The organism is Streptomyces azureus (genome assembly GCF_001270025.1).
Taxonomy (GTDB): domain Bacteria; phylum Actinomycetota; class Actinomycetes; order Streptomycetales; family Streptomycetaceae; genus Streptomyces; species Streptomyces azureus.
Genome location: NZ_DF968221.1, coordinates 57672 through 166659, shown reverse-complemented (window position 1 = coordinate 166659; position 108988 = coordinate 57672). Strand labels below are relative to the sequence as shown.

Genomic DNA, 108988 nt, shown 5'->3' with positions numbered 1-108988 from the left:
GGATTCGCTCCGCGGGTCACGGTGTGGGGGCGTGGGGGCATATGCGTGCGCCCGTTTGCGCGGGGCGTGCGCCTCGGCCTTCGGCCTTCGGCTTTTGTCTCCCACCCGCGCACCACCCGTAACTGTCCGTCGAGTGGCCCGGCTCTCCCGTGGGGGGCGAGCGCCGTCGGCGGCTTTCTGTTTCCGGCTCATAGACTTGGGCGTTGCCCGTCATCGACCCCCGTCCGAGAGGCCCCCACCACCCCATGAAGCTCGTCTTCGCCGGTACACCCGAGGTCGCCGTTCCCGCTCTGGACGCTCTTCTCGCCTCCGAGCGGCACGAGGTGGCCGCTGTCGTCACGCGGCCCGACGCGCCGGCCGGACGGGGGCGCAGGCTCGTCGCGTCGCCCGTCGCCGAGCGGGCGGAGGAGGCCGGGATCGAGGTGCTGAAGCCCGCGAAGCCGAAGGACCCCGAGTTCCTGGAGCGGCTGCGGGAGATCGGGCCGGACTGCTGTCCCGTCGTCGCCTACGGCGCCCTGCTGCCCCGCGTCGCCCTCGACGTCCCCGCGCACGGCTGGGTCAATCTGCACTTCTCCCTGCTGCCGGCCTGGCGCGGAGCCGCGCCCGTGCAGCACGCCATCATGGCCGGGGACGAGATCACCGGGGCTTCCACCTTCCTGATCGAGGAGGGGCTCGACTCCGGGCCGGTGTACGGGACGGTCACCGAGGAGATCCGGCCCACCGACACCAGCGGGGACCTGCTGACCCGGCTGGCCTTCGCCGGTGCCGGGCTGCTCGCGGCGACCATGGACGGGATCGAGGACGGCACGCTGAAGGCCGTACCGCAACCGGCCGAGGGGGTCAGCCTCGCCCCGAAGGTCAACGTCGAGGACGCCCGCATCGACTGGACCGCTCCCGCGCTGCGCGTCGACCGGATGGTGCGGGGCTGCACTCCGGCTCCCGGCGCCTGGACCACGTTCCGCGGTGAGAGGCTCAAGCTCATCCAGGTCACCCCCGTGCCGGACCGGACGGATCTCGCCCCGGGCCAGATCGCCGCCGGGAAGAACAACGTGTACGTCGGCACCGGCTCGTACGCCGTCGAGCTCGTCTGGGTGCAGGCCCAGGGCAAGAAGCCGATGCGGGCGGCGGACTGGGCACGCGGGGTGCGGATCGCCGAGGGCGAGCGGCTCGGGGGCTGACACAGCGGCACGTCCGGGGCGGCGTAGGCTGGACGGCGCACTTCTTCTCACACCCGGAGCACCTTTTTCGTGAGCGACCAGCCCCGTCGGCCCCGTACGTCAGGCAAGCCCTACCGTCGGCCCAAGAAGGACCCCGTCCGCATCCTCGCCTTCGAGGCGCTGAGGGCCGTGGACGAGCGGGACGCCTACGCCAACCTCGTTCTGCCGCCGCTGTTGCGCAAGGCGCGGGAGCAGGAGGGCCCCGAGAAGTTCGACGCCCGGGACGCGGCGCTCGCCACCGAGCTGGTGTACGGGACGCTGCGGTGGCAGGGGACGTACGACGCGGTCGTCTCGGCCTGCGTGGACCGGCCGCTGCGGGAGGTCGACCCGCCGGTGCTGGACGTGCTGAGCCTCGGCGCGCATCAGCTGCTCGGGACGCGGATCCCGACGCACGCGGCCGTGTCCGCCACCGTCGAGCTCGCGCGGGTCGTGCTCGGCGACGGGCGGGCCAAGTTCGTCAACGCCGTGCTGCGGAAGGTGGCGCAGCACGATCTGGACGGCTGGCTGGAGCGGATCGCGCCGGCCTACGACGAGGATCCCGAGGACCATCTCGCCGTCGTCCACTCGCATCCGCGGTGGGTCGTGTCCGCGCTGTGGGACTCCCTCGGCGGCGGTCGCTCCGGCATCGAGGACCTGCTGCGCGCCGACAACGAGCGGCCCGAGGTGACCCTGGTGGCGCGGCCCGGTCGGGCCACCGCCGAGGAACTGCTCGAAGAGGACGCCGCCGTGCCGGGGTACTGGTCGCCGTATGCCGTGCGCCTGACCGAGGGCGGTGAGCCGGGCGCCGTCGCGGCGGTGCGGGACGGACGTGCGGGCGTGCAGGACGAGGGCAGCCAGCTCGTGGCGCTCGCTCTCGCCAACGCGCCGCTGGACGGGCCCGACCTGCGGTGGCTGGACGGGTGTGCGGGGCCCGGCGGCAAGGCCGCGCTGCTCGGCGCCCTCGCGGCCCAGCGGGGCGCGCTGCTCGTCGCCTCCGAGAAGCAGACCCACCGCGCCGGGCTCGTGGCCAGGGCGCTGGAGGGGAACCCCGGGCCGTACCAGGTGATCGCCGCGGACGGGACGCGTCCGGCGTGGCGGCCCGGCAGTTTCGACCGCGTGCTGGTCGACGTGCCGTGCACCGGGCTCGGTGCCCTGCGGCGCCGCCCCGAGGCACGCTGGCGGCGTCGGCCGGAGGACCTGGAGGGGTTCGCGCCGTTGCAGCGCGGCCTGCTGCGCACCGCCCTGGAGTCGGTGCGGGTCGGCGGTGTCGTGGGCTACGCGACCTGCTCGCCGCACCTCGCCGAGACCAGGGCCGTGGTCGCCGACGTCCTCAAGCAGCACCCGGACACCGAGCTCCTCGACGCCCGGCCGCTGCTGCCCGGCGTACCCGACCTGGGAGAGGGGCCCGACGTGCAGCTGTGGCCGCATCGGCACGGGACCGACGCGATGTACCTGGCGCTCATCCGCCGGACCGGCTGACCCCCGCTCCGACCCTCTCCCGGGCCGCCGCACCGCCGTCCTCCCTGGCCAGCCGGTGCGGCCACCACACCTTCGGACCCACGTCCAGGAACAGTGACGTGACCAGGACCGAGCGCACGACGAACGTGTCGATGAGGACGCCGAGGGCGACCGCGAAGCCGATCTCGGCGAAGGCGACCATCGGGAGGGTGCCGAGGGCGGCGAAGGTGCCGGCCAGGACCAGGCCGGCGGAGGTGATGACCGCGCCGGTGGCGGCGAGACCGGTGACCACACCCGGTCTGGTGCCCTGGCGGGCTGCTTCCTCGAGGATGCGCGTGGTGAGGAAGATGTTGTAGTCGATGCCCAGCGCGACCAGGAACACGAAGACGAACAGCGGGAAGTCGGTCGCCTCGCCCGCGTAGCCGAAGACGTACCGGAACGCGAGCGCGCTGATGCCGAGGGCCGCCGCGAACGAAAGGATCACCGTCCCGATCAGCAGCAGCGGCGCGATCAGGGCGCGCAGCAGGACGCACAGGATCAGCAGGACGACCACCAGCACCAGCGGGATGATCAGCACGTTGTCGTGCGTGGTCGCCTCGTCCATGTCGAGCAGGGCCGCCGTACCGCCGCCCACCCGGGCGTCGGCGTCCGGCACCGCGTGCACGGCGTCCCGCACCCGCTCCACCGTCTGCTTGGCGGCCCCGCTGTCCGCCGGGGCGGTCATGGTGGCCTCGAACAGGACCTTGCCCTCGAAGGCCGGTTTCGTGCCGGGCGGCAGGCCCAGGGACTGCGGGACCACGCCCTGCGTCGCCGCCACCGCGCGGCCCACCTGCTCGGCCTGCGCCTGGTTGCTGATGATGACCAGGGGATCGCCGCTGCCCGCCGGGAAGTAGCGCGCCGACACCTCCTGGCCGGTGATCGAGTCCGGTTTCCCGGTGAACGCGTCCGCGTTGCCGATGCCCTCCGCGCGCAGCTGGATCAGGCCCAGCGAACAGACCGCCAGGACCAGTGCCGTGACGGCCCAGGTCGTACGCGGGCGACGGGCGATACGGCGGCCCGTGCGCGCCCAGATGCCGCGCTCGGTCGGGTCGGGCGTGCCGTAGTGCGGGACCACCGGCCAGAAGATCCACCGGCCGAAGATCACCAGCAGGGCGGGGAAGAGGCTCATCATCGCCAGCAGGGCGACCGCGACGCCGATCGCGGCCACCGGGCCCAGACCGCTCGTGGAGTTCATATCGGCGGCCAGCAGCACCAGCATGCTCAGCACGACCGTCGCGCCGGAGGCGAGCACCGCGGGGCCCGCGCGGTGCAGCGCCAGGGCCATCGCCTCGTGCCGGTCCTCGTGCCGGCGCAGCTCCTCCCGGTAGCGGGCGACCAGCAACAGGGCGTAGTCCGTCCCCGCCCCGAAGACCAGCACCGTGAGGATGCCGGCGCTCTGGCCGTTGACCGTCAGGCCCGCGTGCTCGGCCAGCAGGTAGATCAGCGCCTGGGAGGTCAACAGCGCGCAGACCACCGAGACCAGGGGGACCAGCAGCAGGGTCAGGCTGCGGTACGTGATGAGCAGCATGACGATGACGACGACCATCGCCGAGAACAGCAGCGTCGAGTCGATGCCCTCGAAGGCCTCCGCGAAGTCCGCCGACGTGCCGCCCGGGCCCGTGATGTGCACGGCCAGCCCGCCGCCGCCCTCGCCGACGTCGTCCCGGACGGAGTCGACGGCGGGCGAGATCCGCTCCCAGCCCTCCTCGTCCATCGTGATCGGCACGAAGACCTGCGCCGCCCGCGGATCGGCCTGCCGGTCGAAGACCGGCCCCCGGGTCTCCGCACCCCGGATGCCGTGGTCACGCAGCTCCTTGAGCTGCCGTACGTCCTCGGTGATCTCCGCCCGGTCCTGGGCCGTCAGCCCGCTGTCCCGGGCGTAGACCACGATCGCCGGGATCTGTTCCGGCCGGAAGTCCTCGGAGATCTCCAGCACCTGCGTCGACTCCGCGGACCCCGGCAGCCAGGACGACGCGTCGTTGTCCTGCGCGTCGGTGAGCTTCATGGCGAACGGCGCGGCGACGAACAGCACCACCACCCACAGGGCCAGCACCAGCCACTTGGCCCGCCGCCCGCAGACGAGGTGCGCGACGCCCTGTTTCATGGCAACCCCCTTTGCGACCCGGGACCGATGCCCACAACCCCCGGAGGGCATGGCAGTCTTAGGACATGGCCGTGCAGATCAACCCCAGCATCCTCTCCGCCGACTTCGCCCGCCTCGCGGACGAGGCGAAGGCCGTGGAGGGAGCCGACTGGCTCCACGTCGACGTCATGGACAACCATTTCGTCCCGAACCTCACACTCGGCGTGCCGGTCGTGGAGTCGCTCGCCCGTGCGACGGACACTCCGCTGGACTGCCATCTGATGATCGAGGCCCCCGATCGGTGGGCGCCCCAGTACGTCGAAGCGGGGGCCGGTTCCGTCACCTTCCATGTCGAGGCGGCCGCCGCACCGGTCCGGCTCGCCCGGGAGATCCGCGCCAAGGGCGCCCGCGCCTCCATGGCGCTGAAGCCCGCGACCCCCATCGAGCCGTACGAAGACCTGCTCCCCGAGCTCGACATGCTGCTGATCATGACGGTCGAACCGGGCTTCGGGGGACAGGCCTTCCTCGACATCATGCTTCCCAAGATTCGCCGCACCCGCGAGTTGATCAGCAAGCACGGTCTGGAGCTCTGGCTCCAGGTCGATGGCGGAGTCTCCGCCTCCACTATCGAGCGGTGCGCGGACGCCGGAGCCGACGTCTTCGTGGCCGGATCGGCGGTCTACGGGGCAAACGACCCGGCAGAGGCGGTACGTGCACTACGCACGCAGGCGGAGGCGACCACGGCCAAGGCCTCCTGGGCCTGCGACCACTGAGCCACAGCAAAGTGAACGGCTCTCATCAGGGCTGATCATCCGCGCCGGATCTGCAAGGATGAACGGCGAATCCAGAGTGTGAACAGCAGTGAGGAGATCGCCGTGTCGGGTATGTCGGCGGGCCGGTCAGCCATGCGGATGGGACCCGCTGAGCTGGTGCAGGCGGCGGCCATGGCCCGCCGCTTCTACCTCGAGGGGAAGTCCAAGATCCAGATCGCTGAGGAGTTCGGCGTCAGCCGCTTCAAGGTGGCCCGGGTCCTGGAGACCGCCCTCGAACGGGATCTCGTACGTATCGAGATCCGTGTGCCTGCGGAGCTGGACGCGGAGCGCTCGGACGCGCTCCGCGCCCGCTACGGCCTCAGGCACGCTGTCGTGGTCGAGTCCCCGGCCGAGGCCGAGGAGTCACCCGACCCCGAGAACCTGGGAGAGGTGGCCGCCGACCTGCTCGGCGAACTGGTCAACGAAGGTGATGTGCTGGGCCTGGCCTGGGGCCGCTCCACCATCCACATGGCGGCGGCGCTCGACCGGCTGCCCCCGTGTACGGTGGTGCAGCTGACGGGCGTGTACGACGCCGGGACCGCCGAACGCGGCTCCGTCGAGGCGGTACGCCGTGCCGCCCAGGTGTCCGGCGGTGACGCGCACCCCATCTACGCGCCGATGCTGCTCCCCGACGCGGCCACGGCCACGGCGCTGCGCAACCAGACGGGGATCGCCCGGGCCTTCGAGCACTTCGACAAGGTCACCGTCGCCTGCGTCTCCATCGGCTCCTGGGAGCCGGGCATCTCCACGGTGCACGACATGCTCAGCGACGAGGAGCGCGCGCACTACGCCTCCCTCGGTGTCGCCGCCGAGATGTCCGCGCACCTCTTCGACGCCGAGGGCCGAAGGGTCGGCCGGGACCTGGGCGAGCGGTGCATCACGGTCAAGGCAGACCAGCTCCGCCGTATCCCCGAGGTCGTCGCGATCGCCGGAGGACAGCGCAAGGGACCCGCGATCGACGCGGTGCTGCGGTCCGGGCTCGTCACCAGCCTGGTGACGGACACGTCGGCCGCGGACTATCTGATGACGGCGGGCCCGGCACCGAAGTCCGCGCTCAACAGGACCGACCCGGACGGAGTCTGACGTATGGCCAGCAAGTCGCGGGAGGTGCCGGACGATCCGGCCGGCCGGATCGTGCTCGTGCTGGACCTCGAGGGGGTCACGGACAAGGCGGGCCTCATGGACCGCTGCGCCCGTGACCTCTCCCTGCCCGGGTGGTTCGGCCGCAACTGGGACGCCCTCGCCGACTGCCTGGCCGACCCCGGCCTCTGGCCCGAGGGAGCCGTGGAGCGGGGGCTGCTGGTCGTCGTCCGGGGCTGGCGGGCGTACGCCGAGAAGCGGCCCGAGGAGTGGCAGGTCGCGGAGGAGATCTTCGCGGAGGCGACGGACCGGGGCCCGGGTCTCTTCGTGACCCTCGGGCTTGGAGCATCCTCCTAAGGCGCCCCTGACCAGCCTGGATGATCTGCTGGGGGACGTGCGCACATCCGGCATGGGACAATGAAGTACGTGCTCTTTCCCCCTGGCCGGCCGGTCGGGGGGTCACCTCTGATCGACTGGGATGTGCAGCACGTGCGTTTCCTCAATGACATCCAGCCCGGGTACGACCTGACGTACGACGACGTCTTCATGGTGCCGAGCCGCTCCGCGGTCGGCTCGCGCCAGGGCGTGGACCTCAGCTCCCCGGACGGCACGGGCACCACCATCCCGCTCGTCGTCGCCAACATGACCGCCATCGCCGGGCGCCGCATGGCCGAGACCGTGGCCCGCCGCGGCGGCCTCGTCGTCATACCGCAGGACATCCCCATCGACGTGGTCACCGACGTCGTCTCCTGGGTGAAGAGCCGCCACCTGGTCCTCGACACCCCGATCATGCTGGCGCCCCACCAGACCGTCGCGGACGCGCTGTCCCTGCTGCCCAAGCGCGCGCACAACGCCGGAGTCGTCGTCGACGACAACCACCGGCCGGTCGGCGTGGTCACCGAATCCGACCTGTCCGGCGTGGACCGCTTCACGCAGCTCGCCGAGGTCATGTCCCGGGACCTGCTGCTCATCGACGCGGACATGGACCCGGGCGAGGCCTTCGACACCCTCGACCACGCCAACCGCCGCTACGCCCCCGCGGTCCACAAGGACGGCACGCTCGCCGGCATCCTCACCCGCAAGGGCGCCCTGCGCGCCACGCTCTACAAGCCGGCCACGGACGCGCAGGGGCGGCTGCGCATCGCCGCTGCCGTAGGCATCAACGGCGACGTCGCGGGCAAGGCCAAGCAGCTGCTGGACGCGGGCGTGGACACACTCGTGATCGACACCGCGCACGGCCACCAGGAGTCGATGATCAGCGCCCTGAAGCTGGTGCGCGACCTCGACCCGCAGGTGCCGATCGTCGCGGGCAACGTCGTGGCCGCCGCGGGCGTGCGCGACCTGATCGAGGCGGGCGCGGACATCGTCAAGGTCGGTGTCGGACCCGGCGCCATGTGCACCACGCGCATGATGACCGGCGTCGGCCGGCCGCAGTTCTCGGCCGTGCTGGAGTGCGCCGCCGAGGCGAAGAAGTACGGCAAGCACGTGTGGGCCGACGGCGGCATCCGCCACCCGCGCGACGTGGCCATGGCGCTCGCCGCCGGCGCGTCCAACGTGATGGTCGGCTCCTGGTTCGCGGGCACCTACGAGTCCCCGGGCGACCTCCAGCACGACGCCCAGGGGCGTGCCTACAAGGAGTCCTTCGGCATGGCCTCCGCGCGGGCCGTGCGCAACCGCACGTCGGAGGAGTCGGCGTACGACCGGGCCCGCAAGGCGCTGTTCGAGGAGGGCATCTCCACCTCCCGGATGTTCCTCGACCCGGCCCGCCCCGGCGTCGAGGACCTGATCGACTCGATCATCGCGGGCGTCCGCTCCTCCTGCACCTACGCCGGTGCCGGCTCCCTGGAGGAGTTCGCCGAGAAGGCCATCGTCGGCATCCAGAGCGCCGCCGGCTACGCCGAGGGCAAGCCGCTGCACGCCAGCTGGAACTGACAGCCCCCACGCCTCGTCCCAGGCCCCCGATGAAAAATCGGGGGCCTTGTGCGTGCGGGCGCCCTACCGTCGTACGCCATGGAGATCACCGTCTGCCGGGCCGCCGATGTGGCGCTGCTCGACCAGTACATCGGCTCCCCGGGTGCCACCTCGTTCCACGCGCGGCGCTTCGAGCGCCAGGAGGGGGGTCAGAGCACGTATCTCGTGGCCTGGCTCGACGGACGGCCCGTGGGTCACGCGGAGCTGCGCTGGGGCGGCTGCGACGACGCGACGGTACGGGCGGCACGGCCCGGCTGTCCGGAGATCAACGCGCTCGCCGTGTGGCCCCAGACGCTGCGCTCGCGCGGCATCGGCAGCGCCCTGGTCCGGGCCGCCGAGGAACGCGCCCGGGAGCGGGGCCGCACGGCCATCGGTCTCGGCGTCGCCGACGACAATCCGCGAGCCGCCGCCCTCTACGCCCGGCTCGGCTACCGGCCCCTCACCCCCTACGTCGGCCGCTGGTCATACGAGGACCACGACGGCGTCACGCACGAGTGTGTCGAGGAGCTCACCTTCCTGGTGAAAGAGCTGGTCCGGACAAGTCCTGTGCAACGGACGAACGCAGCCGTGCAACGAACCTCCGGCCAGTCGCGAGGAACGCAATGATCTTGCGGGCACGCGCAAGGTTGCTGCATTACACGGGCAACGCCCCTGCTCGTAGGCTGTCGCCTCGTACGTGGCGTGGCGGGGACCCCGCTCGGTGGGTCCCGGCTGTCGGGGCGCTGCCGGTCCCTGCCACCCGAGACCGGCAGTGACGAAGGAGTCAGCGCGTGCTCGACCAAGGCGCACCCCCGCACAGCAGTAGTCAGACCGCCCCGCCGTCCCCGGGCGTCGGCGCGCGCCTCATGCGTCGCAAGCCGGTGGAGAACCTGGTGGCGGAGGGTGGCCAGGGCGAGGGAGGCTCGCTCCGGCGCACCCTCGGGCTCTGGCAGCTCACCATGATCAGCATCGGGGCCACCCTCGGCACCGGCATCTTCGTCGTGCTCGGCGAAGCCGTCCCCAAGGCGGGTCCGGCCGTCACGCTCGCCTTCGTCATAGCCGGCCTGACCGCCCTGTTCTCGGCCCTGTCCTACGCCGAGCTGGCCGGCACCATCCCGGTCTCCGGCTCCTCCTACTCGTATGCGTACGCAACGATGGGCGAGCTGATCGCCTGGATCTGCGGCTGGTGCCTGGTCCTGGAGTACGGCGTGTCGGTCGCCGCCGTCGCCGTCGGCTGGGGCGAGTACCTCAACGAACTGCTCGACGGCACCGTCGGCGTCACCATCCCGGCCGCCCTGTCCGCCCCGCCCGGCGACGGCGGGGTGTTCAACCTGCCCGCGCTGATCGTCGTCCTGCTCGCGATGGCGTTCCTGCTGGGCGGCGCCCGCGAGTCCGCCCGCGCCAACACCGTCATGGTCATCGTGAAGATCGGCGCGCTGGTGATGTTCTGCGCCATCGGCGTCCAGGGCTTCCGCTCCGGCAACTACGAGAACTTCATGCCGCTCGGCATGGCCGGTGTCAGCGCCGCAGGTGCCACGCTGTTCTTCTCCTACATCGGCTTCGACGCCGCCTCCACCGCCGGCGAGGAGGCGAAGAACGCCCAGCGCGACCTGCCGCGCGCGATCATGCTGTCGCTGGTCATCGTCACGGCGCTGTACGTCCTCGTCGCCGCCGTCGCGGTCGGCGCCAAGCCCTGGGAGAACTTCACCGACTCCGAGGCCGCCCTCGCCCAGATCATGCGCGAGGTCACCGGGCAGACCTTCTGGGGCACGCTGCTGGCGTTCTGCGCCGTCATCGCGATCGCGAGCGTGGTGCTGACCGTGCTCTACGGCCAGACCCGCATCCTGTTCGCCATGTCCCGCGACGGCCTGGTGCCGAAGGTGTTCGCCAAGGTCCACCCGAAGACCGGCACGCCCCGCGCCAACACCCTGATCGTCTCCCTGTTCTGCGGCGTCCTGGCCGCGGCGATCCCGCTCGGGCAGCTCGCCGACGCCACCAGCATCGGCACCCTGTTCGCCTTCGCGCTGGTCAACGTGGCGGTCGTGGTGCTGCGCCGGACCCGGCCGGACATGCCCCGCACCTTCCGGGTGCCGCTCTCCCCGGTCCTGCCCGCGCTGGGCTTCGCCTTCTGCGTATGGATGATGGGCAGTCTGCCGACCGTGACCTGGGTGGTCTTCGGTGTCTGGATGGCCGCCGGGCTCGTGTTCTACTTCGTGTACGGCTATCGCCGTTCCCGACTCGCACCATCCGAAAAGTGACCAACCCACTGTGCTGAACGATCTCGACGAACGCATCGTGCACGCCCTCGCCGAGGACGCCCGCCGCTCCTACGCCGACATCGGCCACATCGTCGGCCTGTCCGCGCCCGCCGTGAAACGGCGCGTGGACCGGCTGCGGGCCACCGGAGCCATCACCGGCTTCACCGTACGAGTGGACCCGGGCGCCCTCGGCTGGCAGACCGAGGGGTTCGTCGAGATCTACTGCCGGGGCAACACCTCCCCGGAGACCATCCAGCGGGGCCTGGAGCGCTACCAGGAGGTCGTGGCCGCGTCCACCGTCACCGGGGACGCGGACGCGATCGCCCAGGTCTTCGCCTCCGACATGCGGCACTTCGAACGGGTCCTGGAGCGGATCGCCGGGGAGCCGTTCGTCGAGCGGACCAAGTCCGTGCTCGTGCTGTCGCCGCTGCTGCGGCGCTTCTCGTCGGGTTCGCCCACCTGAAAACAGCGGCATGACCGCCCGGCCAGGCCTACCATCGGTGTCATGACCTGGCGACATTGATCCACCAGCCGCGCTTCCCGAGGGCCGCCTCGGCCGCCGTACGTACCGCACGTCCGGTGTCCGAACCGCCCTCTCGGGAAGGCCTCATGACTCTCTCACCCGCAGGCGTGCCCACTGCCGGTGTCCGCCGGCTGACGCGCACGCTGTACGGCTACGCGTTCCTCGAAGACTTCGTCCTGCTCTACCCGGTGTACGCGTTGCTGTTCAGCGACACCGGCCTGTCGGTCCGGCAGATCTCCTCCCTGTTCGTCTTGTGGTCGCTCACCGGCGTGCTGCTGGAGGCCCCCTCCGGCGCCTGGGCCGACGCCGTCTCCCGCAGGCTGCTGCTGTGGCTCGGCCCGCTGCTCACCGCCGCCGGCTTCACCCTGTGGACGCTCCTCCCGTCGTACGGGGCCTTCGCGCTCGGCTTCGTGCTGTGGGGCGCCGGCGGAGCCCTCGCCTCCGGCGCGCGTGAGGCCCTGGTCTACGACGAACTGGAGCGGCTCGGCGCGGCCGACCGGTACGCCCATGTCATGGGCCGGGCACGCGCGGCCGGTCTGGTGGCCGTCATGGCGGCGATGGGACTGGCCGGGCCGGTACTCGCCTGGGGCGGCCACACCGCCGTCGGCGCCGCGAGCGTGCTGGCGTGCCTGCTGACGGCGGCGACGGCGACCCGGCTCCCGGAACACCGCACTGCGGAGGCGGCGGGGCACGACGGCTGGACCGCGACCTTGAAGGCCGGGCTCGCCGAGGCCCGCGCCGACCGGTCCGTACGCGGAGCGCTCCTGCTGGTCCCGGCCGTCACCGCCGTGTGGGGCGCCCTCGACGAGTACACGCCGCTGCTGGTGCGGGACACCGGCGTGTCCGACACGCTGGTACCCCATCTGCTCCTGCTGATCTGGGCGGGTGCCATGGCCGGAGGCCTGCTGGCCGGGACGGGCGAACGCCTGCGCGCCAAGGGCCTCGCGGCACTGCTCGCGGGCGCGGCACTCGCCCTGGCCGTGGGCGCCGGTGCGGGCACCCTGGCCGGGATCGCCCTGGTGGCGCTCGCCTTCGGTGGTTTCCAGGCGGCGAGCGTGCTGGCCGACGTACGGCTCCAGCGGCGCATCGACGACGCGAGGCGGGCCACCCTCACCTCGCTCGCCGGACTGGGCACCGACCTGGCCACCGTCGCCGTGTACGGCGGCTACGCGGTGCTCGGCACGGCCGCGGGACACGGCACCGCCTTCGCCTGGTTCGCGGTGCCGTACCTGGTGACCGCGCTGCTGCTGGTGGCCAGGCCCTCGCCCGCTAGAGCTCGGGCTGCCAGGGAGTGACCGAGAAGTCGCCGGTGCCCTTCTCCACCTTCTCGAAGGGCGCCGAGCTGACGCACTTGGGCAGGTCCTTCGTGGCGACCGGGGTACCGGTCGTGGCCCAGCTGTAGCCGAGCCGGTCGCGGTGACCGGCATCGTGCACGGTGATCCCGACGCGCTTGCCCTTCGCACCGGGCAGGTCGGTGGAGGTGATGACACCGGAGACGACGGCCACCTTGCCGCCGGTGACCAGGCAGTCGACCTTCGCCTTCGCCCAGGCGCCCTTGCCGTTCAGGTAGTGGCTGTACTCGAAGGTGCCCGTGGCCTTCATAGGGTCGGCCGTGTCCTTCGCGGCCAGGTGCGCGTCGAACGCGAAGGTGATGTCGTCCCCGTCCGAGCGGTACAGCTTGGCCTTGCCGGTGAGTGAGGCGGCCTCGCGCTTGCTCTCGTGGGGTGCGGCGGCTCCGGCGGAGCCGGCCGCGGCGGCGACGGTGAGCAGCAGCGCGGAGCCGAGTAAAGCGGTCTTTGTACGGCGGTTCATGGCGGTCCTTTCCTCAGGTGACGCACGTCAACTGGACGCTCACCACTGTCCCGGCGCAGCGCCCGCGCCACATCGCACCGGGGACGGGACCCCGCCTCCGCCGCCCGGCGGGGGAACCCGCCCCAGCCTGCCTCCACGGGCGGACCGGACGTACGACCTGAGGCACCGCAACGAATCGCCGCGGACCCGGCGGCGAACGCAATGATCCGCTCACGGACGCGCAACGGCTGCTTCTTGTCCGGCCGGATCCGCCGACCGTACCGTCTATCCGACCCCCCGAAACCCCCGCGTACCGGTGAGGACCACGCATGCGCACCGCCCTGCTCCAGAGCTCCGGCCGTCCCGGCTCCACCGTCGAGAACCTCAAGGTCCTCGACGAGGCCGCGGGCCGGGCCGCCGCCGCGGGCGCCGGGCTGCTGGTCGCGCCGGAGATGTTCCTGACCGGGTACGCGATCGGCGACGACATCGCCCGGCTCGCCGAGCCCGCCGACGGCGACTGCGCGGACGCCGTCGCCGAGACCGCGACCAGGCACGGACTGGCGATCGCCTACGGCTACCCCGAGCGGGCCGGCGACGCCGTGTTCAACTCCGCCCAGCTGATCTCCGCCGACGGCGTCCGGCTCGCCAACTACCGCAAGACCCACCTCTTCGGCTGCTTCGAGCGCGACCACTTCACAGCCGGGGACCAGCCGGTCGTCCAGGCGGAGCTCGACGGTCTGCGCGTCGGGCTCCTGATCTGCTACGACGTCGAGTTCCCGGAGAACGTCCGCGCCCACGGCCTCGCCGGCACCGACCTGCTGGTCGTCCCGACCGCGCAGATGCACCCGTTCCAGTTCGTCGCCGAGTCGATGATCCCGGTGCGGGCCTTCGAGAACCAGATGTACGTCGCGTACGTCAACCGGGTCGGCCGGGAGGGCGAGTTCGAGTTCGTGGGGCTGTCCACGCTCGCCGGGCCCGACGGGGTCGCCCGCACCCGGGCCGGGCGCGCCGAGGAGCTCGTCCTCGCGGACGTCGACCCCGCCTTCCTCGCCGCGTCGCGCGAGACCAACCCGTATCTGCGGGACCGGCGCCCGGGCCTCTACGGGCCGCTCGTCTGACACCCCCCGCACCTGTCTGTTTCCTCTGCAAGGAGTCCGTACCCCATGACGTCCACCGTGCCCAACGCCGTCGAGCACGCAGACGCGCAGCAGCCGCCGATCACCATGTTCGGCCCGGACTTCCCGTACGCGTACGACGACTTCCTCGCCCACCCGGCGGGTCTCGGGCAGATACCCGCGACCGAGCACGGCACTCAGGTCGCGGTCATCGGCGGCGGCCTGTCCGGCATCGTCGCCGCGTACGAGCTGATGAAGATGGGCCTCAAGCCGGTCGTGTACGAGGCCGACCGGATCGGCGGCCGGCTGCGGACGGTGGGCTTCGACGGGTGCGACGACTCCCTCACCGCCGAGATGGGCGCCATGCGCTTCCCGCCGTCCTCCACCGCCCTCCAGCACTACATCGACCTGGCCGGCCTTCAGACGCGGCCCTTCCCCAACCCCCTGGCGGAGGCCACCCCGTCGACCGTCGTCGACCTCAAGGGCGAGTCGCACTACGCCGAGACGGTCGCCGACCTGCCCCAGGTCTACCGGGACGTCGCCGAGGCCTGGAACCGGTGCCTGGAGGAGGGCGCCGACTTCTCCGACATGAACCGGGCCCTGCGCGAGCGGGACGTCCCGCGCATCCGCGAGATCTGGTCCCGGCTCGTCGAGAAGCTCGACAACCAGACCTTCTACGGCTTCCTCTGCGACTCCGAGGCGTTCAAGTCCTTCCGGCACCGCGAGATCTTCGGCCAGGTCGGCTTCGGCACGGGCGGCTGGGACACCGACTTCCCCAACTCCATCCTGGAGATCCTGCGCGTCGTCTACACCGAGGCCGACGACCACCACCGCGGCATCGTCGGCGGCTCCCAGCAACTGCCGCTGCGCCTCTGGGAGCGCGAGCCGGAGAAGATCGTCCACTGGGCTTACGGGACCTCGCTCGCGAGCCTCCACGAGAACCGTGAGCCCCGCCCGGCCGTCACCCGCCTGCACCGCACCGCAGGCAACCGCATCACGGTGACCGACGCGCACGGCGACATCCGCACCTACCCGGCGGCGATCTTCACCGCACAGTCCTGGATGCTGTTGTCGAAGATCGACTGCGACGACTCGCTCTTCCCGATCGACCACTGGACGGCCATCGAGCGCACCCACTACATGGAGAGCTCCAAGCTCTTCGTGCCGGTCGACCGCCCGTTCTGGCTGGACAAGGACGAGGAGACCGGGCGGGACGTCATGTCGATGACGCTCACCGACCGCATGACGCGCGGGACTTATCTCCTCGACAACGGCCCGGACCAGCCCGCCGTCATCTGCCTCTCCTACACCTGGTGCGACGACAGCCTCAAGTGGCTGCCGCTGTCCGCGAACGAGCGGATGGAGGTCATGCTGAAGTCGCTCGGCGAGATCTATCCCAAGGTCGACATCCGCAAGCACATCATCGGCAACCCGGTGACCGTCTCCTGGGAGAACGAGCCCTACTTCATGGGCGCGTTCAAGGCCAACCTGCCCGGCCACTACCGCTACCAGCGGCGCCTGTTCACGCACTTCATGCAGGACCGGCTGCCTGAGGACAAGCGCGGCATCTTCCTCGCCGGCGACGACATCTCCTGGACGGCCGGCTGGGCCGAGGGCGCCGTCCAGACCGCCCTCAACGCGGTCTGGGGCGTCATGCACCACTTCGGCGGCACGACCGACCCGGCCAACCCGGGGCCCGGCGACGTCTACGACGAGATCGCGCCCGTCGAACTGCCGGAGGACTGAGGACTAACGAGACTCGAGTCGCGGTTCGGGCAGGGGCGTGAGCAGCATGCGCCCAGCGAAGCCCACCGCCGTGTCCAGACGGTCGGTGAACTCCTCGGCGACGTCGGGGAGTCCGCGCAGCGCCCACAGGGCCCGGGCCGCCGTCCAGGTGGCGTCCCGGGCGCGCTCCAGGCTCCAAGCGCCGAGCAGATGGGTCAGCGGGTCGGCGATCTGGAGGAGGTCGGGGCCCGGCATCAGATCTTCGCGGATGCGCTCCTCCAGCGAGACGAGGAGATCGCCCACCGCGTCGAACTCGTCCTCCAGGTCGGCGGGTGCGCAGTCGAGCGTACGGCAGGTGTCCACGACGGCCAGCGCGAGATCGTGCCCGATGTGCGCGTTGATGCCCGCGAGCGCGAACTGCAGCGGACGTACCCCGGGATGGCGGCGGAACTGCAACAGCGGCCGCCAGCAGGCCGGCGGGCGCCGCTCGTCGGCCACCGCCTCGACGGCCTCCAGGTACCGCTGCGCGAACCGTACGTCCAGCGTGATCGCGGCGTGCGGGTCCGCGAACCGCCCGGTGTCGACGTACCGGTCCACCACTTCCGTCACGGCGAGATAGACGCGGTTGAAGACGGCCACCCCGTCCCGGGGGTGCAGGGTCGCGTCGAGGGCGCGCATACGGGAGATGACTCCGTCGACCGGAGTGTCCACGGCTGGGGGGACTTGTTCGCATCGCGGCATGCGGGCAGAGTCCCAGCTCTAGGCTGGCGGGAGTACCGGCGGGCCCGGCGCTTCCCCGAAACGGGGGAACGCAGCCCGCCGCAGGGGGAGGGGGAGCAGCACCGTGTCAGGCTTACGTGCCCAGCGCCTGGCCGCCCGCAGGGCCGAGCGCAGGCGCGCCGCCCGGCGTGGCGTGATGGTCGTGGCGGCCTCCGTCGTGGTCGCGACCGGCGCGGTCGCCGGGGTGCTGTCCGCCTTCGACGACCGGCGCGGCCCGGACCAGGCCAGGCGCCCCGAGGTGTCCGCATCGCCCCGCATGGCGCCCCTGCCCGCGGTGCCGTCGGCGTCCCCGTCGGCCACCGAGTCCGCTTCCCCGACGCCCGTCATCTCCGCGCCCAGGGCGCCGAGCCCCACGCCGTCGCCGTCGAGGACGCGGAAGATGCGGGAGCGGACCACCCCCGTGAGCCCTCGGCTCTACCGCCACCCCGACTCCCAGGTGCTCGACTGGGTCCAGGCCCACTCCGGCGATCCCCGCCACGCGGTCATCGCCTCCCGTATCGTCGACCAGCCGGCCGCCGTCTGGTTCGCCGACTACTCCCCGGACACGCTCACCGCCCGGGTCGCCGCCGTGACGTCGGGCGGTGCCGCACAGGGCCGGGTGCCCGTCGTCGTGCCCTACGCGATCCCCGGCCGGGACTGCGGCGGATACTCCCAGGGCGGGGCGCCCGACCTGGACGCGTACGACGCGTGGATCGACCGGTTCGCCGACGGGCTGGGCTCCGGCGAGGTCATCGTCGTCCTGGAGCCGGACTCGGTCGCCCAGGCCGAGTGCCTGTCCGCCGGTGAACGCGCGGACCGCTTCGCCTCGCTGGCCCGGGCCGGACGCGTCCTGAAGGCCGCCAACCCCCGGGCACGCGTGTACTTCGACGCGGGGCACTCGGGCTGGAACGCGCCCGGCAAGCAGGCGGCGTGGCTGCGGCAGGCCGGTGCCGCCTCGCCCGAGTCCTCCGACGGGATCTTCAGCAACGTCTCCAACTTCCACACCACGGCCGACGAGGTGGCCTACGACCGGCGGGTTCTCGACGCGCTGGGCGGCCCGGCGAGCCTGGGCGCCGTCATCGACACCAGCCGCAACGGCAACGGCGCCCCGCCCGACGGCACGTGGTGCGACCCGGCGGGGCGCAAGCTCGGCCGGACACCGACCCTCAGCACCGGCGAGGACCGGATCGACGCCTACCTGTGGGTCAAGCTGCCGGGGGAGTCGGACGGCTGCAAGGGCAAGCCGGGGACCTTCACGGCGTCGTACGCCTACGACCTGGCCTCGTCGTAGGAGCTGGTGCCCTCGTCCAGCAGTGGCCGCTGCGTCTTCAGGTGGGCCGGGGCGAAGGCCCGCAGCGCGTGGTAGCCGGTGATGACGACGATCGTGCCGAGCGCGATGCCGCTCAGCGAGAAGGTGTCCGTGATCTGCATGGAGACGTTGCCGACGCCGATGATGATGCCGGCCGCCGCCGGGACCAGGTTCAGCGGATTGCGCAGATCCACCTCGGCGTTGATCCAGATCTGGGCACCGAGCAGGCCGATCATGCCGTACAGGATGACGGTGATGCCGCCGAGCACACCGCCCGGGATCGCGGCGACGACCGCGCCGAACTTCGGGCAGATGCCGAAGAGCAGGGCGAAGCCGGCGGCGGCCCAGTAGGCGGCCGTCGAGTAGACGCGGGTCGCGGCCATCACGCCGATGTTCTCGGAGTACGTGGTGTTGGGCGGGCCGCCGACCGCGGTGGACAGCATCGAGCCGACGCCGTCGGCCGCGATCGCCGTGCCGAGCTTGTCGTCCAGCGGGTCGCCGGTCATCTCGCCGACGGCCTTGACGTGCCCGGCGTTCTCCGCGACCAGGGCGATGACGACCGGCAGGGCGACCAGGATCGCCGACCAATCGAACGACGGGCCGTGCAGGGTCGGCAGCCCGATCCAGTCCGCCCGGCCCACGCCGGAGAGGTCGAGCCGCCAGTGATCGGTGAGCTTGCCGCTCGCGTCCACCGAGTGGATCTTTCCGAAGACCAGGTCGAAGACCCAGGAGATGCCGTACCCGAAGACCAGCCCCAGGAAGATCGCGATCCGGGACCAGAAGCCGCGCAGACAGACGACCGCCAGCCCGGTGAAGAGCATCACCAGCAAGGCCGTCCACTGGTCCTGCGGCCAGTACGTCGAGGCCGTCACCGGCGCCAGGTTGAAGCCGATCAGCATCACCACCGCGCCGGTCACGATCGGCGGCATCGCGGCGTGGATGATCCGCGCCCCGAACCGCCGCACGGCGAGCCCCACCAGGAACAGCGCGGCGCCGACGACGAGGACCGCGCCGGTGACGGTGGCGCTGCTGCCGCCCTGGGCACGGATGACCGCCGCCACGCCGACGAAGGACAGCGAGCAGCCCAGGTAGCTGGGGACGCGGCCGCGGGTGGCGAGCAGGAACACGACGGTCGCGACGCCCGACATCATGATCGCCAGGTTGGGGTCCAGGCCCATCAGGACCGGGGCCACGAAGGACGCCCCGAACATCGCCACCACGTGCTGGGCACCCAGCCCGGCCGTGCGGGGCCAGGAGAGCCGCTCGTCGGGGCGGACCACGGCGCCGGGCGCCGGGGTGCGTCCGTCGCCGTGCAGTTTCCACCGGACGCCGAGATCCATGGTGCGGTTCGCTTTCGTCGTGCGTGCGAGTGTCCGGACCATTGTCGGGGTGCGTCGGAAGCGCTGGTGACCGGGGCTGCCCGGGTCGGCCGGGCGTCCGTTCAGGGCCGCGGGTCGGGGACCGTCGCGTCCGGCCGGTTGATCTTCGGCCGGTCGCCGGGGCGCAGCACGGGCGCGAACGCCACCAGACCGCAGGACAGCAGCGTCACCAGAGCGAACGACACCATCAGGCTGGTCGCCTGCGCCAGCATGCCGATCGCGCTCGGCGCGATCAGGCCCGAGGTGTACGTGATGGTCGCGACGCCCGCGATGGCCAGGCTCGGGTTGGAGCCGCTGCGGCCCGCCGCCGCGAAGCACAGCGGTACGACGACGGCGATCCCCAGCCCCATCAGCGCGAACCCGGCCATCGCCACCGCCGGCTGCTCCGCCACGACGATCAGCAGCCCGCCGAGGACGGCGAGCACACCGCTCGCGCGCACGGTGCGCACGGCGCCGAAGCGGTCCACGATCCGGTCGCCGGCGATCCGGGCGATGGCCATGGTGAGCGTGAAGCCCGTCGTGCACGCCGCCGCGAGACCGGCCGAGGTCTGAAGCTGTTCGCGCAGATAGACCGCCGACCAGTCCAGGCTCGCGCCCTCGGCGAACACCGCGCAGAAACCGATCGCGCCGATGAGCAGCGCCGACCGGGGCGGCAGGGCGAACCGCGGCGGCGGATCCTCGTCCTCGGCGGGCTGGAGGTCGAGCACCCACTGGCAGGACAGCACGCCGACGACGGTGAGGACCGCGGCGGCCAGGACGTGGTGCAGCCGGGCGTCCGAGCCGAGGTGCGCGGCGAGTGTGCCGGCCGCCGAGCCGACCAGGGCGCCCGCGCTCCACATGCCGTGCAGCCCGGACATGATCGACCGGCCGAGGCGGTTCTCGACCTCGACGCCCAGCGCGTTCATCGCCACGTCCGCCATGCCCGCCGTGGCGCCGTAGGTGAACAGGGCCAGGCAGAGCGTGAGCAGGTTCGGGGCGAGGGACGGCAGGACCAGCGACAGCGTCCACAGGGCGATCAGTCCGCGCAGCGCGTTGCGGGCCCCGAAGCGGTGGCTGACGCTGCCGGCGAGCGGCATCGCGACGGACGCGCCGAGCGCGGGGAAGGCGAGTGCGATCCCCAGCTGTCCGGCGCTGACGCCTGCGTGGTCCTGGATCCACGGCACCCGGGTGGCGAACGAGCCGGTGACGGCGCCGTGCACGGCGAACACGGCGGCCACGGCGTACCGCGACCGCTTCACCTCGCGCTGTTCGTAGACCACGTTGCTCATTCTCCGGCCCCGTCCTCTCCTGGTCTTCCCGCTCGCGCCGCGTCTCCACGTCCATGGCGTGCGTCAGCGCGCGTAAACTATCAGGAACCCTGCCTGATAGATAAGGGGATTACCGGCTGGCCGGAGCACACGGCCGTGCGGCCCCACAGATCTGGAAGGATCCCGGCATGCCCGCATCCCCGAGCACCGCCCGGGCCATCAACGACCGGCTCGCCCTGCGCCTGCTCCAGCAGGAGGGCCCGCTGACGGCAGGGCAGTTGAAGCAGCTGACCGGCCTGTCCCGGCCGACCGTCGCCGACCTCGTCGAACGCCTCACCGCCGCCGGGCTGATCACGGTGGTCGGCGAGGCGGGGGAGCAGCGGCGCGGACCCAACGCCAAGGTGTACGGCATCGTCGCCGGCCGAGCGCACCTCGCCGCGCTGGACATACGCACCGAGGGCGTCGCCGTGACCGTCGCCGACCTGGTGGGACATGTGCTGGCCGAGGCGTCGGCGCCCATCGGTGATGACATGGGCACGGGCCTCGCCGTGGAGCAGGCGGTCGGGCTGGTCGAGCGCGTGGTGAAGGAGGCCGGCGCCGACCGGCTGCACACCGTCGGGATCGGGGCGCCCGGCCTGATCGACCCGGCCAGCGGCGAACTCCGCGACTCCTCCGGGCTGCCGGAGTGGCACCGCCGGCTCGTCGCCGCCCTCCAGGAGCGGTTGCCCGAGGCCCGGGTGAGCGTGGAGAACGAGACCAACCTCGCGGCGCTGGCGGAGCAGCGTGACGGGGCGGCCCGGGATCGGGACACCTTCGTCCTGCTGTGGCTGGGCCACGGAACCGGTGCGGCGGTAGTCCTCGACGGCGCGCTGCGGCGCGGTGCCTCCGGCGGCACCGGCGAGATCGGCTTCCTCCCGGTCCCGGGCACGGCCGCGCTGCCCTCCTCGACGGACTGCGAGGGCGGCTTCCACTCCCTGGCCGCGTCGGGCGCGGTCGTGGACCTCGCGGCGCAGTGCGGGGTTCCGGCGGAGCCGGGGCAGGAACCGTCGGCCGTGGGGGTCGTACGGGCGGCGGTCGCTCTGGTGCGGGCGGCGGTGCGCGAAGTGCGGGGGGCGGAGACGGGGACGGGGGTGTCCGGGACCGCGTGCGAGGGCGAGGTGTCCCGGTCTGCGGGCGGGGGCGGGGGGCCCGGGTCTGCGGGCGACGGTGAGGGGCTCGGGTCTACGCCCGGGTGCGAGGCGTCCGGGACCGCGTGCGAGGGCGAGGTGTCCCGGTCTGCGGGCGGGGGCGAGGGGCCCGGGTCTGCGAGCCACGGTGAGGGGCTCGGGTCTACGCCCGGGTGCGAGGCGTCCTGGTCTGCGCGCGAGGGCGAGGTGTCCCGGTCTGCGCGCGGGGCCGATGCGTCCGTGTTCCCGAGAGCCGTCCCCGCTGCGTCCCCGAGAGCCGTCCCCGCCGCCCGTTTCCTCGACGCCCTCGCCGACCGTCTCGCCGTCGGCGTCGCCTCGGTCGTCGCGATCCTGGACCCCGGTTGCGTGGTGCTCGGCGGCGAGGTCGGCCAAGCGGGCGGCGACGAACTCGCCGCCCGCGTGCAGGACCGCATCGCCCGGATGACCCCCCTGCCCACGGAGGTGCGGACGACCACACTCGGCGGCAGCGCCGTACTACGCGGCGCCCTCCTCACGGCCCGCGACCGCGCCCAGGAGGAACTCTTCACCCCGGGGGAGCGGCCCGTACAGCGGTGGTAGGCCGGCCCCGGGTGTCACGCCCGGGGCCGCCCGCTGCCCGCCCGCGCCTGCTCGCCCCCGTACCGCCGCGCCAGGTACTCCTCGAACGTGCCCGTGCCGGTCGCCCGCTGCGGCGTCAGGTGACCACCGCTGCGGAAACCCCGGTACGCCGCGCCCCACAGCGGCACGTTCACGACCGCCTGGCGCCGGCCGGCCGCCTTCAGATAAGCGCGGGCCAGGGACTCGAGCGTCCGCACCTCCGGCCCGCCCATGTCCTCGACCCGCCCAGCCGCCGCCCCCGCCGCCAGCCCGGCCAGCCGGTCGGCCACCTCGGCCACCTCGACCGGCTGGTCCCGGACACCGGCCGGCAGGAACAGGACCGGCAGCTTCGACAGCCCTTGGAGCAGCGTGACGAGCAGGTCGTTGAACTGCGTCGCCCGCAGCACGGTCCAGTCGAGCCCCGACGCCTCGACCAGCCTCTCCACCGCGAGCTTGCTCCGGTAGTAGGGGAACGGCACCCGGTCGATACCGACGATGGAGATGTAGACGAGGTGCCGCACACCGGCCCCGCGCGCCGCGCCGATCAGCTTCGCCGCGGCCTGCTCGTCGCCCTTCGGCGACGACGCGCAGTGCACGATCGTGTCCACACCGGTGACGGCCGCGTCCAGCGCGGCACCGCCCTCCCGCAGGTCGACCGCGTACGGCTGGGTGTGCCGGCTGAGCACCCGCACCTCGTGCCCGTCCGCGCGCAGCCGCTCGGCGACGAGCCGGCCGAGCGTTCCGGTGCCGCCGGTCACCAGAATCGTGGTCATGCTGTTCAGTCCCTTCGGACGCCGACGCTCCCGGACGGAGCGCCCCTCTGCAACTGAGACCGGACAGCCCCTGCCGGATGTGACAGACCCGCCCGGCGATCCGCGACCCCGCCCGGCGATCCCCCGACCGCCCGGCGGCCCTACGGCCGGGTGAGGTGACGCCGCGCGAACACCAGCTTCTCCGGGTTGACCACGGCCCGCACCCCCACGACCAGCCCGTCGCGCACCTCGAACGCCACCCGGCCGACGAGCGTGTCGTGCCGCCCAGGTGGCAAGCCCCGTCGCACCGTTGACCTCGGCGACGGTGAACTCCAGGCCCTCCGTGTACTTCGGGCCCCCGCTCGCCAGGAACCGGGCGGCCCTGGGCCCGCCCTCGATCGGCCACCGGGCCGCGGTGACTTTCCCGTCCCGTCGCTCCACCAGGTGGCGTCGGCCGCGAGCAGCTTCTCCAGCCCGGCCGGGGCGCCGTCGCGGGCCGCCGTGACGAACGACGTGGCCAGTTCCTCCTGCCGCTCGGACGCGGCCTCGAACCGGGCCTGCCTCTCGCCCCCCCCGCCGGTACAGCTGGCGGCAGTTGGCCTCGCTCAGATCCAGCACCCCGGCGATCTCCCGGTGCGCGTACCCCAACGCCTCCCGCAGCACGTACACCGCCCCCCACTGCCTCAGGGGCGTGGGAGGTGCCCCCCAGGTCGGCGTGAGCCGCTCCAGGAGCACCAGCAGAGCCATCGCGACACGGCGTCCCGCTGCTCGGCCGACTCCAGCGGGCCGAGCGTGCCGTCCGTGGTGATCACCGGCTCGGGCAGCCAGGTCCCGGCGTACCGCTCGCGCCGGGCCCGGGCGGAGGCCAGCCGGTTCAGACAGAGATTGGTGACGACCTTGGCGAGCCAGGCCGCCGGATGCTCGATCCGCCGCGGTCGCCGCGCGCCGCTGGAGCGCAGAAACGCGTCCTGGAACAGCGTCCTCCGCCTCCTCCTGGGATCCCAGCAGCCGGTAGGCGAGCGAGAACAGCCGGGGCCGGTGGGTCTCGAACTCGTCGGCGAGCGCGGTGGTCATACGCCTCACCCTCAGAACACCGTCCATGCGGCGTGGGAAGGCCCGACGGCGGGCAAGGGCCGTCGCCACCGCCGCCGGGCCGGTCTGCGCAGATGTCACATGACCCTAGAAAGGACTAGACCACAGCGTCAATAGGTGCGTACCAACCCCGGCTCCGTCAAGGGTGGACGCCGACGCGGGAGTTGGATCGCCCCGTCGCGCTCGGGAAGGGTGGTGACACGTTCTGTGAGGCACCCCACACCATTCGCCCGTCTGGACGTCGATCAGGCGTGGCACACTGGCCATGTATCAGTAGCAGCGCACTCCGGGGTCGGTGAAAGTCCGAACCGGCGGTTACAGTCCGCGACCCGGTCGCCTCCAGCGGCCGGTTGACCAGGTGAAATTCCTGGACCGACGGTTAAAGTCCGGATGGGAGGCAGTGCGCGGCGAGCGGGCATACATGCGCGCTGCCGAAGAAGTCCGTCCTCCGGGGCGGACTCCGTCCGGCGTCGTTCCTGGTGTCCTCGCTCGTATCCTCTGTCGTCATCGACAGCCCCGGAGTCCGTGCCCGAAGAGGCAGGAGGACCCGGGAAGTGTTCACCGGAATCGTCGAAGAGCTGGGCGAGGTCACCGCCGTCGAGACCCTCGACGACGCCTGTCGCTTCCGCCTGCGAGGCCCCGTCGTCACCCAGGGCGCGAAACACGGCGACTCCATCGCCGTCAACGGCGTCTGCCTCACGGTCGTCGACCACGAGGGCGACGAGTTCACCGCCGACGTGATGGCCGAGACCCTCAACCGCTCCAGCCTCGGCGCGCTCAGGGCCGGCTCCCGCGTCAACCTGGAGCGCCCCATGGCCGTCGGCGAACGCCTCGGCGGGCACATCGTGCAGGGCCACGTGGACGGCACCGGCGAGATCCTGGAACGCAAGCCGTCCGACAACTGGGAGATCGTGAAGATCTCCCTCCCCGCGGACCTCACCCGGTACGTCGTCGAGAAGGGCTCCATCACCGTCGACGGCATCAGCCTCACCGTCGTCGACGCCGGCCCCGACTACTTCACCGTCAGCCTCATCCCCACCACCCTCGACCTGACCACACTCGGCCACAAGCAGCCCGGCGACCCGGTCAACCTCGAGGTGGACGTCATCGCCAAGTACGTCGAGCGGATGCTGGGCGACCGTGCGCAGGGGGCGGCCAAGTGAACTGGCTCAACTCCGAGGCATTCACGCTCTTCGGCCAGCACATCAAGTGGTCGGACATGATCGGCAACGTGATCGGCCTGGTCGCCCTCACCCTCGGCTGGCGCCGCTCCATATGGACCTGGCCCGCCCAGTTCGTCTCCGGCCTCATCCTCTTCACGGCCTTCGCCACCGCGCACCTCTCCGGCAGCGCCGGCAAGCAGATCGTCGTGATGCTCGTCGCCGCCTACGGCTTCTGGCAGTGGAACCGCGGCCGCCAGCAGGCCCAGGACGGCTCCATCGCCGTACGGTTCGCCACCTGGCGCGAGCGCGGGGTGCTGGCCGGCGCGGCCGCCCTCGGCACCCTCGCTGTCGGCGGCCTGTTCACGGCCTTCCCGACCCTGTCCTGGGACCCCTGGCCGGACGCGTACATCTTCGTCGGCACGATCGTCGCGATGTACGCCCAGGCCCGCGGCATGGTCGAGTTCTGGTTCGCCTGGCTGCTGGTCGACCTGGTCGGCGTCCCGCTGAACTTCGCCAACGGCTTCGCCTTCTCCGGCTTCGTCTACGTCATCTACGGCGGGCTCGTCCTGTGGGGCCTGCGCGACTGGTGGCTGCGCTCCCGCGCGGCAGCGCAGCCCGCCCTGGAAGGAGCGCCGGCATGAGCACGGCACCGATCCTGTACGGCACCGACGGCTTCGAGGACTTCGCGCTCGACCCGGTCGAGCAGGCCATCGCCGACATCGCGGCCGGCCGCCCGGTCGTGGTCGTCGACGACGAGGACCGCGAGAACGAGGGCGACCTCGTCATCGCCGCCGAGAAGGCGACCCCCGAGATCGTCGCCTTCATGATGAGCGAGTGCCGCGGCCTGATCTGCGCCCCCATGGAGGGCGAGGAGCTGGACCGGCTGAAGCTCCCGCAGATGGTCCAGGACAACACCGAGTCGATGAAGACCGCGTTCACGGTCTCCGTCGACGCCTCCGCCGCGCACGGCGTCAGCACCGGCATCTCGGCCTCCGACCGTGCCACCACGCTCCAGTTGCTCGCCGACGGCATCTCCGGGCCCGACGACTTCGTCCGCCCCGGCCACATCTTCCCGCTGCGCGCCCGGCCCGGCGGAGTCCTGACGCGCAACGGCCACACCGAGGCCGCCGTCGACCTCGCCCGTCTCGCGGGCCTGCGCCCGGCCGGCGCGATCGTCGAGATCGCCGGTGAGGACGGCACGATGCTGCGCCTGCCCGAGCTGATCCCCTTCGCCCGCAAGCACGGCCTGACGATCATCTCCATCGAGGACCTGATCGCCTACCGCCGCAGCAGCGAACCCACCGTCCGCCGCGAGGCCAGGACCCAACTGCCCACCGCCCACGGCACCTTCACCGCCTACGGCTACCGCTCCACCGTCGACGGCGTCGAGCACGTCGCCCTCGTGCACGGCGAGATCGGCGACGGCGACGACGTCCTGGTCCGCGTCCACTCCGAATGCCTCACCGGCGACGTCTTCGGCTCCGCCCGCTGCGACTGCGGCCCCCAGCTGGACGCCTCGCTGGCCCGCATCCAGGCCGAGGGCCGGGGAGTCGTGGTCTACCTGCGCGGCCACGAGGGCCGCGGCATCGGCCTGATGTCCAAGCTGCGCGCCTACGAGCTGCAGGAGCAGGGCCACGACACCCTCGACGCCAACCTCGAACTCGGCCTGCCCGCCGACGCCCGCGACTACGGCGCCGGGGCGCAGATCCTCGCCGACCTGGGCGTGCGTGGGGTCCGCCTGCTGACCAACAACCCCGACAAGACCGACGCGCTCATCCGCCACGGCATCGCGGTCAAGGCCCGCGTGCCGATGCCCGTGAGCGCCGGCGAGCACAACCTCCGCTACCTGCGCACCAAGCGGGACCGGATGGGCCACGACCTGCCCTGGCTCGACACGACCACCGTGCCGGCCTGCGGCAACCAGTAAGACAGCACAGCAAGTCAGCACAGCGAGAAGGCTCTGAGGAGAGACGTGAGCGGCAAGGGTGCACCGGAGCTGTCCGTACGCAATGTGGGTGACCTCCGGGTCGCCGTCATCGCGGCACAGTGGCACGAAAAGGTGATGGACGGTCTGGTCGACGGCGCCCTGCGCGCCCTGCGCGACCTCGGCATCGACGAGCCGACCCTCCTCAGGGTCCCCGGCAGCTGGGAGCTCCCCGTGGTCGCCAAGGTCCTCGCGGGCCGCGGCTACGACGCGATCGTCGCCCTCGGCGTCGTCATCCGCGGCGGAACCCCCCACTTCGAGTACGTGTGCCAGGGCGTGACCCAGGGTCTCACCCAGGTCTCCGTCGACACCGGCGTCCCCGTCGGCTTCGGCGTGCTGACCTGCGACACGGAGGAGCAGGCCCTGGACCGCGCCGGCCTGGAGGGCTCCAACGAGGACAAGGGGCACGAGGCGGTGACGGCGGCGGTGGCGACCGCGGCCACCCTCCGCTCGGTATCCGAGCCCTGGCGCTGACGAAAGCCATCCGTGGCATAGGCTGAGCGTCACCATGTCCAAGAAGACGTTCGAGGAGCTCTTCACCGAGCTCCAGCAGAAGGCCGCCCAGGGCGACCCCGCCACTTCCCGCACCGCAGAACTGGTCGAGAAGGGCGTCCACGCCATCGGCAAGAAGGTCGTCGAAGAGGCCGCCGAGGTCTGGATGGCCGCCGAGTACGAGGGCAAGGAGGCGGCCGCCGAGGAGATCTCGCAGCTGCTCTACCACGTCCAGGTGATGATGGTCGCCCGCGGCATCTCCCTCGACGACGTCTACGCCCACCTGTAAACCGCACCCGTTCCCGTAAGACACCCACGCGAAGGAAGCCGACCTCATGCTGCGCATCGCCGTCCCCAACAAGGGTTCCCTGTCAGGCCCTGCGGCGGAGATGCTGCATGAGGCCGGCTACCAGCAGCGCCGGGAGTCCAAGGAGCTGCGGATCGTCGACCCGGTGAACGAGGTCGAGTTCTTCTACCTCCGCCCCCGCGACATCGCCATCTACGTCGCCTCCGGTCAGCTGGACATCGGCCTCACCGGCCGGGACCTGCTGATCGACTCCGGCGCCGACGCGGAGGAGATCCTCGCCCTCGGCTTCGCCCGCTCCACCTTCCACTACGCCGGCAAGCCCGGCACCATCAGCGGTCTGGCGGACCTCGCGGGCAAGACCGTCGCCACCTCCTACGAGGGCATCGTCGCGGCGCACCTCGCCGACCACGGAATCGACGCCTCCGTCGTCCACCTCGACGGCGCCGTCGAGACCGCCATCCAGCTCGGCGTCGCCCAGGTCATCGCGGACGTCGTCGAGACCGGCACCTCGCTGCGCAACGCGGGCCTGGAGGTAGTCGGCGAGCCGATCATGAAGTCCGAGGCCGTCGTGATCCGCCGCACCGGCGCGGACGGCGACGACCCCAAGGTGCATCAGTTCCTGCGCCGCCTCCAAGGCGTCCTGGTCGCCCGGACGTACGTGATGATGGACTACGACTGCCGCGTCGAGCAGTTGGAGAAGGCCGTCGCCCTCACCCCCGGTCTGGAGTCGCCGACCGTGTCCCCGCTGCACAACGAGGGCTGGGTCGCCGTCCGCGCGATGGTCCCCGCCAAGGAGGCGCAGCGGATCATGGACGACCTGTACGACATCGGCGCCCGGGCCATCCTGACCACGGCCATCCACGCCTGCCGTCTGTGAGGGGCGCGCACTGATGTCCGATCTGCCCACCCTGCCCGTCACCTTCCGGCCGGGCAGCACCCGCGCGGTGCTGCTCACCGCCGCCGTCGCGATCCTCGTGGTGATCACGGCCGTCGCGATGCTGCTGAAGCAGCTCAACCCCGCGGAGCGTCTCAGCTTCATCGTCACGGCGCTCCTGCTGGACGCGGTACTGCTCCTGCTGGCGCGGCCCAAGGTCGTCGCCGACGAGGACGGCGTCACCGTGATCAATCTCACCAGCAAGCGCCGGCTGGAATGGGCCGAAATCCTTCAGGTGACCCTCCGGTCCGGCGACCCCTGGGTGTTCCTCAACCTCAGCGACGGCACCAGCCTGCCCGCCCTGGGCATCCAGCCCGGCCTGGCCAAGCAGCGCGCCATCGCGGACGCCCGGGCCCTGCGGGCGCTCGTCGAGACCCGTTCCGTCGCGAACCCCGAGCGGCATCAGAGCTGACGCGTGGCAATCCGCACGGCGGTCGCCACTGCCGCACCGGGCAGTGTCTTGATTAATCTGTTGGCGGAGGCGCTACGGAGGCGCCTCCGCCCCTGTTGCCCCGCCCGGTGCGCAGAGGCTTCCTGCTAACCGAGGAGTGACCCCCTCCGGCGATGGACGGATCGTCCTGCAGTACCTGCGCCGCCCCCTGCCGACATAGCGCGGACCGTGTCCGCGACCGTGCGGAGGCGGCGGCATCATGACCACCCCCCTGCTGCTTCTGGCAGCCGCGTTCCTGCTGATTCTCGCCAACGGATTCTTCGTGGCGGCCGAGTTCGGACTCGTGACGGTCGAGCGGCCGGAGGCCGAGAAGGCCGCCGCCGAGGGCGACAGGCGCGCCCAACGCGTCGTCGAATCACTCAAGGAACTGTCCTTCCAGCTCTCCGGCACTCAGCTGGGCATCACCATCACCTCCCTCGTCGTCGGCATGCTCGCCGAACCGGCTCTGGCCGAGCTGCTGCACGGCCCGTTCACCTCGATCGGCGTCCCCGAGGGCGCCGTCTCCGGTGTCACGGTCGTCGTCGGCATGCTGCTGGCCTCCGCCGTGCAGATGGTGATCGGCGAGCTCCTGCCCAAGAACTGGGCGGTGTCCAGGCCGCTCCAGGTCGCGCGCTTCGTGGCGGGCCCGCAGCACGTCTTCGCACGGCTGTTCCGGCCGGTCATCGCCGGCCTCAACGCCGTCGCGAACCGGCTCGTGCGCGCCCTGGGCTTCGAGCCCGCCGAGGAACTGGCCTCGGCCCGCACCCCCGGCGAACTCGTCTCCCTCGCCCGCCACTCGGCCCGGGCCGGCGCCCTGGAACAGGACACGGCCGATCTCTTCGTCCGGACCCTGTCGCTGGGCGAGCTGACCGCGCAGCACGTGATGACGCCGCGCGTGAAGGTCAGCGCCCTCCAGTCCTCGGCCACCGCCGAGGACGTGGTCAACCTGACCCGCGCCACCGGCCTGTCCCGCTTCCCCGTCTACCGGGAGAGGATCGACGAGGTCGTCGGCATGGTCCACCTCAAGGACGCCCTGGCGGTGCCCGTGCAGGACCGGCTGCGGACCCCCGTCGGCCGCATCGCCCGCCCGGCGCTGCTCGTCCCCGAGACGCTTCCCGTACGACCGCTGCTCGCCCGCCTGCGCAGCGAGCAGCCGATCGCGGTCGTCGTCGACGAGTACGGCGGCACGGCCGGTGTCGTCACGCTGGAGGACATCGTCGAGGAGATCGTCGGCGAGGTCCGCGACGAGCACGACGGACACGACCTGCCCGAACTGGCCTCCGCGCCGCCGGAGGACGGCAGGCTCGCCTGGGACGTCGACGGCAGCTGCCGGGTCGACATCCTCCAGCGCATAGGCCTCGATGTGCCCGAAGGCCCGTACGAGACCGTCGCGGGTCTGATCGCCGACCTGCTGGGCCGTATCCCGGCCGTCGGCGACAAGGCGGAACTGCCCGGCTGGCGGCTGTCGGTACGCCAGGTCGGCCACTACCGGGCCGAGCGGGTCCGGCTGGTCAGGACGGCCCCCGTCGCCGTGGTGGAGGCAGCCCGGTGAGCGTGCTCCAACTGACCTTCGCCGCACTCCTGGTGCTCGCCAACGGCTTCTTCGTCGGCGCCGAGTTCGCGCTCGTCTCCGTACGCCGCAGCCAGATCGAACCCCTCGGCACGGCCCGCGCCCGGCAGGTCCTCTACGGCCTGGAGCGGCTGCCGCAGATGATGGCGGCGGCCCAGTTCGGCATCACGATCTGCTCCCTCACCCTCGGGGCGGTCGCCGAACCGACCGTCGCGCACCTCCTGGAGCCGGTCTTCGAGTGGGTCCACCTGCCGCACGGCATGATCCACCCGCTCACCTACGTCATCGCCCTCGCCGCCGTGGTCTTCTTCCACCTCGTCATCGGCGAGATGGTCCCGAAGAACCTGGCGATGGCGGCCCCCGAGAAGGCCGCGCTGTGGCTCAGCCCCGGCCTGGTCTGGTTCGCCCGCTTCTGCAAGCCGATCACCGCCGCCCTCGGAGCCTGCTCCCAGGGCATCCTGCGGCTCTTCCACGTCGAGCCCAGGGACGAGGTCGAGGCCGTCTTCACCAGCGAGCAGCTCAACCGGCTGGTGGAGGACGCCGGCCAGGCGGGCCTGCTCGACCCCGAGGAGGCCGAAAGCCTGGAGGACGCCCTGGAGCTGGGCTCCCGCCCGGTGACGGACGTCCTGCTGACACGGGAGTCGCTGGTGACGGTCAGCCCGTCGGTCACCCCCGGCCGCATCGTCGAGCTCACCGCCCGCACCGGGTACTCCCGGTTCCCGGTGGCCGCGGAGAACGGTGCGTTCATGGGCTACCTGCACGTCAAGGACGTCCTCGACCTGGAGCACTCGGACCGGGCCGTGCCGCAGCAGTTGTGGCGGCCCATGACGACGCTGCGGTCCGAGTTGCCGTTGGACGACGCGCTGACGGTGATGCGGCGGGCGGCGACGCATCTGGCCCAGGTGGCCGACGCGTCCGGCAAGGTGCTCGGGCTGGTCGCGTTGGAGGATGTGCTGGAGCTGCTGGTGGGGGAGGTGCGGGATCCCGCGCACCGGGAGGTGCGGGAGGTGAAGCTCACCGAGCCGAGGTCCGGCGAGGAGGTGCTGGCGACGTAGGCCTGGCTGCGGGCAGCCGTGCCGCTTGGGGCGGCACGGGTGGGCGCAGCGGCACCCCGCTACGCCGGGCTGCGGACCCACCCGGCCACAGCCTCTACGCCAGTTCCTACAGTCCGGGCGGATCCTGCGGCCCCCGCCCGGACAGCACCTCCCCGTAGGCCTGCATCAGATCCGGCAACCGCAACGTCGCCAGGTCCTCCCTGCCCAGCACCCCGGGATACACGGACAACCGCAGATCCCGATACGCGCAGCTCTTCTCGTACAGCGTCCGCAGGAACCGCCCGTTGCCCAGCTCGTCGATCCACCCCTGGTCCACCACGTGCCCGGCGATGGAGCGCAGCTCGTCGAGGGCCTCCTCGTCCCACAGGTCGCCGTTCTCCGCGGCGAGGACCTTGCCGATCTCGGTGAGTTCGAGGGGCCGGTAGGAGGGAAAGTCGACGCGGGTGGTGAAGCGGGAGGACAGCCCGGGGTTGGCGGCGAGGAGTCGGTCCATGCCCTCGGGGTAGCCGGCCAGGATCACCACGAGATGGTCGCGGTTGTCCTCCGCCCGCTTCAGCAGCACCTGGAGCGCCTCGTCGCCGTACGCGTCCCCCTTGCCGTAGCCCGAGTTGGACAGCGAGTACGCCTCGTCGACGAAGAGCACGCCGCCGAGCGCCGAGTCGATCAGTTCGTTCGCCTTCACGGCCGTCTGCCCGAGGTACTCGCCGACCAGGTCGGCCCGCTGCGCCTCCACGAGATGGTCGCCGCCGAGCAGGCCGAGCGCGTAGAAGACGCGGCCGAGGATGCGGGCGACGGTGGTCTTGCCGGTGCCGGAGGGGCCGGAGAAGACGAAGTGCCGCTTGGGCGGCTGGACCGGCAGGCCCTGCCCGGCCCGCAGCCGGGCCATGTTCAGCTGTGCCGACAGCGCCTTGACCTGGCGTTTCACCGGCTCCAGACCGACCATGCGCTCAAGCTCGGCGAGCGCCTCCTCGAGCAAGGCGGGGTCGGTGGGCCCGGCGGGCAGCGACGGCGCCGGGCCGGTCCGCGAGCGCACCGCGGGGTCGGTGACCGGCGGCAGGGGTGCGGAGGCCGGCGGTTCGGGATCGGGCAGTCTCAGGTCGCGGCCCTCGGTGCCGAAGATCGGGTCGAATCCGTCCGGGCCGTCCACGGCGTCCTGGCCGGCGCCGGTGAGTGTGATCGCCGCCAGGTCCGTGGAGTCGTCGTACCCGTCGCCCTCGGCGATCGCGGCGAGCCGGGCGGAGGTGTCCATGAAGGCAGGGTCGACGCGGTGCACGGCCCGGTACAGGGGAAGCGCTGCGGCGCTGCGGCCGGTGCCCTCGTGCGCCCGGGCCAGCCAGTAGCGCAGCTCCTTGCGCTGGGGCTGCTCGCTGCGGCAGCGCATCAGCGCGGCGGACAGCAGCGGTTCGGCCTGCCCGTACATCTCCAGGCGGACCCGGGCCATGCCGCCGAACAGGCCCGCCTCGATGCCGAGCATCGGGTCGTCGAGGAGCGGATCGGTGTGGCGGACGAGCTGCTCCCAGTCCTTGACCAGATAGGCGCGGCAGGCGTGCAGGAAGCGGACGTGGGCGTCCGTGTCCACGGGCGGCAGCCCGGCGAGGGCGCGGTCCAGCTCGGGGACGTGGCGGCCGTCCAGCCAGTGGGAGGCGTGGGCGAGCAGCAGATCGCGAGGGCGCTCCAGCACGGGCTGCACCCACCAGCCCAGCCAGTACCAGGAGTTGAGGGTGCGGTGATAGCGGGCGCGCTGCTCCCCGAAGCGGTCCCGGTGCCGGAACATCCTGAGCAGCGCGGTCGTCGTGTCGACGCGCAGCGCGTGCAGCCCGAGCCAGCCGTCGGCCATCCCGGAGTCCATCCGCACGGCGGCGCGGAACTCCTCCTCCGCCTGCGGATAGGCGCCCATGGTGTAGGCGTCCACGCCTCGCAGCCAGGCGAGGTCGGCCGGGGCCTGCGGGCCCTGCGTGCCGAAGTCCATCACGTCCCCCACGAACCGTGCCCCCGTCGGTATGCCAACGAGCCGTCCCCCAGCCGGCTGCCCTGCTCGAACCGCTGTGCCACGGACCGGAGTTGCAAGGTGTGCGAAGCAACCGTCCGTAGGTCGCAACGAGGGCATCGTACCTGCGGGGGCGGCGCCCCCGTAGGGTGCCGCACGCTGCGTTCGGCGAGGTGGGAGCGGATGCGGCGCACTCCCGCACGGTGACCGAGGGTGAGCACTCGGCGTCGCGCGGCACCCGGAAAACCGGAAGAAGACAGAACGAAGCCCCCGATCACGGGGGAACAACCGGGGGCTTCGCGTCTGTGGGCGGCTCCGAATGGCCGCACATTCAGAACGTAAGACCTGTACGGGCCCCCGGTCAAGCCGAGTTGAAGCACTCCGGCAAGTTGTTCCGCAAGGCCCTTCACAAGTTCAGCACACCGCGGGCGGTCCGTCACCGTGCGTGAGGGGCTGGTCCGGTCCAACATGCCCCGCAGGCCCCGGAGTCACCTCGTACCCCTTCTCTCGCTGTCGTACCAGGAGATCGGCGAACGGCCGCGAGGGATCGTCGGTGAAATGCCGGCGTTCCGCCGGTACCCATCCGTTCCAGAACTCCCGCTGTTCCTCCCCGTCCCGGGACCTTCCCCGCGCCCAGGCCTCCTCACGGGGCAGCTCCATCCACAGCAGCAGGGCCAGGTGAGGCCGCAGCGCCCGGCGTCCCGCGCCGACGCCCTCCACGAGGACCACCGGAGCGGGCGGCAGGGGGCGCGGCGGGCCGAAGTGGCGGGCGCGCCAGTCGTACGGGGCGTAGTGCGCGGTCCGGCCATGGGCCAGCGGCTCGATCACCTGGTCCAGCAGGCGCCCGGTCCAGCCGAACAGTTCGTCGTGGGTGGCGATGTCGTCGAGGCGCAGCACCGGCGCGCCGCCCAGTGCCACGGCCAACTGCTCGGCGAACGTGGTCTTTCCGGAGCCGGCGTGCCCGTCGACGCCGACGAGACGGACCGGGCCGCAAGAAGGGGGGAGGCGGCGGATCCGGGAGGCCAGGTCACGGACGGCGGGCCCCGGTGCGGGGCGGAAGGGCGGATTCATCTCGCGCAGCACTCTAACGACGGCGCCCCGGGCGCGTGCCAGTGGTCGACGCCAATATTGGTGGGCGTGGCGCGGGCCGAAGTGCTGGCGGGACCCGGCGGGCTGTGCTGCTATGTGGCGCATGCACGTGTGCGACCGACCGTGCCACGGACCTGCCCCGCCCCTGCCCGACTCCGACTTCCGGGGGTCCCCGCCATGCGCAGAGCCGAACAGCCGTCCCGCAGAACCGTCCTGGCCGCCGCCGTCGCCGCCGCCGTCGCGGCAGGCTCGGGCCGGGCGGCCGCCGACACCGAGGAGCCCATGACGACCGACACCGCGCAGCCCGCCCGCACGGTCCCGGCCCACGTGGACAACCGGGCCTGGACCTCGTACGGCGACTGGTGGGGCGGTACCGCCCGAGGCACCCGCGCCGTCGCGGGCGCCCGCCCCGGCGTGGCGATCGCGAAGCCCGCAGGGACCACCGACTACACGGACCCGCACACCGGCGCCACCGCCCGCTGGGAGTACGGCACCTGGACGTCCCCGGTCCACCGGCTCGCCGTCCCCGCGACGGAGGCGATCGTCTCCTGGAACGCGCACACCCCGGCCGGCACCTGGCTCCAGGCGGAGATCAAGGCCGCCTACACCGACGGCACCAGCACCCCCTGGTACGTGATGGGCCGCTGGGCCGCAGGCGACCAGGACATCCGGCGCACCTCGGTCGACGACCAGAGCGACGGCAGGAGCACCGTCTGGACCGACACCCTGGCGATCGACGATCCGTCGGCAGGCCTGCGCCTCGCCTCGTACCGGTTGCGCCTGACCCTCTACCGCAAGCCCGGCACCAAGGCCACGCCCACCGTGTGGCGGCTCGGCGCGATGGGCTCCGACGTACCCGACCGCTTCACCGTCCCGGCGTCCGTGCCCGGCCTCGCCAGGGAACTGATCGTCCCGCGGTACTCGCAGGAGATCCACAAGGGCCGGTACCCCGAGTACGACAACGGCGGCGAGGCCTGGTGCAGCCCGACGTCCTCCCAGATGATCATCGAGTACTGGGGCGGCCGGCTCACGCCGGAGCAACTGGCCTGGGTGGATCCGTCGTACGCCGATCCGCAGGTGTGCCACGCGGCCCGCTTCACGTATGACTATCAGTACGCCGGCTGCGGCAACTGGCCGTTCAACGCCGCCTACGCGGCCACGTTCAAGGACCTCCAGGCCGTGGTCACCCGGCTCGGCTCGCTCACCGACCTGGAGACGCTGATCGCGGCGGGCATCCCGGCCATCACCTCCCAGTCCTTCCTGAAGGAGGAGCTGACCGGCGCCGGGTACGGCACCGCCGGGCACCTGATGACCGTCATCGGCTTCACCGGCGACGGCGACGTGATCGCCAACGACCCGGCCTCGGAGAGCAACGAGGCCGTGCGGCGCGTCTACCGGCGGCGCGAGTGGGAGAACATCTGGCTGCGGACCAAGCGGTACAACGCCTCCGGCAAGGTCGTCTCCGGCACCGGCGGCGTCTGCTACCTGTACTTCCCGGCAACACTTTCCCCAGGTCAAAGGCGTGCACTGACCGCCATCGGTGTCCGGTAAGCACATGAAGCAGCCCCCTCCTCGGTGCTGGGGAGGGGGCCTCAACCGACTTGATCATTCAGGCTGGGGAGAATCTGGGGAGATCTACTAGGAAGAACTCTCGAACCAGTTCTGCATCGCTGAGCGGCCCCGGCCATCCGCCTCGGGCATCATGTGCGCGTAGATCCGGAGCGTGATCGACGGATCCGCGTGGCCCAGCCACTTCGAGACTGCCACGATCGGCTCCCGCGCGTCCAGCTGCACCGAGGCGAAGGTGTGCCGCAGCGCATGGAAGCCATTCTCCCGGCTCTCCTCGTATGCCACCACAGTGCGGAACTTGCCCGGCCGGTGAAGGATCGGCTGCCTGGTCTCCACCGGCTGCGGGATGACGCCGGCTGCCGCCAGCGCGGGTTTCCAGATACGCCGGTCGAATCCGTCACGCCGGACGGCGCCACCCCAGGCGGAGGTGAGGATCAAAGCGTGCTCCTGTGGCTCCCGCTCCTCGGCTTCTCGGTCCGTGGTCGGAGGCCGGGGATCCTTCCAGGGGAGCGTCACCGGCTGCGCCGGGCGCCTGTCGAGGGACTCCTGGATCCGCTTCAGCAGGTAGTCCGGGACGGGCACTTCCCGCGTCTTCTCGCCCTTAGGGAGGGCGTAGACAAGCTTGGCACCCACCTTCTTCACCTGGCGGCGGACCAGGATGCGCCGCCCCTCGAAGTCGACATCGTCAACCGACAGGCCGAAGACTTCACCGGAGCGCAGCCCGGCGCCCACGCCTAGATCCACGCAGATCTGGAACCGGTCGTCCATGGCCTCCTGCACGGCCAGTACGCGATCTTTGGACCAGGCCCTGGCCTTGGCCGGCGGGCGGGTCGGCACGCGCAGGGTGGTCTGCTTCCGGCAGGGGTTGCGGGTAATCCGCTCATCGTCGATGGCCGACTGGAAGATCGAGGACAGGTAGCGCCACGCCTCATTGCCAGTGCCAGGCCCGGCGGTGGCTTTCAGCGTCTTGAGCCACTCAGCAAGCTGCTTCGTCTTGATGGCGTTCAGCTGATAGTCGCCAAGGTGAGGGATGATGTGGGTCCACACCCGGCCCCTTACCGTGCTCTCGGTGGAGGGGTTGTCGTAGTCGCGGCGCGGCCACCACTCCTGCTCGATGTAGTCCCGCAGCAGCATCTGCCCGCGACGCGGATCGATGAACTCCCCAGACGTTGACTCGTGCTGAGCCTTCGCCAGCCAGGCGTTCGCCCCCTCGGGGCCGTGCAGCTTCTCGAAGCTGCGGTCCTTCACTCCAGGAATGCCGGCAACCCTGTACCGCTTCCCTTTGCCCCACCGATCGGTCTTGCGCTTCTTGCCGGTCACCGGGTCCGGCTTCTTGGTCATCCACCGGTCTTCGATGTAGCCGGGCATGCAGTGCTCCGAGGGTGAGGCGGGTCAGGCAGCGGCGCTGCCTGGGGAGTCCATCGTGATGATCTCACCCTGCCAAAGCTGGAACCACTGCCCGCCGGCCAGGAAAGCTTCGGTCGAGGGGTTGATGGCGTTGACGAAGTCGGCAACTGTCGCGGATCTGGCGACGTGCACTACCACGTGGCCGCAGGACTCGCGGACCTCCACGCACTTGCGCCGGTCGATCTGGTCGTCCACCTGGTACTCAACAGTGAGCGGGCTGTCGGGGGAGTGGGCGCTGATCACCCTGCCGCGCCAGATCTGGAACCAGTTGCAGTCGGCGAGGAAAAGTTTCAGTGCGACATTGAGGGCCGCTGTGTACTCGTGGGCGTCGGCGTCTTGGCGGATCTTGACGTCCACCCGGCCGCGAGATTCGGTTATGTCGACCAGTTGCCCAGGAGGCAGGCTTTCGGTGGCTTCGTACTCGACGCGCAGCATGGCGCCCTCCCGTTGGTGCGTTGCACTTGGGCAACCGTGTGCCGGGGGCACACGGTTGTGGAAGGGTACGTCCGGTGAGCAGACGGCGACAATCCGTTCTGATGAATGTCTACTTAGGGACTTTTTCAGTCACGTGCCGCCGCCGCTTCGGGGTCCGGTGCTACTCGCCTTCGCGGCGCGCTCGCTCGTCGGCCTCAATCATCGCCCGCCAACGGCGCAGTTCAGGCTCGGACATGTCCCCGAGGTGGGCGACGATGATGCGCACGTCGTCGTTGTAGCCCGCCAGCTCTGTTGCTTTGTATTCCAGCCATTGCTCGGCTGCGGCGGCCTTGACGCGCCGCTCGCTGATGCGCAGGGCCTCGGCTATGGCTCGCATTTGGGCCGGGCTGGGCGCGTTGGCTGGAGGGTTGGTGACGAGGCGCTGGAGGTAGGGCTTGGACAGTTTGGTGCCAGTGTCCGGGTCGACGGCTCGCTCGGACATCTTGGCGTAGGACAGGCCGCGGTCGTTGGCGTCCTGGATGAGCTGCGAGAGTGCACCTCGGGGGCTTGGCTCGCCCGTACCGGTCGGACGGTCTTGGGCGGCTGCCGTCATGTCCTCTTCCTCTTGAGTCACTTGAGTACCGACTGTCTCTCTAGGGGGGTGGCGTGCTGGTGGAAAGTACCAGCTCAGTCCGTACAACCATCTGAGATCCGAGACAGTTCGTCTACAGATCAATGCTATCTAGACAAGAACTTTGCTGATAGTCGTCGGCGGATCGTCTCGGATCTGTAGACGAATCGGCTCCACTATGCTTTGCTCTGTTAGGCAAACAGTTCCGCACCACTCGGGGGCATCGTGAGCCGACGTGCAAGCAGGCGCTGGACCCTGCGCAGCATCCTGATCTTCAAGCACTACATGGAGTTTCCGGGTCGAGGGCAACCCTTCTCGGTCCGTTCCCTGGCCGAAGAGTCCGGAGTCAGCCAGGGAGTCATAGAGAAGCTCCTGACCGGCAGGCAGGACAACGCGGACGTCGATGACGCGACAGCCCTCGCGGAGGCCGTCGGTAGTGCCATATGGCCCCTTTTCGCGCCTCCGTCGTCTCCAGATCAGAAACGAACGTCTCGATCATCCACCCCCACAGGTAAGGAATAGACCGATGCCGAACAAGCCCAAGCCTCCGCCGAAGGGATGGCTCTGGAGCGCCGACGCCGCCGACTACCTCGGCGTCCACGTCGTCACCCTCTACCGGTGGCGCAGTGAAGGAGTCGGCCCGAAGGGCAAGCGCCACGGGCTCCGCCGCTACGCCTACAAGGTCAGCGACCTCGACGCCTGGCTCAACGGCGAAACCGCCGACGACAAGCCGGCCCGCGCCGCCGCCTGAGCGGCAAAGAGGCCGCCCCCCGAACGGCCAAGCACGGGGAACGGCCTCGATCCACACCACCAGAACCCTGAAGAACAGGAGCGTGGACCATGTCCACATCTTCTCAGAGTCCGGACCCTTCTAGCCCCAGCCGTCGCGCCGAACTGCGTGAAGAGCTGGCGCACCTACTGAAGTCGACGCTCGCTTCGGGCGATGCCCGCGACGCCGTGGACACCCTGGACGAGCTGATCGCCGAGTCGCTGCTTGAGGGGCGACGCGAAGCGCGCCCCTCTGTTGTGAACGAGGCGATCGAGGCCGCCCGCAGCGAGTACCTGCACGAGGACACCGGCACGCCGGAGGACGAGGCGTACAACCAGGCCGTGTCCGACGTCGTCGCCGCGATCGGCGCACTGCTTGAGGGCGGTGCGTCGTGAACGACCTGACCCCGTTCGACGAGATCACCGCGAAGCTCCCGCAGCTGTCCGCGTTCCAGGCCGTCTGGAACGAGGCGGAGGAGCTGCTGACCGAGACGCACCCGGAGGGCTTCGAGGTCGAGGAGATCGGCCGGATCGCCTTCGACTGCCTGCCCGACGAGGAGAAGCCGGCCGCGCTGGACGCCCTCTTCTACTGCTGGTGGACCGCCCTCCAGTCCGACCGCGAACGACGCGCCGCATTCGAGGCCATGGGAGGTGCGCTGTGACCAGCACGATGGAGTGGATCCGCCGAACCTACGACGTGCCCGCCCGGCACGGCATGCGGATCGAGTACGACGGCAAGCCCGCCACGATCGTCGGCGCGGGCGGCGGATACCTCCGCTTCCGCATCGACGGCGAGAAGCGCCGCACCGTCGGCCACCCCTGCTACCGCATCGTCTACCCCGCCGTTCCCGAGCCTGCCCGCCCGCGCGGCTGGTGCCAGTGCTGCCTGAAGGACCGGGCCATGACGAAGGACTGCGTCATGGGCAACCACCGCTGGTACGGCCGCAACTGGTCCGAGCAGTGCCCCGGCTCCGGCAAGTTCCCGTGGAAGCCCGTCCGCAACCTCACCCACCCCGGCGAGCAGAGGCAGGTAGCGGCATGAACATCTCCCCGATCCACTGCCCGGACTCCGACTGCTACTGGGCGGCGCACGGTATCCCCGACAAGTACACCGAGGCCCGCGCCTGGCACCTGGCGGCGCACCGTGCTGAGGAGCACGACGAGCCGTTGACGCCCGAGCAGATCGCCTACGCGACCAGGGCAGGGCACACGCTGCCCGCCGCTGTGGCCGCGCAGGGTGCGCTGCCGGTGCCGGTCGGCGACCAGCCCCAGCCGCTCAACGACACCCGGCTCGCGGAGTACGCGGCCCTGCTGGAGGCTGCCACCGACGGGCCGTGGCTAGCCAACGAACGCATCGGCGTCGTCACCAATCAGGCAGGCGAGCCGCTCGCAGTGTTCGGCGGCGGAAAGCAGGACCATGCCGACGCCGCGTTCACCGCCGCCGCACCGACCATGGTCACCGAGCTACTCGCCGCCGTGGCCTACCACCGCCACTGGGAGCAAATCGGCTGGCGCAAGGCGAACGCCTACCACGGGAATTGGGTCCGCGACGACCTCCGCCTCACCCGGGAGCGTCAACTCGTCGGCCGACTGCGCAGCGAACTGTCCCGGCAGGGGAAGGCGGCCAAAGCCGAAGTCGCGCGCCTCAAGGCGGCACTGGCCAGCGCCCGCGAGGACGCCGCCTTCATGGAGCGCAACACGCTGCCGGAGCTCCGCCGCGCCGTCGAGCACCACCAAGCGGGCAAGCAGTGCTGGCGCGAGCGGGCGGAGAAGGCCGAGGCGCGACCCTCCCGCTTTCACGCGACGCCCGCTCAGATCGACGCCTATCTCCGCACGATCCTCGCCGAGGACACCCACCTGCGCTACCAGCAGGCCATCGGCGAGCACGCCCTGGCCGAGGCTATTGAGGACGCGGCCACGGTGCGCGCCTCGGCCGATAGCGAGGGCCTCTACAACGCCAACTGGCGCGAGGGCTGGGACGACGCCATCTCGCGCGTGGACCCGGACCAAAACGGACCGACGCCCTCGACGCTGATCACCTTCGCCGACGCCGCCGACTCCACCACCGACCGCGCCGAGGAGGCGTCGTGACCAACAACCCGACCCGCGTGCTCAACCAGACGATCGCCCTCGGCGACAACCCCGACAGCATCCACTACGACCAGCACGACGGGCACGCGTTCATCGCCCTCGGCGGCATCCAGATCGCCCTCAGCCTCACCAGCCAGGCCGCCCTCGACAAGCTCGCCACCATCACCGCCCAGGCCGCAGCCGACAACCGGGCCCGCACCCTGCGGCAGGTGGCGTGATGACCACCGTCATGGAAGCCCTCCCGGCCCGCCCCCGCAAAGCGTCAGCGTCCAGGCGCCGGCGGCACCAGCACCAACTCGGCTACCGCCTCCACCAGATCGCCCCCGGCGCCGCCACCATCCTCGTCACCCCGATCTGGACCGACGCCACCGGGGCCACCGAACGCACCTACCTCGCCCGCGCCCTCGGCGTCGACGGCCAGATCATCAAGTTCGCGGCCGGCGGCTCCCAGCGCATCGCCGCCCTCCTCCAGGGCGCCTACCCGGGCGCCGACTGGGACCGCCCCCAGACGTGGACGGCCGAGACGAACACGGTCACCGTGCGGCGCCCGATGTCGAACGCCGACATGCGGGCCGCGATCCAGCGGCTCACGGTCCGGGAGGCCGGACTGGAAGCCGAGCTGGCCTTCGAGCGCGAGCGCAACTTCGAGCTCACCACCGCCCGCGACTACGCCGACACGGCAGCCGCCGGCTACATCGACCGCACCGGACTGGAGGCGTCGTGACCATCGCCCGCCTGAACGAGCCGATCGACTTCCAGGTCGGCGACACCATCATCGACTCCCGCTGCGGCACCGTCACCGCCGGCACCGTCACCCAGGTCCGCGGCAACTCCGTGTACTACCGCGACAACTGCTCCGCCTGCGTCCGCGACGGCCGCCACCACCGCACCCAGGCCGACTTCTCCACCACCAGCAAGGGAGAAGCGTCGTGAGCCTCATCGACCACATCCCCGGCCTGAAGGGCACCGGCAGCCACCGGGCTGCCGACCGTATCGCCGAACTGGAGGGCCTCGTCGGCCAACTGCGCGAGGAGAACGTCAAGCTCCTCACCCGACAGGCCGCCGCAGACGACTTCTTCATGATCCAGGACCAGTACGCCACCGACCTGGAGGCGGAACTGGCCCAGGAGAAGCGCGCCCACGCCGCCACGAAGGCCGACCTGGAAGTGCGCACCCGGTGGGTGGCCGACCTCGAAGGCCGCCTGGCCGACGCCGAACGACGCCTCGACATCCGGCGCCTCGCCGAGACCGCGGCCGAGCGCACGCAGGAGATGCCCGGCATCACCCCGGTCGTGCCCCTGCACCAGTCACCGCAGGCCAAGACCAACTGATCTCGCCGCCCGCCGGATGACCACCGGGCCGGCGGAGCGGCGCACAACTACCACCACAAGGAGCACCCGTGTCCGACAACACCACCGAACTGACCCCCGACGGGGAGGCCTTCCACCGCTTCGCCACCAACTTCTTCCGCGACCTCGACGACGCCGTGGAAGCCGAGTTCGAGGCCAGCCTCAACGAGGACACCGCCGATGAGTAGGCCCACCAGCATCGACGGCATCCGTGACGGCCACCTGATCCGCACCACCGTCAGCGGCCTGCCGGGACAGCTCGCCATCAACCGCCAGCACCACCCGAACTGCCCCTGCCAGGCCCGCGACACCCAGCCGGCGCGCATCGCCCGCCGCCGCAAGCCCACGAACCGCTGACCCTGCACCCCAACAAGAAGCCCCGGACGTCGCAACCGCCCGGGGATCCGACACCAGCATCCCAGGAGAAGACCGTGAAGGTCCCCACCATCGTCCTTGAAGTCCTCGACCGCGCCGAGTTCGACGGGCCCCGACTCGTCCTCACCGGCACCCTCGACCGCAAGCTGTACCTCGACACCGCGAAGGTACTCGAGGCGGCAGGCGGCAAGTGGAACCGTAAGGAGCGCGCCCACCTGTTCGACGGCGACGCCGCCGAGGCGATCGAGCCCGTCATCCTCACCGGCGAGATCGTCAGCAACAAGCAGCAGTTCGGCTACTTCCCCACCCCCGGCCCGGTCGTCCAGCAGCTCATCGAACTGGCCGACATCAAGCCCGGCATGACCGTGCTGGAGCCGTCCGCCGGGCAGGGCGCCATCGCGTCGGCGGTCGCAGCCGAGGGCTGCGTAGTCGACTGCATCGAAGTGCAGGAGTCGAACGCCACGGTCATCTTCGACGCGGGCTACGCCAACCTCATCCTGGTCCGCGACTTCCTGACCACCGCGCCCGGCGCCGGCATCCCCGGCTACGACCGGGTGGTGATGAACCCGCCGTTCGCCCGGCAGGACGACATCCGGCACGTCATGCACGCCCACCGCTTCCTGAAGGCGGGCGGCCTGCTGGTGGCGGTCATGTCGAACGGCGTCACCTTCCGGAACACGCCCCTGACTCGAGAGTTCCGGGCGCTCCTCGACATGCAGGGCGGTGAGCTGCACCCGCTACCTGAGGGCGCGTTCAAGGAGTCCGGCACCGGCGTCAACACCGTGATCGCCGTGATCCCGAAGGTCGCAGCCCACACCTGACCGCCTGATCCACAACCGAAGACCGGCGACGCGTCGAGCCCCCCACTCCGCGCCGCCACCCCAGGGCAGTCGCCCCGCCCACCCCCCGGTCAGGGGCGGCTGCCCGCCAACCAGCACACCCTTTTGGAGACCTCATGAGCACCACGAGTCACACCATTCCCGCCGAAGTCGCCCGCCACGTGCTGTGGACGTTCGGGCACCGAGGCGGCTACCAGCCCGGCACCTACCACCAGAAGCTCCTCGACCTCCTCGCCTACGCCCCGCCGGTGGAACTGGCGAAGCTCACCCCGGCCTACCCGGCAGAGGCCGAAGCCGTCCGCATGGCCAAGTACGACGAGGACGGCATCGACAAGCTGAAGAGGGCCGCCGGGCTGGTCTGCATCCGGTGCGGCGACGAGGACGGCCCGTTCGTCGGGGCGCCCCGACAGCCGCTGTGCGAGCCGTGCGCCCGCCCCATGCCCCTGGACGGTGTGGCGTGACCGCCGCCGTCGAGGCGCCGACCGGATCGGTCGTCACGGAGCGGGGCGTGTACCCGGGCATGCCGATCGACGTCTACCACGCCGACCCGGTCCCCGGCGGCAGCCTCTCCTCCTCCGGCGCCCGCAAGCTCCTCGACCCCGGATGCCCCGCCATCTTCAAGTGGGAGCGCGACAACCAGCAGCCCCGCAAGCGCGAGTTCGACCTCGGCCACGCCGCCCACCTCGCCGTACTCGGGGAGGGCCCGGAACTGGAGGTCATCGACTTCCCCGACTGGAAGAAGGTCGCCGCGCGCGAACTGCGCGACCTCGCCTACGACGAGGGCAAGGTGCCACTGCTCACCAAGGAGCACGAGCAGGTACAGGCCATGGCGGAGGCGATCCGCCAGCACCCCACCGCAGGCGCCCTGTTCGCCCCCGGCAATGGTGTCGCCGAGCAGTCCCTCTTCTGGCAGGACGAGCGCCACGGCGTGTGGCGCCGAGCCCGCCCCGACTGGATGCCCCACCGCCAGGACAACGGCCGGCTCGTCGTCGTCGACTACAAGACCGCCCGGGCCGTCGACCCCACTGCACTCCAGCGGGCCGTGTACGAGCACGGCTACCACGCCCAAGCCGCCTGGTACCTCGACGCCGTCAAAGCCCTCGACCTCACCGGCGGCCAGGAGCCCGCGTTCGTCTTCGTGTTCCAGACGAAGACCGCGCCCTACCTGGTGCACCTGGTCGAACTCGACTTCCCCGCACTCACCCTCGGCGCCGCCCGCAACGACCGCGCCCTGCAGATCTACGCCGAATGCCAGCGCACCGACACCTGGCCCGGCTTCAACGACCGCATCACCTACCTGCCTCTCCCGCCCTACGCGGAGAAGCGCGACCAAGAGGAGTACCTGTGAACCAGCCCATCCCCATCCCGTCCAACAGCGCGCCGGCCCGCATCGGGCAGGGCACGGCCGTCGAGCAGTCCCGCGCCGCCGCCGAGGTGCAGGCCGCGGTCGTCGTGGCCCAGCAGTGCCCCCGCAACATTCAGGCCGCCGTCGCCGAGATGCGCGAGTCGTGCAAGCAGCAGGGCCTCGCCGAGCGCGCCTTCTTCCGCTACTCCCGCGGCGGCTCCACCGTCACCGGCGCGTCCGTCCACCTCGCCCGCGAGCTGGCCCGCGTCTGGGGCAACGTCCAGTACGGGCTGGTCGAGATGCGCCGCGACGACGACTACGGCCAGTCCGAGATGCAGGCCTTCGCCTGGGACGTCCAGACCAACTCCCGCAACAGTTCGACGTTCATCGTCCCGCACCGCCGCGACACGAAGAACGGCAGCAAGCAGCTCACGGACATGCGGGACATCTACGAGAACAACGCCAACAACGGCGCCCGCCGCGTCCGCGAGGCGATCTTCGCGATCCTGCCGCCCTGGTTCGTCGAGGAGGCCAAGGAGCTGTGCAACCAGACGCTGCGGGACGGCGGCGGCAAGCCCCTCGCCCAGCGCGTCGCGGACGCCATCAAGACGTTCGAGGGCATCGGCATCACCGCCGACCGCATCGAAAACCGCCTGGACCGGCCGTCGACGAAGTGGACCGAGCACGACGTCGCCCAGCTGATCGTCATCTACAAGTCGATCCAGCGCGGCGAGGTCACCGCCGAGGACGAGTTCCCGGCCCCCCGCGTGAGCGCCGACGAGCTCACCGGCGGCAAGACCGGCAAGCCGGCCACCACCCCCACCGAGCAGTAGCCCGCACACGCGAACGGCCGCCCGCGGGCAGTGCGGGCGGCCTCTCACCCCAAGGGAATCACAGATGACCGACCTCACCTACACCGACGACGACCTCCGCGCCCTCGCGGCGAAGCTGCAGGCACAAGCCGCTCTCGACGCTGAGGGCCGAATCCGGAGCGCCGTCGAGCACCGCTGGGCCGGGAAGGCCAGCGACGAGCAGATCGACGAGGCGTGCGACGAACTCGTCAGCCTCCTCGACAGCGCCGTCGACATGTCGGCCTGGTCCGTGAACCTCGGCGCCCGCTACCTCAAGACCACCACTGAACTCGCCTGGGGCCGCGGCGGCGACGCCTGGGATCTCGCCGTCCAGATCGCCCACCGGCCCGGTCTCTCGACAGAACTCCGCGAAGCACTCACCGGAGCCATCCGGGGCGCCGTGAACCACGTTCTCCACGACCGCGGCATCGACGACACCCACCTCCTGCACCAGCACACCAGCGAGGAGACCAGCCGATGAAGGCCCTGACCATTCGCCAGCCCTGGGCTGGCGCGATCGCCCACCAGTCGAAGCGTGTCGAGAACCGCAGCTGGAAGCTCCCCGCCAAGCACGAGGGCGCCCACATCCTCATCCACGCCGGAGCCCAGCCCGACCGTGACGCCCAGGTCTACGGCGACCACCTCGACGTGTACTCCGCGGTCGTCGCCATCGCCACGATCACCGGCTGCCACTTCGACAACGGCAACCAGGTCTGCTGCAGCTACTGGGCCCAGCCCGGCCTCTACCACTGGGAGTTGACCAACGTCATTGCCCTCCCGGAGCCCGTGCCCGCCAAGGGCGCGCTCGGCTTCTGGACGCCCAGCGACGACGTGCTCACCGCCGTCACCGCACAGATCAAGGAGCCGGTGTCATGACCGCGACCGTGCAGCCCGCCCTCGACGGCAGCGTCCCCGAGCCGCGCAAGACGAAGACGCAGCGGCAGGCCGAGGACTACGAGACGTGGCTCGCCGAAGTCCCCGGCGGCCTGAACGGTCACGCCTTGGCCAAGCCGTTCGTGGAATGCAGCAACTCGGGCTGCGACCGCGAGGCGGCGAAGCGCGGAATGTGCGAGATGCACTACCAGCGCTGGAAGGCAGAGTTCAGGCGCGCTGGGCTCCCGCTCCCGGCGGCACCGCCGCGCCCCACATGGTCTGCCGACCTCACCGGCAACCGTCCCTACGACAAGCAGTACCGGGAAGCGACCAAGCATCGGCTGATCGCCAACAGCGTTGAGGATCCCCACACTGGCTGCTGGATCTGGCAGAAGGCTCTCGACCGCGATGGATACGGCGTGTGTGGCGCGCCCAAGCGCGAGAGCGCGCACCGCGCTTCGTTCCTCGCCTTCATAGGACCCATACCGGCCGGGATGGTCATAGACCACCGCTGTCACAGCAACGCTCCGACATGCCCCGGTGGCACCGACTGCATGCACCGACGCTGCATCAACCCCGCCCACCTTGAGCCCGTAACGGACACAGTGAACGTCCTGCGCGGACGCAGCACATGGGCCAAGAACGCTCGCAAGACCCACTGCCACCGCGGCCACGAATTCACCCCTGAGAACACCTACGCCCGTCCCGACGGGCGGGCCTGCCGCGCCTGCCAGAACGCAGCGAGCGCTGCCTACAAGCGGCGCAGGAAGGAGGTGCAGCGATGAGCGCTCCCATACAGCTGGCTCTCGACGGCTCTGTGCCGAAGTCTCGCACTCAGCAGCGAATCGACGACTATGAAACCTGGGTTGACCTCGTCCGCCCCACCTTCGTCGAGATAGCCCGCACTGGCCAGCCGTTTCTGTTCTGGAAGGTCGCCCGCGACCACGAGCTGCCTGACCCCCCGGACCGCGACCACGACTGGGGTCGGTTCGCCGTGAGCCTTCACAAAGACGGCGTGACCCGCTGCGACGGCTTCGGCCACACCCGCGACAAGTCCGCCGTCCGCCGCTGGCGCGGCACCGTCGCCGCCATGCAGGGGAGGGTCGCCTGATGGGCCACTCCACCGCCCTGTTCCTCGCCGGCTTCGGCCTCACCGTCGGCGTCGCCGCCGTCGCCTTCGCGCTCATCACCCGGCCCGCCCGCCACCTCCCCGCCGCCCCCGACAACCAGCCGCCCACCGACACCACCGACCTGTGGACCTGCCGCCGCATCAACGCACTGCCCACCGCCACCCGGAAGGAGGACTGATGGCCGCCCGCCCCACCCCGCCGCACGGAACCACCGCCCGCGCCTACGGCAGCCCCGGATACCGCCCGCCCTGCAAGTGCGAGCCGTGCAACACCGCACGCCGCCGCCACCACAAGCAGACGCGCGTCAACCGGCAGCTCGGCCGCAGCCCCTTCACCAGCCCGGACCAGGCGCAGGCCCGACTCCGCGAACTGCACCAGACCATGTCCTGGAAAACCCTCGTTACCGCCACCGGCCTGGAGCTCAACGCCCTCCTGCGGATCTACAACGGCCAACGCACGAAGATCCGCAACGAAACCCACGCAAAGATCATGGCCGTCACCGCGCCCGCACAGGGCGACCGCGGCCAATACCTCGACGCCACCGGCAGCACGCGCCGAGCCCAGGCCCTGTCCTCCCTCGGCCACTCCTACGCGACCATCGCCGACGCCGCGAACACCTCCCACAACCGCATCCTCAGCATCGCCAACGGCCGGCAGCCCACCATCCGCCGCGACCTCGCCGAACGCCTGGAGTCCGCCTACCAGCAACTCGCATCCGTCCGGCCGACGGCCAACAAGTACACCAGCCGCACCCGCAACTTCGCCCGGGCCAACGGCTGGGCCCCGCCCGGCGCCTGGGACGACGACACCATCGACGACCCCACCGCCCACCCCGACTGGACCGGACACTGCGGCACCGACCGCGGCTGGTGGATCCACCAGCGCCAGCAGCTGCCGATGTGCCAGCGCTGCGAGCAGGCCCACCAGGAGTGGCTGGCCGAGCACAACGACCTCGATCCGCGGCTGCGCAACCAGGCCCTGTTCAAGGCCCGCAACGCCGCCGTCTCCCGCGAAGCCGACCTCGCCGCCGACGGCCGCGAACTCCTCGGCTACGGCGTCGGCTACGAGCAGGCAGCCGCCCGGCTCGGCGTCAGCAAAAACCACCTCCAGCAGGCGCTCAAGCGCCACCCCCACACCGAGACGGAGCTCGCCGCATGATGTACCGCCACGACAACGACGCGCTCACGGTCATGGACTGGTTCTGCGGCGCCGGCGGCTCCAGCCAGGGCATGCACTCCATCCCCGGCGTCCGCATGGAGCGCGCGGCGAACCACTGGGAGCGGGCGATCGAGTCGCACGCCGCGAACTTCCCCACCGTCGACCACTACCGCGGCGACATCCGAGAAGCCCCGGTCGACAAGTGGCCGGTGACGGACATCTTCTGGGCCTCCCCGGAGTGCCCACAGTGGTCCAACGCCCGCGGCAAGAAGCGCGACTTCGACGCCTCCCTCCAGGGCGACCTCTTCGACGGCTTCGGCCCCTCCGAGGAGGTCGAGCGCAGCCGCGCCCTGATGGAGGAAGTCCCCATGTATCTGCGCGGGGTCATCGCCCGCGGTGGCCTCGTCAAGGCCGGAGTGGTGGAGAACGTCGTCGACGTCCGCGCCTGGGACCAGTGGGACCGCTGGCTCGGCGAGATCCGCAAGCTCGGCTACCGCACGCGGGTCATCGCCCTCAACAGCATGCACGCCGACCCGCGCACCGTGCACAAGGCCCCGCAGTCCCGCGACCGCCTGTACGTCGCCTACTGGCACAAGACCCTCGCCCGTACCCCCGACTGGGACAAGTGGCTCAGGCCGCGCGCCTGGTGCACCGGCTGCGACACCTGGGTGCAGGCCGTCCAGCGGTTCAAGCAGCCCGGCCGCGACATGGGCCGGTACCGGCAGCAGTACGTCTACCGGTGCCCCAACACCACCTGCCGCAGCCAGATCGTCGAACCCGAGACGCTCCCGGCAGCCGTCGCCATCGACTGGACGATCCCCGGCCAGCGCATCGGCGACCGTGCCAAGCCTCTGGCCGACAAGACCCTCGCCCGGATCCAGGCCGGCCTCGACAAGTTCGCCCGGCCGATCACCCTGGAGGCCGCGGGCAACACCTTTGAGCGGCGCCCGCGCGTCCGTACCTGGCCCGTCGACGCGCCCTTGACGACCCAGACCACGACAGCGACCAAGGCCATGGCCTACGAGCCGTTCATGGTCCCGGCCGGAGGCACCTGGCGCAACGACCCGTCCAGCGTGCTGGACCCCATGGCCTGCCGCACCACCCGGGAGAACGACGGACTCGCGATCCCGCCGCTCCTCATCCCTGTCGAAGGCCGCGACGGCAAGGACCCGCGGTCGGCCAACGACCCGCTGCGAACCCAGACCGCCCGCAACGAGACCGGCCTCGCCTGGCTCCCGTTCATGGTCACCATGCGCGGCGGCGGCGATCAGCTGCGCGGACGCTCCATCGGCGAGCCCGTCGGGACCGTGTCCGCGAACGGCAACCACCACGGCCTCGTCACCCCGAACCTGCCCGCGTTCGTGATGCGCAACAACGGCAGCACTGGCGACGGCGGCGAGCACTGCACCTCCGCCGCTGAGTACTTCCGCACCATGACGACGGCCGGCCACCAGTCGCTCGTCACCTGGGAGCACCTCCTCGTCCCTTACTACGGCAACGGCACGGCGAAGACGGTCCGCGAGCCCGTCGGCACGCTCTCCACCCGGGACCGGTACGCGCTCGTCCAGGGCGACGTCGACATCGAGGACGTCCTCTTCCGGATGTTGGAGCCGCACGAGATCGGCCGCGCGATGAGCTTCGCGGACGCCTACATCGTCCTCGGCTCGAAGCGGGAGCGCGTCCGCCAGTACGGCAACGCCGTCACCCCCAACTGCGCCGAAGTCATCGTCGCCGCCCTCGTCGAAGCCATCACCGGCGAGGAGCTCGACCGGCACACCGAGCCCGAGCCGCAGTTGGCGACCGCCGCGTGACCGCGGCCCGCCGGCCGCGCGCCGGACCCTGACCCGCCAGCACCGACAAGCCATCCGCCGCCCGCTCTGACCAAGAAGAGAGAACCCCATGGGCTACGAGCTCCGCCGCCAACTGCGCGAGGCGCTTGGGCCGGACATCACCGGCCTCCAGCGCGCTGTCGCGCTGGAGATCGCCGACGACGCCAACGAGCGCACGCGGCGAAGCTGGGCCGCGCTCGAGGACCTGGCGCGCTGGACCGGCGCCAAGGACGGGAGCGTCGTCCGGAACGCGCTGAAGCGGCTTGCCGCGGCCGGCTGGGAGTTCCGGGTTCCGATCGGCAAGGGCAAGGACGGGCGCGCTCTGTACGCGGTGCCCGGCACCCGGATGACGTTCCTCGTGCCCCACTTCGAAGGGGGAGCCACGGCTACCCCTTCCAGTGGCAAGGGAGAGCCCGGGCTACCTCTAGGGGGAGCCACGGCTACCCCTTCACCCCCACAAGGGGGAGCCACGGCTCACTCAGAAGGTGCCGTGGCTCCTTCTGAAGGTGCCGTGGCTCCCCCCTTCTCCTCATACTCCTCAGACTCAAAGAAGCTAGCTAGCTGGCAGCCCGCCGCTGATCTTGACTACGGGATCCCCGCCGACGCGCGCCCGCTCATCAACAGCCTCGCGGCAGCAGGCGTCAACGTCCGCTGGCCCTTCCGCGGCAACGACTGGTTCCCCCTGCTCGCGCTCATCAAGAAGTCCGGCGTGCCCGCCATGGTCGACCACGCCCTCAAGGTCGCAGCCCGCACCCCGGTCGACTCCGCCCGCTACTTCATGCCGGGCTGGAGCGAACTCGCACCCATCCCGCCCGCCGACACCCCGCGGCCCGCACTCCACGCCGTGCCCGCCAGCCGGTCCACCGCCGACCAGCGCGTCGCCCAGGGCCAGGCCCTCGCCGCCATGTTCCGCGAGCAGGAGCAGCACGCCCTCGAGGCTGGCCACACCAACCAGGAGCCCGCATGACCCTCGCCGAAACCGCAGACCTGCTGTCCATCGCCGCCGCCATCGACAAGCGCACGCTCGGCGAATCCGACGTTCGCGCCTGGCAGATGGTCCTCGACGACATCCCCTTCGAGGCCGCCCGGATCGCATTGCGCGAGCACTACCGCGAGACGACCAAGCCCGCCATGCCCGCCGACATCGTCCGCCGCGCCAAGCCCACCAACACCTACGAGTCCTACGCCGAGAAGGGGATCTTCTAGTGACGATCGACCTCGAGCCAGAGCTGCTCGAGCGGACCCCGCCCCGCGACATCGCCGCCGAGCAGTCCGCCCTCGGCGCCTGCCTCATGTCGCGCAGCGCCTGCGCCGAAGTCCTCGCCACCGTCACCCCCGAGGCCTACTACAAGCCGCAGCACGCAACGATCCACTGCGCGATCGCCGACCTGTTCATGGCCGGCGAGCCCATCGACCAGATCACCGTCGCCAAGTACCTCGGCGACCGCGGCGACCTCGCCCGGATCGGCGGCCAGGTCTACCTGTGGGAGCTCGTCCGGGCCGTCCCCACCCCGGAGAACGGCCCGTACTACGCCGAGGTCGTCCAGGACCGCGGCCTGCGCAGGTCGCTGATCGAACTCGGCACCCGGCTGGCACAGATGGGCTACAGCCCGGACGGCGAAACCACCGAGATCATCGAACGGGCGGTGACCCTCACCCGCGAACTGCGCGACCAGGGCCGCGAGGCTGAGGATCTGCCGCTGGAGGACATCCTCGACTTCGTCCAGCACGAGGACACCTACGACTGGATCGTGCCCGGCCTGCTCGAGCGCATGGACCGGCTGATCCTCACCGCCTCTGAAGGCGGCGGCAAGTCCGTGCTGCTCCGGCAGATGGCCGTCACTCTCGCCGCCGGCATCCACCCGTTCGACACGTGGAAGACCATCGACCCGATCCGGGTCCTCACCCTCGACTGCGAGAACAGCGCCAGCTCCAGCCGCCGCAAGTACCGCCCCCTGCTTGCCGCGGCGAGCGACCTCGAGCAGCCCGTGCAGCGCGGCCAGTTCCACATCGAGTGCCGGCCCGAAGGCCTCGACCTCACCCGCGCGCAGGACCGTGCCTGGATGATGCGCCGCGTCGAGAAGGCCAAGCCCGACCTGCTGATCATCGGTCCGATCTACCGGCTCCACGCCGGTGACCCCAACTCGGAGGAGCTCGCCCGCAAGGTCAGCGTGGTCATCGACGAGGCCCGCGCCACCGCCGGATGCGCCGTCCTCATGGAAGCCCACAGCCCGCACCACAACGGCTTCGGGCAGCACCGCACCCTGCGCCCCGTCGGCTCGTCGCTGTGGATGCGCTGGCCCGAGTTCGGCTTCGGCCTGCGCCCCGTCGAGGACGAGAAGTCCGCCGCACCCGGCGACGGCGCCCGCGGCCGGCGGGTCCTCCCGTGGCGCGGCATGCGCGACGAACGCGACTTCCCCGCCTTCATCAAGCAGGGCGACAAGTGGCCCTGGATCTCCTACAAGCCCATCGACGCCGACCCCCTCACCGGCTACAGCGAGACGGGAGCGATCTGGTGACCGAGTACCCGCCCTACGCCGACACCTGCGAGGAGTGCCTCGCCCGGGCCCGCACCGTCGTCCGGCCCGCGATGGCCCTGCCGGACGGGGACGGCGGCCTCATAGCCGCCTATCGGTGCCCCGCCTGCGGTCACACCTGGACCTGTGCCTGGAGCGTCCAGGCCGGCCCGCAGCCCCCGACCCCGCCCGCGGACCCCGTCGGGCTCGAGGACCTCGTCGCCCAACTCCGCATCCGCATCGCCACCCAACCGCCGCGCCCCGCCGCCTGATGCCCGCCGCGCGTTGACGCCCGCCTGACCACCAGAGGAGACACCGATGAGCACCGACCGCCTAACCCCTGCCGAAGTCCGCCTCGCCCAGTACGGCGAACGCACCAGCACCTGGTCGACCGCCACCTACAACGACGGCGCCGAGAAGGCACTGCACGAGATCGCGCTCGGCCTGAAGGTGGAGATCGACAGGCTGCGCGCCGAACTCGCCCGCCAGGAGCGGCTGCACGGCGACACCATCGACGACCGCGACCGCGCCCAGGATGCCGCCGACAAGCTGGCCTATGCCGTCGCCGCGGAGGACGTCATCGGTGAGCACACTGCCGACAACTCCCCGTGGGCCAACGCCCTCGACCTGATTACCCCGCAGGCCGAAGTGGACAAGCTGCGCGCCGAGATCGCCGTCGTGCGTAGCCAGACCATCGACTGGGCTGCCGGTGTCGTCGACGACAAGCTCTCGGTCGAGCCCGACCACGGGCGCGCCTCAGCCCTGTACGAGGTGCTGCTGGACCTGCGCGGCGAACTGCCCTGCACCTGCGCCCGGAGTAGCGGCCTGCACGAGCGTGAGTGCCGGAAGTACGTGCCCGGCCACGAGCTCATCAGCCCCGTGCTGGCCATGCGGGCGTACCGCACCGAGCGCCCCGCCGCCACCCCTGCCCCGTGACCGCAGACGGCCCGCTCCGGGGCGTATCCGGAGCGGGCCTGGTACCGACCCTACCCAGACCCGGAGGAACCCGATGACCACCCAGCCCGACACGCCCCCGACCCTGCGCCTGCTGTCTCTCGGCGCCGGCGTCCAGTCCACCACCCTGCTGATGCTCGCCGCTGAGGGGCGCCTCCCCGGCTTGGACGGTGCGATCTTCGCCGACACCGGGTGGGAGCCCGCCGCCGTGTACGAGCACCTCGACCGGCTGGAGGAGGAGATCGCCAAGCCCGCCGGGATCCCGATCTACCGGGTGTCGACCGGCCGGATCCAGGACGACGTCCTCGACCCGGACAAGCAGCGCTCCCTCCCGGCGCACACCCGCGACCCGGAGACGGGCGAGGACGGCATGCTGAACCGGCGCTGCACGCAGACGTACAAGCTCACCCCGATCCTCCGTCAGACCCGCCTCCTGCTCGGTGCGACGACGTCCGACCCGAAGCCGTGTCGGTACTGCGACGGCAAGGGCAAGCGGATCGCCCCGTGGCGGATCAAGCGCAACGACATGACGCCCGGTCCGTGCTCCGTGTGCGACGGCACCGGCACCCTCTCCCGCGTCAACCAGCCCCCGGCCGGCGTGTGGGCCGAGACGTGGATCGGGTTCTCCACCGACGAGATCGGCCGCGTCTCCGACCGCGGCGACACCCGCTACTCGCGGTCGCGGCACCCGCTGCTGGAGCTGAACATGTCGCGCACCCAGTGCGACGCCTACCTGAAGCACCACGGCTGGACGTCGGTCGAGAAGTCGGCGTGCATCGGTTGCCCGTTCCACGGCAACGCCGAGTGGCGGCGCATGCGCGACACCGACCCCGAGTCGTGGCGTGAGGCGGTCGCGTTCGACAAGGCGTACCGGACCGGGCCAGGCCTCCGCCACGAACGGTTCCTGCACATCTCCCGGCTGCCCCTCAGCGAAGCGCCAATCGACAAGATCCGCCGATCCGAATGGCAGATGGACACGATCTTCGACGCCGCCTACGAAGCCGAACTCGCCGAGAACGGCGACCCCGACGGCTGCTCCCCGTGGGCCTGCCGCTCCGGCCAGCCCGTCACCGCCGAAGACGCCGCCTGACCACCCGCCCGCCGGCCGTCTCGCGCGGCCGGCCCCACCCCTGGAGTGACCGTGAGATCCCTGACCGCCCGGCAGCGCCAGGTGCTGCTGCTCGCCGCCAACGGCAACACCAACGCCGCCATCGCCACCTGGCTTGGCGTCAGCCCGCACTCGGTCGCCGAGATCCTCACCGCCGCCTACCGCCGGCTCGGCGCCTCAGACCGCGCCCAGGCCGTCGCCATCGCCCTCGCGGTGGGGGAGCTCGGCGTGCACCAGATCCACATCCCCGACACTCAGCGAGAGGCCGCCGCATGACGACGCGACCGGACCCCAACACCCCCGAGGTGCCCCAGAAGGCCACAGAAGGCCGCCAGAGCGCCTCTGAGGGGTCGAGTGGGCAGCGAGAGGCCCTGAGGGGTCAGAACGGCTCGCAGGAGGGCGCTGAGGGCCTCGATGGCGAGAAGCAGCCCCGCGGCCCCGTCGACTGGGCCCGCCACTACGCCGAGCTGCGCGAGGCGGGCGGCCGGCCGAGCACAACGACCGTCCCCCAGCCGGAACTCGACGCGCTCAACGAGCGCATGGCCATCTACCGCGCGGCATGGCACAGCGCTCGCGGCCGGGCCGTGCACCAGCGGTGCATCAACGCCGACCTGCGCACCGAACTGGCCGCCAAGAGCAAGCGCACCGATCAGGCCGAGGCCGCCATCGCCCGCGTCCGCGCCCTGCACTACCAAGACGGCGACTACTGCGCCCTCTGCACCACCGACTTCGGTCGGCTGTCCGCGCCCTGGCCCTGCGGCACCATCCGCGCGCTCGACGAGCCGCCCGCCCACAACGACGGCCCCAGCGTCGCCGAATGCGCCGCCAACGACCGGCTCTGGCCGCTGCAGAAGGCGGGCGAGTGATGGGTGACCCTCGCTGGCTCAACGAGCCCATTGCTGTGCCCCGCTGGATCACCCTGTCCTTCGCGGCCATCGCGGTTGTGACCGTCGTCAACTGGGCCCTTGCCGCCCTGCTCTGGATCCTGCAGCACCTCCCCGCATAGCCCGCACCGCCCCGCACCAAGGAGCCCGCCATGCTCGACGCCCCGTCGCCCCGTTGCGTGATCTGCCCGCGCCAGCTGCTCGACCACGAGACCGGGAGGTTCATTTGCCTGCGATGCGAGCACCGCATCGACCAGGACCTGCGCAAGTTGGCCGGGCCCGCAGGCCTCTACGCCCGGCTCTGCCTGCGCATCCAGCCCGGCCGCGGCGGCAGCGACGGGCCCGTCGTCACCCGCAGCAGCGGCCACCCCATGCCCTGCAACGAGGCCGTGCTGACGATGACCGCCAACGGGGGTCTGGTGTCCACGCTGGAGACTTGGGTCGAGGACTGGGCCAGCTACGGGCTCGGCGTCCACGGCACCGGCGGCCGGCTCCAGCACCGCGTCGACCAAGCCGTCGACACCCTCCGCCGCAACCTCACCCGGGCTGCCAGCCGACACCCGGCCCTGGACGAATGCGCCGACGAGATAGCGCGGATCGTCCGTCAAGCCGAAGCGATCATCAGCGGCGAACGGGCACCCCGCCGCATCCCCGTCACCTGCCCCTGCGGCACCGTCCGCGCCGTCACCCTCGACACCGACGGGTTCCAATGCCGCGGCTGCGGGGCCGAGTACGGGCACTCGGAAGCGCTCCAGCTCACCGTTGCGGAGAGGCGGGCGGCGTGAACTGCCCTGCCGCAATTCGTTAGCCCGCCACCCTCCCCACTGAAAGGCCCCAACCATGCAGAAAATCCCGACCCTGTTCGTCCGCAACCCCGACGACCGGCGGCGCGTCCTGCCCGAGATCACCCCCGGTTGCGAGTGGGTCCTCGAAGGTCAAGGCGCGGCGACCCGCAAGTACGACGGAACCTGCATCCTCCTCGACGAGTCCGGCGAATGGTGGGCCCGGAGGGAGGTCAAGTCTGGGAAGACGTCGCCGGCGAACTACGTGCCCGTGGAGCACGACGAGACGACCGGTAAGACCGTCGGCTGGGAGCCCGTCGAACAGTCCTCCTTCATCAAGTTCTTCACCGAGGCGCGCGAGATCCGGGCCGACTGGGCGCACGGTACCTACGAACTCTGCGGACCGAAGATCAACGGCAACCCGGAAGCGCTCGACCGGCACACGCTCATCCGACACGCCACCGCCGAACGCGTCGACCCCGACTTCGCCCACCGCACCTACGACGACATCGCCAACTTCCTCCACCGACACCAGTGGGAAGGCATCGTCTACCACCACCCCGACGGCGCGATGGCGAAGATCAAGCTCCGCGACTTCGAGTAGACACTGAAGGGCCCGACCGCAACCCGCGGTCGGGCCCCTCTTGCATTTCCGCCTACGCGGCTTCCTCGATCACCGGCGTCCTCTTGCCGTTGAGCACTTGCCGCACCCATCCCTCGCTGAGCCCCAGCCGCGCCGCCAGCTCCGCCACCGGCACACCGTGCCGGTTCGCCGCCCGCAGTGCCTCATTACGCCGCAGCTGCCACCGCTCCCGCGCCGGGCCACCCGCCACCGTGCGGTGCAGGAACACCGCCAACGCCAGCAGCAGCCGGCCAGCCGTGTCATCGAACCTACGCGCCATGAAAGCCCCCTGTCGTGGTCGCGACACCCCGCTCACCGATCACGGTCGGCGGAGTGCGACAGTCCCACAAGGGCGCGAAGTGGGCGCACACGCAGAACACCCCCGCATCAACACGGCGACACGGCTACAGCTGCGGGCCCTGCTCTCGCCACGCCGCCTCCACAGCGGCCAGGAATTTCGTGTACGCATCCCGCTGGTTCCAGGAGAAGAGAATCGTCCTCGGATTCCCTGCCGGCTGCTGTTGCGTCGCCGTCGTTAAGTTGCGGAGCGCACCCGGATCCTCGGCCGTCATCAGATGCACGTGCCCATTCACCAGCCTCGTCGGCGGCACACTGTGGATCTTCAGCACGTCTGACAACTGGACGCTGCCGCTGCGGTTGCCACCCAGCCGCGCCACCCAGATCCTCTTGAACTCGACCCGATCCGCAAACAGCAACGCCGACGCCTGCCAGCCCTTGAACACCCGAGGCTCTGGAGACATCGCCCCCTTCGAAAGATCCATGGACGGCAGTCTGGACCGACGGCAAGAACGACGACAGGCGAACGCAGAAAGCCCCGCCCGGAGTGATCCGGGCGGGGGCTTTGAATCATGCTTCAGACGCGCGACACCGCCAGCGGCGCCGGCACCGGCGGGGAGTCCAGGTCCAGCCCCTCCGCGAGGAGCATCCGGGCCGCGGTGTCCCGCTCGAAGGCGCTCCGGCCGGGCGGCATCGACAGGACCCGCGAGCCGTCACGGCGCTCCACCAAGGCGCCGAAGAAGCCCCGGTCGGTGATGCTGGAGTCGACCAGGTCCACGTCCAGCTCGGCGAGGAGCTGGGGGAGCGGGGTGTCGAGCAGGTGGTCGGTGGCGATAGCAGGCGCTACAGTCATGGGCAGACTCCATCTCAGCAGGATTGAGTTGCTGTCGGCGGGTGGCGACCCGCCGTTTCTTCGGCCGGACGGTGGCGACCGTCCGGCCGTTTTCGTGTGTGGGCGTGCGAGGCCCCGCTGCGGTGTGCGCACTGTCACAACGCGGCTACGCCAACGTAGCGCTCTAGAGCAATTGGCGCCAGTCTCTCGCCGGGATCTGCCAAAGGTGCGCATTGACCAGCGCTGATGTAGAGCAGGTAGCGTTGCTCTAGATGAATCCGTCCCTAAGGAGAGCCTGTGCCACGCAAGCCCGGCGAGCCGCACAAGTACCGGGAGATCGCCGACGACCTGCGTAGGCGGATCAATGCCGGCGAGTTCGGCGAGAAGCGAAAGTTGCCCTCCGAGCGGGATCTGCGCGCGCTCTACGACGTCTCGCAGATGACCGTTCGCCAGGCCCTTGGCGTGCTGCGCGACGAGGGCCTGATCGAGTCGCGCGTCGGCTCCGGCTGGTACGTCGCCGAATGGCGGCCCATCGTTCGTAACGCCCTCAAGCGGCTCTCGACCGCTCAGTGGGGCGAAGGGCGATCGATGTGGGACGTCGACATCGATGACCGTCAGCTTGAGGCACGTGACGTGCAGATTGAACTGATCGACGCCCCGGCGGAAGTGGCCCGCGCCCTCGATCTGGAAGAGGGCGAGCCGGTGTGGCGGCGGAATCGGCGCTACGTCGTCGAAGGGGAAGTCGTCATGCGCGCGACCTCGTACATCCCGGACGACCTCGCGCGCGGCACGCGCATCACACAGATCGACTCCGGCCCGGGTGGAACCTATGCGCGACTCCGCGAAGCGGGGCACGGGCCGGTGCAGTTCCGTGAGCAGCTGCGGTGTCGACTGGCTACCCCGGCGGAAGTGGATGACCTGCACCTGGCGGCCGGCGCGCCCGTTGTAGAGCAGCACCGCTCTGCGATGCGTGCAGATGGTCGTGTCGTCGAGATCAACCGAATGATTCTGGACGCTTCCAGGTTCCTACTGGTGTACGACTTCCCCGCCTGACCTGCCACTTCGTCGGCCCCCACCCATCGGGTGGGGGCTTTTTTGTTGTCTTAGATGTGCTCCATCTGCTCTAGAGCTATTGATTGCTCTGGAGCGATCTGCTTCTATCTAGGTGTCCACCCCAGTCGACCGCAGGGGAGCACCTAGTGACGTCTGCATCTGTCGCCCCCACGGGCGACTACCTGACCACCGGACAGGTGGCGAAGCGCATCGGCAGTACGCCCCAGCATGTGCGCAGCCTCATCACCTCAGGACGGCTGTCCGCGATCAACATCGCCAAGGGAGTCGGGCGCCCCCGCTTCCGAATCGCCGAATCCACGCTTTCCGAGTTCCTGCGCACCGCGCAGGTCCCGGGTGAGGTGGCCTAGGTGAAGACCGCAAAGCCCGACCTCCACAGCTTGAAGCCGGTCACGTTGCCGTCTGGCCTGAGCCGCCAGCTCACCCAGCCGGAGCTCGACAGGCTCTGGCCCCGTGTCACGCAGAGCGAGAGCGGCTGCTGGATCTGGACCGGCCGACGGTTCAAGGCTGGCTATGGAGCCTTTGACCTCAACCAGAAGGCCATGTACGCCCACCGCATCATGTACATGATCTTCATTGGCGAGATCCCTCAGGGCGCACACCTCGACCACCTGTGCCGGGTTCGTGAGTGCTGCAACCCGCAGCACCTTCAGGCCGTCACCTGCCACGAGAACATCATGCGCTCGCCGATTGCGCCTGCTGCGGTCAACGCGGACAAGACCCACTGCAAGCGGGGTCACCCGCTCTCTGGCGACAACCTTGAAGTGCGCGAAGACGGTGGCCGCCGCTGCCGTACCTGCGCCATCACGTCGGCACGTCAGCGGTACGCAACTGCCACCAACACGCCTCTCAACGAGGCGCCCATTGCCCTCTCCAGCCCACCCGCGCCGCGTCGCCGTCGTGGCTCGGAGGTCTGCGCCAAGGGTCATGTCCTCGACTCCCAGAACACCTACACAGACCCGAAGGGCTACAAGCACTGCCGTGCCTGCCGGGCCGCCTCTCAAAGTCGCCACGAAGCCAGGAAGAAGGCACGCTGATGAGCACAGCAGTCGAGACCGGTGCGCACGAGCGCACCGACCACGCGGGCACCGCCCCGCTTCCGCCGGCCGCCGCTGTGGCGCTGCACGGTTACGAGCGTGCGATGACTGACCGCAACCTGTCGCTCGCTGATCGCCTCGCTCACGAGGCAGCCACGCACATCTCGTGGAGCTCCCGCGAGAGGTACCTGCGCAACGTCGGCGCGAACGGCCTCATCCCCACGGCCGGCGGCGAGATGCTTGCCGACCGCATGGGGCACTTCGCCCACATCGAGGTCATCGTCGACTTCGTGTCGGAGGTCTCCCCTGACGGCGACGTGCTGTTGGTTGTGACGAGCCTCGACGGTACGGGCCGGGCCCTCGCCATGGTGGACGCGGTCGATCGGGCGGACGCGCTTGAGTGGATGTACCACATCGCTTCGCTGCATGGCCGGGTCACCACTCTGCTCGGCCAGCCGGGCCTGGACATGCGTCGCGCTGCCATCGAGAAGGTGTCCCGGTGAGCGCCCGTGAGGTTCTCGACCACTTCCCGGCGGGTCACCCGCGTGGCTCGTGGCCGGCGGAGGAGCGTGCGGCTGAGCTGACCCGGTCGGGTACTCCGGCCACGGTCCGCATGGACCCGAAGAACGACCGGTTCATTGTCGTGGCGGAGCGCGGTGAGAGGTCGTGACCGCCGAGCGGGACCTGCTGGAGGCGGTCGTGGAGGCCTTGACGCTGCCTCACGGCAGCGACGACTACGACCAGCGGATCCTTCGCCGTGCCAGCCTCGCCCGCGTCGTCGCCCGTGAGGCGCTTGCCGAGGACCGGGGTCGTCTCGCCTGGAACGCCGACTACCTGCGCCGGAAGCTGCGCGAGGAAGAGGCGCGGCACCCTCAGGGCTGACGCCCACCCCATACCGCCGCGGTGGCGGTGTTCGCCCCCGTCCCGCCACCGCGGCTTCCCACCCCACCCATACCTGCACCCGAAAGGGCTATTCCGCCATGTCTCCGTACCTGTCCGACGCCGACCTTGCCGCCACGACCGACCTGGGCGCCCTCCGCCGTAAGACGATCACGGTCGCCGATGCCATGGCCGACCACGCCGCGTCCCTGATCGTCGAGTTCGCTGACGCCCGGGCGGCCGGCCGCTTCGACCAGATGAGCCTGATCCGCGACCACGCCTACGCCATCGACCCAGAGCTGCTGGCCGAGTTGGACGGCTTCGACAACTACCCGGCTGCCGCCTGATGGCCGGCGAGGAGCTGGCCCGGGCTGCGGGTGAGGCGACTGTCGACACCTACCGGGCGGCGAGCGTATTCGGCGAGACGCACGAGGTGACCCATCTGGCCGCTGGCCGGGCGCTGAAGCTCGCTGTCGAGGCGCAGCAGGCGGGTGCGTCCCCGGCTGACATCTGCCGGGCGGCCGGCCTACCCGAGGGGAGTCCTCGTGCCTGAGGGCCGCTGCGCGCAGTGCGAGGAGCACGCGGAGCTGCACAAGGGCAACTGGCTCGGCCTCGGCAAGGACAACGAGCCGTGCCCGCCGTGCGAGGACCACGCCAAGAACGGCTGCCGCTGACCCCCTGATCCGCCGGGCGCGGTCCATCCCCTTGCCGCGCCCGGCACCCCGACCGACTCAACCCGAGAGGAGCCCGTCATGGGCTGGAAGCAGGACCGTGCCGAGATCAAGCGGCTGATGGCCGCCCGACCGGACCCCGACGGCAAGAACGGCTGCGACTCGCAGGAAGCCCAGGCCGTCAACGCCGAACTCGACCGCAAGTTGCGCGAGCAGCCGATCTGGCGGCGAGCCCGAGCCCTGTACGAGGACTGACCGGCTGCCCGCCGGGCCCGTCTCGCACGGGCCCGGTCGAGGGGAACCGCTCAGCGTTCCGCCATCTACCCGAGAGGACGACTCCGTGCCGAAGTTCAAGCTCACCGCGACCAGCCGCACCGGCCAGAAGGTCAACCCGCTGGGCGGTTCCACCGACTCGGTGACCGTCTACAGCCAGGCGGACCTCGACCGCCGCGTGAAGGCCGCGAAGACCGACCCGCGCGACCTCGACGTCAAGGTCGAGCGCCTCAGCTGACCGGCTGCCCGCGGCCCGCGTCTCGCACGTGGGCCCTGGAGAACTGGCGCAGCGTCACCCTCCCCGTCCGTTCCGACCAAAGAGGTCGTCATGTTCCGTCGTGTCTTCGTCTGGCTGCTGCTCGCAGCGTTCCTGATCGTCGTCGGCTTGTGGCCGCCGGCTGCCGCCCCGATCGACTGGGCCGCTACCGGCGCGAACGTCGTCCTCGCCGCGATCCCCGGGCCGGTGCTGTTGCTCGCCGCCGTCGCCGCCTGGCTGAAGCACCGGCCCGCCCCCGTCAAGACCGCCACCGCCTGAGATCCGAAGGGACTGATACCCGTGACCGCCACGTCGTTCGAAATGGTCAACGGCCAGGACCGCTTTGACCCGGTCGCGCTGGCCGAGGCGGAGGCGATCCGGACCCGCGCCGCCGCCGAAGCAGAAGCCGCCCGCATCAAGGCCGAAGGTGAGGCTGAGGCCGAGAAGATCAAGGCCGCTGAGGAAGCCCGCAAGCAGAGGATCGCCAACGACAAGGCCGAGGCCCGGGCCCTTGAGGAGCAGGCCGCCCGCGCGGCCCGCATCGCCAAGCTCAACCGGGAGCGCGACGAGGAGGAGCGCGCCGCCCGGGAGGCCGAGGAGAAGGCTGCCGCCGAGGAGAAGGCCGAAGCCGCGAAGGCCGCAGAGGTCGCTGCCGCCGAGGAGCAGTGGCGCCAGTACGCGCTGCGCTTCTACGCCGTCTGCTCAATCGTCGCTCTGCCCGTGCAGATTGCCGCGTTCTACAACCCGAACGCCCTGTGGCTGATGGCCGCGCCGATCATGCTCGAAGGCGGTGCGTGGGTCGTCCTCAAGGGCGCCCGGGCTGCGGCAGTCGACCGTCGCCCGCACTGGCACTACCGGCTAATCGCTTGGGTGCTGGCCTTCATCGCGGCAGCGATCAACCTGTGGCACGGGCTGCACGCCTTCGACCCGGCCACCGCGATCGGCACCGCGTTCGCGTCCATCGCCGGTCCCGGCGTGTATGACCTCCACGAGCACGGGCAGATCCGCAAGCGCGACGGCGCGCTCACCCGCAAGCAGCGCAAGGCCCAGGCGAAAGCCGAGCGAGCCGAGGCCGCCCGCCAGGCCGCGGAGGAGAAGCGACGGGCTGCCGACAAGGAGGCCGCCGAGCGTGCCGCGGCCGAGGCCGCGGAGAAGCTCGCGCAGGCCCGCGCCAAGGAGTTCCCGAAGGTGTGGCAGCACGCACTGCGGCTCGCCGCAGCGCTCGGCGAGACGACCGTCACCGAGGCGGTCTGGAAGCGCGCGCACCGAGACGTGGAGGGTGCCGACCCGTCGGAGTCCGCGGAGATTATCCGACTGCGCAACGCCGCCGAAGCGAGGGTCGAAGCCGCCCGGCAGAAGCGCTCCGTGAACGGATCATCGCAGCAGGTCGCATCGCAAGTGCCCGGCGCGAAGAAGCCCCGCGTCTACAACCCTCCCGCCCGCCGCGGAAAGCGCACCAAGGGTGACGTGAAGTACGCCCCCGCCGCCCGTCGTCAGGCCGCCATCACCGCCAAGCAGACCGCCGCGAAGAAGGAGTCGCAGTGAGCATCGAGACGACCCCCAGCAGCACCCCCGACCCGGAGTGGGAGCGCATCGTCGGCGGCTACCTGAACGCCCCCGGCGAGGCGCCCGTCGAGAAGCAGACGACGTCCGTCGACCTGATGGGCGACACCCCCCTCACCCCCGCCTGGACGAAGACCCGCACCGGGTGGAAGAGCCGCGCCGAGGTCGGCCGCGTCAACACCGTCCGCGGCTTCCGCAAGTGGCTGCGTCGGCAGGCCACAGAGCACGGGCACGCCTCGCAGATCGGTCGCGGGATCCGCCGCACCGTCCTGTGGGTGCAGGGCACCGAGGGCGCGCAGGTCCTCGCCGCCCGGTACGAGGTGCAGCAGACGCAGCGCGATTACAAGGCTGCGAAGTGGGCGCACGACCGGCGGCTGATGCCCGGCAAGGAGAAGGAGAAGCGGCGCCGGGAGATGGAGGGCGCGTTCGCCGACTCGGCGTCGGCGATGAGCAAGTACCGGTCGGCGCAGCGGGACGCCCGCATGCGGCGGGCCGTGCGGGGCGTTGCTGCCCTCACTCCGATCGCCGGAGTTGAAGGAGCGAGCCTGCAACTGCTCGGCACCCCCGGCGGGCTCGCCGCCACGGCCGCAACCCTGGCCACGTTCGCCCTGATCGGGCGGCGCACCACGGCGGGGGAGCTGTACACCGACCGCGACGCGAAGATCGGCGACGGGGACCGGATGACCGACGACATGGTCAACCGGGTGTACCGCGACGCCCGCGTCATCGCCGCCGACGACACCCTGCGCCTCAGCACCCCCTGCACGCTCACCGCCGACGGCAAGGCCTGGCAGGTCGTGTTCCAGCTGCCGTCTGGCACCCCCGCTAAGAAGGCGCTCGGAGCGCGCGAGGGCATCGCCAACGGCTTCGGCGTGTCCGTGCAGCAGGTCCACCAGACCCGCGGCGACCGCGAAGACACCATCCACCTGCGGGTGTCGCTGAAGCTGCCGTTCTCCACCAAGCCGACCCGGGGCCCGCTGCTCGACGCCGAGCGGGTCAACCTGTGGCAGCCCATCCGGATGGGCGTCAACCTGCGCGGCGAGGAAGTCATCACCTCGTGGGTCGAGCGGTCCGGACTCTTCGGTGGCGAGCCCGGCTCCGGCAAGTCCGCCGCAGCCAACGACCTGCTGCTCGCCGCCGCGCTCGACCCGACCGTGCGCATGTACCTCGCCGACGGCAAGGCCGGCGCCGACATCACCCCGTTCGAGCCGATCGCCACCATGTACGACACCGACGGCGACCCCGACAAGCTCCTCGACATCCTGCAGTACATGTGGGACGTCGAGATCAAGGAGCGGCGGGCGCTCGCCAAGGAGCACGGCTCCCGCAAGCTGACCGAGGCGATGGCCGCCGTCGACCCGCGGGTCTGCTTGGCCGTTCTCCTCGTCGACGAGTGGTCGTCCTACGGTGCCGCCGCCGACCAGAAGACACGGCAGGAGATGGAACGGCTGCTGCGGCTGATCGTCCAGCAGGGCCGGGCGCTCGGCATCATCAGCCTCGCCGCCACACAGAAGCCCGACAGCGATTCCGTACCCACCGGGATCCGCGACATCCTCTCCATCCGCTGGGCGATGCGCTGCCTCACCCCGCAGGCCTCCGACACGATCCTCGGACAGGGCTACGCCTCCGCCGGGCACAACGCCCAGGACATCCTCAAGTCGCAGCGCGGCGTGGGCATCTACATGGACGGCGAAGGCGCCGAGCCGGAGCTGGTCCGCGGCGACTACTACGACGACGACGAGGTCGCCGCAATCCTGGGCCGCGCCTACTCGCTGCGACAGGAGGCCGGGACGCTGCCGCTGGGCCCGCTTGACCGGCTGCGCGCCGCAGGTGAGGACGGCGAGATCCTCGCCACCCTGTTCGGCCTGTACCCGGAAGGCGTCGAGATGCTGCCCACTGCCCGGGTCACCGAAGGGCTTGCCGCAGCCGGCCATCCGGTGACTGCCGACCGGCTGGCCGTGCTCGTGCCGCGCACCGACGAGGAGAAGCGGCGGCAGGAAGTCAGCGGCAGCAAGGTGTCCGTCTACCCGCTCACCGCGGTGCGCCGGGCGGTCCTCGACCGCTACGACATCGGCCTGTGAGCCCCGTCCAACCCCCGTCCACTGACCTGGTTTGACCCGGTATGAACCCCGTCCAGCCCCCGTCCCGGCCGTCGCGACTCCGTCCGGCCGGGACGGGCCCCTCGACCCTGCAGACGGGCCACCGCCGAACCCTGACCAGCACAAACACAGGCCCGGACGAGGGCCAGGACGGCCCGAACAGCCCCCAGACCACCCGGAACGATCACCCCGCAGGAGCCCGCCATGTCCGCCAAGACCGACCCGACCCGCACCGGAATGACCGACGCCGAGGCTGAAGCGCAGGCGCGCCAGATCATCGCCGACTTCGCCACCTCCTACCGTGACCAGACCCCGCTCCCGCGGTACGGAGACGCCCCGCCCGTACCGCAGCCCGGCATCCCGCCGATGTCGCAGCGCACCACCGAGACCGCCCGGGCCGTCATGTTCTGCAGCCTCGCCACCGTGCCCCCGGGCCTGATCGCGGTCGCCGTGATGGTCGCCTCTGAGCACGCCAACCCGACCGTCATTGGCATGATCTGCGCCGCGCCAGCCGCGATCGCCGTGCCGATCCTCGCCCTGGCCCGGCTCCTGCGCCGAGCCGGCCAGGCCGCCCCCGCCGAGATCCACCAGCACTACACCGGCCACGTCGACCAGCGCACCGTCCAGACGAAGACCACCGGCCTGTGGGCCAAAACCAACAATCAGCAGTGAAGGAGACCGCAATGGAACCGACGATCTACGGCATGGAGCTGGTCCTCGGCATGGAGATCGAGGACGGCGTACCCGACTGCCACGGCGAGGAAATGAAAGACGAGGGCACGGACAGGTACGGCGACCGCACATACACCTGCCGCACCTGCGGGACCGTCATCGAAGTCGATGACCTGGGACTCGTCGACGCCATCCGCGAGAAGGCTGCGTCATGACCGAACCCATCTGGTGGCCGCAGGTGCTGGCCGCGACGTCTCTGCGTCGTCAGGCGGCGGGCATGCTCCTCGCCCACGCCACCCCCACCGTCGTTGGCGGCACGCTGCGGCTCACCTTCGCCCGGGCCGATGTTGCCGCGGCGTGGCGGGACAGTGGGGCGCAGGCCGCGCTCGAAGGGGCGATGCAGCACTGCGGAGTGGCGATACCCGTACACGTCCGTACCCTCACAACTCAGGAGGTCTAGCCATGGGAAACGCCTGCTATAAGATCACCCGGCCGAACGGTGAGCGCATCACCGCCGGATACGGCGTCGAGACCGTCTGCGAGGAGGAGGGCTGCAACGAGCAGATCGACCGTGGCCTCGCCTACCTCTGCGGCAACGAGCCCGGCGGCGACGAGTACGGCTGCGGCGGCTACTACTGCGCCCACCACCTCTACCTCGGCTCCGGCGCCCCGGTCTCCGAAGGGCTCTGCAAGCGCTGCGACAAGCGCTGGGAGGAGCAGCACCAGGAGAGGGAGGAGCTGTACGCGGAGACCAGCGGATAGCACCTACTTGCTAGTTGATCGCTGAATCTGTAATCTCCGAAGTCGATGGTGGAACACCCGTCGCAAGAGCACCCAGAGCCCCCGCCGTGAGCTATCCGGCGGGGGTTTGCGCATTCCGGGGAGGTGCCGTGCCGACCTTCTCCAACCCTGCGCTGTACGAGCTGTATCAGCGCGACCTCGGCGACATCTGGGAAGCCGCCCGAGTGGCCGGCGTGAAGCCCGGCACGATCCGCGTCTGGGAAACCCGCGGCAAGATCGAGCGAGTTCCGCTCGACGGTGACCAGCCGCTCTATCACCTGCCGACCATCGAGGCCGCAGCCAAGGTGAAGCCGGGCCGACCCAAGGCCGCCTGATCGTCCCGCCGTTCGTGCCGGTCCCGCGGACGGCGGGGCCCCAATTCGTCCGGGAGGTTTTCAGTGGCCCTGCCTCCCGGACTCTCCACCGTCACGGTCACCGGCACCTACCTGCACCCCAACGGCACGCCGTACAGCGGCCGGCTCGTCTTCCGCCCGGAGCCTGAGGTACTCACCTCGGCGGCGCACGGCACGCTGGTCATCGGCGACGTCGAGGTCGTTCTCGACAACAACGGCCAGTTCACTGTCAGCCTGCTGGCCACGGACGATCCGGATGTGACACCGGTCGGGTGGACGTACCGGGTGACGGAACGCTGGTACGACACGCCGGGCCGCTCCTACCCGCTGTCCCTCCCGGCTGCGGCGCCGGCTGTCGACCTGGCCGATGTGGCGCCGACCGCGCCGTCGGAGGGCGAGTACGTCGTCGTGACAGGCCCCGCCGGGCCTGCTGGACCGGCTGGCCCCGAAGGTCCGGAAGGTCCGCAGGGTGATCCGGGCGACCCGGCTACGAACCTGGTCCAGTCCGTCAACGGTGAGCAGGGCACCGTGTCGCTCAGTGCCGCCGATGTCGGCGCCGACCCGGCGGGGACGGCCACAGTAGCCGTCGCCGGGCATGTGGCCGCTGCGGATCCGCACGGCGACCGCTCCTGGGCCGACAGCAAGTTCGCGTTGGGGAGCACGGTCAGTGCGATCGACGGTTACCTCAACGACGCCCTCAACCGGGTTTCGGCGATCGAGCAGGGCACCGCCTGGCTGTCCGCCCTGAACGTCACCAACAATGCCCAGGTCACCGGCCGGCTCACCGCCTCCGGGTTCGCGCTGCCGCTGCTGCCGCATACATCCCGGCCGACGTGGCGGGATGCGTCGAGCACGGTGACGCTGATGCAGGCCAACCACGGATGGTCGACGTCCGGCTCTGGCGTCGCCTCGTCGAACGCAAACGACACCAGCCAGTTCGTGAAGGGCACGCAGTCGTTCGCCATGACCACCACGGGCACAGGCGCGGTCGCGAACATCCGCCGCTACGGGGCGCCGCAGTTCGATCTGACCGGCAAGGCGATCCGGCTCGTCTTCCGAGTGGCGGACGTCTCCAGGATCAACCAAATAAACTTCCTGGTCGGCAGCAGCACCCTCGCGAACAGCTACAGCTGGCGGGTGTTCACGCACTCCGCCACGGCGCAGAACCAGGTGCAGAGCGGCGAATGGGTCACGGTCACGCTCCAGTGGTCCGGTGTCCGGTCGCCAACCGGCACGTACACCGTCGGTCCGACCGGCGTGCCGTCGGCGACGTCCGGCTTCACCGACATGGCGTTTCAGGTCGTCGACAAGGGGACCGGGGCGGCCACCGTCCACCTGCAATCCGTCGAGCTCATCGACGGCACGGTGACGGACTTCCCCGGCGGAGCGGTGTCGATCACGTTCGACGACTGCTACTCCTCGGTCTGGTCCCTGGCCCGGCCCAAGATGGACTCGCTCAACTACCGCGGCACGATCTACACGATCGCTGACGTCGTCGACACCAGCGGCGTCTACCTGACCAAGGCGCAGATGCGCAGCATGCAGGACTTCAGCGGCTGGGAGATCGCCGGGCACGCCGCGACGGTCGCCGCGCACAACGCCAAGTACACGACCCTGTCGACGCAGGCCGTGCTGGATGAGCTGCGGATTCTGCGCGCCTGGATGGTCGCCAACGGCTTCCCGTCGGAGCATTTCGCCTACCCCGGCGGGTGGTTCGGGCCCACCACCGACGGCGACCCGATCGACCAGCTCACCGCCCGGTACTTCAGCACCGGCCGCGGCATCAGCTCAGCCGACAACGCCGCCGAGACGGTCCCGCCCGGCATGGCCTACAGGATGCGGAGCATCACGGGCATCGGCTCGATGGCCGGCGCGGCGAGCCCCGCCTACCCGTCGACCATGCTCGCCGCCGGTGGGCCGCTCGACCGGTGCGCGTCGACCGGCTCGTGGCTCCAGCTGACCTTCCACGAGATCACCAGCGGCGCGGCGACGACCACGAACCAGTGCAGTCTCGCCGACTTCAACGCGATCATGGACGGGATCGCGGCCCGCGGCATCAAAGTCCTGCCCGTCTCCGACATCATCCGCACCGACTGACGGAGGCACCATGGCCGACAACCTCAGCAACACCGCCGAAAACCTAACGCTCGACTGGATCCTCGGCGTCGGCACCCCGACCCGCCCCACAACCCCGCTGAAGGTCGCGCTGGTGACAGCCAACGGCACGGACACGGCGGCGGGCACCGAGGTGACCGGTGGCTCCTACGCGCGGCAGGATCTCGCTGTCGCCGCAGCCGTTGCCGGGGCCACCAGCAACTCGGCCGACCTCGTCTGGTCGGGTATGCCGGCCGCGACCGTCGTCGGTGTGGAGATCTGGGACTCGGCGGGGACACCGGTGAGGCTCTGGTATGGGCCGCTTACTGCGTCCCGCACCGTGTCTGCGGGGGATGAGCTGGTGCTTTCCGCGGGGCAGCTCACTCTGTCCCTGGCGTGATCGGAGGCCCGCATGCCGAGCCTCTCCACTTTGATCGACAATTTCAACGCGGGGTCGCTCGGGCCCGAGTGGGGCAACTCCTACGGCGGCACGGCGGTCGTCGGCGGCCGGGCCCGCGTGCCATGCACTACCGACTATGCGGGCTGTCAGACCGGCTACGCGTGGACGCTGGCCGGCGCGAGCTTCTTCGTGCAGGTGCCCACCGCGCCAGCCGCTGGCGGGGCCGCGGCTGAGGCGTACTTCGCGGTCACCGTCCAGGGTGCCGTCGCTGGTACGCGGGTCGGGTTCTCGATGAACGCCGTGAGCGGGCTCCTGCGGTGCGTGTCCGAGACGGACTACTGGGACGATGCGGCCGTCGAGCTCACCTACGATCCGGTCGCGCACCTGTTCCTGCGGCTCGTCGAAGACGGGGTGAACCTCACTTGGGACACCAGCCCGGACGGCAGCACGTGGACGACCAGACGGACTCTCGCCACCCCGGCGTGGATCGTTGCTGATGCGGAGGCGTGCGCGCTCGACATGAGCGCTCACCGCGACTCCGGCACCGCCGACTACGCGGAGTTCGATCTGGTCAACACGCTCTCCAACGGGGCCGTGTGGACGGCATCCGCCGACCTGTCCGCGCAGACGACACTCGGTGCCGCCGCCCTCGTAGCGGCCAGCGCCACAGCCGCACTCGGTGCGGACAGCAGCCTCACTGCGGCGCCCGTCCTGTCCGCGCACGTGGCAGCCGCCCTGTCCGGCGAGGCGAGGCTCACCGCCGTATCCGCCGACACGGAGATCCCGGAGGTGGCCGAGTTGTCCGCCGGAGACTGGGACCTGTACATCGAGCAAGGCGCCACGTTCGTGCAGGAGTTCGTCGTCGACGACGATCCGGACTTCACCTGGGAGGGCTGGACAGCCCGTTCGCAGATCCGGTCGGAGGCATCCGAGGCCGGTGAACTCCTCCTCGACCTCACGCCCTACCTGGAGATCATCGGCGGCACGATCCGCGTCGCAGTCCCCGCGGCGGTCACCGGCACGCTGACCCGCAACGGACGCTGGGACCTGGAAGTCGTCAACGGGCCCACCGTCGTGCGGCTGCTCAACGGCCGGGCAGTCGTCTCCCCGGAGGTGACCCGGTGAGGATCCGCGTCATCGGCGAACGCCCCGTCGACTCCATCACCGTCAATGGCGGGCAGACCGGCCGCATCGTCCACGTCAACGCCGGGCTCGTATCCAGCGTCAACGGCCGCACCGGCGGCGTCACGCTCACCGCCGAGATCGTAGGTGCTGACCCGGCCGGCTCCGCAGCAACCGCGCAGGCGGCGGCGATCGCGACAGCCGCCGCAGACGCCACGGCGAAGGTCGACGCGCACGTCGCCGCGACCGACCCGCACGGCGACCGGGCCTACGCCGATGCCAAGTTCCTGCCGCTCGCCGGCGGAACGCTCACCGGAGGCCTGTTCGCCGACCTGGCCGTGCGGGCAGCGTTCTTCAAGACGACGTCGACGACCGAACATGTGGTCACGATCTATCAGGCCGCCACCTCGGGCACCTCCGGTGTCGCCCTGAACGTGATCTCGGACAAGCCGACCGACTCGGCGATGTATCTGACCGGGCACGAGACCGCCCGCGGAACGCTGAAGGTCACCCACAAGAACGGCGGGGCAGGGGCCACGGACGATGCAGGCGCGTCCGCGCTCAGCATCGACCTACAGCGCAACGGCAAGCCGGGCACCGCCGCACAAGGCATCTTCCTCACCGCGACCGAAGGCGCCACCACCGGCAACCTGATCGTCCTCCGCAACAACGGGCGCGACGACTTCGTCGTCAAAGGCACCGGACGGGCCGGCGTCGGCATGGACATCGGTGAAGCGCCCGAAGCGTCACTCGAAGTGAAGCAGCCCGACACCACCACGCCCGGCCTCGTCGTCACCGGCATCGCGGCCACCACTTCGCCGCTGTTCCAGACGAAAACCTCTGCGGGCACGGCGACGCTGGAGGTTGGCAGCAGCGGGGCGATCGTGCACCGGGCGATCAGCTTCTACACCAACAGTCTGCAGCTCGGCTCGACCAGCAGCGACCTGGGCGGCTCCGGCGGCGCGGTCATCTCGATGAAGGACGCCACCACGGCGCCCACCACGAACCCGACCGGCGGCGTCATCGCCTACAGCCAGGGTGGCGTTTTCAAGGTCCGCAACGCGGCCGGGGTCGTCTTCGACACCACCCGGCGCACCGTGACCGGCTCCCGAGGCGGCAACGCCGCACTCGCCAGCCTCCTCACGCAGCTCGCCACGATCGGGCTCATCACCGACAGCACCACCTAACCCGCATCCGAAAGGCCCGCGCCCATGGCCGACGAGAAGACCAACCCTGTCGACGAAGCCCGCCGCATCGTCGCTGAAGACGAGCAACGGAAGACCGAAGAGTGCCGCGCCGAACTCGAAGCCGTCCTCGCCCGGTACGGCCGCAAGCTCGTCGTCACCCAGCCGCAGATCACCATCGTCCCGATGTAGGAGACCGCCATGCCCACCAGCATCGCCGAGGGCAAGGACTGGTCCCTCCGCATCTTCGAGCAGCAGAAGCCCGACACCGTGTGCGACGTAGGCCCGGGCGAAGGTACCTACGCCAAGCTGTTCCGGCCCGTGCACCACGGCGTCTGGTGGACCGCCATCGAGATCTACAAGCCGTACATCCGGCGCTACGGGCTGAAGAACACGGCCAAGCGCAAGGACATGTACGACGAGATCCACAACCTCGACGCCCGCGTCGCACCCGAGCATCTCTTCCACCGGGACCTCGTCATCTTCGGCGACGTCCTGGAGCACATGGCCCGCGGCGACGCCGTCGACCTCCTGCGCAAGGCGGAGACGGCCGGAGCGTGGAACATCCTCGTCAGCTTGCCCATCGTCGAAGCGCCGCAGGGTGAAGTCGACGGCAACCCGCACGAAGAACACCTCCATCACTGGGACGCCAGCGATATGGACGACGTGCTCGCCGAACTCGGCGGGCAGGTCCAGTCGATGCGGGGCGAGACGCTCGGCGTGTGGTGGTGGTCGCGGACGTGACCGGCCAGATCTTCCGCTACGAGGTCCCCGTCGATGACCGGTGGCACGAGATCGCCGGATGTAGCACCCCGCTGCACGTCGACTGCCGGGACCCATGGACCGTCGAGTTCTGGGCGTGGCAGCGCGAAGACCTCCCCGCTCGGCGCTACCGCGTCTTCGGCACCGGACAGCCCATCCCCGACGGCACCCACTACCGAGGCACCACCATCGCGCCCGGCGGACAACTCGTCTGGCACCTCATCGAACAGCCCTAACCTCACGGAGCCCGCGCCATGCCCCGCTACCACGTCAGGTACCTCAACGGCGACGATGAGACCATCGAAGCCGCCGCGATCAGCTACGACGCCGACAAGATCCAGTACCTCGCAACTGCCGAGGACGGGGCGGCCATCGCGTACATCCCGATTGGCAACATCCTGAGCATCGTCGCCATCGACAAGGCGGCCACCACCTACCCCTACCAGGATGGCGACGTCACCGTGCTCGGCCCGGAAGTCTTCGCCTCGCCCGACGGCGAGACCATCTCCTGGAAGGGCGAGAACTACACCCGCCGCTTCTACCCGTTGGGCAGGTGACCGTCTGATGGCCCGCTTGCAGATCCTCGAACTTCCCGAAGGCGCCGGAGACGAGCGGCCGCCGTTCGTGCTCGTCGTCGACCAGTACGAGCCGCAGCGCTACATCCTCGGCCCCGACCAGCCCGAGCCCGTCGACCAGTTCGCTGGGATAGCCGAGAGGATCGGCGCCCGCGCAGTCCTCGTCTTCGAAGAGACCATCGACATCCCCGCCAACGACGCGAGCGCCTACCTCCCTCATGAGCCGGGCAACGAGATCAACCTCAAGCTCGGCGACCAGGACGTGCGCGCCGCCCACGACAAGGCGACCAACGGCGAGCAGACGCAGCGATGAGCGGCGGCTGGCAAGGCTCGGACCGCAAGGCCCGGCTGCCGTCCGGCTGGGCGAAGATCCGGGCCCGCATCCTCGAACGCAACCCCATCTGCACCCTGTGCGGCGTGCGGCCGTCGACCCACTGCGACCACATCGTGGCCAAGGCCGACGACCACAGCGAGCAAGGACTCCAAGGCGTCTGCGGCCCCTGCCACGACCACAAGTCCAGCCGTGAAGGCAACGACGCTCAGCGCAACAACCCCCGGCCAGGACGAACACGGCCCCCCGAACAACATCCCGGGCTGAGGTGAAACCCCGTGCCCCGCTATCTCATCGTCCACCCCCGGGACCAGCGCAGGGACGACGTCCTCGTCGAAGACCCCGACCTCACCCTCCGCTTCGACGCCGGCTGGGCCGTACTCGAAGACGCCAAGGGTGTCTGCCTCGCCATCCCCAGCGGGCAAGGCGCGTCCATCCAACGGGTAGACGTACAGGAGCCCGCGCCGCAAGAGGAGTGATCCACTGTGGCAAGCAAGGGACGAGGCAACGCATCCACACTGCGCAGGTACTGGAGCACAGGACCAGGCGCAGCACGCATCAGGTGGGGCACACCCGGCGACTGGACCAGGTGCACACGCCAACTGCACAAGTACATGGGAGCCAGGGCCAAGGGCTACTGCCAGCTCCTGCACCGCAGGGCGACAGGCGTGTACACGGGGAGCAGGGCCAACGTCGGTAGGCGCAGGCGGTAGGCAGCCGGCCACCCGAGGGGCACGAGGGAGGTAGGCATGGAGGTCTCCCAAGTGCGGCAGCGTGTGCAGGCCATAGCCGATGCGGCCGACGACCCCGAAGATGCACACATGCGCGAGGACCAGCTTCTCGTCGACGTGCTCAAGGTCATTGCCGACTCGTCGACGGATGATCAAGCGCGAGGTCTCGCCAACGCAGCCCTGGAGACTCGCAAGATCGAGTTCGAGCGCTGGTGTGCGTGATCATTACTCATGATCACCTGGGGGGAGATCCCCCTCCCATGATCTTTCCGGATCGGGGCCGTATAGCACCTGACTGTCTGTACGGGTTTCCTAGGCCCCTCCCGATCTGATCACACGCCGTGACTGCGCCTGCCCGGGTGGCTGGCGCGGCCGGCGCAAGGCATCTGCCCCGCGCGCCCTGGTGGCGTGCCTGACCCTGGAGGTCGTCATGGGCACTCGTGGACCCATACCGGAGCGCTCGGAAGCGCGTCGTCGTCGCAACAAGGACGACGGGCCGAAGCTGGCGCAAGCCCCGTCTGGGCCGCCGCTGGATCTGCCGGATCTGCCGGACCCGGATCCGCTGTGGCATCCGATCGCCACGGACTGGTATCTGTCTCTGCAGGAGTCCGGTCAGGCCGTCTTCTATCAGCCGTCGGACTGGGCGATGGCTCGGTACGCCGCGGAGCTGATGTCGCGCGGCCTGTCGTCGGACCGGCCGCCAAACGGTCAGTACGTCAGCGCGCTGGACAGCGTCATGGCCCGCCTTCTGACGACCGAGGGGGACCGGCGTCGGGCGCGGATCGAGCTGGAGCGGAAGCCAGCCGGGCCGCAGCTGGCGTCGGTGAAGCCGCTGGACGCATACCGTGACCTCGCAGGTGGCTGACGAGGCTGTTCCGGAGGTCGTCGAGCCGTTCACAATCGGGCCGACGTGGAAGCGTGGCCCGGACGGGCGGTTCATCCTGCCCGAGTACACGCTGGGCTGGCACTGTCTGGCGTGGACGGCGACGTACCTGCAGCACTACGTCGGGGCGCCCTGGCGGTATACCGCCGAGCAGGCTCGGCTGACGCTGTGGTGGTACGCGATGGATCCTGTGACGAACCGGTTCCTGTGGCGGGATGGCGTGATCCAGCGGCTGAAGGGCTGGGGCAAAGACCCCCTGATCGCTACCTGGTCGGCGTTCGAGTTTGTCGGCCCGTGCCGCTTCGGCCAGGTCGCCGACGAGGGTAACGAGTGGGGCGTTCCGGCGGGGCAACCGCTGGGGGTTCAGCATCCGGCGGCGTGGGTGCAGATCGCGGCGGTGTCGCAGGATCAGACGCGGAACACGATGACGCTGTTCCCGTCGATCCTGTCGAAGCGGGCGATCGAGGAGTACCGCATCGACCTCGGCAAGGAGATCATCTACGCCGACAAGGGCCGGGCTCGCATCGAGGCGGTCACCTCGTCTCCGAGGGCCTTGGAGGGTGGGCGGCCGACGGCCGTCAATCTGGGGGAGACGCACCACTGGCTGGAGTCGAACCAGGGCCACGAAATGGCCGCCGTGATCGAGCGCAACGCCACCAAGAGCGCGGACGGCCAGTCGAGGACCTTGGCGAACACCAACGCCTACGAACCCGGCGAGGACAGTGTCGCCGAGCGCACCCGGGAGGCGTTCGAGTCGGCTGAGGCCGGCCGGGTGGTGGACACGGGCCTGTTCTACGACAGCCTGGAGGCTCCGGCCGAGGCGAAGTTGACCGAGGAGTGGATCGTCCCGACTCTGCGGGCCGTCCGCGGGGATTCGATCTGGCTGGACATTGAGCGGCTGAAGGCGTCGATCCTTGATGTCCGCAATCCGCCCAGCCGGTCCCGGCGCTTCTGGTTCAACCAGATCGTCGCCGCGGAGGACGCCTTCCTGGCGCCGTATGAGTGGGATGCCTGTCGCCGCGAGGATGCGGGTCTTCGGCCGGGCGACGAGATCGTCCTGTTCTTCGACGGCTCCAAGAGCGACGACGCGACCGGCCTGGCGGCCTGCCGCATGTCGGACGGCTTCGTCACCGCGCTGGGCGTGTGGCAGCGGCCGGCGAACTGGCCGCAGGACGTGCCGTGGCGGGTGCCGCGCGAGGAGGTCGACGGGACGGTGGACCAGGTGTTCGCGGACTACCGGCCGATCGCGTTCTTCGCCGACCCGGGCGCCGGTCACGACGACGCGGACGGCGAACGCTACTGGGACGGCTACATCGACGCGTGGGCGCAGCGCTACGGCAAGAAGCTGAAGCTGAAGGCGGTGACGGGCGGCGCGAACCGGCACGCGGTGCTGTGGGACATGCGTGACCGGCGCCGCCAGCAGGCGTTCACGGAAGCTGTGGACCGCTTCTACCGGGACGTGCTGGAGCGGCAACTGTTCCATGACGGGCATCGGATGCTGCGCCAGCACGTGGCGAATGCCCGGCGCCGCACGAATCAGTGGGGCTACACGGTCGGTAAGGAGCATCGCGAGTCGGCCCGCAAGATCGACCTGGCGGTGTGTGCGATCGGGGCGCGGATGCTGCGCCGGATGATGTTGAACTCGACGGCGTGGGCGAAGCGCGGCACGCCAGGCAAGGGACGGGTGGTGGTGCTTCGATGACTGCGACCATCCCCGAGCTGCCGCTCCTGTCGCTGTCGGGCGACGAGGCGCAACTGCTGACGGCGCTGCGCTCGGACCTGCTGTCGCAGCGGTTCAAGCTGGAGCTGCTCGACGCCTATTTCAACGGCGAGCAACTCGTTCGCGACCTCGGGATCTCGATTCCGCCGCAGCTCAAGGGCCTGCACACGGTGATCGGCTGGCCGCGCATCGGTGTCGAGTCGCTGGAGCAGCGCCTCGACCTGGAGGCGTTCCGCTGGGCGGACGGAACGGACCCGTCCGATCTGGAGGAGATCGCCGAGTCGAACGACCTGTACGACGAAGCGTCGTTGGCCCACTTGGACGCCCTGACCTACGGCCGCGAGTACGTGTCGGTCGGCTCGGGCGAGGCGGGCGATCCACCACTGATCACGTTCGAGTCGCCGCTGGACATGACGATGTTCTGGGATGCCCGGCTGCGTCTGGCGACGGCTGCTCTGCGGGAGTCGGTCGAGGACGGGGTGCGTATCGCGACCCTGTATCTGCCGGATCAGACGGTGTACGCGGCCGAGGTGGATGGCGGCTGGGAGGTCTTCGACCGGGACATCCACAACCTGGGCATGGTGCCGGTGCTGCGGATGGCGAACCGGCAGCGCACCGCGGACCGCATCGGTAAGTCGGAGATCACGCCTGAGGTCATGTCGATCACGGATGCGGCTTGCCGGCGGCTGATGGGTATCGAGGTCGGCGCCGAGTTCTTCCAGGCGCCGCAGCGCTACATCCTGGGGGTGTCGGAGAGCGCCTTCCAGGACGCGGAGGGCAACGCCAAGTCGGCCTGGGAGACGTACATCGGCCGAGTGTTGGCGCTGGAGCGGGACGAGAACGGGGAAGTGCCCACGGTGGGGCAGTTCGCCGCCCACGATCCGTCCGGCCAGACGAAAATCATCGACCTCTACGCCCGCATCATGGCGTCGCAGTTGTCGGTGGCCCCTCACGTTCTCGGCTACACCAGCGACAACCCGGCGAGCGCTGACGCGATCCGCTTTGCCGACAACGGGCAGATCAAGAAGGCGGAGCGGCGCATCCGCCGCTTCTCGGCGACGCACCGGGACGCGATGAGGCTGGCGCTGTGGTTCCGCGATGGGGAGCCGCCGGATAAGTCGCGCCGCATCGAGTGCGTGTGGCGCAACCCGGCAACGCCGACGGTGGCGGCCCAGGCCGACGCCGCGGTGAAGCTCGTTCATGCGGGCATCCTGCCGGCTGACGGTGATGTCGTATTGGAGATGGCCGGGCTGAGCGAGGATCAGCGCCGCCGGGTAGCCGCCGAGCGTCGCCGTAGCGCCAACACGGCCGCCAGCCGCCAGCTCATGGACCGGCTCGCCGCGATGAGCGAGGGTGACGAGCCGCCCGCCGCAGCAGAGGTGACTGGTGGCGACGACGGTCTCGGATAACGGCGATGAGGCTCGCCGCTATCGGGCGGCGCAGGTTGGGCTGACGATGCTTCTTGTGCGGGATGTACGCGGTCTGCGGCGGCTGATCCTGCCGTCGCGGCTGCGGGAGAGCGTCCCGGACTGGCTGACGGCGATGAACACGGTCATCGCCCAGTACGCGCGGACCTCGGCTGCTTTGGCGGCGGACTTCTACGATGCGCAGCGGGAAGCGGCCGGCGTGCCAGGGTCGTTCACGGTGCCGGTCGCGGATCCGCCTCCGCCGGAGCAGACGGAGGCCTCGCTGCGGTGGGCGACGAAGGATTTGTGGCCGCGGGACCCGGAGGAGGCGACGCCGGCCCAGCTGCAGCCGATGGATGTCCGCCTTACGCAGGCGGAGAAGAAGGCCGAGCAGGTCGCGCAGAAGTTGGTGGTTGATACGGGTCGCGGCACTGTCCGGGAGGCGGTGCGGCAGGACCGGCAGGCCACCGCGTGGGCGCGATCGGCGGCTCGCGGGGCGTGCGCTTTCTGCAAGATGCTCGCCTCGCGTGGCGCGGTGTACGAACAGGAAACAGCAGATTTCCGGGCGCACGACGGCTGTCACTGCGGCGTGGTCCCGGTATTCAAGGGGCAGCGGTTCGAGCTGTCTCAGCACGCCCGTGAGTGGGAGCGCATCTACCGCGAGTTCGCGCAGGGCCACTCCGGTGACCAGCTGCGCCTGTTCAGGCGGGCGCTCGCCGAGCACGACAGCAACCCGCTGCCGGGCTCCAACTGACCAACCCCCTTCGGCTGCCCTGGTGGCGGCCTTTCTCAGCCCCTGGAGGGCCAACTAGCCATGCCCGAGAACGAGGAGACGGCCGAGCAGGTCGAGACGGAGCCGCAGCAGTCCGAGGCCGCCCCGGAGGCGGAGCAGGACCCGGCGGATCCGTGGGCGGACCCCGCCAAGGCCCGCAAGGAGATCGAGAAACTCCGCAAGGAGTCCGCTGGCTGGCGCACGAAGTACCAGGAGGCCAAGCCTCTCGCACAGAAGGCGCAGGAGCTGGAGGACGCGAACAAGTCGGAGCAGGAGCGGCTCACCGAGCAGCTCACCTCTGCCGAGCAACGTATCCAGCAGTTCCGGCAGCGCGCGGTCCGGTCCGAGGTGAAGGCCCTGGCGGCGGCGGAGTTCGCCGACCCGGAGGACGCGCACGCGTTCCTCGACCTCACCTCCTATGTGGACGACGACGGCGACGTCGACACGGCAGCCATCCGGCAGGACCTGAAGGACTTGCTGAAGCGCAAGCCGCACCTCGCCAAGCCGGCCGACACCTCGCCGCGGGCGCCGAAGGCAGACCGCACGCAGGGCTCTTCGGGCAACGGCAACCGAACCCCCAACGATCCGGCGGCTGTGTTCGCCGACTTCATGACCCAGGGCCTCGCACGGGGCCACTGAGAAAGGTAGCCCCCGATGGCGACGAATCCCATCAAGCTGTCCACCATCGACCCGATCTTCCTTCCGGAGACGCTGGTCGGCCCCATCTTCGAGAAGTCAATCGAGGGCTCCGCGGTCATGAGCCTGGCCCGGCGGGTGCCGCTGTCGATGACGGCGAACACCGCGGTCCCGGTACCGCTCGATGTGCCGACTGCGGACTGGGTGTCTGAGGGTGGTCGCAAGCCGCTGAGCTCGGGCGGTGTCGAGGTCAAGCAGATGAGCGGCAAGAAGATCGCCGTACTCATCCCGGTGTCGATGGAGGTCGCCCAGTCCAACGCGGCCGGCCTGTGGACGCAGCTCCAGAGGGATCTCCCGACGGCGTTCGCGCGGGCTTTCGACATGGCCACGATCCACGGCAAGAACATGAAGGGCGGCACCGGTCCCTTCGCCGACTACTTCGCGGCCACCTCGAAGGCGGTGTCGCTGGGGACGACGGCGCAGAACCAGGGCGGTATCTGGGGTGACTTCGTCGCCGGCATGGAGGAGATCATCGACGACGACTGGGACTACACCGGTACCGTCGCCGACAACCGGCTGAAGCCGAAGCTTCTGGCCGCCACCTCCACCACGGGCGAGCCGCTGTTCGTGGCGACCCGCCAGCCCGGCGCTGGCACGGGTGCAGCCCTGCAGGGTGAGCTGATCGGCGAGCCGATCGCCTACTCCCGCAGCGTGTCGGGCAAGCTGCGCCGCCAGTCCACCTCTGCGGATTCGGGGCTGCGCGCCATCGGCGGTGACTTCTCGCAGGCCGCCTACGGCGTGGGCATGGACATCTCGGTGAAGCTGTCGCGTGAGGCGACGTACATCGACGAGGACGGCGGCGTGCACAGCGCCTTCCAGGAGAACCTGGTGCTGCTCCTGGCGGAGGCGTACTACGGCTTCGTTCTGGGCGACGCCGAGGCGTTCGTGAAGTTCACCGGCACGCCGAGCGGTTCCTGATGGGGGCGGTCCCGGCTTCCGCGCCGGGCGGGACCGCGCTCAGCATCGTGGCCCGGGTGCATGCGATGCCGCCGGAGCACAACGCGGGCGCCGAGCACATGCTCGTGTCCATGCTGCGGCCCCTGGTGGAGCGCGGGCACGACGTGTCGGTGTGGCTGTCCCGGTACGGCAAGGCCAGCAAGGTCTACGAGTACCGGGGCATCCGCGTGGTGCCGCTGGAAGCGAGGCTCGACTTCCCCACGGCGGTCCGCAAGGCGAATGTCCTCATCTCGCACCTGGAGTGCGTGCCCCACACGACCGCCCTGGCCCGCGGCTACAACAAGCCGGTGGTGGTCCTCTGCCACAACACCCACCGGCCCACGTTCCGCGACATGGCGGCCGGCGGCACCAAGCTGGCGGTCTACAACAGCCGCTGGATGGAGCGGGAGGCGGAGTTGTTCTTCGCCGAGTACCCGAAGTCCGTCCACCCCGAGCAGTCGCTGATCGTGCGTCCACCGGTGTTCGCCGACGAATACGCGACGAAGCCGGGCAAGGCGATCACGCTGGTCAACTGCAATCCGGAGAAGGGCGGCCGGGTTCTGGAGAAGCTGGCCCGCCGTATGTCGGACCAGCAGTTCATCGCCGTCCGCGGCGCCTACGGCGACCAGATCCTCCCCGATCTGCCGAACGTCGAGATAGTCGAGCACGTCCGCGGCGAGGACATGAGGGAGAAGGTGTACGGCCGCACGAAGGTGCTGCTGATGCCGTCCTCCTACGAGTCGTGGGGCCGCGCCGGTTGTGAGGCGCTCGCCTCCGGCATCCCCGTCGTGGCCCACCCCACCCCGGGGCTGTGCGAGTCGCTCGGCGAGGCCGGGGTGTTCGTCGACCGCAACGACGTGGCGGGCTACGAGGCGGTGCTTCGGAAGCTGTCGGCGCCTGCCGAGTACCGGCTGGCGTCGAAGCGGGCCAAGGCCCGCAGCGCCGAGCTGGATCCGACCGCTGAACTGGCCGCCTGGTGTGACGCCGTGGAGGCCCTGGCCTAGGAGGTCGCTGTGGCGTTCGTGGCACCGACAGCGGAGCAGCTCGGCCTGTACCTGGGAATGATGGAAATCGACGGCCCTCGCGCGGATCTGCTGATCGAGCAGGCTGTGGCTCTGTGCGAGACCGTAGTCAAGCCGCTTCCCAACCAGGCCACGGCAGTGGTCCTGTCGGCCGCCGGCCGGGCCTACGTCAATCCGCAGCAGGTTTCCTACGAGACGATCGGCCCCATGTCGGTGCAGCGCCCGTCCGGCTCGGGCGGCCTGTATCTGACACGGGCCGACAAGGCCGCCCTGAAGAGCGCGGCCGGCCGAGGCGGCGCGTTCACTGTGGATCCGACTCCGGCTACAGCGGATCCGTCGCCGACTTACCCGGTCGACGACGGCTATGGCCCGCCGCTGGAGTACGAGCCGGGCTGGGGGTGGGTGTAGATGCCCGCCCCGTATCCGTTCGGGGAGACGGTGCGGATCGTGCGCACCGGCCCCTCGCCCGGGCGGGATCCGCGCGGGCAGCCGCTACCCGGCCCGGATGAGTCGTTCGATGTCCCCGGCTGCGTCGTCGCGCCGCGCGAGCAGACCCCAGCGGTGGGCGGCTCGGAGCAGCAGGGCAGGGACACTGTCATCGTCGGCTGGACGGTGTACGCCCCTGCCGGGACAGTCATCCACACCACGGACAAGGCTCGCATCCGCGGCGTCACTTGTGAGATCACGGGCGAGCCCGGCGACTGGGGCTGCAATCCCTTCACCGGGCTGCGCGGGGTCGTGCAGTTCGCCGCGGACCGGGTCACGGGCTAGGAGGCGTCATGGCTGCGCGATTCAAGATGAAGCGCAAGGGCGTGGGCCAGCTGCTGCGGTCGGAGATGATCCGTGGTGAACTGGTGCGCCGGGCGGAGGACATCAAGGCCACTGCCGTGACCCTGTCCCCGGTCGGCTCCGCTCGGGATCCCCACCCTGGTCAGTACAAGGGGGCATGGGAGGTGTCGAGCACGAAGCGCGGTGGCCGTCGCCGTGACCGGGCCGTCGCCTACGTGCGCAATCCGACCTACTACGCCCGCTGGGTGGAGTACGGCACCGAGCGGGTCCCGGCCCATCACGTGCTGCTGCGGGCCGCAGCCGCCTCGGGCGGTGACTGATGGCCACCGTCGGCTCGGTCGATGTCGAGTTGGAGGTCATCGTGTGGCTTCGCGCCCGCCTCGACCCGGGCGTCGTCGTCCGCGACGAGACGGACAACAACCTCCTCAACGAACTGCCCACGGTGCAGGTTCAGCGGATCCCCTCAGGCGGTGATGACGGGATCCGGCTCGACCGGGCCTTCATCGACATCGACGTGTACGCCGCGACGCGCGCAGAGGCGATCGCCCTGTCGGCGACCATCCGCGGTCTGCTACTCGTCGAGCTGCGTGGCACCTCGACGGACGCGGCTGTGGTCAGCCGGGTGGGCACGATCAGCGCGCCTGGCGTCCGCCCCTACGAGAACACATCGCTCCGCCGTGTCGGGGCGGTCTACGAGATCTACAGTCACCCGGTCTCCTGACCGGCTGGGCCCGCGCCGGACCCTGTTTCCCGACCCCGCCTGCCGCGGGGTCTTCGCATGTCTGGAGACCCTTCATGGTTTCGATCACCCGCGCGGCGGACCTTCTGGAAGTCGGCGCGAACGGCGGCGGCTGGGTCGCACCCCTCGGTAGCACCTCGCCCGGAGACCCGGCCATTCAGCCGGCGTCGCCGTGGCTGCCGCTCGGCGCCATCAGCGACGACGGCCTGGTGCAGGGGTTCGAGGAGGACACCCAGTCCTTCACCCCCTGGGGCTACACCGCCCCGATCCGCACCACCATCACCAGTTCGCTGCGCACGTTCGGGCTGACGGTGTGGGAGACCGGCCGTACCACGGTGCAGTCGCTGCAGTACCGCATCGACAGCGCCGACCTGGCCCCGACGTCGGGCCTGACCACGTTCGCCGAGACCGCATCCCCCGTGCCGGACCGCAGGGCGTTCTGGTTCGTCGTCCTCGACGGCGACAACTTCCAACGCGGCTTCTACGTGCCCGAGGGTGAAATCACGGAGCGCTCGGACGTCACCCACAAGCAGGACGAGATCGCCGGCTTCGAGTGGACGATCACCGCCTACCCGGACACCGCCGGCAACACGGTCTACCACTTCGACCGCGTCCCGGAGACCGAGGCCTACACCGGGTCCTGAGCTGGTGGACGGGCCGCCACCCTGGCGCGGGCCCGGCCCGTCCACCTTCCCCTTGCCCGCGCCCTGAACGAAGGAGGCCCGCGCCATGCCCGCCACCAAAGACCAGATCGAAGCCGCTCGCGCCCAGGAAGCCGAGGCCGACGAGCAGGAGTACGTCACCGTCCCGCTCGCCGGGCACGATGGCGTCACCAAGGACGTCCGCTGCGTGCCCTCCGGACGGTGGCGCGCCTCGACGATCCGCGCCCTCAACTCCGGCGACGTCGACACCTTCATGGAGACCAACCTCCACCCCGACGACTTCGAGATCTACGAGGAGCTCGATCCGACCATGGACGGCTTCGGCAAGTTCGTCGCCGACGTCAGCCGCATCAGCGGTGAGGCCCTGGGGAAATCCAGTGGACCTTCGAGGTCCTCACGCAGCACGCGGAAGCGGTAGAGGCTGACCTGCTGGAACGGGGCGTCGATGTTCTCGACGTTCACCGCGGGCGCATGTCGTGGCGGCGTTTGCGGATCCTCATCCAGCACCTACCGCCCGAGTCGGCCACGTGGACGGCGCTGCGCAACGCCATGGACCCCGATGACCTCGCCAAGCAGGGCGAGAAAGGCGAGCCGGAGAAGGCCCGTTGGTCTCAGCTGGAGCAGCTCGTCGCGGTCGTAGCGGACCGGGTGGCCCACATGGAGTGGGCGCTGTGGACCGTGAACATCGAGAAGAAGTCGCAACGCCCGGATCCGCCTGAGCCGATCCGCCGGCCTGGCACGAAGCCGCGCAAGGCGAAGGCGAAGCTGACCGAGAAGAGCGCGGACACGTTGCTCAAACTCATCCAGGGGGGCGCCGAGTAGCGCCACGGGGGGAGGTGCCGTGGCCGCCATCAGCGTTGGTTCCGTCGAGGTCGACGTCGTCCCCAACACGCGGGGAATCCGCGCGCAGTTGCAGCGCAGCCTGATCCCCGCGGCGGACCAGGTCGGGGACGAGGTCGGCCGCATCATCGGCCGGCACATTTCCACGCAGGTCGCTCAGGCCATCCGCAACGGCGTCACCACCGGCGGCCGGACCGCACAAGCCCCGGCCGCCCGGCAGGGCCAGGCCACTGGCAGCACCTTCGCCCGCTCGCTGCGCACCACCCTTGAGACGGCGCTGCGAAACCTGCCGGAAGTCCGGCTGCACGCCAACAGCACGGACGCCCAGCGGGAGATCTACAACATCCGCCGCCAGCTTCAGGCGCTTCAGGATGCCCGGATCGGCATCGACATCAGCTCCGCTGACGCCGTCGCGGCGATCAACCACCTGCAGCAGCGTCTGCAGAGGCTGTCTGCATCGGACGCTGATGTGGCGATCCGCGTTGACGCGGCGAGTGCCGCCACGACCCTGGCCGCGATCCAGGCACAGGTGAACCGCCTGGACGGTCAGACCGCCAACATCGATGTCGACACCCACTCGGCGACGGCGAACATGCGGATGCTGTACCAGGCGGCCATTCTGTTCGGCCCGGCGATCATCCCGGCCCTGCCGGTGGTCGCAGCCGGCCTCGGCGCGATCGCCGCAGCAGCCACCGCCGCGGCTGCGGGTATCGGGTCCATCGCACTCGTGGCTGTGCCGGCGTTCGTCCAAATGAGCAAGGTCATGCAGGCGCAGAAGGCAGCCCAGGACGCGGCCACCACCGCCACGCTGAAGGGCGGCCAGGCCTCCTCGCAGGCGGCGCAGCGGTCGCTGCAGATGGCGTCTGCACAGCAGTCCCTCGCGTCCGCGCACCGCAACGCGGCACGCCAGATCCGGCAGGCCGAGCAGGGTGTCGCCGACGCGGTGCGCTCCGCATCGGAGGCGAACCGGCGGGCCAAGCAGCAGTTGGCCGACGCCGTGCAGCAGGCCGCAGACCGGCAGCGTCAGGCCGCCGAGCAGGTCAGCCGCGCCGAGGAATCCCTGGCGGACGCCCAGCGGGACGCACGTCAGGCTCAGGAGGACCTGACGGCCGCGCGGCGGACGGCGGCACGGGAGCTGGAGGACCTCAACAGCAGGCTCGCAGGTGCCCAGCTGGACCAGCGGCAAGCCGTCCTCGATGTGGAGGACGCCGAGCGGGAACTCAACGCCGTGAGGGCGAAGGGTTCAGCAGCAACCGCAGACGAGCTGGAACGCGCGCAACTCCGGTACGACCGGGCAAAGCAAGGGCTTGAAGACCAGAAGCGGGAGACGGCCCGGCTGAAGCAGGAGACGGCGGCGGCGAACAAGGCAGGCGTCGAGGGCTCTAAGACGGTGCAGGACGCGCAGGAGCGTGTTCGGCAGACCGATGAAGCGATCGCCGACCAGCAGCGTGAGCTCACCCAAGCCCGCCAGGATGCTGCCCGCCAGCAGGTCGAGGCCCAGCATGAGGTGGCGGAGGCGCAGCGGAACGTCGCCCTCACCCAGGAGGAGGGGGCCCGCTCGGTAGCCCGCGCCCAGGAGCAACTGGCCGAGGCGCAACAGTCGGCTGCGGATTCGATCGCATCAGCCCAGCGTCAGATAGCCTCCGCGTCGCTTTCGGCGGCCGGGGGTGTGGATCAGGCTGCCATCGCGCAGGCCAAGTACCAGCAGGAGTTGGCGAAGCTCACTCCGGCGGCACGGGAAACGTTCAACGCGCTCCTCGACCTGAAGAGCGCGTTCTCGGACTGGTCCCGCGCCTTGCAGCCCGCGGTGATGCCCATCTTCACGCGGGCTCTCGAGGGCCTGAAGAACTCTCTGCCGGGGTTGACGCCGTTCGTGAAGGAGGCCGCAGACGCCATCAAGGGTCTACAGGACCGGGCGAGCGCAGGCTTCAAGTCCCCCTGGTGGAAGGAGTTCAAGGCCGACCTGGAGGGCTCCATCAAGCCCGCGATCACAGGGCTCGGCGTCAGCTTCGGCAACATCTTCAAGGGCATGACGGGCGTGATCAGCGCCTTCCTGCCTCACATGGACTCCATCTCGGAGCGCATGCAAACGATCACCAGGCGGTTCGCGACCTGGGGGACCAGTTTGAAGGGGAGCCCGGAGTTCGAGCGGTTCCTCGCGTACTCGTCGAAGCACGGTCCGCTCCTCGCCGAAGCGCTTGGCAAGATCGCCACAGCGTTCATCGACATCGGGCGGGCGCTCGAACCCGTCTCGGGTCCGCTGCTCAAGGTGCTCGGCCTGATGGCGGAGGGCATCAGCTCGCTGGCGACGAACGTGCCCGAGCTGGTCATCGCCATGTGGGGCCTGTTCGTGGTGACACGCCTCTGGGCAGGGACCATGCTGATCGTGAACGGCGCCATGGCCGCCTTCAACCTGATCTCGATGGCGGGCCCTTGGGGCTGGATCGTCCTCGCGATCGGCGCTGTGGTGCTCGCCGTCATCTACCTGTACCGGCGCTTCGAGTGGTTCCGCACCGCCGTACAAGCGGTGTGGTCGGCGATCCAAGTCGCCGCCCTATGGCTGTGGAACAACGCTCTCAAGCCGGTATTCACGGCCATCTGGAGCGGCCTGCAGACGGTCGGCCGCTGGGCGATGTGGCTGTGGTCGAACGCCATAAAGCCCGCGTTCGATGGCATCGTCCTCGTTGGGAGGATCCTCCTCACGGCGCTCGTCACGATCGTGTTCCTGCCGATCTATGCCGTGATCAAGCTGGTCGGAGCCATCGCCATGTGGCTGTGGTCCAACGCGATCAAACCGGCCTTTGAGGCCATCGGCGCGATCGCCATGTGGTTGTGGAACAACGCCTTCCGTCCGGCCTTCCAGTGGATCGGCGACAAGGCGAAGTGGCTGTGGAACAACGCCATCAAGCCCGCCTGGGCCGGTATCGAGGCCGGCGCCAGATGGCTGTGGAGCAACGTCCTGCGGCCCATTTTCAGGGCCATCCGCGAGGGCATGCAGGCAGTCGGCCAGCAGGGCATGTGGCTGTGGAAGAACGCGCTGAAGCCTGCCTGGGACGGCATTGTGTCCGTGGCCACCATCGCTTGGACCAAGGGGCTGCGGCCCGCCTTCAACGCGATCAAGTCGGCGGTGAAGAGTGTCGGTGACGCCTTCGAGTCGGCACGCAAGGCCATCAAGATCGCATGGGACAAGCTGAAGGGGGTGGCGCGCGAGCCCGTCCAGTACGTCGTGGACGTCGTCTACAACAACGGCATCCGCGGCGTCTGGAACAAGGTCGCGAGCGCATTCGGGGCGCCGAAGCTGGACAGATTCACGTTCGCCTCTGGCGGCATCATGCCCGGCTACACCCCGGGCCGGGACGTGCACCGCTTCGTGTCCCCGACCGGTGGCCAGCTTGAGCTGTCGGGTGGCGAGGCCATCATGCGGCCGGAGTTCACCCGCGCGGTCGGCTCCGGGTTCGTCGGCTACTTCAACCGCATCGCCCGATCGCGGGGCGCCCAGGGCGTCAAGGAGGCCCTGGCGCCGATGCTCGGCGGTAACCCGAACACCCCGACCGACACCTCCCTGCGCTACGCGGGCGGCGGCGTGGTGCAGCGGTTCGCCGACGGCGGCATCTTCGGGTGGATCAAGTCGAAGGCTGCGTCTGTGGCGGGTGCTGGCTCGGCGGTGTGGAACAAGGTGAAGGAGGCCGCCAGCTGGTTGAAGGACACGCTGGAGGCGTCGGCCCGCGCGGGCGTCAAGAATGTCGTCGACCCGCTGCTCGCATCGTTCCCTGGCATGGACACGGGCATCGGGCGCCTGGTCCGCCGCATCCCGACGAAAATCCTGGACACGCTGTTCGGCTACAGCAAGGAGGCCGACAAGCGGGGCGCTGGCGGCATCGGCGGGCCGAAGATTCAGGCGGCGCTCCGGTGGGCGAAGGCTCAGGCCGACAAGCCGTACATCTGGGGCGGGGTCGGGCCGAAGGGGTTCGACTGCTCTGGGTTCATGGGCGCCATCGAGAACGTCATCCGGGGCCAGAAGCCGAACCGTCGCCGCTGGGCGACGGGCGCCTTCTCCGGCCGCACGGCGCCTCCCGGGTGGGTGAAGAACGGCAACAGCCCGTTTCGCATCGGCATCACGAACGCCGGCGTCGGCCACACGGCCGGCACCCTGGGCAAGACCAAGGTCGAGTCCAGGGGTGGCGAGGGAGTCGTCGTCGGCCCGCGGGCTCGCGGCTACAACAGCCCGCTGTTCACCGACTGGTACGGCTTCAAACCCGGCAGCTACGACAGCGGCGGCTACCTGCAGCCCGGCATGAACCTCGCCTACAACGGCACCGGCCGGCCCGAGCCGGTCTTCACGGCAGCGCAGGCGAACGCTCTCACCTCCCTGGCGGCACGCCAAGGATCTGGGGGCCCAGCCAAATTCGAGGGCGACCTCTACCTCGACTCCGGCGAGTTCCTTGGTCGGGTGCGTGGCGAGGCGCAGCAGGTGGTCATGGAGCGGGATCGTCTGGTGATGGCTGCCGGCCGTGGTGGGAGGAGGGCCTGATGGCGATCCCCGGGAACCTGTTGTCGGCTACGACGGAGACCATCGACCCGAACACGTCGGGCTGGACGTCCAAGCTCAACTGCACGATCAACATGGGCGTTGGAGGGAGGACGGGCGGCGGTGGCTGCCTGGCTGTGAAGTCGGTGGCGGCGGGGGAGATGCAAGCCCGCACCGTCTCCAGCTATCCCGTGACGGCAGGCACCGTCTACTACACGTTCGCCGACACAGCGGGCGTGGTGCCGGAACGGATCGGGATCCGGTGGCTCAACAGTGTCGGCTGGGAAGTCAACACCACCTGGTCGGTGCCGACGATGGCGTCCTCCTCGGGATGGCACCGCGTCTCCGTAGCAGGAGTGGCCCCGGGCGCGGCAACGCGTGCGCAAGTGGTGCTGTCGTCCACCGAGACGGCGGCGAATGTCTCCCACTTCTGGGAGAACATCTACCTCGGCGCACCCATCCGGACCCTCGGCAACCTGCTGCCCTTCAACACCGAGAGCAGCGAGGTCGACGCCTCCGGCTGGACGCCGGTCGTCAACGCGTCCATCACCCGGCAGGTGCCGGTCGTGAACTGGGCGGTCACCAACTACACCGCGGGCGGGCAGACGCTGGCGATGACCGCGGTGGCCGCGGGTAACGCCTCCATCCTGTCCGTGGAGCGGCCTGCGGTCACGCCGGGCCAGGAGTATCTGGCCTACGCCTACATGCAGCCGCCCACGGTCGCCTCCGTCGCCTGGATCGAGCTCAGGTTCTACGACACCAATGGCAACCAGATCCAGGCCACCCGCTCGGTGCTGGCGCCGCCGACCCCGGCGACCGGCATGTACCGGCAGCGCGTCTCCGACACGGCGCCCGCCAACGCAGCCACCTGCTCCCTCGCCGCGGGCCTGGACGGCGCGTCGGCGGGGCAGGTACTGCGGCTGGAGACCATCGTCATCGGCGTCGCACCCGAACTGCAGGCCGGCACCGTCGTCCCGTATGCGGACGGCTCGTTCGAGCAGGGCGTCGCCGGATGGACCGTGGCCAGCGGCGTGGCAACGCTCGCCCGCACCAGCCCGTGGGGCAGCAGCTACTTCGAGGGCGCCTACTCGCTGGCCATCACCTCGTCGACCGCCAGCGCCTCGACGATCCGCTCCGCGAAATTCCCGGTCACCGGGGGCGTGAGCTGGAGAGCGCAGATCCTCGCCCACCCGGCTGCTGGCACCTGGGCGACGGTAGTGGTGCGGCCTCATTGGTACGACGCCGCCGGCAACGACCTGGGCGCCAGTGGCGGCGTCTCCTACGGTCTGCCGGGCAGCGCCTGGTACGTCCTACCGTCCGACAGCACAGCCCCCGCCGGAGCGACACAGGCCGCGATCGAGCTGGTGGTCACCGCAGCCGCCACGGCCAGCGTGCTGCACGTTGACCAGGTCGTGCTGTGGGAAGTGCTGCCGCAGACCGCGGTCGAGGAGCACTCCGATGGCGGTTACGCCACGCTGACGCTGCGTGAACTGCCCCTCGACGACTACACGATCACCGTGCAGCGTGTCGCCGCGGACGGAACCCGCACCCTCGTGCGCGGACCATCCGGCCTCATCGACCGGCAGCCCGTCACCTCCGACCTGCTCGTCATCGAGGACCACGAAGCGCCGCTCGGGGTGCAGTACTACTACGCGATGACGATCTACAACCCGAGCGGTGTCGTCCACGGCACCCGCTCCTCGGGAGCCCTCACGCTGGACCTGGCCGACCTCAACACGGCCTGGCTAAAGGACCCGGGCAATCCGCAGCGCAACTGTTTGGTCGTGGTGCAGCGTGCACCGGACTGGCAGCGCCCCATCGAACAGGCCGCCTTCATCGTCCGGGGGCGCCGCAACAAGGTGGTCCTGAGCGGCAAACGGCAGGGCCTCGAAGGGGAACTCGCCATCTGGACCCGCTCGGACGAGGAGCGGGCAGCCCTGCACCTGCTGCTCGACTCCGGCAACACCCTGCTCTGGCAGGCCGCCCCGGGGATGGGTGTGGCCGACATGTACGTCAACGTCGCCCAGGTCACCGAAGCCCGGGTCGGTGCGCTCGCACAGGAGCAGTGGCGGGCCTGGACGCTGCCGCTCACCGAAGCCGACATGCCCGTCAACCTCGGCGTCAACGGCGCCGCCGGCCGCACCTGGCAGGACGTGCTCACCGAGTTCACGACCTGGGTGGACCTGCAAGACGTGTACGCCACCTGGGAAGACGTGCTCCTCGACCGGCGAATGAGGTGATCGATGTACCCCGTCAGCGCCCGGTTCCTGCCGCGGCTCGCCGAGGACCACCGGCCGCTCACCGAGGTCAAGCTGTTCCTCACCGACGGCCGCGTCATCGACCTGGAGCATGTCGGGGGCAGCGTCACCGTCGACCGGGCGCAGGCGATCCGCCGCACGTGCACCGTCACCGTCGCCGACCCGTCCCTCATCCCGCGCACCCCCGCCGACCAGCTCGCCACCTACGGGGCCAAGCTGCGGATCTCCCGCGGGGTGGAGTACGGCAACCCCAACGACACCGAACTCGTGCCGCTCGGCGTGTTCCGGCTGGACTCCGTCGACGGAGACGTCACCGAAGGGCCCGTCACCTTGCAGGGCAAGGGCCTTGAGGCGGTCGTCGCCGACGACAAATTCACCGCGCCGTTCAAGGTGTCCGGGACCGTCGCCGGTGCGGTCGCCGCACTCATCCAGCGCAGCATCCCCACCGCCGACGTCATCAGCCTGATCGTCGACCAGCCCATCGGCTCCCGCGTCTTCGACGTGGAAGCGGATCCGTGGGCCGGCGCGCAGGAGGTCGCGGCGGCGGCCGGCGCCGAGGTGTACGCCAACGCCGACGGAGTCTTCGTCATCTCCACGCTTCCAGACCTGCTCACGACCACCCCCGTGTGGGCGGTCGAGGCCACCGAGGGTGGCGTCTACATCTCCGGCAACCGGGCCATGAGTAGCGACGGCGTCTACAACGGCGTGCTCGCGCGCGGCGAGAACACCTCTGAGAACGTCCCGCCGGTCTCCTACCTGGCCGTCGACACCGACCCGACGAGCCCCACCTACTGGTCGGGCCCGTATGGCCGCAGGCCGATGTTCTACAGCTCGTCGACGCTCACCACGACCAACGCCTGCGCGCAGGCCGCGAACCTGAAGCTGGCCGCCGCCCGGGCGCCGAACGCGAGCGGGGACATCTCCGCCCTGCCGAACCCTGCGCTCGAGCCCGGCGACGTCATCCGCGTGACGCACGAGGACGGCAGCCGCGAGCTCCACCAGGTCGCGAGCTTCTCCGTGCCGCTCGACCTGGGTGGCGACTTCCCGATCTCGACGATCTCGGCGAAGGAGGACGCGTGAGCGACAAGAGCCTCTTCGCCCATGCCCGCGAATACGCCGACTTCCAGGCCACCGAAGCGGTCCGCGCGGGCGCCAACAGCCCGGCCGTGCGTGGCTCCGACTGGCGCCTCGCCACTGTCACCGCCGTGAACCCGAACGGCACCGTCGACGCCGACGGGATCGACGACATTCGCTGCATCGACACTTACACCCTGCCGGCCGTCGGCGACGTCATCCGCATCGACCAGTCCAGCAGCGGCAACTGGCTGGCGATGGGCACCCTCGCCACCGTCAGCGGATGGACCACGCTCGCCCTGGCGGCCGGATACACCAACCCCGGCCACGGCTATACCGCCAGCTGGATGCGCGAAGGTCGCCGCATCTGGATGCGGGGCCGCATCGGACCCACCTCCGGCACGATCCCTGACGGCGACACCCTGGCCACCATCCCGACCGCCATCCGCCCGGGCGTCGCCGTGGCGTGGGCGGTCGCCCGCGACGCCGGGGCGATGCCCGCCGTGTGCCGTCTGGAAATCACCGCGGCCGGGGCGCTGCGCACCTTCCAGTCCACGAACTTGCCGACGTGGGTGTCCCTCGACGGCCTCAGCTACACCATCTAGGAGGGGCGCGTGCCCACACCGGACGACTACGGGCAAGGCATCAACATCGCCTCCCTCACCGACGCCCCCGACGCATCGAAGCTGGCGAAGGACATCGTCAATGCGATCGCCCAGCGCAGCATCCTGCGCTTCTCCTCCGCCATTACCCGCGGCGCGACGCTCGCCGGAGCCTCGGGCCCGGTCGAGGGCATGCTGACGTGGCTGCAGGACGTCAACCGCCTCGACCTGTGGGACGGCAGCACCTGGGTAGCCGTATCCGTGGGCCGCTCCTCGTGGACGACCATCACGCCCGAGTCGCCCTGGACGCAGAACGGCAACAACAACGGCGCCTTCCAGTACCGGCTCCTCAACATCTCCGGCGAGGAGTCCCTGCAGTTCCGCGGGGCGCTCGGCCGATCCTCGTACCCGACGTCACCGACGGGCAGCTACGTCGTCAACAACACTGCCCTCCCCAGCGCCGTGCGGCCGTCGACGCTGCGGACCGTGCTGATCCCCTGCTCCGACGTCTCCAGTGACCGCATCGCCCTCAAGCTCGACGTCAGGGTGGACGGCTACCTCGAGGTGTTCGGGTTCAGCAGCACAACGAAACCTCCGTGGATCGGCTTCAACGGCGTCACCGTCAGCCTCTAACCCGCCCAGAAAGGGGGACGCGTGAAGCTCATCCCCAGATCCCAGTGGGGCGCCCGCGCCTACCGCATGCCCAACGGCGCCACCCCGTACAGCCGCCCCCGTCGCGGCGTGAAGCTCCACTACCTCGGCACCGCCTACGCGGACAGGCCGCACGACAAGTGCGACGACTACGTCCGACAGATCCAGGCCCAGCACATGGACGGCAACGGCTGGTCCGACATCGGCTACAGCTTCGTCGTCTGCACCCACGGCTACGTGTACGAAGGCCGCGGCCTGCACCGCCGCAACTCGGCGAACGGCAACACCACGCTCAACGAGCAGGACTACGCGGTGCTCCTCATGGCCGGCTCCTCCGGCCTGACCAAGCCCACGAACGACCAGCTCAACGGCGCCCGCGACGCCATCGAGTACTGCCGCGAGAAGGGCCCCGCCGGGACGTGGATCGGCGGCCACCGCGACGGCTACGCCACCAGCTGCCCCGGCGACGTCATCTACGCCTGGATCAAGGCCGGCGCGCCACGGCCCGCCGCCCCGACCCCGGCCGCACCCAAGCCCTCGACGGAGGCAGAGATGAAGCTCAGCGACCACATCAAGCTCGGCGACTGGATCCCCAAGTACTGGCCCAACGACAAGGGGCTCCAAGACCGACAGATCCCCGTGGACGTGGCGCTTGGCTCCGGCTACGCGCACTCCCGCAAGTCCGCCGAGAACACCGTCGCCATCCTCACCGAACTCAAGGCACTGCGAACCGAGGTCGCCCAGCTGCGGGCCGCCATCACGAAGGAGTCCTGACCATGCGCATCTTCGGCAGAGAGCCGGTCGTCGTACTAAACACCCTGTCTGCGGTGCTCGGTCTCGTCGTCAGCCTCGGCGTGACGAGCCTGACCGCCGAGCAGGCTGGTGTCATCGTTGCCCTGGTCTCCGCGATCCTCGGCGGTATCGCCGCCGCGATGACACGGCCGATCGCGCCTCAGGCGTTCACCGCGATCGTCGCGGCCGGCGCCACTGCCGTCGCCGCGTTCGGTTACGAGGTCAGCCAGGGCACCGTCGGCGCCATCAACACCTTCGTGCTGGCCCTGCTCACCCTGCTGACCCGAGTGCAGGTGACCCCCTCTAGCCCGTCCGCGCCCGCCGGTCCGCGGGGCGTCTGACAGGAGTAGCACGTGCCCGACGAGCTGAGCGTCGGCGAACTCGGGCGCGCGGTCGCTGCCCTGCGCCAGGAGATCCAGGCCATGGGGCAGGGCATCAACGCCCGCCTCGACAAGGTGGTTTCCACCGAGGTCTACACGCTCCAGTCCGCCTACACCGACCAGCGCATCACCGCCATCAGCCAGGACGTCCAGAAGGTCGCGGACGCGCGTGACGCGCTGGAGAACGCCTTCGAGGCGTACCAGCTGGCGGAGCGGGATCGGCGCGAGCAGGAGAGGCAAAAGCGCCTCTACCAAGCGGTGATCCCGGTGCTGCTGGCGCTCATGTCGGCGGCTGTCGCAATCTGGGCGGTGGTGGCGAAGTGACCGGCCTCCACAAGCGCCGCACGCTCCGGCTGCCGCGCGCCGAATGGCTCATCGGCCTCACCGCCCTCCTCGCGCTTACCCTGTTCGCCGTGCTCGTCGTGCTCGTCGTCGACCAAGCACAGCAACTGCGATACGAGCGAGCCGCCCGCGACGCCCTTGCCAACCAGGTGCAGCGCCTCGGCGGCACTCCGGTGGCCGGCCCGTCCGGCTCACGGGGGGAGCCAGGCGCTTCGGTGACCGGGCCGCCAGGCCAGCAGGGGGAGCCCGGCGAGCCTGGACAACCGGGCCCGTCAGGTGCACCCGGCCCGAGCGGGTCGCCAGGGAAGCCCGGTCGCGACGGAGACGACGGAGCAGACGGCACCTCGGCGACCGGAGCCCCGGGCACCCCCGGAGAACCGGGACCGGCCGGAAGCCCAGGCGCCAACGGCGAAGCCGGGCCAGCTGGACCGGCAGGCCCACAGGGAGAGGCAGGCCCTGCTGGACCGCCCGGACCGCAGGGCGAGCGCGGCGAACAAGGCCCCGCAGGACCCGCGCCATCGAGCTGGACATTCGAGTACCGGGGCGCCACCTACACCTGCACTCCGGACGGCGACGGCTCCAGCCACTACACCTGCCGCCAGACCGGCGGAGAGGAACCCGGACCCGACGTGCCCGGACCGCTCGCCGCCGGCGTGGACCCGTACCGCCGCCAATACCCGTAGGAGGCCGCATGTCCGACCCGATCCCGCTTCAGCCGCGCCGGGACGACACGGCAGCGGACATGCGGTCGCTCGTGCAGTTGGGGGAGGCCGAACCCCAGCCCGTACCCGCGTCCGCGCCAGCGCCTACCCCGGACCCGGTCGACGAGAAGGAGGCTGCGCTCCTGTCCGCTGCCCTCATGGAGGCCGGGGTCGAGACGGCGGCCGACGACCAGGCCGCCGCCCGGGCCGTCGCCAGCCTCGACCCGGCCACCGTCGCCGCCGTACAGCGCTGGATCAAAGCCCCACGGAAGACCAAGCCCACGACGCCGGCCAGTAAGTAGGAGGCCCCATGCCCCCAGTCCCGGAAGACGATCCCGGCACGCCGTTGTATCTGTCGCGCTGGCCGTTTCGCGAACCGCCCCCCATGCCGCCGGCCGACGACGAATGAGTAACGCCCCCTCCTTCGGGAGGGGGCGTTCTGCTGTGTCTGGGCGCCGAGTTAAGCCGTACCACTCTCGATAACCCACACATATCAACGACCGTCGGGCGTATGCTAGTTCTACACAAACTTCCATAAAGGAGCCGAACTTGGCGAGTGAACTCGAACCGGTGGAAGTGGAGTTCGTCCCGACCGCACAGCCGTCAGCTGCCAGGGACCGCCACATCTCAGGCGAGACCGCAGAAGACCTCAAGCGCGCCACTGCGGCCAACACGGAACGCGCCTACGCGCGCTGGTGGAACATGGCCCTCGCCTGGTGCGAGCGAGAGGGGCGCACTCCGCTGCCGATGACCGCCGAGACGATCGCCGAGTTCATCGGATACCTCATGCGCTCCACGTCCCAGGCGACCGGCAAGCCGTACTCGCCAGCCAGCCTCGACCAGGCCCTCTCTGCGGTCCGAACCGCGCACTTCCGTGCAGGTTTCGAAGGGCAACCCAACTCCAGGGCCGCCCGAGACCTGATCAAAGTGCACCGGCAGGACCGCGCGCGCGACGGCTGGCGCCCTCGGCGAGCCAAACCCGTGACCCTCGACGTACTGCGCCTCCTACTGGCCCAGTGCGACACCGGCTCCCTCAGCGGCCGACGAGACGCAACCATTCTCGTTCTGGGATACGGACTCATGGGCCGCCGCTCAGAGCTCGCCTCCGTCACCATCGACCAGCTGACGGTCGCAGACGAGTGGGTAACCGTCTTCATCCCCATGTCGAAGACCGACACCAGCGCCCACGGAGAAGACATCGACATCCCCAGGGCCATCGCGCCGGACATCGACGCCCGGGCCATCGTGAACTCCTATCTTGAAGGGCTGGCCGAGCATGGCATTACAGAGGGTCGGCTCCTGCGGAGTATCGACGTATGGGGCAACGTCGGCGCCGGCATGACCGGCGAGACGGTGAACGAGATCGTGAAGCGACTGGCCAAGGACGCCAAGCTGACGGACGCGGAACGGATGACCGCGCACGGCCTTCGAGCCGGGGCGCCGACCGATGCCGCGGAGCGCGGCGTCCCCGTGCCCTTCATTGCCGAGCACGGACGCTGGAGCAAGAACTCGACACAGGTGCTCACCTACGTCCGCCCGGCCGACCGGCGCCGCAACAACCCGCTGCTCCCGCGCGACAATCGATCCTGACCACGACAATGCCCCCGCAGCCAGTCGGCTGCGGGGGCGTTCTGCTGTCCGGGGCTTAGCCCCAGGTCGTGTCGTCGTCCATGATGCCTCCCCAGATCGGTGCGGCCACGGTACGCGGAAGACGGCCGTCCTGTCAGGAGGGCGTGCCACACTGGCCGCAGCGCCCGCCGAGCATCCCCCGTCTCGGCGGGCGCTGTCACGTCCCCCGCAGGCCGGGCTCCGGGTTGCAGGCCTGGCACATTTCTACGTGCAGGCTCTCGTCCCCCAGTGCCAGCAGTGCCTCGTCACGGGTGAGGAATCCGTGGTCGCCCGTCCAGATGCCGCAGCCGCCGCGGTGCAGCACGGTGCGTCTGTCGCGTGCCGGCTCTAGTTTCCACCGGGCTTCGTCGCGCGCCCGCTGCGCCTGCCGCTGTCCTCGCTCCAGCTCCGCCTCAAGCGTGCGGATCTTCGCCCGGGTGGTGCGCAGCTGGTAGTCCAGCCACTCCTCCAAAGCGGTTAGCTTCGTGAGACGCTCCTCAGGCGGCATGTCGTTCATGTGTTCGAGTCTAGGGTGGTCGCCGTGAGCAGCAACCACAGCCCCGAGCGCTACCACCTCACCCTCACCTCCGCCGGCCGTCCGGTGATGCACGGCTGGTGGGGGAGCGAGCCCGTGGCCCGCTCCAAGTTCACGCGGTGGATCGGCGAGCACGGCACCCTGCCCGACGCCCGCGTCACCCTCGTCGACGAGGACACCGGCGCCGTGTTGACGGAGTGGCCAGATGAGGCGTGACCGTCTGCCATCCTGGCGGCGACGCGAGGAGGCGCCCATGTCGTACCGCCCGTACCCGAACCCCGAGCGCGCGCTGAAGCAACTCGACCGGCACTACCCGCCCGCGCCAGTGATCCAGTTGGAGTGCCTGCGGCCCATGGCGGACAGCGTCGCGAAGCTGCGGGTGGATACCCAGCGGGCCGCGCGGCAGGGCTTCGGTGCGGGCACTTACGTGCTGTCGACTCGCCGTCCCGTTGTCAGTGGCGGCGCGTAGCCTGAGGTCTCCGGCATTGCATCGCTTTCGATCAAGTCGGGTTTGCTGAGTTGCTGGCGCCCCGCCCGGCGTGGAACCCAGGGCGGGGCTGCAACCCGGGAGGGGCTTTGGCGTTCGAACCGGATTTTCCGGAGCAGGAGATCGAAATTTCCTGGAATCCCCAGGGTGAGGCGACGGTCAAGCTGACCGAGATGGTCGGCGACAGCGTGCGCACCACCACTCACTTCGGCTGGGTGCAGCCGAACGATCCCGTGCTTACGGTCGACGGCCTCAACGAGGAGTGTGTGACTGTGAAGCTCGGGCGGATTGTTGGGGCGACCCGGGCCGTGGTCGAGGGCAGCCTGTGATCCGACTCTAGTCGGCCGTCTCCGCGTGCCGCACGGCCCGCTTGAGCGCCATCTCGACCTCGACCCGCGGCAGCCCGGTTGCCTCAGCGTGCGCGGTGATGGCGTCCTGCACGGCGTTGGCGGTGGCGACGGTGAGCCGCCCGGCCTGGTGCTCCTCCCAGGCGGCGCGCTCTAGGGCTATCAGGGCGTCGGGGAACTCGATGTCGCTCACGAGCCAGGATCTTAAGCGGCGGTCGTGACGTCCCCGCGCTCGACCTGCCTCAGCTCGGCGAGCAGCCGCCGATACTCCTCCCGCTGCTCATCCGTCAGCCGCGCATCCCGGTGCGAGAACAGCGCACGGATCGCCGCGTTCAGCTCCTCGACAGAGCGCGCGGACCCCGAAGACGGGGGAGAGGTGGGCATGCCGATCAGGGTAGTGCTCCCCTCTGACAGCGGGCTATGGCTTCGGCTTCTCCTGCACGAACGTCCCCAGCCCGACCTCGGCCCGCACCAGGCCCTCGTCCTTCAGGTGGCGGAGCACTTTCTGGGCGGTGCTGGCCGCCACCTCGAACTCGGTGCTGATGTCCACGACGGAGGGAACCTTGGAGCCGGCCGGGTAGGTGCCGTCTTCGATGCGGCCAGTGATGATGGCCGCGATCTGTCTCCAGATCGGCCGAGTCCGGTCAAGATCAACGCTCACACGGTTGACGCTAGATACCCGCAGTACACCGCGCGACCGCAGTACAGTGCGGTCTACCGCGGTATACCGTGAAAATTGCAGGACCCCCGCGACCGGCGGCACACCGGCCCGGGGCATGGCCGACAGCTGCAAGGAGCGTCGACATGGACGAGGGTAGAGACCCAGCGGCCGAGCAGACCACACCCCCCGAACCCGCCTGCCCCTGCGGCAGTCGAGACCACGAGCCGCTGCGCATCGGCGACCGACTCTCACCCAGCGGCAGCACCATAGGCCCCGTCCACGTCTGCCCCGCCGAATCCCCAGTCGGGCTGCGAGGCGTGCTGTGAACGGCCGCCCAGACGACGACAGCGGCGTCTGCGGGCCCTGCCGGATCGGCGAATGCGGACACTGCGACGGCAACCACGACCTGCGCCCCGGACCCGGGCCGGCCGTGCCGCTCACGCGTTGCGGACACCGGTGCCTCCGCGGGAAGCTCCGGCAGGGAAGGGGGGCCTAAGAGCAGGCCAGAGTATGTGCGAGCGGCTACCTGTTCACACAGGGTGCGCTCATTTTGGTCATAGAGATGCCCGGCGACCGCTTCCATTCAGCCGCATCCCCGATGTTCACTGATGACGCTCCGCCCAACGCCGCTCACCGAAGGAGGTCGGAGATGGCCACCCCGATGACCCGCGAGATTCGCAGCAGCGTCTCCAGCGACGGGTTAGCCTGCCCGGCCTCGATCTCCTGGTAGAACTTCCGGTTCATCGGGACGGCGAGGAAGACCTGCTCCTGCGTCAGGTTGTGGTCTAAGCGCGCGTCCCTGATCCGCCGGCCGATGCGGCGCCGCTCGTGTAGCAGCCAGTCATCATCGTCGGGGAGGTCGCGGGGCACTCGACAAACGCTCTGACCGACGTGATCATTAGTCAGCCTGGTGACAGCAGGCTTTCTGTGATCTTGAACGCACCGACGGATGAGCGCCTCGGTCCCGTAGAGCAGACGTGAAGGGCCTGCGGGGCGGGCGCCACACCCCGCACACCAGCCCTGCGGCCGCATGGCACATGCCGCAGGGCTCGATGTACTGTGCAGAAATCGAATATGTGTTCACCTGAACGAGTGAACCGCACCCCACCTGCGCATTCAGTCGGGCAACACGGGAACCAGGGCCACACCCCCCACCCACACCCAGCCCGCCCGACCTAGGAGAAACGATGAACCGCCAGCAGATCCTCGACCTCTACGAGTGGGCGCCCGGGGTCTGCTTCCGTGATCCCGACAAGGGGGAGGTACTGACGGCGCACGTTAAAACGATCCGCCCCGCCGCGGGTGGCATTCAGGATGTCCGGGCCTGCCGTGAATGCGTGATGGCCATGGAGGAGCGTCGGCAGCGCGCCGCCGCCCGCAAGGGGCAGCCCTACACGCCGGGGCGCCTGGCGATCGAATAACCCCAGCTAGAGCGCGGGCACGGAGCGGATTCCTGGGGAGTGCGTGGGGAGGACGTGGCGGCGGGGAGCCCTCGGGGAGATCCCCGATAAACGGTTGCGCTCTCCAGTGTTTCCTTAAGTTTCACTACGCTAGGCAAAGTTACGCAGGTCAAACGGCTTACGGGCCCGGATCCGAGGATCGCCGCAGGAGTCGTCTCGATCCGCAGCCATACGGAGAACATCTGGCTGCGGACCAAGCGGTACAACGCCTCCGGCAAGGTCGTCTCCGGCACCGGCGGCGTCTGCTACCTGTACTTCCCGGCACGCCCGAACGCGGCCCAGCGCAAGGCGCTGACAGCCGTGGGCGTGCGCGTGTGACCAAGCTCTCTGCCGCACAAGCCGCTCCGGGTGGCAAAGTAAACAGACCCTCCGGGGAAGTCCGTCCGCATCACCGAATCAGCGAGAAGTCATGACCGCGCACTCAGCCACCGCAGCCCGCGTCCGCACCGGCGGCCCTCAGGACGACGGCCCGAAGATCGTCGAGCACGTCGCGGGCTGGACCCTCGTCGTGGTCCTCGCGATGTTCGTGACCCAGCTCGGGCTGCTGTGACCGGACGCGGCGTGCTGTGACCTGACCCACGACCCGGCCCTCCGGCCTGCCATACTGCGGATGTCCCGCCTCGCCGCCCGTTGGAACCAGGGTCGAAATTGAATATCAGTCAAGAGTCTGCCGTGCGTCCGAGAGCCCGCGGCACCGAGCGCTCGCTGGCGCGCCGTGCCGAACTCATCGCGATCGGGCGGAGGTTGTTCGCCGACACGTCCTACGATGCCCTGTCGATGGACGACATCGCCCGGCAGGCGCACGTCGCCAAAGGGCTGATCTACTACTACTTCCAGTCCAAGCGCGGCTACTACCTGGCGATCATCCAGGACTCGGTCACCGACCTGGTCACCCTGGCGGCGAGCGGACACGAACTGCCCCCGGTCGACCGGGTCCAGCGCACCATCGACAGCTATCTGCGCTACGCCGAGCACAACCAGGCCGCGTACCGCACCATCGTCAGCGGCGGCGTCGGCTTCGACACCGAGGTGCACGCCATCCGTGACGGCGTGCGCGCGGCCATCGTCGCCACCATCGCCGAGGGGGCGTACGGCCGCGTCGACATCACCCCGCTGGCGCGCATGGGCCTGCTCGCCTGGGTGTGCGGTGTCGAGGGCACCACCCTCGAATGGATCGATCGCCCCGAACTGCCCCGCGAGACCATGTGCGAGCTGCTGGTGAAGGGTCTCGGCGGCGCCCTGCGCGCGATCGAGGACCTGGACCCCGCCTACCCGGCTCCGGAGACCGCCCGCCAGGGCGCATGAGCCGGGGGCGCAGGGACCGTCACGGTCCCTCCGCCCCGGGTCGCCCACGCTTACTTGATGGCCTTGATCAGCTCACCGCTCGCCGTGTCGCCGCTCAGCTCCCAGAAGAACGTGCCGCCCAGTCCCTGCTGGTTCTTGTAGTTCATCTTGGTCGCGATGGTCGCCGGGGTGTCGTAACTCCACCAGTCGCTGCCGCACTTGGCGTACGCCGTCCCGGCCGCCGTCCCCGTCGCCGGGCACCTGGTCCTGAGCACCTTGTAGTCGTCGATGCCCTGCTCGTACGTGCCCGCCGCCGGGCCGGTCGCGGTGCCGCCGGGCGCCGACTGGGTGACGCCGGTCCAGCCGCGGCCGTAGAAGCCGATGCCGAGCAGCAGCTTCGAGGCGGGGATGCCGAGGTCCTTGAGCTTCGCGATGGTCGCCGAGCTGTGGTTGTCCGCCTTCGGTATGCCGGAGTACGAGGTCAGCGGGGAGTGCGGGGCCGTCGGGCCGGCCGCGTCCCAGGCGCCGAAGAAGTCGTACGTCATCGGGTTGTACCAGTCGACGTACCGGGCGGCGCCCGCGTAGTCCGCCGCGTCGATCTTGCCGCCCGGGGTGGCGTCGGCGGTGATCGCCGCGGTGAGCAGGTTCTTCGGGCCGAACTTGGCGCGCAGCGCCTGCATCAGGTTCTTGAAGGCCGCCTTGCCGCTGGTGTCGCAGGTGGCGCCGCAGGCGTTCGGGTACTCCCAGTCGATGTCGATGCCGTCGAAGACGTCGGCCCACTTGGAGTTCTCGACCAGGTCGTAGCAGGACTGGGCGAACGCGGCCGGGTTCTTCGCGGCCTCACCGAAGCCGGCCGACCAGGTCCAGCCGCCGAAGGACCACAGGACCTTGAGGTCGGGGTGCTTCCGCTTCAGCTCGCGCAGCTGGTTGAAGTTGCCGCGCAGCGGCTGGTCCCAGGTGTCGGCCTTGCCGTCGGCGGACTCGGCGGCGGTGTAGGCCCGGTCGGTGGCGGCGTAGGCGTCACCCATCGCGCACTTGCCGCCGGTGACGTTGCCGAAGGCGTAGTTGATGTGCGTGAGCCTGGCCGCCGAACCGGACGTCTCGATGTTCTTGACGTAGTACTTGCGGTCGTAGGTACCCCATTCGGTGAAGTACCCGACGACCTTGGAGTCGGCGGCCTTGGCCTGGGGGGCGGCCTTCGTGCCGGCGGCGGCCTCCTGAGCCGAGGCCGCCGCCGTCGCGGTCGAGGTGCCCGCGCCGGCGAGCAGGCCGGCGCCGAGAACGGCACAACAGGCCGCCGACACGATCGCCCGGAAGCGGGAGCGCTGGGGGTTGTGCATCCGGTGTCTCCTCGGGGAGAGGGGAACGCGCGCCGATTGGCATGAACGCGGTGAATCGGTGGTGGGAAACAGTAGGAGGACTAGACCAGTCGGGTCAATGGTTCGGACCAATTTCGCTCACCGGGGGTACTCGTGTATTTCTTGAAGTAAGCGGTCGTTAACTGGTGACGGGTTGCCTCCGATCGGGCATACTCACAGCGCAGAGCCGCTGGTCAGCAGCTTCCGAGACCCGGGACTGCAAGCATCGGCCCGGCACCAGAACGACCCGGCGGCGCCGCCCCCACCCGCGGGCCCGTCCGCCAGTGCCCGACAGGGAGGAGAGCGTCGCCATGCCCGACCGCGCCCCGCAGCCGGTGGACCGGCAACTGCCCACGGAGGAGGCCCGGGACCTGATCTCGCTCGTCCGCGACATCGCGCAGCAGGAGATCGTCCCGAAGGCGGCCGAGGAGGAGGACGCCGGCCGCTTCCCGCGCGAGCTGTTCACCCTCCTCTCGCGCTCCGGCCTGCTCGGTCTGCCGTACGACTCCGAGTACGGCGGCGGAGACCAGCCCTACGAGGTCTACCTCCAGGTCCTCGAAGAGCTCGCCGCGGCCCGCCTCACCGTCGGCCTCGGCGTGAGCGTGCACTCCCTGGCCTCCTACGCGCTCGCCGCCTACGGCACCAAGGAGCAGCAGGTCGAGCACCTGCCCGCGATGCTCGGCGGCGGCATGCTCGGCGCCTACTGCCTCTCCGAGCCGCACTCCGGCTCGGACGCGGCCGCCCTGCGCACCAAGGCGGTGCGCGACGGCGACGCCTGGGTGATCACCGGCACCAAGGCCTGGATCACGCACGGCGGGATCGCCGACTTCTACACGGTCATGGCGCGCACCGGCGAGGAGGGCCCGCGCGGGATCACCGCGTTCCTGGTGCCCGGTGACGCGCCGGGACTCAGCGCCGCGCCCCCCGAGAAGAAGATGGGCATGAAGGGCTCGCCCACCGCCCAGGTCCACTTCGACGGGGTACGTGTCCCCGACGACCGGCGTATCGGCGAGGAGGGGCAGGGCCTCGCGATCGCCCTGTCCGCGCTCGACTCGGGGCGGCTCGGTATCGCGGCGTGCGCGATCGGCGTGGCGCAGGCGGCCCTCGGCGAGGCGCTGGCGTATGCCACCGAGAGGCGCCAGTTCGGCAAGCCGATCGCCGACTTCCAGGGGCTGCGCTTCATGCTCGCCGACATGGCGACGCAGATCGAGGCGGGCCGGGCGCTCTGCCTGGCGGCGGCGCGACTGAGGGACGCGGGCCGGCCGTTCGCCATGCAGGCGGCCATGGCCAAGCTGCACTGCACCGACACGGCGATGCGGGTCACCACCGACGCCGTGCAGATCCTCGGCGGCTACGGCTACACAGCGGACTTCCCGGCGGAGCGCTACATGCGCGAGGCGAAGGTGCTCCAGATCGTCGAGGGCACCAACCAGATCCAGCGGATGGTCATCGCCCGCCATCTCGTGGGTCCAGAGGGACGCTGAACTGGTCGAGGCCCCGCCACGGCGCCGCGAGCCGCATCCACTCCGGGTCGTGCCGGCCCGGGAGAGTGCGGCCGCGCTCGGCCCAGGCCCGCATCAGGTCGAGGTAGATCGGCGGGTCCTGATAGCGCGGCGCGGTCGGCCGAACCGATTCTGCGGGCGGCGGGACGAACAGGAGGCGTTGACGCCCGGTCGCTGAAGAGATGGGGGTCATGCCAGGGCAACGCAGAAGAGGCCGGACAGGTCACCCGCGGGCGGAATCGGGCGTGCGTTCAGGGGTGTTGTGGTGCTTGAGGTGCCCGGTTTCGCGTCCGTGGTGACCAGGACCCGGACGCACTGATCCCGCACCACGGCAGACTGCGAGCCGTGGTGCGGGGCAGTCACTGGGATGGAGCGAGCGGGCGAAGACGGCCCGCGCTCAGGCCGCTTGGCGGCGCATGACGGGGACCCTGATGGGGCGTGAGCCCGGGCCGCCGACGTGCGAGAAGGGCTGGGTCCGCCAGTCGAGTCCCCGAGGGAGCGTCAAGAGCAGGGCGGTCTCCTGCTCCTGGGGTTCGACGGACTCGTCCGCGGGGCGGGCGTCCGCGGCCCTGCGGCCGGTTCCGGCACAGACCGTGAGTCCGAACGGGTTCCACGGCGAGGCGCACAGCGCGTGCTCCGGCAGAACCTCCTCATCCGCCAGCAGGGCGATTGGCTGTGCGCAGTCCGGGCAGACGACCCGGAACATCTCGAAGGTGTCGTAGGCGTCGAGTTCGTCGTCGAAGGTGTCGGGTTCGACGCCCTCCGGCTCGGGCTCGACGACGAGCTGCTGCCGCTTGGGTGCGGTGCGACCTGGGCGCTTAAGACTCTGCATTGGGTTCTCCCCCTCGGGCTGGGCCGTATCAGGCACTGCGGCCTCGACCACAGCAAGCACTTCCCGTCCCCCCTGGGCGGTAATCACGAGAACATTACGGAGACTGTTCGAGCCCTGTGGCGTTCATCACATGCCGCGCGCAGGTGCCCACTGCGGTGGGTTTGTCCCCCGGACGGCTGACAGTCGCCGCCGGCCAGATCACGAACCGGCCATGGCCTGGGCCGCTCAGGTATCCGAGGAGATCAACCGCACTGTAGGTTCTTGCGCCATGGAGGAGCTGGACCGACAGATCGTGCAGCTGC

141 protein-coding genes, 1 pseudogene and 1 riboswitch (1 of these 143 running past the window's edge) are annotated in these 108988 nt (G+C 70.2%); of the genes and pseudogenes, 120 read left to right on the top strand and 22 right to left on the bottom strand.

The window, feature by feature from the left end:
* Positions 1–245: 245 nt before the first annotated feature.
* Both fmt and AOQ53_RS08180 read left to right on the top strand, forming a co-directional pair.
* Positions 246–1178, top strand: a complete 933-nt coding sequence (gene fmt / locus AOQ53_RS08185) for a methionyl-tRNA formyltransferase (protein WP_059416308.1) — start codon at positions 246–248, stop codon at positions 1176–1178.
* Positions 1179–1247: 69 nt separating this feature from the next.
* On the top strand, positions 1248–2675 hold the full coding sequence (locus AOQ53_RS08180) for an RsmB/NOP family class I SAM-dependent RNA methyltransferase (RefSeq protein WP_059416306.1): 1428 nt from the start codon (positions 1248–1250) through the stop codon (positions 2673–2675).
* Here AOQ53_RS08180 and AOQ53_RS08175 read toward each other — a convergent pair.
* Positions 2656–4797, bottom strand: coding sequence for an MMPL family transporter (locus tag AOQ53_RS08175; protein WP_059416304.1), 2142 nt, complete (start codon positions 4795–4797; stop codon positions 2656–2658). The genes AOQ53_RS08180 and AOQ53_RS08175 overlap by 20 nt on opposite strands.
* A 65-nt stretch (positions 4798–4862) precedes the next feature.
* On the opposite strand from AOQ53_RS08175, the gene rpe reads away from it, so the two are divergent.
* The 8 genes from rpe (at position 4863) to AOQ53_RS08135 (ending at position 12694) form a co-directional block, all read left to right on the top strand.
* A complete protein-coding gene (gene rpe, locus AOQ53_RS08170) occupies positions 4863–5549 on the top strand; it encodes a ribulose-phosphate 3-epimerase (RefSeq protein WP_037769158.1) in 687 nt (228 codons plus the stop codon).
* A 78-nt stretch (positions 5550–5627) separates the two neighbouring features.
* Positions 5628–6671 (top strand): sugar-binding transcriptional regulator, encoded by a 1044-nt coding sequence (locus tag AOQ53_RS08165; RefSeq protein WP_059416302.1) that lies wholly within the window; start codon positions 5628–5630, stop codon positions 6669–6671.
* A 24-nt stretch (positions 6672–6695) separates the two neighbouring features.
* Positions 6696–7025, top strand: coding sequence for a barstar family protein (locus AOQ53_RS08160; protein ID WP_059416325.1), 330 nt, complete (start codon positions 6696–6698; stop codon positions 7023–7025).
* Between the two features lie 132 nt (positions 7026–7157).
* A complete protein-coding gene (locus AOQ53_RS08155) occupies positions 7158–8600 on the top strand; it encodes a GuaB1 family IMP dehydrogenase-related protein (RefSeq protein ID WP_059416324.1) in 1443 nt (480 codons plus the stop codon).
* Between the two features lie 78 nt (positions 8601–8678).
* Complete coding sequence (locus tag AOQ53_RS08150; RefSeq protein ID WP_059416301.1) at positions 8679–9245, top strand: GNAT family N-acetyltransferase; 567 nt, start codon at positions 8679–8681, stop codon at positions 9243–9245.
* A 164-nt stretch (positions 9246–9409) separates the two neighbouring features.
* Positions 9410–10876 carry an amino acid permease gene (locus tag AOQ53_RS08145; RefSeq protein ID WP_059416299.1) on the top strand — a complete coding sequence of 489 codons (1467 nt, stop codon included), beginning with the start codon at positions 9410–9412 and terminating at the stop codon, positions 10874–10876.
* 10 nt (positions 10877–10886) lie between these two features.
* Positions 10887–11339, top strand: a complete 453-nt coding sequence (locus AOQ53_RS08140) for an Lrp/AsnC family transcriptional regulator (RefSeq protein ID WP_010046396.1) — start codon at positions 10887–10889, stop codon at positions 11337–11339.
* A gap of 146 nt (positions 11340–11485) precedes the next feature.
* A complete protein-coding gene (locus AOQ53_RS08135; RefSeq protein WP_059416297.1) occupies positions 11486–12694 on the top strand; it encodes an MFS transporter in 1209 nt (402 codons plus the stop codon).
* On the opposite strand, the gene AOQ53_RS08130 is transcribed toward AOQ53_RS08135, so the two are convergent.
* Positions 12669–13211 carry a hypothetical protein gene (locus AOQ53_RS08130; protein WP_059416294.1) on the bottom strand — a complete coding sequence of 181 codons (543 nt, stop codon included), beginning with the start codon at positions 13209–13211 and terminating at the stop codon, positions 12669–12671. The genes AOQ53_RS08135 and AOQ53_RS08130 overlap by 26 nt on opposite strands.
* A 308-nt stretch (positions 13212–13519) precedes the next feature.
* Between AOQ53_RS08130 and AOQ53_RS08125 the strand changes: the two genes are divergently transcribed.
* Positions 13520–14308 carry a carbon-nitrogen hydrolase family protein gene (locus tag AOQ53_RS08125; protein WP_059416292.1) on the top strand — a complete coding sequence of 263 codons (789 nt, stop codon included), beginning with the start codon at positions 13520–13522 and terminating at the stop codon, positions 14306–14308.
* Between the two features lie 45 nt (positions 14309–14353).
* Entirely contained in the window at positions 14354–16051 is a 1698-nt protein-coding gene (locus tag AOQ53_RS08120) for a flavin monoamine oxidase family protein (protein ID WP_059416290.1), read from the top strand.
* A gap of 3 nt (positions 16052–16054) precedes the next feature.
* Here the strand turns inward: AOQ53_RS08120 and AOQ53_RS08115 are convergent, their stop codons facing one another.
* On the bottom strand, positions 16055–16771 hold the full coding sequence (locus tag AOQ53_RS08115) for a DUF5995 family protein (protein ID WP_059416288.1): 717 nt from the start codon (positions 16769–16771) through the stop codon (positions 16055–16057).
* Positions 16772–16946: 175 nt separating this feature from the next.
* Between AOQ53_RS08115 and AOQ53_RS08110 the strand changes: the two genes are divergently transcribed.
* Positions 16947–18080, top strand: a complete 1134-nt coding sequence (locus AOQ53_RS08110; protein WP_059416286.1) for a glycoside hydrolase family 6 protein — start codon at positions 16947–16949, stop codon at positions 18078–18080.
* On the opposite strand, the gene AOQ53_RS08105 is transcribed toward AOQ53_RS08110, so the two are convergent.
* Together AOQ53_RS08105 and AOQ53_RS08100 are read right to left on the bottom strand one after the other, a co-directional pair.
* Complete coding sequence (locus AOQ53_RS08105; protein ID WP_059416285.1) at positions 18059–19438, bottom strand: uracil-xanthine permease family protein; 1380 nt, start codon at positions 19436–19438, stop codon at positions 18059–18061. The two genes, AOQ53_RS08110 and AOQ53_RS08105, sit on opposite strands and share 22 nt — an antisense overlap.
* A gap of 101 nt (positions 19439–19539) precedes the next feature.
* Complete coding sequence (locus tag AOQ53_RS08100) at positions 19540–20745, bottom strand: MFS transporter (RefSeq protein ID WP_059416283.1); 1206 nt, start codon at positions 20743–20745, stop codon at positions 19540–19542.
* A 167-nt stretch (positions 20746–20912) separates the two neighbouring features.
* On the opposite strand from AOQ53_RS08100, the gene AOQ53_RS08095 reads away from it, so the two are divergent.
* Entirely contained in the window at positions 20913–22469 is a 1557-nt protein-coding gene (locus tag AOQ53_RS08095) for an ROK family transcriptional regulator (protein WP_059416282.1), read from the top strand.
* A 14-nt stretch (positions 22470–22483) separates the two neighbouring features.
* Here the strand turns inward: AOQ53_RS08095 and AOQ53_RS08090 are convergent, their stop codons facing one another.
* Together AOQ53_RS08090 and AOQ53_RS47280 are read right to left on the bottom strand one after the other, a co-directional pair.
* Positions 22484–23260, bottom strand: coding sequence for an SDR family oxidoreductase (locus AOQ53_RS08090; protein ID WP_059416281.1), 777 nt, complete (start codon positions 23258–23260; stop codon positions 22484–22486).
* A 140-nt stretch (positions 23261–23400) separates the two neighbouring features.
* Positions 23401–23535, bottom strand: coding sequence for a hypothetical protein (locus tag AOQ53_RS47280; protein ID WP_269085438.1), 135 nt, complete (start codon positions 23533–23535; stop codon positions 23401–23403).
* Between the two features lie 1073 nt (positions 23536–24608).
* Positions 24609–24739: riboswitch (FMN riboswitch) on the top strand.
* Positions 24740–24885: 146 nt separating this feature from the next.
* Between AOQ53_RS47280 and AOQ53_RS08080 the strand changes: the two genes are divergently transcribed.
* The 9 genes from AOQ53_RS08080 (at position 24886) to AOQ53_RS08040 (ending at position 32266) form a co-directional block, all read left to right on the top strand.
* A complete protein-coding gene (locus tag AOQ53_RS08080) occupies positions 24886–25494 on the top strand; it encodes a riboflavin synthase (protein WP_059416280.1) in 609 nt (202 codons plus the stop codon).
* Complete coding sequence (locus AOQ53_RS08075; RefSeq protein ID WP_059416278.1) at positions 25491–26135, top strand: nicotinamide mononucleotide transporter family protein; 645 nt, start codon at positions 25491–25493, stop codon at positions 26133–26135. Before AOQ53_RS08080 ends, AOQ53_RS08075 begins: the two co-directional genes overlap by 4 nt.
* Positions 26132–27421: a bifunctional 3,4-dihydroxy-2-butanone-4-phosphate synthase/GTP cyclohydrolase II gene (locus tag AOQ53_RS08070; RefSeq protein ID WP_059416277.1), complete on the top strand. Its 1290-nt coding sequence runs from the start codon at positions 26132–26134 to the stop codon at positions 27419–27421. The genes AOQ53_RS08075 and AOQ53_RS08070 overlap by 4 nt, the downstream gene beginning before the upstream one ends.
* Positions 27422–27466: 45 nt before the next feature.
* On the top strand, positions 27467–27952 hold the full coding sequence (ribH, locus tag AOQ53_RS08065) for a 6,7-dimethyl-8-ribityllumazine synthase (RefSeq protein ID WP_059416276.1): 486 nt from the start codon (positions 27467–27469) through the stop codon (positions 27950–27952).
* Between the two features lie 34 nt (positions 27953–27986).
* Positions 27987–28259 (top strand): phosphoribosyl-ATP diphosphatase, encoded by a 273-nt coding sequence (locus tag AOQ53_RS08060; RefSeq protein WP_059416274.1) that lies wholly within the window; start codon positions 27987–27989, stop codon positions 28257–28259.
* Positions 28260–28305: 46 nt separating this feature from the next.
* A complete protein-coding gene (gene hisG, locus AOQ53_RS08055; protein ID WP_059416272.1) occupies positions 28306–29154 on the top strand; it encodes an ATP phosphoribosyltransferase in 849 nt (282 codons plus the stop codon).
* 13 nt (positions 29155–29167) lie between these two features.
* Positions 29168–29623, top strand: coding sequence for a PH domain-containing protein (locus tag AOQ53_RS08050; protein ID WP_059416271.1), 456 nt, complete (start codon positions 29168–29170; stop codon positions 29621–29623).
* A gap of 238 nt (positions 29624–29861) precedes the next feature.
* A complete protein-coding gene (locus AOQ53_RS08045; RefSeq protein WP_059416270.1) occupies positions 29862–31193 on the top strand; it encodes a hemolysin family protein in 1332 nt (443 codons plus the stop codon).
* On the top strand, positions 31190–32266 hold the full coding sequence (locus tag AOQ53_RS08040) for a hemolysin family protein (RefSeq protein WP_059416269.1): 1077 nt from the start codon (positions 31190–31192) through the stop codon (positions 32264–32266). The genes AOQ53_RS08045 and AOQ53_RS08040 overlap by 4 nt, the downstream gene beginning before the upstream one ends.
* A 106-nt stretch (positions 32267–32372) precedes the next feature.
* On the opposite strand, the gene AOQ53_RS08035 is transcribed toward AOQ53_RS08040, so the two are convergent.
* Positions 32373–34235 carry an AAA family ATPase gene (locus tag AOQ53_RS08035; RefSeq protein WP_059416268.1) on the bottom strand — a complete coding sequence of 621 codons (1863 nt, stop codon included), beginning with the start codon at positions 34233–34235 and terminating at the stop codon, positions 32373–32375.
* A 432-nt stretch (positions 34236–34667) separates the two neighbouring features.
* Entirely contained in the window at positions 34668–35324 is a 657-nt protein-coding gene (locus tag AOQ53_RS08030) for a uridine kinase family protein (RefSeq protein ID WP_059416323.1), read from the bottom strand.
* 195 nt (positions 35325–35519) lie between these two features.
* On the opposite strand from AOQ53_RS08030, the gene AOQ53_RS08025 reads away from it, so the two are divergent.
* Complete coding sequence (locus tag AOQ53_RS08025) at positions 35520–36893, top strand: peptidase C39 family protein (RefSeq protein WP_059416266.1); 1374 nt, start codon at positions 35520–35522, stop codon at positions 36891–36893.
* An 87-nt stretch (positions 36894–36980) separates the two neighbouring features.
* Here the strand turns inward: AOQ53_RS08025 and AOQ53_RS08020 are convergent, their stop codons facing one another.
* The 3 genes from AOQ53_RS08020 to AOQ53_RS08010 all read right to left on the bottom strand — a co-directional run bounded on the left by AOQ53_RS08020 (position 36981) and on the right by AOQ53_RS08010 (position 39345).
* Positions 36981–38279, bottom strand: coding sequence for a tyrosine-type recombinase/integrase (locus AOQ53_RS08020; protein WP_078945200.1), 1299 nt, complete (start codon positions 38277–38279; stop codon positions 36981–36983).
* Positions 38280–38303: 24 nt separating this feature from the next.
* Positions 38304–38753 (bottom strand): hypothetical protein, encoded by a 450-nt coding sequence (locus AOQ53_RS08015; RefSeq protein WP_059416265.1) that lies wholly within the window; start codon positions 38751–38753, stop codon positions 38304–38306.
* Between the two features lie 160 nt (positions 38754–38913).
* Positions 38914–39345, bottom strand: coding sequence for a hypothetical protein (locus AOQ53_RS08010; RefSeq protein WP_059416264.1), 432 nt, complete (start codon positions 39343–39345; stop codon positions 38914–38916).
* A gap of 544 nt (positions 39346–39889) precedes the next feature.
* Here AOQ53_RS08010 and AOQ53_RS08005 point away from each other — a divergent pair.
* From AOQ53_RS08005 to AOQ53_RS07860, 33 genes are all read left to right on the top strand, one after another.
* Positions 39890–40114, top strand: coding sequence for a helix-turn-helix transcriptional regulator (locus AOQ53_RS08005; protein WP_059416262.1), 225 nt, complete (start codon positions 39890–39892; stop codon positions 40112–40114).
* Positions 40115–40203: 89 nt separating this feature from the next.
* Positions 40204–40527: a hypothetical protein gene (locus AOQ53_RS44090; RefSeq protein WP_148640301.1), complete on the top strand. Its 324-nt coding sequence runs from the start codon at positions 40204–40206 to the stop codon at positions 40525–40527.
* Entirely contained in the window at positions 40524–40793 is a 270-nt protein-coding gene (locus AOQ53_RS07995) for a hypothetical protein (RefSeq protein WP_059416260.1), read from the top strand. Before AOQ53_RS44090 ends, AOQ53_RS07995 begins: the two co-directional genes overlap by 4 nt.
* A complete protein-coding gene (locus AOQ53_RS07990) occupies positions 40790–41173 on the top strand; it encodes a hypothetical protein (protein ID WP_059416259.1) in 384 nt (127 codons plus the stop codon). Before AOQ53_RS07995 ends, AOQ53_RS07990 begins: the two co-directional genes overlap by 4 nt.
* The gene (locus AOQ53_RS07985) at positions 41170–42222 is read left to right on the top strand and encodes a hypothetical protein (RefSeq protein WP_059416257.1); all 1053 of its coding nucleotides are present in this window, start codon (positions 41170–41172) and stop codon (positions 42220–42222) included. Before AOQ53_RS07990 ends, AOQ53_RS07985 begins: the two co-directional genes overlap by 4 nt.
* Positions 42219–42440, top strand: coding sequence for a hypothetical protein (locus AOQ53_RS07980; RefSeq protein ID WP_059416256.1), 222 nt, complete (start codon positions 42219–42221; stop codon positions 42438–42440). Before AOQ53_RS07985 ends, AOQ53_RS07980 begins: the two co-directional genes overlap by 4 nt.
* Positions 42440–42946, top strand: coding sequence for a hypothetical protein (locus tag AOQ53_RS07975; protein ID WP_059416255.1), 507 nt, complete (start codon positions 42440–42442; stop codon positions 42944–42946). The genes AOQ53_RS07980 and AOQ53_RS07975 overlap by 1 nt, the downstream gene beginning before the upstream one ends.
* Complete coding sequence (locus AOQ53_RS07970) at positions 42943–43155, top strand: hypothetical protein (RefSeq protein ID WP_059416254.1); 213 nt, start codon at positions 42943–42945, stop codon at positions 43153–43155. Before AOQ53_RS07975 ends, AOQ53_RS07970 begins: the two co-directional genes overlap by 4 nt.
* Positions 43152–43553: a hypothetical protein gene (locus AOQ53_RS07965; protein WP_059416253.1), complete on the top strand. Its 402-nt coding sequence runs from the start codon at positions 43152–43154 to the stop codon at positions 43551–43553. Before AOQ53_RS07970 ends, AOQ53_RS07965 begins: the two co-directional genes overlap by 4 nt.
* Before the next feature lie 68 nt (positions 43554–43621).
* Positions 43622–43759 (top strand): hypothetical protein, encoded by a 138-nt coding sequence (locus AOQ53_RS44510; protein WP_167745693.1) that lies wholly within the window; start codon positions 43622–43624, stop codon positions 43757–43759.
* A complete protein-coding gene (locus AOQ53_RS44505) occupies positions 43752–43928 on the top strand; it encodes a hypothetical protein (RefSeq protein WP_167745692.1) in 177 nt (58 codons plus the stop codon). Before AOQ53_RS44510 ends, AOQ53_RS44505 begins: the two co-directional genes overlap by 8 nt.
* A gap of 74 nt (positions 43929–44002) precedes the next feature.
* Entirely contained in the window at positions 44003–44767 is a 765-nt protein-coding gene (locus AOQ53_RS07960) for a DNA methyltransferase family protein (protein ID WP_059416252.1), read from the top strand.
* A 134-nt stretch (positions 44768–44901) separates the two neighbouring features.
* The gene (locus AOQ53_RS07955) at positions 44902–45246 is read left to right on the top strand and encodes a hypothetical protein (RefSeq protein WP_059416250.1); all 345 of its coding nucleotides are present in this window, start codon (positions 44902–44904) and stop codon (positions 45244–45246) included.
* Positions 45243–46133, top strand: a complete 891-nt coding sequence (locus AOQ53_RS07950; RefSeq protein ID WP_059416248.1) for a PD-(D/E)XK nuclease-like domain-containing protein — start codon at positions 45243–45245, stop codon at positions 46131–46133. Before AOQ53_RS07955 ends, AOQ53_RS07950 begins: the two co-directional genes overlap by 4 nt.
* Positions 46130–46963, top strand: coding sequence for a hypothetical protein (locus tag AOQ53_RS07945; RefSeq protein WP_059416247.1), 834 nt, complete (start codon positions 46130–46132; stop codon positions 46961–46963). Before AOQ53_RS07950 ends, AOQ53_RS07945 begins: the two co-directional genes overlap by 4 nt.
* Before the next feature lie 64 nt (positions 46964–47027).
* Positions 47028–47462 carry a hypothetical protein gene (locus AOQ53_RS07940; protein ID WP_059416246.1) on the top strand — a complete coding sequence of 145 codons (435 nt, stop codon included), beginning with the start codon at positions 47028–47030 and terminating at the stop codon, positions 47460–47462.
* Positions 47459–47857: an ASCH domain-containing protein gene (locus AOQ53_RS07935; RefSeq protein WP_059416244.1), complete on the top strand. Its 399-nt coding sequence runs from the start codon at positions 47459–47461 to the stop codon at positions 47855–47857. Before AOQ53_RS07940 ends, AOQ53_RS07935 begins: the two co-directional genes overlap by 4 nt.
* Entirely contained in the window at positions 47854–48639 is a 786-nt protein-coding gene (locus tag AOQ53_RS45450) for an HNH endonuclease family protein (RefSeq protein WP_201785063.1), read from the top strand. Before AOQ53_RS07935 ends, AOQ53_RS45450 begins: the two co-directional genes overlap by 4 nt.
* Positions 48636–48965, top strand: a complete 330-nt coding sequence (locus tag AOQ53_RS07925) for a hypothetical protein (RefSeq protein ID WP_059416243.1) — start codon at positions 48636–48638, stop codon at positions 48963–48965. The genes AOQ53_RS45450 and AOQ53_RS07925 overlap by 4 nt, the downstream gene beginning before the upstream one ends.
* Positions 48965–49162 carry a hypothetical protein gene (locus AOQ53_RS07920; RefSeq protein WP_059416242.1) on the top strand — a complete coding sequence of 66 codons (198 nt, stop codon included), beginning with the start codon at positions 48965–48967 and terminating at the stop codon, positions 49160–49162. The genes AOQ53_RS07925 and AOQ53_RS07920 overlap by 1 nt, the downstream gene beginning before the upstream one ends.
* Positions 49162–50142, top strand: coding sequence for a hypothetical protein (locus AOQ53_RS07915; RefSeq protein WP_059416240.1), 981 nt, complete (start codon positions 49162–49164; stop codon positions 50140–50142). Before AOQ53_RS07920 ends, AOQ53_RS07915 begins: the two co-directional genes overlap by 1 nt.
* Positions 50139–51953: a DNA cytosine methyltransferase gene (locus AOQ53_RS07910; RefSeq protein ID WP_059416239.1), complete on the top strand. Its 1815-nt coding sequence runs from the start codon at positions 50139–50141 to the stop codon at positions 51951–51953. The genes AOQ53_RS07915 and AOQ53_RS07910 overlap by 4 nt, the downstream gene beginning before the upstream one ends.
* A gap of 88 nt (positions 51954–52041) precedes the next feature.
* Positions 52042–52938 carry a hypothetical protein gene (locus AOQ53_RS43465; RefSeq protein WP_059416238.1) on the top strand — a complete coding sequence of 299 codons (897 nt, stop codon included), beginning with the start codon at positions 52042–52044 and terminating at the stop codon, positions 52936–52938.
* Positions 52935–53177 (top strand): hypothetical protein, encoded by a 243-nt coding sequence (locus AOQ53_RS43460; RefSeq protein ID WP_059416237.1) that lies wholly within the window; start codon positions 52935–52937, stop codon positions 53175–53177. Before AOQ53_RS43465 ends, AOQ53_RS43460 begins: the two co-directional genes overlap by 4 nt.
* A complete protein-coding gene (locus AOQ53_RS07895; RefSeq protein ID WP_059416234.1) occupies positions 53177–54490 on the top strand; it encodes an ATP-binding protein in 1314 nt (437 codons plus the stop codon). The genes AOQ53_RS43460 and AOQ53_RS07895 overlap by 1 nt, the downstream gene beginning before the upstream one ends.
* Positions 54487–54759 carry a hypothetical protein gene (locus AOQ53_RS07890; protein WP_059416232.1) on the top strand — a complete coding sequence of 91 codons (273 nt, stop codon included), beginning with the start codon at positions 54487–54489 and terminating at the stop codon, positions 54757–54759. Before AOQ53_RS07895 ends, AOQ53_RS07890 begins: the two co-directional genes overlap by 4 nt.
* Before the next feature lie 46 nt (positions 54760–54805).
* Entirely contained in the window at positions 54806–55423 is a 618-nt protein-coding gene (locus tag AOQ53_RS07885) for a hypothetical protein (protein WP_059416229.1), read from the top strand.
* Between the two features lie 73 nt (positions 55424–55496).
* Positions 55497–56531 carry an adenine nucleotide alpha hydrolase family protein gene (locus tag AOQ53_RS07880; RefSeq protein WP_059416228.1) on the top strand — a complete coding sequence of 345 codons (1035 nt, stop codon included), beginning with the start codon at positions 55497–55499 and terminating at the stop codon, positions 56529–56531.
* A 51-nt stretch (positions 56532–56582) separates the two neighbouring features.
* Complete coding sequence (locus AOQ53_RS07875; protein WP_059416227.1) at positions 56583–56825, top strand: helix-turn-helix domain-containing protein; 243 nt, start codon at positions 56583–56585, stop codon at positions 56823–56825.
* Positions 56822–57415 (top strand): hypothetical protein, encoded by a 594-nt coding sequence (locus AOQ53_RS07870; protein ID WP_059416225.1) that lies wholly within the window; start codon positions 56822–56824, stop codon positions 57413–57415. The genes AOQ53_RS07875 and AOQ53_RS07870 overlap by 4 nt, the downstream gene beginning before the upstream one ends.
* Complete coding sequence (locus tag AOQ53_RS44495) at positions 57415–57555, top strand: hypothetical protein (protein WP_167745691.1); 141 nt, start codon at positions 57415–57417, stop codon at positions 57553–57555. The genes AOQ53_RS07870 and AOQ53_RS44495 overlap by 1 nt, the downstream gene beginning before the upstream one ends.
* A 30-nt stretch (positions 57556–57585) precedes the next feature.
* Positions 57586–58218: a hypothetical protein gene (locus AOQ53_RS07865; protein WP_059416224.1), complete on the top strand. Its 633-nt coding sequence runs from the start codon at positions 57586–57588 to the stop codon at positions 58216–58218.
* A 55-nt stretch (positions 58219–58273) separates the two neighbouring features.
* Entirely contained in the window at positions 58274–58819 is a 546-nt protein-coding gene (locus AOQ53_RS07860) for a hypothetical protein (protein WP_059416223.1), read from the top strand.
* A 52-nt stretch (positions 58820–58871) separates the two neighbouring features.
* Here AOQ53_RS07860 and AOQ53_RS07855 read toward each other — a convergent pair whose 3' ends face one another.
* From AOQ53_RS07855 to AOQ53_RS07845, 3 genes are all read right to left on the bottom strand, one after another.
* On the bottom strand, positions 58872–59117 hold the full coding sequence (locus AOQ53_RS07855; RefSeq protein ID WP_059416221.1) for a helix-turn-helix domain-containing protein: 246 nt from the start codon (positions 59115–59117) through the stop codon (positions 58872–58874).
* Positions 59118–59241: 124 nt separating this feature from the next.
* The gene (locus AOQ53_RS07850) at positions 59242–59619 is read right to left on the bottom strand and encodes a hypothetical protein (RefSeq protein WP_148640300.1); all 378 of its coding nucleotides are present in this window, start codon (positions 59617–59619) and stop codon (positions 59242–59244) included.
* Between the two features lie 92 nt (positions 59620–59711).
* Positions 59712–59987: a hypothetical protein gene (locus AOQ53_RS07845; RefSeq protein WP_059416217.1), complete on the bottom strand. Its 276-nt coding sequence runs from the start codon at positions 59985–59987 to the stop codon at positions 59712–59714.
* Positions 59988–60263: 276 nt separating this feature from the next.
* On the opposite strand from AOQ53_RS07845, the gene AOQ53_RS07840 reads away from it, so the two are divergent.
* The 54 genes from AOQ53_RS07840 (at position 60264) to AOQ53_RS07595 (ending at position 100202) form a co-directional block, all read left to right on the top strand.
* On the top strand, positions 60264–61019 hold the full coding sequence (locus AOQ53_RS07840; protein ID WP_059416215.1) for a GntR family transcriptional regulator: 756 nt from the start codon (positions 60264–60266) through the stop codon (positions 61017–61019).
* Between the two features lie 146 nt (positions 61020–61165).
* Positions 61166–61387 carry a helix-turn-helix domain-containing protein gene (locus tag AOQ53_RS07835; protein ID WP_059416214.1) on the top strand — a complete coding sequence of 74 codons (222 nt, stop codon included), beginning with the start codon at positions 61166–61168 and terminating at the stop codon, positions 61385–61387.
* On the top strand, positions 61388–62074 hold the full coding sequence (locus tag AOQ53_RS07830) for an HNH endonuclease signature motif containing protein (protein ID WP_059416212.1): 687 nt from the start codon (positions 61388–61390) through the stop codon (positions 62072–62074).
* The gene (locus AOQ53_RS07825) at positions 62074–62577 is read left to right on the top strand and encodes a hypothetical protein (RefSeq protein ID WP_059416210.1); all 504 of its coding nucleotides are present in this window, start codon (positions 62074–62076) and stop codon (positions 62575–62577) included. The genes AOQ53_RS07830 and AOQ53_RS07825 overlap by 1 nt, the downstream gene beginning before the upstream one ends.
* Positions 62574–62744 carry a hypothetical protein gene (locus AOQ53_RS44490; protein ID WP_099054547.1) on the top strand — a complete coding sequence of 57 codons (171 nt, stop codon included), beginning with the start codon at positions 62574–62576 and terminating at the stop codon, positions 62742–62744. Before AOQ53_RS07825 ends, AOQ53_RS44490 begins: the two co-directional genes overlap by 4 nt.
* Positions 62741–62956 carry a hypothetical protein gene (locus AOQ53_RS07820; protein ID WP_059416209.1) on the top strand — a complete coding sequence of 72 codons (216 nt, stop codon included), beginning with the start codon at positions 62741–62743 and terminating at the stop codon, positions 62954–62956. Before AOQ53_RS44490 ends, AOQ53_RS07820 begins: the two co-directional genes overlap by 4 nt.
* A gap of 98 nt (positions 62957–63054) precedes the next feature.
* Positions 63055–63300: a hypothetical protein gene (locus AOQ53_RS07815; protein ID WP_059416207.1), complete on the top strand. Its 246-nt coding sequence runs from the start codon at positions 63055–63057 to the stop codon at positions 63298–63300.
* Positions 63301–63498: 198 nt separating this feature from the next.
* The gene (locus AOQ53_RS43455) at positions 63499–63627 is read left to right on the top strand and encodes a pRL2-8 (protein ID WP_107084004.1); all 129 of its coding nucleotides are present in this window, start codon (positions 63499–63501) and stop codon (positions 63625–63627) included.
* A 78-nt stretch (positions 63628–63705) separates the two neighbouring features.
* On the top strand, positions 63706–63879 hold the full coding sequence (locus AOQ53_RS44485; protein ID WP_167745690.1) for a hypothetical protein: 174 nt from the start codon (positions 63706–63708) through the stop codon (positions 63877–63879).
* An 85-nt stretch (positions 63880–63964) separates the two neighbouring features.
* Positions 63965–64135: a hypothetical protein gene (locus AOQ53_RS44480; protein ID WP_167745689.1), complete on the top strand. Its 171-nt coding sequence runs from the start codon at positions 63965–63967 to the stop codon at positions 64133–64135.
* Between the two features lie 90 nt (positions 64136–64225).
* Positions 64226–64432: a hypothetical protein gene (locus tag AOQ53_RS07805; protein WP_059416203.1), complete on the top strand. Its 207-nt coding sequence runs from the start codon at positions 64226–64228 to the stop codon at positions 64430–64432.
* A gap of 21 nt (positions 64433–64453) precedes the next feature.
* Positions 64454–65698 carry a hypothetical protein gene (locus AOQ53_RS07800; RefSeq protein ID WP_059416201.1) on the top strand — a complete coding sequence of 415 codons (1245 nt, stop codon included), beginning with the start codon at positions 64454–64456 and terminating at the stop codon, positions 65696–65698.
* Positions 65695–67797 carry an FtsK/SpoIIIE domain-containing protein gene (locus AOQ53_RS07795; protein WP_059416199.1) on the top strand — a complete coding sequence of 701 codons (2103 nt, stop codon included), beginning with the start codon at positions 65695–65697 and terminating at the stop codon, positions 67795–67797. The genes AOQ53_RS07800 and AOQ53_RS07795 overlap by 4 nt, the downstream gene beginning before the upstream one ends.
* Before the next feature lie 222 nt (positions 67798–68019).
* Positions 68020–68487 carry a hypothetical protein gene (locus tag AOQ53_RS07790; protein ID WP_059416197.1) on the top strand — a complete coding sequence of 156 codons (468 nt, stop codon included), beginning with the start codon at positions 68020–68022 and terminating at the stop codon, positions 68485–68487.
* 11 nt (positions 68488–68498) lie between these two features.
* Positions 68499–68702: a hypothetical protein gene (locus AOQ53_RS07785; protein ID WP_059416195.1), complete on the top strand. Its 204-nt coding sequence runs from the start codon at positions 68499–68501 to the stop codon at positions 68700–68702.
* Positions 68699–68947: a hypothetical protein gene (locus tag AOQ53_RS07780; RefSeq protein ID WP_059416193.1), complete on the top strand. Its 249-nt coding sequence runs from the start codon at positions 68699–68701 to the stop codon at positions 68945–68947. Before AOQ53_RS07785 ends, AOQ53_RS07780 begins: the two co-directional genes overlap by 4 nt.
* Before the next feature lie 2 nt (positions 68948–68949).
* Positions 68950–69249, top strand: coding sequence for a hypothetical protein (locus AOQ53_RS07775; protein ID WP_059416191.1), 300 nt, complete (start codon positions 68950–68952; stop codon positions 69247–69249).
* A 128-nt stretch (positions 69250–69377) separates the two neighbouring features.
* Entirely contained in the window at positions 69378–69602 is a 225-nt protein-coding gene (locus AOQ53_RS07770) for a MerR family transcriptional regulator (RefSeq protein ID WP_059416189.1), read from the top strand.
* A 63-nt stretch (positions 69603–69665) separates the two neighbouring features.
* Entirely contained in the window at positions 69666–71717 is a 2052-nt protein-coding gene (locus AOQ53_RS07765) for a polysaccharide deacetylase family protein (RefSeq protein WP_059416186.1), read from the top strand.
* A gap of 10 nt (positions 71718–71727) precedes the next feature.
* On the top strand, positions 71728–72114 hold the full coding sequence (locus AOQ53_RS07760) for a phage tail fiber protein (RefSeq protein WP_059416184.1): 387 nt from the start codon (positions 71728–71730) through the stop codon (positions 72112–72114).
* A 12-nt stretch (positions 72115–72126) separates the two neighbouring features.
* Positions 72127–73239 carry a hypothetical protein gene (locus AOQ53_RS07755; protein ID WP_059416183.1) on the top strand — a complete coding sequence of 371 codons (1113 nt, stop codon included), beginning with the start codon at positions 72127–72129 and terminating at the stop codon, positions 73237–73239.
* Complete coding sequence (locus AOQ53_RS07750; protein WP_059416181.1) at positions 73236–74423, top strand: hypothetical protein; 1188 nt, start codon at positions 73236–73238, stop codon at positions 74421–74423. Before AOQ53_RS07755 ends, AOQ53_RS07750 begins: the two co-directional genes overlap by 4 nt.
* 24 nt (positions 74424–74447) lie before the next feature.
* On the top strand, positions 74448–74612 hold the full coding sequence (locus AOQ53_RS44475) for a hypothetical protein (RefSeq protein ID WP_167745688.1): 165 nt from the start codon (positions 74448–74450) through the stop codon (positions 74610–74612).
* Between the two features lie 9 nt (positions 74613–74621).
* Positions 74622–75164, top strand: coding sequence for a class I SAM-dependent methyltransferase (locus tag AOQ53_RS07745; RefSeq protein WP_059416180.1), 543 nt, complete (start codon positions 74622–74624; stop codon positions 75162–75164).
* On the top strand, positions 75143–75418 hold the full coding sequence (locus tag AOQ53_RS07740; protein WP_059416178.1) for a DUF7352 domain-containing protein: 276 nt from the start codon (positions 75143–75145) through the stop codon (positions 75416–75418). The genes AOQ53_RS07745 and AOQ53_RS07740 overlap by 22 nt, the downstream gene beginning before the upstream one ends.
* Positions 75419–75436: 18 nt before the next feature.
* Complete coding sequence (locus AOQ53_RS07735) at positions 75437–75739, top strand: hypothetical protein (RefSeq protein ID WP_059416177.1); 303 nt, start codon at positions 75437–75439, stop codon at positions 75737–75739.
* A gap of 7 nt (positions 75740–75746) precedes the next feature.
* On the top strand, positions 75747–76070 hold the full coding sequence (locus AOQ53_RS07730; RefSeq protein WP_059416175.1) for a hypothetical protein: 324 nt from the start codon (positions 75747–75749) through the stop codon (positions 76068–76070).
* Positions 76067–76360 (top strand): HNH endonuclease signature motif containing protein, encoded by a 294-nt coding sequence (locus tag AOQ53_RS07725; protein ID WP_059416173.1) that lies wholly within the window; start codon positions 76067–76069, stop codon positions 76358–76360. The genes AOQ53_RS07730 and AOQ53_RS07725 overlap by 4 nt, the downstream gene beginning before the upstream one ends.
* A gap of 6 nt (positions 76361–76366) precedes the next feature.
* Complete coding sequence (locus AOQ53_RS07720; RefSeq protein ID WP_059416171.1) at positions 76367–76567, top strand: hypothetical protein; 201 nt, start codon at positions 76367–76369, stop codon at positions 76565–76567.
* Positions 76568–76837: 270 nt separating this feature from the next.
* Positions 76838–77041 (top strand): hypothetical protein, encoded by a 204-nt coding sequence (locus tag AOQ53_RS07715; RefSeq protein WP_059416168.1) that lies wholly within the window; start codon positions 76838–76840, stop codon positions 77039–77041.
* Between the two features lie 181 nt (positions 77042–77222).
* Positions 77223–77684 (top strand): phage terminase small subunit, encoded by a 462-nt coding sequence (locus AOQ53_RS07710; RefSeq protein WP_236711622.1) that lies wholly within the window; start codon positions 77223–77225, stop codon positions 77682–77684.
* Complete coding sequence (locus AOQ53_RS07705; RefSeq protein WP_059416164.1) at positions 77665–79404, top strand: hypothetical protein; 1740 nt, start codon at positions 77665–77667, stop codon at positions 79402–79404. Before AOQ53_RS07710 ends, AOQ53_RS07705 begins: the two co-directional genes overlap by 20 nt.
* Positions 79353–80831 (top strand): phage portal protein, encoded by a 1479-nt coding sequence (locus tag AOQ53_RS07700; RefSeq protein WP_236711621.1) that lies wholly within the window; start codon positions 79353–79355, stop codon positions 80829–80831. Before AOQ53_RS07705 ends, AOQ53_RS07700 begins: the two co-directional genes overlap by 52 nt.
* Positions 80809–81582 carry a VG15 protein gene (locus tag AOQ53_RS07695; protein WP_059416161.1) on the top strand — a complete coding sequence of 258 codons (774 nt, stop codon included), beginning with the start codon at positions 80809–80811 and terminating at the stop codon, positions 81580–81582. The genes AOQ53_RS07700 and AOQ53_RS07695 overlap by 23 nt, the downstream gene beginning before the upstream one ends.
* Before the next feature lie 60 nt (positions 81583–81642).
* Entirely contained in the window at positions 81643–82239 is a 597-nt protein-coding gene (locus AOQ53_RS07690) for a hypothetical protein (RefSeq protein WP_059416158.1), read from the top strand.
* A 15-nt stretch (positions 82240–82254) separates the two neighbouring features.
* Positions 82255–83214 (top strand): phage major capsid protein, encoded by a 960-nt coding sequence (locus AOQ53_RS07685; protein ID WP_059416157.1) that lies wholly within the window; start codon positions 82255–82257, stop codon positions 83212–83214.
* Positions 83215–83261: 47 nt separating this feature from the next.
* Positions 83262–84236 carry a glycosyltransferase family 4 protein gene (locus AOQ53_RS07680; RefSeq protein WP_330219302.1) on the top strand — a complete coding sequence of 325 codons (975 nt, stop codon included), beginning with the start codon at positions 83262–83264 and terminating at the stop codon, positions 84234–84236.
* Positions 84237–84245: 9 nt separating this feature from the next.
* Positions 84246–84662 (top strand): hypothetical protein, encoded by a 417-nt coding sequence (locus tag AOQ53_RS07675; RefSeq protein ID WP_059416152.1) that lies wholly within the window; start codon positions 84246–84248, stop codon positions 84660–84662.
* The gene (locus tag AOQ53_RS07670; RefSeq protein ID WP_059416151.1) at positions 84663–85025 is read left to right on the top strand and encodes a hypothetical protein; all 363 of its coding nucleotides are present in this window, start codon (positions 84663–84665) and stop codon (positions 85023–85025) included.
* An 8-nt stretch (positions 85026–85033) separates the two neighbouring features.
* Entirely contained in the window at positions 85034–85363 is a 330-nt protein-coding gene (locus tag AOQ53_RS07665; protein ID WP_059416149.1) for an HK97 gp10 family phage protein, read from the top strand.
* The gene (locus AOQ53_RS07660) at positions 85363–85764 is read left to right on the top strand and encodes a hypothetical protein (RefSeq protein ID WP_059416146.1); all 402 of its coding nucleotides are present in this window, start codon (positions 85363–85365) and stop codon (positions 85762–85764) included. Before AOQ53_RS07665 ends, AOQ53_RS07660 begins: the two co-directional genes overlap by 1 nt.
* Positions 85765–85838: 74 nt before the next feature.
* A complete protein-coding gene (locus AOQ53_RS07655) occupies positions 85839–86426 on the top strand; it encodes a phage tail tube protein (RefSeq protein ID WP_059416144.1) in 588 nt (195 codons plus the stop codon).
* 85 nt (positions 86427–86511) lie between these two features.
* Positions 86512–86862: a hypothetical protein gene (locus AOQ53_RS07650; protein WP_059416142.1), complete on the top strand. Its 351-nt coding sequence runs from the start codon at positions 86512–86514 to the stop codon at positions 86860–86862.
* Positions 86863–86915: 53 nt separating this feature from the next.
* Positions 86916–87266 (top strand): hypothetical protein, encoded by a 351-nt coding sequence (locus AOQ53_RS07645; RefSeq protein ID WP_059416140.1) that lies wholly within the window; start codon positions 86916–86918, stop codon positions 87264–87266.
* Between the two features lie 19 nt (positions 87267–87285).
* Positions 87286–91815 (top strand): hypothetical protein, encoded by a 4530-nt coding sequence (locus tag AOQ53_RS47640; RefSeq protein ID WP_059416138.1) that lies wholly within the window; start codon positions 87286–87288, stop codon positions 91813–91815.
* Positions 91815–94052: a hypothetical protein gene (locus tag AOQ53_RS07635; RefSeq protein ID WP_059416136.1), complete on the top strand. Its 2238-nt coding sequence runs from the start codon at positions 91815–91817 to the stop codon at positions 94050–94052. Before AOQ53_RS47640 ends, AOQ53_RS07635 begins: the two co-directional genes overlap by 1 nt.
* A 3-nt stretch (positions 94053–94055) precedes the next feature.
* The gene (locus AOQ53_RS07630) at positions 94056–95150 is read left to right on the top strand and encodes a DUF5047 domain-containing protein (protein ID WP_059416135.1); all 1095 of its coding nucleotides are present in this window, start codon (positions 94056–94058) and stop codon (positions 95148–95150) included.
* On the top strand, positions 95147–95749 hold the full coding sequence (locus AOQ53_RS07625; RefSeq protein ID WP_059416133.1) for a hypothetical protein: 603 nt from the start codon (positions 95147–95149) through the stop codon (positions 95747–95749). Before AOQ53_RS07630 ends, AOQ53_RS07625 begins: the two co-directional genes overlap by 4 nt.
* Before the next feature lie 9 nt (positions 95750–95758).
* On the top strand, positions 95759–96379 hold the full coding sequence (locus AOQ53_RS07620) for a hypothetical protein (protein WP_059416131.1): 621 nt from the start codon (positions 95759–95761) through the stop codon (positions 96377–96379).
* Between the two features lie 21 nt (positions 96380–96400).
* The gene (locus AOQ53_RS07615; RefSeq protein WP_078945195.1) at positions 96401–97171 is read left to right on the top strand and encodes an N-acetylmuramoyl-L-alanine amidase; all 771 of its coding nucleotides are present in this window, start codon (positions 96401–96403) and stop codon (positions 97169–97171) included.
* Positions 97172–97173: 2 nt separating this feature from the next.
* On the top strand, positions 97174–97530 hold the full coding sequence (locus AOQ53_RS07610; RefSeq protein ID WP_059416129.1) for a hypothetical protein: 357 nt from the start codon (positions 97174–97176) through the stop codon (positions 97528–97530).
* Between the two features lie 12 nt (positions 97531–97542).
* On the top strand, positions 97543–97893 hold the full coding sequence (locus AOQ53_RS07605; RefSeq protein WP_059416128.1) for a hypothetical protein: 351 nt from the start codon (positions 97543–97545) through the stop codon (positions 97891–97893).
* Between the two features lie 709 nt (positions 97894–98602).
* Entirely contained in the window at positions 98603–98914 is a 312-nt protein-coding gene (locus AOQ53_RS07600; protein WP_059416126.1) for a hypothetical protein, read from the top strand.
* 247 nt (positions 98915–99161) lie between these two features.
* Positions 99162–100202: a tyrosine-type recombinase/integrase gene (locus AOQ53_RS07595; RefSeq protein ID WP_059416123.1), complete on the top strand. Its 1041-nt coding sequence runs from the start codon at positions 99162–99164 to the stop codon at positions 100200–100202.
* Between the two features lie 196 nt (positions 100203–100398).
* Here the strand turns inward: AOQ53_RS07595 and AOQ53_RS07590 are convergent, their stop codons facing one another.
* Positions 100399–100737 carry a DUF6233 domain-containing protein gene (locus AOQ53_RS07590; protein WP_148640299.1) on the bottom strand — a complete coding sequence of 113 codons (339 nt, stop codon included), beginning with the start codon at positions 100735–100737 and terminating at the stop codon, positions 100399–100401.
* A 24-nt stretch (positions 100738–100761) separates the two neighbouring features.
* Between AOQ53_RS07590 and AOQ53_RS07585 the strand changes: the two genes are divergently transcribed.
* From AOQ53_RS07585 to AOQ53_RS07575, 3 genes are all read left to right on the top strand, one after another.
* Positions 100762–100971: a hypothetical protein gene (locus AOQ53_RS07585; protein WP_148640298.1), complete on the top strand. Its 210-nt coding sequence runs from the start codon at positions 100762–100764 to the stop codon at positions 100969–100971.
* A 37-nt stretch (positions 100972–101008) separates the two neighbouring features.
* Entirely contained in the window at positions 101009–101224 is a 216-nt protein-coding gene (locus tag AOQ53_RS07580) for a hypothetical protein (protein ID WP_059416117.1), read from the top strand.
* A gap of 107 nt (positions 101225–101331) precedes the next feature.
* Positions 101332–101571, top strand: a complete 240-nt coding sequence (locus tag AOQ53_RS07575; RefSeq protein WP_059416115.1) for a hypothetical protein — start codon at positions 101332–101334, stop codon at positions 101569–101571.
* A 7-nt stretch (positions 101572–101578) separates the two neighbouring features.
* Here the strand turns inward: AOQ53_RS07575 and AOQ53_RS07570 are convergent, their stop codons facing one another.
* The 4 genes from AOQ53_RS07570 to AOQ53_RS44470 all read right to left on the bottom strand — a co-directional run bounded on the left by AOQ53_RS07570 (position 101579) and on the right by AOQ53_RS44470 (position 103120).
* Positions 101579–101782 (bottom strand): hypothetical protein, encoded by a 204-nt coding sequence (locus tag AOQ53_RS07570; RefSeq protein ID WP_059416113.1) that lies wholly within the window; start codon positions 101780–101782, stop codon positions 101579–101581.
* 11 nt (positions 101783–101793) lie between these two features.
* On the bottom strand, positions 101794–101973 hold the full coding sequence (locus tag AOQ53_RS07565) for a hypothetical protein (RefSeq protein WP_059416111.1): 180 nt from the start codon (positions 101971–101973) through the stop codon (positions 101794–101796).
* A 34-nt stretch (positions 101974–102007) separates the two neighbouring features.
* Positions 102008–102250, bottom strand: a complete 243-nt coding sequence (locus AOQ53_RS07560) for a GntR family transcriptional regulator (protein ID WP_059416109.1) — start codon at positions 102248–102250, stop codon at positions 102008–102010.
* A gap of 630 nt (positions 102251–102880) precedes the next feature.
* Positions 102881–103120 carry a helix-turn-helix transcriptional regulator gene (locus AOQ53_RS44470; RefSeq protein WP_059416107.1) on the bottom strand — a complete coding sequence of 80 codons (240 nt, stop codon included), beginning with the start codon at positions 103118–103120 and terminating at the stop codon, positions 102881–102883.
* A 317-nt stretch (positions 103121–103437) separates the two neighbouring features.
* Between AOQ53_RS44470 and AOQ53_RS07550 the strand changes: the two genes are divergently transcribed.
* From AOQ53_RS07550 to AOQ53_RS07545, 4 genes and pseudogenes are all read left to right on the top strand, one after another.
* The gene (locus AOQ53_RS07550; RefSeq protein ID WP_059416106.1) at positions 103438–103671 is read left to right on the top strand and encodes a hypothetical protein; all 234 of its coding nucleotides are present in this window, start codon (positions 103438–103440) and stop codon (positions 103669–103671) included.
* A 207-nt stretch (positions 103672–103878) separates the two neighbouring features.
* Positions 103879–104028: pseudogene (locus AOQ53_RS45870) on the top strand (peptidase C39 family protein); the annotation flags it as partial.
* Between the two features lie 91 nt (positions 104029–104119).
* Positions 104120–104260, top strand: a complete 141-nt coding sequence (locus AOQ53_RS43450) for an SCO1431 family membrane protein (RefSeq protein ID WP_107084002.1) — start codon at positions 104120–104122, stop codon at positions 104258–104260.
* Between the two features lie 98 nt (positions 104261–104358).
* Positions 104359–105015, top strand: coding sequence for a TetR/AcrR family transcriptional regulator (locus AOQ53_RS07545; RefSeq protein WP_059416105.1), 657 nt, complete (start codon positions 104359–104361; stop codon positions 105013–105015).
* Between the two features lie 50 nt (positions 105016–105065).
* Here the strand turns inward: AOQ53_RS07545 and AOQ53_RS07540 are convergent, their stop codons facing one another.
* Entirely contained in the window at positions 105066–106334 is a 1269-nt protein-coding gene (locus AOQ53_RS07540) for a glycoside hydrolase family 18 protein (protein WP_059416104.1), read from the bottom strand.
* Between the two features lie 329 nt (positions 106335–106663).
* On the opposite strand from AOQ53_RS07540, the gene AOQ53_RS07535 reads away from it, so the two are divergent.
* Positions 106664–107836, top strand: coding sequence for an acyl-CoA dehydrogenase family protein (locus AOQ53_RS07535; RefSeq protein WP_059416103.1), 1173 nt, complete (start codon positions 106664–106666; stop codon positions 107834–107836).
* A 415-nt stretch (positions 107837–108251) separates the two neighbouring features.
* On the opposite strand, the gene AOQ53_RS07530 is transcribed toward AOQ53_RS07535, so the two are convergent.
* Positions 108252–108686 carry a hypothetical protein gene (locus tag AOQ53_RS07530; RefSeq protein ID WP_059416101.1) on the bottom strand — a complete coding sequence of 145 codons (435 nt, stop codon included), beginning with the start codon at positions 108684–108686 and terminating at the stop codon, positions 108252–108254.
* A 268-nt stretch (positions 108687–108954) separates the two neighbouring features.
* Here AOQ53_RS07530 and AOQ53_RS07525 point away from each other — a divergent pair, with 268 nt between their 5' ends.
* On the top strand, positions 108955–108988 hold the start of the coding sequence (locus AOQ53_RS07525; protein ID WP_059416099.1) for an Lrp/AsnC family transcriptional regulator. Its footprint extends 407 nt past the window's final position; 34 of the gene's 441 nt are visible here — the first part of the coding sequence; it begins with the start codon at positions 108955–108957; the stop codon falls past the right edge of the window.

Coding starts and splice junctions, on each gene's coding strand:
- AOQ53_RS08030 (WP_059416323.1), bottom strand. CDS start 35,324: ATGAATCCGCCCTTCCGCCCCGCACCGGGGCCCGCCGTCCGTGACCTG.
- rpe (WP_037769158.1), top strand. CDS start 4,863: ATGGCCGTGCAGATCAACCCCAGCATCCTCTCCGCCGACTTCGCCCGC.
- AOQ53_RS07880 (WP_059416228.1), top strand. CDS start 55,497: ATGACCACCCAGCCCGACACGCCCCCGACCCTGCGCCTGCTGTCTCTC.
- AOQ53_RS07780 (WP_059416193.1), top strand. CDS start 68,699: ATGACCGAACCCATCTGGTGGCCGCAGGTGCTGGCCGCGACGTCTCTG.
- AOQ53_RS07645 (WP_059416140.1), top strand. CDS start 86,916: ATGTCGTGGCGGCGTTTGCGGATCCTCATCCAGCACCTACCGCCCGAG.
- AOQ53_RS08035 (WP_059416268.1), bottom strand. CDS start 34,235: ATGGACTTCGGCACGCAGGGCCCGCAGGCCCCGGCCGACCTCGCCTGG.
- AOQ53_RS07855 (WP_059416221.1), bottom strand. CDS start 59,117: ATGGCGCGTAGGTTCGATGACACGGCTGGCCGGCTGCTGCTGGCGTTG.
- AOQ53_RS44495 (WP_167745691.1), top strand. CDS start 57,415: ATGGGTGACCCTCGCTGGCTCAACGAGCCCATTGCTGTGCCCCGCTGG.
- AOQ53_RS07915 (WP_059416240.1), top strand. CDS start 49,162: ATGGCCGCCCGCCCCACCCCGCCGCACGGAACCACCGCCCGCGCCTAC.
- AOQ53_RS44475 (WP_167745688.1), top strand. CDS start 74,448: ATGGCCGACGAGAAGACCAACCCTGTCGACGAAGCCCGCCGCATCGTC.
- AOQ53_RS07530 (WP_059416101.1), bottom strand. CDS start 108,686: ATGCAGAGTCTTAAGCGCCCAGGTCGCACCGCACCCAAGCGGCAGCAG.
- AOQ53_RS08020 (WP_078945200.1), bottom strand. CDS start 38,279: ATGCCCGGCTACATCGAAGACCGGTGGATGACCAAGAAGCCGGACCCG.
- AOQ53_RS08110 (WP_059416286.1), top strand. CDS start 16,947: ATGGTCGTGGCGGCCTCCGTCGTGGTCGCGACCGGCGCGGTCGCCGGG.
- AOQ53_RS07685 (WP_059416157.1), top strand. CDS start 82,255: ATGGCGACGAATCCCATCAAGCTGTCCACCATCGACCCGATCTTCCTT.
- AOQ53_RS07610 (WP_059416129.1), top strand. CDS start 97,174: ATGCGCATCTTCGGCAGAGAGCCGGTCGTCGTACTAAACACCCTGTCT.
- AOQ53_RS08150 (WP_059416301.1), top strand. CDS start 8,679: ATGGAGATCACCGTCTGCCGGGCCGCCGATGTGGCGCTGCTCGACCAG.
- AOQ53_RS07590 (WP_148640299.1), bottom strand. CDS start 100,737: ATGAACGACATGCCGCCTGAGGAGCGTCTCACGAAGCTAACCGCTTTG.
- AOQ53_RS07735 (WP_059416177.1), top strand. CDS start 75,437: ATGCCCCGCTACCACGTCAGGTACCTCAACGGCGACGATGAGACCATC.
- AOQ53_RS07975 (WP_059416255.1), top strand. CDS start 42,440: ATGACCACCGTCATGGAAGCCCTCCCGGCCCGCCCCCGCAAAGCGTCA.
- AOQ53_RS07630 (WP_059416135.1), top strand. CDS start 94,056: ATGTACCCCGTCAGCGCCCGGTTCCTGCCGCGGCTCGCCGAGGACCAC.
- AOQ53_RS07785 (WP_059416195.1), top strand. CDS start 68,499: ATGGAACCGACGATCTACGGCATGGAGCTGGTCCTCGGCATGGAGATC.
- AOQ53_RS07690 (WP_059416158.1), top strand. CDS start 81,643: ATGCCCGAGAACGAGGAGACGGCCGAGCAGGTCGAGACGGAGCCGCAG.
- AOQ53_RS07650 (WP_059416142.1), top strand. CDS start 86,512: ATGCCCGCCACCAAAGACCAGATCGAAGCCGCTCGCGCCCAGGAAGCC.
- AOQ53_RS45450 (WP_201785063.1), top strand. CDS start 47,854: ATGACCGCGACCGTGCAGCCCGCCCTCGACGGCAGCGTCCCCGAGCCG.
- AOQ53_RS07985 (WP_059416257.1), top strand. CDS start 41,170: ATGAACATCTCCCCGATCCACTGCCCGGACTCCGACTGCTACTGGGCG.
- AOQ53_RS07940 (WP_059416246.1), top strand. CDS start 47,028: ATGACCGACCTCACCTACACCGACGACGACCTCCGCGCCCTCGCGGCG.
- AOQ53_RS07565 (WP_059416111.1), bottom strand. CDS start 101,973: ATGCCCACCTCTCCCCCGTCTTCGGGGTCCGCGCGCTCTGTCGAGGAG.
- AOQ53_RS44505 (WP_167745692.1), top strand. CDS start 43,752: ATGAGTAGGCCCACCAGCATCGACGGCATCCGTGACGGCCACCTGATC.
- AOQ53_RS07885 (WP_059416229.1), top strand. CDS start 54,806: ATGAGCACCGACCGCCTAACCCCTGCCGAAGTCCGCCTCGCCCAGTAC.
- AOQ53_RS08115 (WP_059416288.1), bottom strand. CDS start 16,771: ATGCCGCGATGCGAACAAGTCCCCCCAGCCGTGGACACTCCGGTCGAC.
- AOQ53_RS07535 (WP_059416103.1), top strand. CDS start 106,664: ATGCCCGACCGCGCCCCGCAGCCGGTGGACCGGCAACTGCCCACGGAG.
- AOQ53_RS07725 (WP_059416173.1), top strand. CDS start 76,067: ATGAGCGGCGGCTGGCAAGGCTCGGACCGCAAGGCCCGGCTGCCGTCC.
- AOQ53_RS43460 (WP_059416237.1), top strand. CDS start 52,935: ATGACCCTCGCCGAAACCGCAGACCTGCTGTCCATCGCCGCCGCCATC.
- fmt (WP_059416308.1), top strand. CDS start 246: ATGAAGCTCGTCTTCGCCGGTACACCCGAGGTCGCCGTTCCCGCTCTG.
- AOQ53_RS07910 (WP_059416239.1), top strand. CDS start 50,139: ATGATGTACCGCCACGACAACGACGCGCTCACGGTCATGGACTGGTTC.
- AOQ53_RS08120 (WP_059416290.1), top strand. CDS start 14,354: ATGACGTCCACCGTGCCCAACGCCGTCGAGCACGCAGACGCGCAGCAG.
- AOQ53_RS07600 (WP_059416126.1), top strand. CDS start 98,603: ATGTCCGACCCGATCCCGCTTCAGCCGCGCCGGGACGACACGGCAGCG.
- AOQ53_RS07755 (WP_059416183.1), top strand. CDS start 72,127: ATGCCGAGCCTCTCCACTTTGATCGACAATTTCAACGCGGGGTCGCTC.
- AOQ53_RS07870 (WP_059416225.1), top strand. CDS start 56,822: ATGACGACGCGACCGGACCCCAACACCCCCGAGGTGCCCCAGAAGGCC.
- AOQ53_RS07845 (WP_059416217.1), bottom strand. CDS start 59,987: ATGACTGTAGCGCCTGCTATCGCCACCGACCACCTGCTCGACACCCCG.
- hisG (WP_059416272.1), top strand. CDS start 28,306: ATGCTGCGCATCGCCGTCCCCAACAAGGGTTCCCTGTCAGGCCCTGCG.
- AOQ53_RS08060 (WP_059416274.1), top strand. CDS start 27,987: ATGTCCAAGAAGACGTTCGAGGAGCTCTTCACCGAGCTCCAGCAGAAG.
- AOQ53_RS07540 (WP_059416104.1), bottom strand. CDS start 106,334: ATGCACAACCCCCAGCGCTCCCGCTTCCGGGCGATCGTGTCGGCGGCC.
- AOQ53_RS08010 (WP_059416264.1), bottom strand. CDS start 39,345: ATGACGGCAGCCGCCCAAGACCGTCCGACCGGTACGGGCGAGCCAAGC.
- AOQ53_RS07925 (WP_059416243.1), top strand. CDS start 48,636: ATGAGCGCTCCCATACAGCTGGCTCTCGACGGCTCTGTGCCGAAGTCT.
- AOQ53_RS07760 (WP_059416184.1), top strand. CDS start 71,728: ATGGCCGACAACCTCAGCAACACCGCCGAAAACCTAACGCTCGACTGG.
- AOQ53_RS08090 (WP_059416281.1), bottom strand. CDS start 23,260: ATGACCACGATTCTGGTGACCGGCGGCACCGGAACGCTCGGCCGGCTC.
- AOQ53_RS07635 (WP_059416136.1), top strand. CDS start 91,815: ATGGCGATCCCCGGGAACCTGTTGTCGGCTACGACGGAGACCATCGAC.
- AOQ53_RS08135 (WP_059416297.1), top strand. CDS start 11,486: ATGACTCTCTCACCCGCAGGCGTGCCCACTGCCGGTGTCCGCCGGCTG.
- AOQ53_RS07745 (WP_059416180.1), top strand. CDS start 74,622: ATGCCCACCAGCATCGCCGAGGGCAAGGACTGGTCCCTCCGCATCTTC.
- AOQ53_RS07775 (WP_059416191.1), top strand. CDS start 68,950: ATGGGAAACGCCTGCTATAAGATCACCCGGCCGAACGGTGAGCGCATC.
- AOQ53_RS08175 (WP_059416304.1), bottom strand. CDS start 4,797: ATGAAACAGGGCGTCGCGCACCTCGTCTGCGGGCGGCGGGCCAAGTGG.
- AOQ53_RS08125 (WP_059416292.1), top strand. CDS start 13,520: ATGCGCACCGCCCTGCTCCAGAGCTCCGGCCGTCCCGGCTCCACCGTC.
- AOQ53_RS08025 (WP_059416266.1), top strand. CDS start 35,520: ATGCGCAGAGCCGAACAGCCGTCCCGCAGAACCGTCCTGGCCGCCGCC.
- AOQ53_RS08045 (WP_059416270.1), top strand. CDS start 29,862: ATGACCACCCCCCTGCTGCTTCTGGCAGCCGCGTTCCTGCTGATTCTC.
- AOQ53_RS07850 (WP_148640300.1), bottom strand. CDS start 59,619: ATGGATCTTTCGAAGGGGGCGATGTCTCCAGAGCCTCGGGTGTTCAAG.
- AOQ53_RS07660 (WP_059416146.1), top strand. CDS start 85,363: ATGGCCACCGTCGGCTCGGTCGATGTCGAGTTGGAGGTCATCGTGTGG.
- AOQ53_RS07805 (WP_059416203.1), top strand. CDS start 64,226: ATGTTCCGTCGTGTCTTCGTCTGGCTGCTGCTCGCAGCGTTCCTGATC.
- AOQ53_RS08005 (WP_059416262.1), top strand. CDS start 39,890: ATGCCGAACAAGCCCAAGCCTCCGCCGAAGGGATGGCTCTGGAGCGCC.
- AOQ53_RS44485 (WP_167745690.1), top strand. CDS start 63,706: ATGGGCTGGAAGCAGGACCGTGCCGAGATCAAGCGGCTGATGGCCGCC.
- AOQ53_RS07790 (WP_059416197.1), top strand. CDS start 68,020: ATGTCCGCCAAGACCGACCCGACCCGCACCGGAATGACCGACGCCGAG.
- AOQ53_RS07860 (WP_059416223.1), top strand. CDS start 58,274: ATGCAGAAAATCCCGACCCTGTTCGTCCGCAACCCCGACGACCGGCGG.
- AOQ53_RS07655 (WP_059416144.1), top strand. CDS start 85,839: ATGGTTTCGATCACCCGCGCGGCGGACCTTCTGGAAGTCGGCGCGAAC.
- AOQ53_RS07580 (WP_059416117.1), top strand. CDS start 101,009: ATGTCGTACCGCCCGTACCCGAACCCCGAGCGCGCGCTGAAGCAACTC.
- AOQ53_RS43465 (WP_059416238.1), top strand. CDS start 52,042: ATGGGCTACGAGCTCCGCCGCCAACTGCGCGAGGCGCTTGGGCCGGAC.
- AOQ53_RS08050 (WP_059416271.1), top strand. CDS start 29,168: ATGTCCGATCTGCCCACCCTGCCCGTCACCTTCCGGCCGGGCAGCACC.
- AOQ53_RS08015 (WP_059416265.1), bottom strand. CDS start 38,753: ATGCTGCGCGTCGAGTACGAAGCCACCGAAAGCCTGCCTCCTGGGCAA.
- AOQ53_RS07825 (WP_059416210.1), top strand. CDS start 62,074: ATGAGCACAGCAGTCGAGACCGGTGCGCACGAGCGCACCGACCACGCG.
- AOQ53_RS07670 (WP_059416151.1), top strand. CDS start 84,663: ATGCCCGCCCCGTATCCGTTCGGGGAGACGGTGCGGATCGTGCGCACC.
- AOQ53_RS07550 (WP_059416106.1), top strand. CDS start 103,438: ATGAACCGCCAGCAGATCCTCGACCTCTACGAGTGGGCGCCCGGGGTC.
- AOQ53_RS07730 (WP_059416175.1), top strand. CDS start 75,747: ATGGCCCGCTTGCAGATCCTCGAACTTCCCGAAGGCGCCGGAGACGAG.
- AOQ53_RS07815 (WP_059416207.1), top strand. CDS start 63,055: ATGTCTCCGTACCTGTCCGACGCCGACCTTGCCGCCACGACCGACCTG.
- AOQ53_RS43450 (WP_107084002.1), top strand. CDS start 104,120: ATGACCGCGCACTCAGCCACCGCAGCCCGCGTCCGCACCGGCGGCCCT.
- AOQ53_RS07920 (WP_059416242.1), top strand. CDS start 48,965: ATGGGCCACTCCACCGCCCTGTTCCTCGCCGGCTTCGGCCTCACCGTC.
- AOQ53_RS07865 (WP_059416224.1), top strand. CDS start 57,586: ATGCTCGACGCCCCGTCGCCCCGTTGCGTGATCTGCCCGCGCCAGCTG.
- AOQ53_RS08130 (WP_059416294.1), bottom strand. CDS start 13,211: ATGAACCGCCGTACAAAGACCGCTTTACTCGGCTCCGCGCTGCTGCTC.
- AOQ53_RS07935 (WP_059416244.1), top strand. CDS start 47,459: ATGAAGGCCCTGACCATTCGCCAGCCCTGGGCTGGCGCGATCGCCCAC.
- AOQ53_RS08100 (WP_059416283.1), bottom strand. CDS start 20,745: ATGAGCAACGTGGTCTACGAACAGCGCGAGGTGAAGCGGTCGCGGTAC.
- AOQ53_RS07665 (WP_059416149.1), top strand. CDS start 85,034: ATGGCTGCGCGATTCAAGATGAAGCGCAAGGGCGTGGGCCAGCTGCTG.
- AOQ53_RS08095 (WP_059416282.1), top strand. CDS start 20,913: ATGCCCGCATCCCCGAGCACCGCCCGGGCCATCAACGACCGGCTCGCC.
- AOQ53_RS07715 (WP_059416168.1), top strand. CDS start 76,838: ATGGAGGTCTCCCAAGTGCGGCAGCGTGTGCAGGCCATAGCCGATGCG.
- AOQ53_RS07955 (WP_059416250.1), top strand. CDS start 44,902: ATGAGCACCACGAGTCACACCATTCCCGCCGAAGTCGCCCGCCACGTG.
- AOQ53_RS44090 (WP_148640301.1), top strand. CDS start 40,204: ATGTCCACATCTTCTCAGAGTCCGGACCCTTCTAGCCCCAGCCGTCGC.
- AOQ53_RS08070 (WP_059416277.1), top strand. CDS start 26,132: ATGAGCACGGCACCGATCCTGTACGGCACCGACGGCTTCGAGGACTTC.
- AOQ53_RS08105 (WP_059416285.1), bottom strand. CDS start 19,438: ATGGATCTCGGCGTCCGGTGGAAACTGCACGGCGACGGACGCACCCCG.